96 protein-coding genes, 1 rRNA gene and 1 pseudogene (1 of these 98 running past the window's edge) are annotated in these 115,343 nt (G+C 41.2%); 57 read left to right on the top strand and 41 right to left on the bottom strand.

The features are described from left to right. The 3 genes from LPTSP_RS00495 to LPTSP_RS00485 all read left to right on the top strand — a co-directional run. A protein-coding gene (locus tag LPTSP_RS00495; RefSeq protein WP_108926936.1) for an AraC family transcriptional regulator crosses the window boundary here: on the top strand, window positions 1–996 show its 3' portion. Its footprint begins 105 nt before the window's first position; 996 of the gene's 1,101 nt are visible here — the last part of the coding sequence; its start codon lies beyond the left edge, outside the window; the stop codon is at window positions 994–996. A gap of 150 nt (window positions 997–1,146) precedes the next feature. Then, the gene (locus tag LPTSP_RS00490) at window positions 1,147–2,148 is read left to right on the top strand and encodes an SDR family NAD(P)-dependent oxidoreductase (protein ID WP_108926892.1); all 1,002 of its coding nucleotides are present in this window, start codon (window positions 1,147–1,149) and stop codon (window positions 2,146–2,148) included. A gap of 10 nt (window positions 2,149–2,158) precedes the next feature. Continuing rightward, window positions 2,159–2,797 (top strand): TetR/AcrR family transcriptional regulator, encoded by a 639-nt coding sequence (locus LPTSP_RS00485; RefSeq protein ID WP_108926891.1) that lies wholly within the window; start codon window positions 2,159–2,161, stop codon window positions 2,795–2,797. Between the two features lie 69 nt (window positions 2,798–2,866). On the opposite strand, the gene LPTSP_RS00480 is transcribed toward LPTSP_RS00485, so the two are convergent. From LPTSP_RS00480 to LPTSP_RS00410, 15 genes and pseudogenes are all read right to left on the bottom strand, one after another. Next, window positions 2,867–3,190: a hypothetical protein gene (locus LPTSP_RS00480; protein WP_245915422.1), complete on the bottom strand. Its 324-nt coding sequence runs from the start codon at window positions 3,188–3,190 to the stop codon at window positions 2,867–2,869. A gap of 190 nt (window positions 3,191–3,380) precedes the next feature. Then, window positions 3,381–5,283 (bottom strand): annotated as a pseudogene (locus LPTSP_RS00475) (esterase/lipase family protein). Window positions 5,284–5,376: 93 nt separating this feature from the next. After that, window positions 5,377–5,694: a hypothetical protein gene (locus tag LPTSP_RS00470; protein ID WP_135354741.1), complete on the bottom strand. Its 318-nt coding sequence runs from the start codon at window positions 5,692–5,694 to the stop codon at window positions 5,377–5,379. Window positions 5,695–5,839: 145 nt separating this feature from the next. Next, window positions 5,840–6,031 (bottom strand): hypothetical protein, encoded by a 192-nt coding sequence (locus tag LPTSP_RS00465; protein WP_008592353.1) that lies wholly within the window; start codon window positions 6,029–6,031, stop codon window positions 5,840–5,842. Beyond that, window positions 6,018–6,812 carry a pentapeptide repeat-containing protein gene (locus tag LPTSP_RS00460; RefSeq protein WP_108926889.1) on the bottom strand — a complete coding sequence of 265 codons (795 nt, stop codon included), beginning with the start codon at window positions 6,810–6,812 and terminating at the stop codon, window positions 6,018–6,020. Before LPTSP_RS00460 ends, LPTSP_RS00465 begins: the two co-directional genes overlap by 14 nt. Before the next feature lie 195 nt (window positions 6,813–7,007). Next, window positions 7,008–7,208, bottom strand: a complete 201-nt coding sequence (rpmE, locus tag LPTSP_RS00455; protein ID WP_008592280.1) for a 50S ribosomal protein L31 — start codon at window positions 7,206–7,208, stop codon at window positions 7,008–7,010. A gap of 20 nt (window positions 7,209–7,228) precedes the next feature. Next, window positions 7,229–8,656: a transcription termination factor Rho gene (gene rho / locus LPTSP_RS00450; protein WP_108926888.1), complete on the bottom strand. Its 1,428-nt coding sequence runs from the start codon at window positions 8,654–8,656 to the stop codon at window positions 7,229–7,231. Window positions 8,657–8,865: 209 nt separating this feature from the next. Then, complete coding sequence (locus LPTSP_RS00445; protein WP_108926887.1) at window positions 8,866–9,987, bottom strand: PAS domain-containing protein; 1,122 nt, start codon at window positions 9,985–9,987, stop codon at window positions 8,866–8,868. A 181-nt stretch (window positions 9,988–10,168) separates the two neighbouring features. Then, entirely contained in the window at window positions 10,169–10,825 is a 657-nt protein-coding gene (locus LPTSP_RS00440) for a PROCN domain protein (protein WP_108926886.1), read from the bottom strand. Continuing rightward, window positions 10,825–11,844, bottom strand: a complete 1,020-nt coding sequence (locus LPTSP_RS00435) for an adhesin OmpL37 family surface protein (protein WP_108926885.1) — start codon at window positions 11,842–11,844, stop codon at window positions 10,825–10,827. The genes LPTSP_RS00440 and LPTSP_RS00435 overlap by 1 nt, the downstream gene beginning before the upstream one ends. A gap of 228 nt (window positions 11,845–12,072) precedes the next feature. Beyond that, window positions 12,073–13,299 (bottom strand): LL-diaminopimelate aminotransferase, encoded by a 1,227-nt coding sequence (locus LPTSP_RS00430; protein ID WP_108926884.1) that lies wholly within the window; start codon window positions 13,297–13,299, stop codon window positions 12,073–12,075. Window positions 13,300–13,303: 4 nt separating this feature from the next. Continuing rightward, on the bottom strand, window positions 13,304–13,663 hold the full coding sequence (locus tag LPTSP_RS00425) for a DUF2203 domain-containing protein (RefSeq protein ID WP_108926883.1): 360 nt from the start codon (window positions 13,661–13,663) through the stop codon (window positions 13,304–13,306). Window positions 13,664–13,673: 10 nt separating this feature from the next. After that, complete coding sequence (gene pyrB, locus LPTSP_RS00420) at window positions 13,674–14,600, bottom strand: aspartate carbamoyltransferase (RefSeq protein WP_108926882.1); 927 nt, start codon at window positions 14,598–14,600, stop codon at window positions 13,674–13,676. 96 nt (window positions 14,601–14,696) lie between these two features. Continuing rightward, entirely contained in the window at window positions 14,697–17,822 is a 3,126-nt protein-coding gene (locus LPTSP_RS00415) for an efflux RND transporter permease subunit (protein WP_108926881.1), read from the bottom strand. Window positions 17,823–17,834: 12 nt separating this feature from the next. Next, the gene (locus LPTSP_RS00410; RefSeq protein ID WP_108926880.1) at window positions 17,835–18,776 is read right to left on the bottom strand and encodes a fatty acid desaturase family protein; all 942 of its coding nucleotides are present in this window, start codon (window positions 18,774–18,776) and stop codon (window positions 17,835–17,837) included. Between the two features lie 194 nt (window positions 18,777–18,970). Between LPTSP_RS00410 and LPTSP_RS00405 the strand changes: the two genes are divergently transcribed. The 3 genes from LPTSP_RS00405 to ruvA all read left to right on the top strand — a co-directional run bounded on the left by LPTSP_RS00405 (window position 18,971) and on the right by ruvA (window position 21,797). After that, the gene (locus LPTSP_RS00405) at window positions 18,971–20,077 is read left to right on the top strand and encodes an MBL fold metallo-hydrolase (protein ID WP_245915421.1); all 1,107 of its coding nucleotides are present in this window, start codon (window positions 18,971–18,973) and stop codon (window positions 20,075–20,077) included. 92 nt (window positions 20,078–20,169) lie between these two features. Beyond that, complete coding sequence (locus LPTSP_RS00400; protein ID WP_108926933.1) at window positions 20,170–21,150, top strand: hypothetical protein; 981 nt, start codon at window positions 20,170–20,172, stop codon at window positions 21,148–21,150. 11 nt (window positions 21,151–21,161) lie between these two features. After that, window positions 21,162–21,797 carry a Holliday junction branch migration protein RuvA gene (gene ruvA, locus LPTSP_RS00395; protein ID WP_108926879.1) on the top strand — a complete coding sequence of 212 codons (636 nt, stop codon included), beginning with the start codon at window positions 21,162–21,164 and terminating at the stop codon, window positions 21,795–21,797. 247 nt (window positions 21,798–22,044) lie between these two features. Here the strand turns inward: ruvA and LPTSP_RS00390 are convergent, their stop codons facing one another. Continuing rightward, entirely contained in the window at window positions 22,045–23,184 is a 1,140-nt protein-coding gene (locus tag LPTSP_RS00390; protein ID WP_108926878.1) for a DUF819 family protein, read from the bottom strand. A 357-nt stretch (window positions 23,185–23,541) separates the two neighbouring features. Between LPTSP_RS00390 and LPTSP_RS00380 the strand changes: the two genes are divergently transcribed. Further along, window positions 23,542–23,988: a DoxX family protein gene (locus tag LPTSP_RS00380; protein ID WP_108926877.1), complete on the top strand. Its 447-nt coding sequence runs from the start codon at window positions 23,542–23,544 to the stop codon at window positions 23,986–23,988. Window positions 23,989–24,157: 169 nt separating this feature from the next. Here LPTSP_RS00380 and LPTSP_RS00375 read toward each other — a convergent pair whose 3' ends face one another. After that, window positions 24,158–25,645, bottom strand: a complete 1,488-nt coding sequence (locus LPTSP_RS00375; RefSeq protein WP_108926876.1) for a sulfurtransferase — start codon at window positions 25,643–25,645, stop codon at window positions 24,158–24,160. Between the two features lie 293 nt (window positions 25,646–25,938). Between LPTSP_RS00375 and LPTSP_RS19310 the strand changes: the two genes are divergently transcribed. The 8 genes from LPTSP_RS19310 (at window position 25,939) to lpxB (ending at window position 33,589) form a co-directional block, all read left to right on the top strand. Next, a complete protein-coding gene (locus tag LPTSP_RS19310) occupies window positions 25,939–26,073 on the top strand; it encodes a hypothetical protein (protein WP_282432930.1) in 135 nt (44 codons plus the stop codon). A 3-nt stretch (window positions 26,074–26,076) separates the two neighbouring features. After that, window positions 26,077–27,249 (top strand): ADP-forming succinate--CoA ligase subunit beta, encoded by a 1,173-nt coding sequence (sucC, locus tag LPTSP_RS00365; protein WP_108926875.1) that lies wholly within the window; start codon window positions 26,077–26,079, stop codon window positions 27,247–27,249. Between the two features lie 26 nt (window positions 27,250–27,275). Beyond that, window positions 27,276–28,160: a succinate--CoA ligase subunit alpha gene (gene sucD, locus LPTSP_RS00360; protein WP_108926874.1), complete on the top strand. Its 885-nt coding sequence runs from the start codon at window positions 27,276–27,278 to the stop codon at window positions 28,158–28,160. A gap of 29 nt (window positions 28,161–28,189) precedes the next feature. Beyond that, window positions 28,190–29,788: a TolC family protein gene (locus LPTSP_RS00355; protein WP_108926873.1), complete on the top strand. Its 1,599-nt coding sequence runs from the start codon at window positions 28,190–28,192 to the stop codon at window positions 29,786–29,788. An 18-nt stretch (window positions 29,789–29,806) separates the two neighbouring features. After that, window positions 29,807–31,240: an SH3 domain-containing protein gene (locus LPTSP_RS00350; protein ID WP_108926872.1), complete on the top strand. Its 1,434-nt coding sequence runs from the start codon at window positions 29,807–29,809 to the stop codon at window positions 31,238–31,240. Between the two features lie 24 nt (window positions 31,241–31,264). Next, a complete protein-coding gene (locus LPTSP_RS00345) occupies window positions 31,265–31,504 on the top strand; it encodes an FmdB family zinc ribbon protein (RefSeq protein ID WP_108926871.1) in 240 nt (79 codons plus the stop codon). 2 nt (window positions 31,505–31,506) lie between these two features. Next, the gene (locus LPTSP_RS00340) at window positions 31,507–32,361 is read left to right on the top strand and encodes an LpxI family protein (RefSeq protein WP_108926870.1); all 855 of its coding nucleotides are present in this window, start codon (window positions 31,507–31,509) and stop codon (window positions 32,359–32,361) included. A gap of 61 nt (window positions 32,362–32,422) precedes the next feature. Next, window positions 32,423–33,589, top strand: coding sequence for a lipid-A-disaccharide synthase (gene lpxB / locus LPTSP_RS00335; protein ID WP_245915429.1), 1,167 nt, complete (start codon window positions 32,423–32,425; stop codon window positions 33,587–33,589). On the opposite strand, the gene LPTSP_RS00330 is transcribed toward lpxB, so the two are convergent. Genes LPTSP_RS00330 through LPTSP_RS00320 form a run of 3 tightly spaced genes read right to left on the bottom strand, consistent with a single transcriptional unit; the run spans window position 33,579 to window position 38,876 of the window. Beyond that, a complete protein-coding gene (locus LPTSP_RS00330) occupies window positions 33,579–35,939 on the bottom strand; it encodes an LIC_12586 family protein (protein WP_245915420.1) in 2,361 nt (786 codons plus the stop codon). The two genes, lpxB and LPTSP_RS00330, sit on opposite strands and share 11 nt — an antisense overlap. Further along, window positions 35,843–36,487 carry a tetratricopeptide repeat protein gene (locus tag LPTSP_RS00325; protein ID WP_100768917.1) on the bottom strand — a complete coding sequence of 215 codons (645 nt, stop codon included), beginning with the start codon at window positions 36,485–36,487 and terminating at the stop codon, window positions 35,843–35,845. The genes LPTSP_RS00330 and LPTSP_RS00325 overlap by 97 nt, the downstream gene beginning before the upstream one ends. 4 nt (window positions 36,488–36,491) lie before the next feature. After that, window positions 36,492–38,876, bottom strand: coding sequence for an ATP-dependent helicase (locus tag LPTSP_RS00320; RefSeq protein WP_108926868.1), 2,385 nt, complete (start codon window positions 38,874–38,876; stop codon window positions 36,492–36,494). 163 nt (window positions 38,877–39,039) lie between these two features. Between LPTSP_RS00320 and LPTSP_RS00315 the strand changes: the two genes are divergently transcribed. Genes LPTSP_RS00315 through pepN form a run of 3 tightly spaced genes read left to right on the top strand, consistent with a single transcriptional unit; the run spans window position 39,040 to window position 43,418 of the window. After that, window positions 39,040–39,624, top strand: coding sequence for an NUDIX hydrolase (locus tag LPTSP_RS00315; protein ID WP_108926867.1), 585 nt, complete (start codon window positions 39,040–39,042; stop codon window positions 39,622–39,624). A gap of 9 nt (window positions 39,625–39,633) precedes the next feature. Beyond that, on the top strand, window positions 39,634–40,893 hold the full coding sequence (locus LPTSP_RS00310; protein WP_108926866.1) for an MFS transporter: 1,260 nt from the start codon (window positions 39,634–39,636) through the stop codon (window positions 40,891–40,893). Window positions 40,894–40,895: 2 nt separating this feature from the next. Beyond that, complete coding sequence (gene pepN, locus LPTSP_RS00305) at window positions 40,896–43,418, top strand: aminopeptidase N (RefSeq protein ID WP_108926865.1); 2,523 nt, start codon at window positions 40,896–40,898, stop codon at window positions 43,416–43,418. 89 nt (window positions 43,419–43,507) lie between these two features. Here the strand turns inward: pepN and LPTSP_RS00300 are convergent, their stop codons facing one another. Beyond that, window positions 43,508–44,629: an alkane 1-monooxygenase gene (locus LPTSP_RS00300; protein WP_108926864.1), complete on the bottom strand. Its 1,122-nt coding sequence runs from the start codon at window positions 44,627–44,629 to the stop codon at window positions 43,508–43,510. A gap of 469 nt (window positions 44,630–45,098) precedes the next feature. Here LPTSP_RS00300 and LPTSP_RS00295 point away from each other — a divergent pair, with 469 nt between their 5' ends. The 25 genes from LPTSP_RS00295 to LPTSP_RS00175 all read left to right on the top strand — a co-directional run bounded on the left by LPTSP_RS00295 (window position 45,099) and on the right by LPTSP_RS00175 (window position 73,647). Continuing rightward, the gene (locus LPTSP_RS00295; RefSeq protein WP_108926863.1) at window positions 45,099–46,787 is read left to right on the top strand and encodes a putative bifunctional diguanylate cyclase/phosphodiesterase; all 1,689 of its coding nucleotides are present in this window, start codon (window positions 45,099–45,101) and stop codon (window positions 46,785–46,787) included. A 171-nt stretch (window positions 46,788–46,958) separates the two neighbouring features. Further along, entirely contained in the window at window positions 46,959–47,267 is a 309-nt protein-coding gene (locus LPTSP_RS00290; RefSeq protein WP_108926862.1) for an LIMLP_04285 family protein, read from the top strand. Between the two features lie 112 nt (window positions 47,268–47,379). Further along, window positions 47,380–49,380, top strand: coding sequence for a hypothetical protein (locus LPTSP_RS00285; RefSeq protein ID WP_108926861.1), 2,001 nt, complete (start codon window positions 47,380–47,382; stop codon window positions 49,378–49,380). Between the two features lie 88 nt (window positions 49,381–49,468). Continuing rightward, window positions 49,469–50,056: a hypothetical protein gene (locus LPTSP_RS00280; RefSeq protein WP_108926860.1), complete on the top strand. Its 588-nt coding sequence runs from the start codon at window positions 49,469–49,471 to the stop codon at window positions 50,054–50,056. A gap of 31 nt (window positions 50,057–50,087) precedes the next feature. Continuing rightward, window positions 50,088–53,033, top strand: coding sequence for a TonB-dependent receptor domain-containing protein (locus tag LPTSP_RS00275; protein WP_108926859.1), 2,946 nt, complete (start codon window positions 50,088–50,090; stop codon window positions 53,031–53,033). A 292-nt stretch (window positions 53,034–53,325) separates the two neighbouring features. Continuing rightward, entirely contained in the window at window positions 53,326–55,383 is a 2,058-nt protein-coding gene (locus tag LPTSP_RS00270) for a glycoside hydrolase family 5 protein (protein WP_108926931.1), read from the top strand. A 174-nt stretch (window positions 55,384–55,557) separates the two neighbouring features. After that, window positions 55,558–56,370 carry a MotA/TolQ/ExbB proton channel family protein gene (locus LPTSP_RS00265; RefSeq protein ID WP_108926858.1) on the top strand — a complete coding sequence of 271 codons (813 nt, stop codon included), beginning with the start codon at window positions 55,558–55,560 and terminating at the stop codon, window positions 56,368–56,370. A gap of 31 nt (window positions 56,371–56,401) precedes the next feature. After that, complete coding sequence (locus LPTSP_RS00260) at window positions 56,402–56,821, top strand: ExbD/TolR family protein (protein WP_100768929.1); 420 nt, start codon at window positions 56,402–56,404, stop codon at window positions 56,819–56,821. A 3-nt stretch (window positions 56,822–56,824) separates the two neighbouring features. After that, window positions 56,825–57,244 (top strand): ExbD/TolR family protein, encoded by a 420-nt coding sequence (locus LPTSP_RS00255; RefSeq protein ID WP_008589306.1) that lies wholly within the window; start codon window positions 56,825–56,827, stop codon window positions 57,242–57,244. After that, window positions 57,241–57,834, top strand: coding sequence for an energy transducer TonB (locus LPTSP_RS00250; RefSeq protein ID WP_108926857.1), 594 nt, complete (start codon window positions 57,241–57,243; stop codon window positions 57,832–57,834). Before LPTSP_RS00255 ends, LPTSP_RS00250 begins: the two co-directional genes overlap by 4 nt. A gap of 173 nt (window positions 57,835–58,007) precedes the next feature. After that, window positions 58,008–59,333, top strand: coding sequence for a spinster family MFS transporter (locus tag LPTSP_RS00245; protein ID WP_108926856.1), 1,326 nt, complete (start codon window positions 58,008–58,010; stop codon window positions 59,331–59,333). A 211-nt stretch (window positions 59,334–59,544) separates the two neighbouring features. After that, window positions 59,545–61,221 (top strand): hypothetical protein, encoded by a 1,677-nt coding sequence (locus LPTSP_RS00240; protein ID WP_108926855.1) that lies wholly within the window; start codon window positions 59,545–59,547, stop codon window positions 61,219–61,221. Window positions 61,222–61,242: 21 nt separating this feature from the next. Continuing rightward, a complete protein-coding gene (locus LPTSP_RS00235; protein WP_108926854.1) occupies window positions 61,243–61,698 on the top strand; it encodes an LA_3150 family lipoprotein in 456 nt (151 codons plus the stop codon). 173 nt (window positions 61,699–61,871) lie between these two features. After that, window positions 61,872–62,711, top strand: coding sequence for a phosphate ABC transporter substrate-binding protein (locus LPTSP_RS00230; protein WP_100768999.1), 840 nt, complete (start codon window positions 61,872–61,874; stop codon window positions 62,709–62,711). Window positions 62,712–62,772: 61 nt separating this feature from the next. Continuing rightward, window positions 62,773–63,855 carry a phosphate ABC transporter permease subunit PstC gene (pstC, locus tag LPTSP_RS00225; protein WP_108926853.1) on the top strand — a complete coding sequence of 361 codons (1,083 nt, stop codon included), beginning with the start codon at window positions 62,773–62,775 and terminating at the stop codon, window positions 63,853–63,855. Window positions 63,856–63,878: 23 nt separating this feature from the next. After that, window positions 63,879–64,823 carry a phosphate ABC transporter permease PstA gene (gene pstA, locus LPTSP_RS00220; protein ID WP_108926852.1) on the top strand — a complete coding sequence of 315 codons (945 nt, stop codon included), beginning with the start codon at window positions 63,879–63,881 and terminating at the stop codon, window positions 64,821–64,823. A 34-nt stretch (window positions 64,824–64,857) separates the two neighbouring features. Then, entirely contained in the window at window positions 64,858–65,622 is a 765-nt protein-coding gene (pstB, locus tag LPTSP_RS00215) for a phosphate ABC transporter ATP-binding protein PstB (protein ID WP_086446858.1), read from the top strand. A gap of 98 nt (window positions 65,623–65,720) precedes the next feature. Beyond that, entirely contained in the window at window positions 65,721–66,266 is a 546-nt protein-coding gene (locus tag LPTSP_RS00210) for a hypothetical protein (RefSeq protein WP_108926851.1), read from the top strand. A 1-nt stretch (window position 66,267) separates the two neighbouring features. Then, window positions 66,268–67,344 (top strand): ATP-grasp domain-containing protein, encoded by a 1,077-nt coding sequence (locus LPTSP_RS00205; protein ID WP_108926850.1) that lies wholly within the window; start codon window positions 66,268–66,270, stop codon window positions 67,342–67,344. A gap of 78 nt (window positions 67,345–67,422) precedes the next feature. Further along, entirely contained in the window at window positions 67,423–68,637 is a 1,215-nt protein-coding gene (locus LPTSP_RS00200) for an adenylate/guanylate cyclase domain-containing protein (RefSeq protein WP_108926849.1), read from the top strand. A gap of 58 nt (window positions 68,638–68,695) precedes the next feature. Then, the gene (locus LPTSP_RS00195; protein WP_108926848.1) at window positions 68,696–70,105 is read left to right on the top strand and encodes an MBOAT family O-acyltransferase; all 1,410 of its coding nucleotides are present in this window, start codon (window positions 68,696–68,698) and stop codon (window positions 70,103–70,105) included. A 2-nt stretch (window positions 70,106–70,107) separates the two neighbouring features. Beyond that, window positions 70,108–70,983: a hypothetical protein gene (locus LPTSP_RS00190; protein ID WP_108926847.1), complete on the top strand. Its 876-nt coding sequence runs from the start codon at window positions 70,108–70,110 to the stop codon at window positions 70,981–70,983. A 146-nt stretch (window positions 70,984–71,129) separates the two neighbouring features. Continuing rightward, entirely contained in the window at window positions 71,130–71,957 is an 828-nt protein-coding gene (locus LPTSP_RS00185) for a MetQ/NlpA family ABC transporter substrate-binding protein (protein WP_108926846.1), read from the top strand. Continuing rightward, window positions 71,936–72,976 (top strand): methionine ABC transporter ATP-binding protein, encoded by a 1,041-nt coding sequence (locus LPTSP_RS00180; protein WP_108926845.1) that lies wholly within the window; start codon window positions 71,936–71,938, stop codon window positions 72,974–72,976. Before LPTSP_RS00185 ends, LPTSP_RS00180 begins: the two co-directional genes overlap by 22 nt. Next, complete coding sequence (locus LPTSP_RS00175) at window positions 72,973–73,647, top strand: methionine ABC transporter permease (RefSeq protein ID WP_108926844.1); 675 nt, start codon at window positions 72,973–72,975, stop codon at window positions 73,645–73,647. The genes LPTSP_RS00180 and LPTSP_RS00175 overlap by 4 nt, the downstream gene beginning before the upstream one ends. A 147-nt stretch (window positions 73,648–73,794) precedes the next feature. Here the strand turns inward: LPTSP_RS00175 and LPTSP_RS00170 are convergent, their stop codons facing one another. The 4 genes from LPTSP_RS00170 to LPTSP_RS00155 all read right to left on the bottom strand — a co-directional run bounded on the left by LPTSP_RS00170 (window position 73,795) and on the right by LPTSP_RS00155 (window position 77,010). Then, window positions 73,795–74,277, bottom strand: coding sequence for a hypothetical protein (locus tag LPTSP_RS00170; protein ID WP_108926843.1), 483 nt, complete (start codon window positions 74,275–74,277; stop codon window positions 73,795–73,797). An 11-nt stretch (window positions 74,278–74,288) separates the two neighbouring features. Then, a complete protein-coding gene (locus tag LPTSP_RS00165; protein ID WP_245915419.1) occupies window positions 74,289–74,732 on the bottom strand; it encodes a c-type cytochrome in 444 nt (147 codons plus the stop codon). Window positions 74,733–74,741: 9 nt separating this feature from the next. Beyond that, entirely contained in the window at window positions 74,742–75,794 is a 1,053-nt protein-coding gene (locus tag LPTSP_RS00160) for a metallophosphoesterase family protein (RefSeq protein WP_245915418.1), read from the bottom strand. Window positions 75,795–75,861: 67 nt separating this feature from the next. Then, window positions 75,862–77,010, bottom strand: a complete 1,149-nt coding sequence (locus tag LPTSP_RS00155) for a cytochrome-c peroxidase (RefSeq protein ID WP_108926842.1) — start codon at window positions 77,008–77,010, stop codon at window positions 75,862–75,864. 523 nt (window positions 77,011–77,533) lie between these two features. Between LPTSP_RS00155 and LPTSP_RS00150 the strand changes: the two genes are divergently transcribed. Further along, window positions 77,534–78,145 carry a beta-class carbonic anhydrase gene (locus LPTSP_RS00150; RefSeq protein ID WP_108926928.1) on the top strand — a complete coding sequence of 204 codons (612 nt, stop codon included), beginning with the start codon at window positions 77,534–77,536 and terminating at the stop codon, window positions 78,143–78,145. Window positions 78,146–78,212: 67 nt separating this feature from the next. Here the strand turns inward: LPTSP_RS00150 and LPTSP_RS00145 are convergent, their stop codons facing one another. Continuing rightward, on the bottom strand, window positions 78,213–79,562 hold the full coding sequence (locus LPTSP_RS00145; RefSeq protein WP_108926841.1) for a hypothetical protein: 1,350 nt from the start codon (window positions 79,560–79,562) through the stop codon (window positions 78,213–78,215). A gap of 165 nt (window positions 79,563–79,727) precedes the next feature. Between LPTSP_RS00145 and LPTSP_RS00140 the strand changes: the two genes are divergently transcribed. Next, window positions 79,728–80,072, top strand: a complete 345-nt coding sequence (locus tag LPTSP_RS00140) for an ArsR/SmtB family transcription factor (RefSeq protein ID WP_108926840.1) — start codon at window positions 79,728–79,730, stop codon at window positions 80,070–80,072. Window positions 80,073–80,082: 10 nt separating this feature from the next. On the opposite strand, the gene LPTSP_RS00135 is transcribed toward LPTSP_RS00140, so the two are convergent. After that, a complete protein-coding gene (locus tag LPTSP_RS00135; protein ID WP_108926839.1) occupies window positions 80,083–81,039 on the bottom strand; it encodes an NAD-dependent epimerase/dehydratase family protein in 957 nt (318 codons plus the stop codon). 123 nt (window positions 81,040–81,162) lie between these two features. Here LPTSP_RS00135 and LPTSP_RS00130 point away from each other — a divergent pair, with 123 nt between their 5' ends. After that, window positions 81,163–82,104: an LA_2444/LA_4059 family outer membrane protein gene (locus LPTSP_RS00130; RefSeq protein ID WP_108926838.1), complete on the top strand. Its 942-nt coding sequence runs from the start codon at window positions 81,163–81,165 to the stop codon at window positions 82,102–82,104. Between the two features lie 66 nt (window positions 82,105–82,170). Next, the gene (locus LPTSP_RS00125) at window positions 82,171–84,147 is read left to right on the top strand and encodes a sensor histidine kinase (protein WP_108926837.1); all 1,977 of its coding nucleotides are present in this window, start codon (window positions 82,171–82,173) and stop codon (window positions 84,145–84,147) included. Here the strand turns inward: LPTSP_RS00125 and LPTSP_RS00120 are convergent. Then, a complete protein-coding gene (locus LPTSP_RS00120; protein ID WP_108926836.1) occupies window positions 84,144–85,583 on the bottom strand; it encodes a RecQ family ATP-dependent DNA helicase in 1,440 nt (479 codons plus the stop codon). The genes LPTSP_RS00125 and LPTSP_RS00120 overlap by 4 nt on opposite strands. A gap of 134 nt (window positions 85,584–85,717) precedes the next feature. After that, window positions 85,718–88,888 (bottom strand): fibronectin type III domain-containing protein, encoded by a 3,171-nt coding sequence (locus LPTSP_RS00115; RefSeq protein ID WP_108926835.1) that lies wholly within the window; start codon window positions 88,886–88,888, stop codon window positions 85,718–85,720. A gap of 250 nt (window positions 88,889–89,138) precedes the next feature. Here LPTSP_RS00115 and LPTSP_RS00110 point away from each other — a divergent pair, with 250 nt between their 5' ends. The 3 genes from LPTSP_RS00110 to LPTSP_RS00100 all read left to right on the top strand — a co-directional run bounded on the left by LPTSP_RS00110 (window position 89,139) and on the right by LPTSP_RS00100 (window position 91,329). Further along, complete coding sequence (locus LPTSP_RS00110; RefSeq protein ID WP_108926834.1) at window positions 89,139–89,462, top strand: DUF2834 domain-containing protein; 324 nt, start codon at window positions 89,139–89,141, stop codon at window positions 89,460–89,462. A 173-nt stretch (window positions 89,463–89,635) separates the two neighbouring features. Further along, entirely contained in the window at window positions 89,636–90,571 is a 936-nt protein-coding gene (locus LPTSP_RS00105; protein WP_108926833.1) for an ABC transporter ATP-binding protein, read from the top strand. Continuing rightward, complete coding sequence (locus LPTSP_RS00100; protein ID WP_108926832.1) at window positions 90,568–91,329, top strand: ABC transporter permease; 762 nt, start codon at window positions 90,568–90,570, stop codon at window positions 91,327–91,329. Before LPTSP_RS00105 ends, LPTSP_RS00100 begins: the two co-directional genes overlap by 4 nt. Before the next feature lie 31 nt (window positions 91,330–91,360). Here the strand turns inward: LPTSP_RS00100 and LPTSP_RS00095 are convergent, their stop codons facing one another. Both LPTSP_RS00095 and LPTSP_RS00090 read right to left on the bottom strand, forming a co-directional pair. Beyond that, window positions 91,361–94,540, bottom strand: a complete 3,180-nt coding sequence (locus LPTSP_RS00095) for a SpoIIE family protein phosphatase (RefSeq protein ID WP_108926831.1) — start codon at window positions 94,538–94,540, stop codon at window positions 91,361–91,363. Between the two features lie 110 nt (window positions 94,541–94,650). Then, window positions 94,651–95,556, bottom strand: a complete 906-nt coding sequence (locus tag LPTSP_RS00090; RefSeq protein ID WP_108926830.1) for an AraC family transcriptional regulator — start codon at window positions 95,554–95,556, stop codon at window positions 94,651–94,653. Window positions 95,557–95,685: 129 nt separating this feature from the next. Between LPTSP_RS00090 and LPTSP_RS00085 the strand changes: the two genes are divergently transcribed. Together LPTSP_RS00085 and LPTSP_RS00080 are read left to right on the top strand one after the other, a co-directional pair. Next, window positions 95,686–96,537 (top strand): NmrA family NAD(P)-binding protein, encoded by an 852-nt coding sequence (locus tag LPTSP_RS00085; protein WP_108926829.1) that lies wholly within the window; start codon window positions 95,686–95,688, stop codon window positions 96,535–96,537. Window positions 96,538–96,862: 325 nt separating this feature from the next. After that, on the top strand, window positions 96,863–99,838 hold the full coding sequence (locus tag LPTSP_RS00080; RefSeq protein WP_108926828.1) for a SpoIIE family protein phosphatase: 2,976 nt from the start codon (window positions 96,863–96,865) through the stop codon (window positions 99,836–99,838). Between the two features lie 71 nt (window positions 99,839–99,909). Here the strand turns inward: LPTSP_RS00080 and LPTSP_RS00075 are convergent, their stop codons facing one another. Genes LPTSP_RS00075 through LPTSP_RS00060 form a run of 4 tightly spaced genes read right to left on the bottom strand, consistent with a single transcriptional unit; the run spans window position 99,910 to window position 102,157 of the window. Then, on the bottom strand, window positions 99,910–100,380 hold the full coding sequence (locus tag LPTSP_RS00075; RefSeq protein WP_108926827.1) for an ankyrin repeat domain-containing protein: 471 nt from the start codon (window positions 100,378–100,380) through the stop codon (window positions 99,910–99,912). A gap of 60 nt (window positions 100,381–100,440) precedes the next feature. Continuing rightward, window positions 100,441–101,331, bottom strand: a complete 891-nt coding sequence (locus LPTSP_RS00070) for an alpha/beta fold hydrolase (RefSeq protein ID WP_108926826.1) — start codon at window positions 101,329–101,331, stop codon at window positions 100,441–100,443. An 11-nt stretch (window positions 101,332–101,342) separates the two neighbouring features. Then, a complete protein-coding gene (locus tag LPTSP_RS00065; RefSeq protein WP_108926825.1) occupies window positions 101,343–101,819 on the bottom strand; it encodes an SRPBCC domain-containing protein in 477 nt (158 codons plus the stop codon). A 2-nt stretch (window positions 101,820–101,821) separates the two neighbouring features. Beyond that, entirely contained in the window at window positions 101,822–102,157 is a 336-nt protein-coding gene (locus LPTSP_RS00060; RefSeq protein ID WP_108926927.1) for an ArsR/SmtB family transcription factor, read from the bottom strand. Window positions 102,158–102,446: 289 nt separating this feature from the next. Here LPTSP_RS00060 and LPTSP_RS00055 point away from each other — a divergent pair, with 289 nt between their 5' ends. The 3 genes from LPTSP_RS00055 (at window position 102,447) to LPTSP_RS00045 (ending at window position 105,638) form a co-directional block, all read left to right on the top strand. Next, window positions 102,447–103,088, top strand: a complete 642-nt coding sequence (locus tag LPTSP_RS00055; RefSeq protein ID WP_108926824.1) for a class I SAM-dependent methyltransferase — start codon at window positions 102,447–102,449, stop codon at window positions 103,086–103,088. A gap of 127 nt (window positions 103,089–103,215) precedes the next feature. Further along, complete coding sequence (locus LPTSP_RS00050) at window positions 103,216–104,103, top strand: pirin family protein (protein ID WP_108926823.1); 888 nt, start codon at window positions 103,216–103,218, stop codon at window positions 104,101–104,103. Window positions 104,104–104,222: 119 nt separating this feature from the next. Further along, window positions 104,223–105,638 (top strand): Kelch repeat-containing protein, encoded by a 1,416-nt coding sequence (locus tag LPTSP_RS00045; protein WP_245915417.1) that lies wholly within the window; start codon window positions 104,223–104,225, stop codon window positions 105,636–105,638. 49 nt (window positions 105,639–105,687) lie between these two features. Here LPTSP_RS00045 and LPTSP_RS00040 read toward each other — a convergent pair whose 3' ends face one another. The 5 genes from LPTSP_RS00040 to LPTSP_RS00020 are packed head-to-tail and all read right to left on the bottom strand — an operon-like array spanning window position 105,688 to window position 110,912. Further along, complete coding sequence (locus LPTSP_RS00040) at window positions 105,688–107,073, bottom strand: PP2C family protein-serine/threonine phosphatase (protein ID WP_108926821.1); 1,386 nt, start codon at window positions 107,071–107,073, stop codon at window positions 105,688–105,690. A 14-nt stretch (window positions 107,074–107,087) separates the two neighbouring features. After that, a complete protein-coding gene (locus tag LPTSP_RS00035) occupies window positions 107,088–108,476 on the bottom strand; it encodes a class I SAM-dependent methyltransferase (RefSeq protein ID WP_108926820.1) in 1,389 nt (462 codons plus the stop codon). 3 nt (window positions 108,477–108,479) lie between these two features. Continuing rightward, window positions 108,480–108,851, bottom strand: a complete 372-nt coding sequence (locus LPTSP_RS00030; RefSeq protein WP_108926819.1) for a hypothetical protein — start codon at window positions 108,849–108,851, stop codon at window positions 108,480–108,482. Beyond that, window positions 108,848–109,378 carry an ATP-binding protein gene (locus tag LPTSP_RS00025; protein ID WP_108926818.1) on the bottom strand — a complete coding sequence of 177 codons (531 nt, stop codon included), beginning with the start codon at window positions 109,376–109,378 and terminating at the stop codon, window positions 108,848–108,850. The genes LPTSP_RS00030 and LPTSP_RS00025 overlap by 4 nt, the downstream gene beginning before the upstream one ends. A gap of 58 nt (window positions 109,379–109,436) precedes the next feature. Next, entirely contained in the window at window positions 109,437–110,912 is a 1,476-nt protein-coding gene (locus LPTSP_RS00020) for an adenylate/guanylate cyclase domain-containing protein (protein ID WP_108926817.1), read from the bottom strand. Between the two features lie 767 nt (window positions 110,913–111,679). Between LPTSP_RS00020 and LPTSP_RS00015 the strand changes: the two genes are divergently transcribed. Further along, a complete protein-coding gene (locus LPTSP_RS00015) occupies window positions 111,680–113,539 on the top strand; it encodes a PP2C family protein-serine/threonine phosphatase (RefSeq protein ID WP_108926816.1) in 1,860 nt (619 codons plus the stop codon). After that, window positions 113,511–114,974, top strand: a complete 1,464-nt coding sequence (locus tag LPTSP_RS00010) for a PilZ domain-containing protein (protein ID WP_108926815.1) — start codon at window positions 113,511–113,513, stop codon at window positions 114,972–114,974. The genes LPTSP_RS00015 and LPTSP_RS00010 overlap by 29 nt, the downstream gene beginning before the upstream one ends. A gap of 242 nt (window positions 114,975–115,216) precedes the next feature. Here the strand turns inward: LPTSP_RS00010 and LPTSP_RS00005 are convergent. Next, window positions 115,217–115,343, bottom strand: a 23S ribosomal RNA gene (locus LPTSP_RS00005); the annotation flags it as partial.

Raw genomic sequence — 115,343 nt, 5'->3', positions numbered from 1 at the left:
ATCCTGGTAATCATCATGATCCTGACAGGGACTATTCTACTTAGGTATTCTTGGTATCTACAGGATGATCTATTAGAATTTCCTTATCTATTCATATTCCTACATACCAGCGTAATTTCCGTAGGCCCGCTGATCTACACCTACATTCGTTCATTCTTAGAAACCGAAGAAGAAAGTCCGAAAGAAAAGGCCCTCCGCTACGCGCTACATTTTTCTCCCGTTCTACTGTTTACCGTTTTCGAATGTATTTTCTTTTCGCAAGATAGTTCGGAACTAAAAGCCCAGGTAATACAAGGAGCCAAAGAATTCAGACTCGACTGGGCTCATTTAGGAAGTTTTATCGCAAGCATCCAGGTTTCTGTATATTCCCTATTCTGCCTCTATCTCTACCATAAGGTCAGCAGAAGATACGAAATATACGAATTAAAATTAGTATGGCTGGTACTACTTTTACCTGTATTCGCAAACAGTCTGATAGGAACAGCCTACTTCCTAAAGAACAAATATTTATTCGACATGGGAGCTTCTCTTATTTGCATCATGGTGCTCCTATTATTCTTGGTCAGAGAAAGACATCCCGGATTTTTTAGTGAGATCAGCGAAGTCATCCAAAGTGCAAAATATCAAAACACTCCACTTCTCTCCAAAGAAATAGAAACAGCGAACTCCAAACTTAAAGAACTCTTAGAGATCAAAAATTTATACAGGGATAGTGAACTAAGACTTGTAGACTTGGCAGCCGAACTGGGGCTGAATTTACACCAAACTTCCAGATACTTAAACGAAGTTCATAAAATGAATTTTTACGAACTCATCAATCGATATAGAGTGCAAGAAGCTTGTAAACGCCTGACCGAAGAAGCAGATAGTTCAGTATTGGATATTGCATTTGCTGTCGGTTTTAATTCCAAATCCACCTTTCATTCTCAGTTCGTAAAGTTTATGGGGATGTCACCGGCGTTGTATAGAAAACAGAAAGGGACTTCTAAGCCGTAAACCTCTTCTTCCAACCCGCACAAAAACAAGCCAATATGACAGGATCAAATTTCATCAAACCTTTACACACGAATCTATTTCTAAAAAATAATTGACTATTAGTATATTATTTATAGTCCAATAGTATATTAATTAGCGAGGTAGGAACTCATGCAAAAAGTATTAGTAACCGGTGCGAGTGGGCACTTGGGTTTTTCTTTAGTAAAACTTCTTCAGGAAAGAGGTTATGAGGTAACGGCTGCGGTTCGAGATGCGAACGATGCAAAGAAGACGGCCAACTTGAAAAAGTTAGGAGTAAAATTGGTATCTGCGGATTTGGGAGACAGAGAATCTCTTCGCAAGGCTCTTCAAGGACAAGATGGACTCTTCCAAGTGGCAGCGGCATTCAATCTGACTGCTAAAGATCCTCAGAAAGAAGTGGTGGAGCCGAATATCAACGGAACTAGGAATATTCTGGAAGAGGCCCATAAGGCAGGGATCAAAAAGATCGTATATACTTCTAGTATCGCCGCAGTGGGAACAATCGCCGAAGGCGAAACTCCTCTGAACGAATCCACTTGGAACGATTCTGCGAAAGAACCTTATGCGATCTCCAAAACCCAATCAGAAAAATTGGCCTGGGAACTTTCTAAAAAATTAGGTTTGAATCTGGTGACCGTTCTGCCTGGAACTATTCTGGGTCCTCAGTTCACTCAACCTACTTCCTCTTTGAAACTTATTCAGGACATTCTAAAAGGACAACTTCCATTCGCACCTAAGATGACTTTTTCTTACGTGGATGTGAGAGATGTCGCGATGGCGCATATCTTGGCGTATGAAAATCCTTCTGCGCAAGGACGATATATTGCAACTGGTGAGACTCTTTCCGTTTCTCAAGTTTGCAGACTAGTAAAGGAGATCCATCCAAAAGCAAAAACAACTGGCAAAGAACTTCCTTCCTTCATTGTTCGAGTTATGCCTTATTTGGATGCATTAAAACATGCAGTCACAGGTTTGGATAGACAGATCAACTCGGAGATAGTGCAAGACTATCTGCAAAGAAAACAAGAATATAATTCGGATCGATTGGCGAAGGAATTCCAATGGAAACCTATACCTGTCCGAAAATCCCTGCAAGAGACAGTTGACTGGATGTTGTCCACTGCGGTATAGTTTCCTGAGAGTGGATAAAAAAAGAGCCAGAAGACCGGAAGAAAAGGAAATCCGCAAGCAGTCTATAGTGGCTGCTTTACGGGGACTTCTGGCGAAACAAAAACATCCCCTTCCCAGCACCCAGGAGATCGCGGAAGCCGCGGGAGTCACAAAGGGTGTAATCTATTTTTATTTCAAAACAAGGGAAGAAATTTTTCTCACACTTCATTTACAAGAAACAGAATCCTTTTTTAAGGAACTTGCGGAACTTTTGCAAGGCCCTGAATATTCTTTATCCAAGCTAAAGGAGAAGATCATTCTTCAGTTTTCCCAAAATGAAATTTTCATGTTCGTAGGTCTGATCATTCCTGGAATTTTAGAAAGTAATGTGGACCAAAAATTTTTATACGAATTCAAAAAGAACACTTCCGACGGAATGGATGAACTGGCAAGAGTCTGGCTTTCCAGAGAGACTGGGCTTACGATCTCGAATGCCAGAAAATTTATATTACGTTTTTATTTCTTAGGTTTGATGCTTTGGCAGCACCATAATCCTCCCAAAGAAGTAAAAGAAGCCTTCTTAAACAAAAATTTTTGGCTCCTAGAGGGAGAATTAGATCAGGTCCTTTCCGAATCATTCGACTGGCTTTGGAAAGGAATGAATTCTTAAAAAGAAAAGATCGACAGCGTGCTGACCAAGGAATTTCCATCACGCTGCCGATCCGAGTTAATTCGCTTTCTATTTCGCGCAAAGCTCCGCAGGAGGTTTCTCTCCGCTGGCAAATGCAATCGCACAAGCTTCTGCTTTTTTAACAGGATCCAACTTATCCCATTCTGCCTTTGCTTGTCCTAAATCTACCGAAGAAGCTGACGTCGGATTCCACCACGGAGGAGGAGTGCTTGCTGCCGCATAGGTAAGAGCCCAAAGGATCAGGAATTGCTCAAACGCTTTATCCTGCTCATCTTCGGTACTAAACGGATTCAGATCCTCGACATCAGAACAAGAAGTATTAATAAAGCTAATACTTAGCACCAACAATACAGACACAAAAATCTTAAACATAGAAAAATCTCTCATATTTTTTTTCGAATGAAAAACAGGCATACATTCGAAGTAAATCTATTTGCGAATTTTTTCTAAAAATATTTTTATCCCAAATTTAATATAAACTTTTCATTATATACCATTTTGAATACTCGAATTGAATAGAAAGGGAGGGATGAATTTTTATGTATATTATATTACTATAATATTATTTGGAAATAAAATATTTTATTCCGGAATGTTCCCAGAGGATCCTTTTGATCTCCAGAATAGTAGGCATATGATCTTGGACAGAATGATCCGAATCGATTAGAAGTTCGGACTCCGCTCCGTCTAAGTGAGAACTATCATAGGATACCACTGAATCGTTGATCCATTCTAAGTCTCTGAACTTAGAATTCCCTATAATAGAATGGAACGGAATTTCGGGCTTCAACTCTCCCGTGACCTTCATGAACAGACTATTGGGAGAAAGCCCGTCCACTCCGTAGGTTTCCGGAAGAATGGATTCTTCCTCCGAGTCGGAAGTTAAAAACTTATAAACCTTTCCTACATTGTGAAGTGCACCTTTAGGAAGCACAAATAAGATCCTTGCGATAGAAGCTAAAAATCCTTCGGCCAGATTAGAACCCCTATGCGGCGTAGCAATAAAAACGACTCTTTTCACAAAAGGTAATGGTTTGAAATCGAAAACTCGTTTTACTTCTTCTTTAGATTCTGAGTTGAGGGAATCGAATTTTTCAGGAGAAACATTTGCAGCCTTCATCCAATCTTCTTTTTTACTTATGGTCACCATCAGCTTGGAAAGAAGTCCTCCCATACTGTGACCCACGATCATCATCTTGTCGAAAGAAGAATCCGCTTCCTTAGGATCATAAGTTTTTCGTAAGTCTCGGAGTGTGTCTCTAAAGTCAGCTGCTGAGATAGTGATCGGATTTCCTGTTGGATACCAATATACCCAGAACTGGTAGTTGTCCTTAATCTTAGGATCCGCTAAAAGTTCGTTGATCATTGGGAACCAAATAAAAGGAGAAGAAGCAAGTCCGTGTACAAATACCACAGGGATCTTTCCCTTTCTGTAAGGATACACTAGATAGAGCCCCTTTCTTTCCAAGGCTACCTCTCCGTCAAATTTTGCGAAAAATCCGTCCCTCTTTTCTGCTCCTGATAACATATACGCCAACGGAGTTGTAGTGTCGCTTTCCATTGGCAAATCCAATCCAGAAAATTGGACCCTGTCTCTATGGACCGGATCATACAGATGCATAACTGCTTTTAGAGTTAAATTACGATTTTCTAAATAAGATTCTTCCAGCGTCAGGAGAGCAGTCCCTGGATTTGCTTGGCCCACTCCGGCCACGAATTCGTATTTTCTTCTTTCTTCAGGTTCTTTTTCCGGATGTTTGCGGATCAGGATAAGAGGTGTTTATCCCGAATTTACTGATCTGGTTGAAAAATCCTTCGTTTTTATAATCGTAGGCTACTTCTATTTCCAGGAAATTTTTGGGAGTCCAGGCGGTTTCCACTTCCGCCCTGGTCATGGAGAGCGCACCTCTAATAAGCGGAAGATTTAGATCTGTTAGATTAGCAAGTTTTCGATTCCTTTTGGCAAACCGAACTAATTGGGCAAGGGACCTATTATATGTTTCTAATGCGAATCTAAACTCCATGGAAAATGGATCTGCGGCAGGGATCGCCTTTTTATCGAATAAATACGTAAAAGAATATACCAAAGAAGAAGCGAACATTCTCGCAAACATTGGATCGTCTAGATCCAGTTCGGATCCGACTTGATAACATAACTCGGAGAGATAATACGCAAGTTCTCTTGTTTTCAATGCTACCAATCTATTATCCAAATCGTAGATGACTACTCTGGGAGCCTCCTGGTATTTTTCGTATAGATCGTTACTTTTTAAGAATCGAGTGGTGATCAGGCTTAAATTTTCGGAAGATATTGCGTTTTCACGAACTGCACGGATCTGTTCGTATTTGGAATATGTGATAGTGGAATAAGTGGTCCCGCATTGTAATAAAAATACGACAGATAGAATCGTATAAATTGTCTTACGGTTGCAGATTAGAAAATTTACGGAAGATCTTTGGATCATAAGAGTGATCTTCTCAACTTAGCGGCTTTGAGCAAAAATTGCATCTACAATTTTCCTTACACAAAGTCCGCCAAGTTAACTAGATTAATAAATTTAAGGGTTTAAACAATACTCTTTAAATTGAGAAGGATCTTTAGTCTGCAACAAAGTACAAAATAATGCGCGACTGGTATCCGACAAAGAATGGATTTTTGTTTTTACTTCTAAGCTTTGGGCTGTTAGCGGTCCGTTATGTCCGTTGTTTGAAGCGATCGCGATCAAAACCAATAGATCGTGAAATTCTTTTCTTTCTTCCTCGTCGTCTTCTACAAACCAGGTAAGGATCGGAACATCGTCCATCCAAGAACAAGCTATCCCAGGCATAATAGTAACCGCAGCCAATAGCAAAATAATGAGCGTTCTATATATCATCTCTCTAATTTCTCCGCGAAGAAGTTAAAACTTTTCCTTCGGATTTGTAAAGTAGAATTAGAACTCGCTCGGTTGGGGTACTGAGTTTACTGGGGTAGCGTGAGCAACGAAAAGTTTTATCTGAGAGACTTTACTTGATACTATCTTATTCAATCGGCGCAAGGTCTGCGAGTGTAAGATCTTCGATTGTGTGAGGGTAACCTTCTCTATCGTTGTAGAGAACGGAAACTTTGTCTCCGTTAATTTCCTGGATCTCTACCTGAGCGCCGGTTAGTACGATCACTCCTTTTAAAAGAAAACTTCTTTTGGTTAGTTTAGCTTTATCACCCGGCTTCATGTTTCTCCATATAGATATCTTTTCCTTCCTTCTTCATGGAAGAGAAAATATGTATTTGTTTTTGGTCCACTCTGGTGCCTATATCATAGACTGCGTCCGTAAAGTCCGCGCCTTCTATCTTGGCTCCTGCGAGTTTTGCCCAACGTAAATCTGCGCCTTTTAAGTTGGCACCTGTTAGGTCTGCTCCATTCAAGAAGGCTCCACGAAGTCGAGCTCCTTCGAAATTGGCTCCCGCAAAATTACAGTTGGTTAAGAATGCGTTGTTTAGATTTGCTCCGGAGAAATCCACTCCGTGTAGATCTTCTTTTTCTAATATGATAGAAGATAGATCCTCTCCCTTTAGGCTTCCGTTTTGGGAGAGAATTTCTTTTGCTTTTGCGGCAGTGATCCTTCTTTCTTTTGGAACTCCTGCTCCGGTTTCGTAATCATGGATTGCTTGCTGGAGTGCTGCTACCGCAGACTCAGGATAATTTTTTCTGCGTTCAGGGAACTCGAATTGTTTTTCAACATCTTCGGTGGTGACGTTCTTTAGTTCGTCTATTGTTTTTCCCTTGGCGATCTCTGTGGCCATTGCAAGCGCCACGATCCCGAATCCACAACCAGTGGTAGTATAACTTGCGTCAGTGACCTTTTTGTTCTCGTCTATCTTGAGATATATACGATACCCGTCTCCACAACCTACATTCCTGTAGTTGGAAACCACAGTGGCGTCTTCCATTTCTCTATAGTTCAGCCTTTGATCGTTGATCTCTTTGTATCGGTTGAAATCCATTACTGCCATGTTGTTTGCCTTTCTTAGATTAGACTTTGTTGATAGAGCAGGAAAGCACTTTTAAGTGGGAAGATTTCTTTTTTGGTCCGCGTCAGCGATGTGGAGGGTGCGCAGCAGTCGCGAAGCGACCGAAGCCCGGAGCAGCGCGACCTTCGCGAAGCCAAAGGCTTTGCGAAGGGGACGCCCCCGAACCTAAAATCTCGATTAGGAGATTTTGTATTTTTTCTTGAACTTGTCTACTCGACCAGTTGTATCCAGAATTTTGGATTTTCCGGTGAAGTAAGGGTGGCAGTTGGAGCAAATTTCCACGTGGATGTCTCCGACAGTGGTACGAGTCTCGTATACCGCCCCACAAGCGCAGCGAATTTTGGCGTCAGCGTATTTAGGATGGATGTCTGTTTTCATGTTGTCCCCTTTTCCAAAGCCTATTGGGCGTTCATGCTACCCAAGAAAGCCTCGTTAGTCTTAGACTGTCTCATCTTCTCGAGTAATAATTCCATGCTTTCTGTGATGCTCATGGGAGAAAGCACTTTTCGGAGTACAAAGACCTTCTGGAGGGTTTCCTTAGGTAGTAGTAGCTCTTCCTTCCTTGTTCCGGACTTGTTGATATCGATGGCCGGGAAAATCCTCTTGTCGGAGAGTTTTCGATCCAGGTGGATTTCCATATTACCTGTTCCCTTGAACTCTTCGAAGATCACCTCGTCCATTTTGGAACCTGTGTCCACGAGCGCGGTTGCGATGATGGTTAGAGATCCGCCTTCTTCGATATTTCGAGCTGCCCCAAAGAATCTTTTCGGTTTGTGAAGTGCATTAGAATCCACACCACCAGAGAGTATTTTTCCGGAAGTCGGGATAACCTGGTTATAAGCGCGAGCCAGACGGGTGATGGAGTCGAGCAGGATGACCACATCTCTTCCGTGTTCTACCAGCCTTTTTGCCTTTTCGATCACCATCTCCGCAACTTGTACGTGGCGGGTAGCCGGTTCGTCGAATGTGGAACTTACAACCTCACCTCTTACGTTACGGGCCATATCGGTTACTTCTTCTGGACGCTCGTCTATGAGCAGTACGATTAGAGTAACTTCAGGATGATTGCTGGTGATCGCGTTTGCCACGTTCTGCATCAGGATTGTTTTTCCTGTTCTAGGCGGTGCTACGATCAATGCTCTTTGTCCTTTTCCGATCGGACACATTAGATCTACGATCCTTGTATCTAGTTGAGAAGGATCATGCTCCATGACCAATCTTTCGTTCGGATAAAGTGGAGTTAAATTGTCGAATAACGCACGTTTGCTGGCTACGTCAGGTGTGTATCCGTTTACGGTTTCCACACGGAGCATAGCGAAGAACCTTTCGGATTCTTTCGGAGGACGGATCTGTCCTTCGACTGTGTCTCCAGTTCTTAGTCCGAATAATTTGATCTGAGAAGGAGATACATAAATATCATCCGGACCCGGAACGTAATTATAATCAGGAGATCTTAAGAAACCGTATCCATCAGGCAATCGTTCCATTACCCCTGCGGCATGGACCTGTCCTTCTCTTTCTGCTTGTGCTTGTAGAATGGCGAATATTAAGTTTTGCTTTTTTAGTCCGCCTGTATTCTCCACGCCAAGGTTCTTAGCGACTTCGATCAGTTCTGCAATGGATGTCTTCTTAAGCGCTACTAGATCTATAGGAGCGGGCGTAGGTCCCTCGTAGGAACCACGACGTCTTTTTCGTGAACGAATCTCAGCCGTTTCCGGATCATCTTCCGGTAAATTCGGTTCTTCTTCGTTTGTATCATTGGAAGAGTCGTTATTGTTGTTTTGATAGTTGTTTCGGGGCTTGGAGTCTCGTCTTGGGTTAGCCATGGAATACCGTTATTGGATTTGGAAGGAAGAACCTTCCTGTATTCATTTTTATTCGATTAAGAGCGGGTTTTGAAGGGTCCGGGTAGTCGGTTCTTTATTTAAGCGACCGGGGAATCCCTTATTTTTTCAAACGAGCGTTTGCTCGGAAGAGAGGAAAGGGTCGGCTCTTAATGTGGACTATTTCCAGATTACAGGCTCTGTCAAGGATTTTATTTTTGCTTTGTCCTTTTTTTAGACGGGGATTTTTTCTTAGAACTTACGGGCTTTTTTTTAGAAGCAGGTTTTGGTTTGGTTTCCGCTATGGAAGGTTTGTTTGTTTGGGGAAGAGCCTTTTTAGTAGACCCCTGTTTTCCTGTTTTCTTTCTGGGAATTGGCTGGTCCTTATTCAATTTAAACTTACTTGTTAGATCCAAAAACTTAATTCTATTTTGTAATGTGGTTCTTGGCACTCCCAAATCCAAGGCGGCATGGGAAACATTCTCTTGGTTTCTTTTGAGAGTATGATAGATATAACTTCCTTCCACTTCTTTTAATACTGTTTCGAGCGGAAGTTTTTGGTTAAAGGCTTCTGTAACAGATGGGAATTCCATCCCCTCTCCGTCTTGGCTATTTAGTTTTGCAGAAGCTGGCGAGAAGTGATACAGATAGCCTAAAGGTTTTCCTTTTTGTTTTAGGATGGAAACTCTTACAATTGCATCCAGGTCGGGAAGATATGTCTGAACGGAAAGTCTTCCTTCTTCTAATCTGAGTTCATGGGTTTTGAGATAATTTCCGAGTAGGTCCTTGGACATTTCCTTCAGTAGTTTTTCAGCCTGAAGAATACTGTCCCTAAACCATTTTTTGACCAGTATCTCTTTTTCGAACGTCTCGTTATAAAATACGGTATGCCCATCCAGGTCTGTGGCGATCAATCCATCCGGAAAGTTTTGGAGAAGTACTTCCATAAACCATTGGCTTTGTTTTGCTTTTTCTTCTTCCGTTTTTTGTGGAGTGACTTTTGGTTTTTCAGTCTCCTTGGCCATCCAGGAAGATCTGCTAAGTTCTGCGAGAAACCTAGGTTTGTCCCAGTCTTCTAATTTTTCTCCCAAAGGACCTAAAACGGGTATTGTTCTTTGTTTTTGGAAAAATGCTAGAACGGATTCCGGAATTTCTCTGACCAAAAAATCCTCCGGGATCCTTTCGAATTCCCTGTCGGAAGCACTAAGGTCTGCGAGTTCCATTAGAACTCTTTCTTTGGGTAGTAATCCTAGTAAGCCTGTTCCTTCTTCCCAAACAGGTAAATGACTGGCAGGACTATAGAGAAAAAATTTATATAAAACTTCGATTCTCATTGGGAGAAGGAGGACATTTTCCTCCAGAATGACTTCTTTTGAAGCCTAAGCGAGAAAATTCCTCTACTTTTTTTCGCGCTTTGGATAGTTTTTCGTGCGAAGCAACTAAGACTACAAAGATATTTTAATTGATCCAAATCGCAAAACCTTCTTTTCTTTGCGACTTTGCGTGAGCTTAAACTTATTTAACTAAACGATCTGCGGCTTTTCTGTATTCTTCCGGATAAGGAAGTTTAGATACTTTCAAGCTGGATAGAGAGTATTTTAAGGATCTTTTATATAGTACTAAAGCGTAAAGATGATTTCCATCCCGACGGAATTTGTTTCCGGAAAGCCATTCTTCTCTTGCCATTCTGAAATAATCGTTGGCTCTTTCTTCTTCTTTGGCTGTAAGTGGATGGCGATCTTCGGATTCCATTTTTAAAAAACGGGATTCTTTGGCCACATGTTGCAGTAATTTATCCGAAGAAGTTTCCGCGAATTCGGACCAACGTTTCATGGATTCGGGAAGCGTTCTTTCAAGTAACGTTAGACTGTCCGATTTTTCCTGGATGCTTCCCACTTTAGAAGCGGAGTTTAGATCCGCGGAATAATTTTCTATTTTTTGAAGATCTTTTTTCAGTTCCGAGGATTCGAATGAATTTCCAATCTCTCTTAGTATCCTAACTTTGGAATCTACCGCTTTTTTTCTTTCTCTGAATCCTTGTGTAGACTGAGAAGAGTAGATCCTTCCGGCCAGTATTGTCACCGCGATCATGGAAAACACTATCAGCCATTTCCAAAATCCCCTTCCCTTTACTCTAAGGGAAATGATCTCGGCAGGAGTAGGAAGATCCATTAGTTGCCCCCTCCTTGCGCAGGAACAGGAGGCAGTGCTTCTTTTTTATTGATATCGTCTATACGGATCTCTTCATTACTTTTTTCTAAAAAAGAAACCCTTGCGTTCGTGATGAAGCTGTAGTTATCGTCGTGGACCTCTAATAGATCTACCGGATTGTCTTTTCCTTCTCCAGGAGGGGCGACCTTTTGGCTGAGCAGCTCGTTGTCTATATAATCGATTAGAGTGTTTCGGATCCTATCGTAATCGGAAATATTTTCCTTCTCAGCGATATTTCTAACCTCGTCCAGGTTCACAAATTGGAACTCACGTTTATCGTCATTAGGAGTTTTAGCGGCGATCATTGCGAGAAGTGCGAATCTTCTTGCCCTTCTTGCAACCTTGATCCCTTCTCCGAAAAGTACAAGCTTCACTCTATATTGGTAAGGAGAAGAATTATAAGCAGTAGTAAAATTGTCCTCAGAGGATTTGAGATCCCTAAATCCGAGCTTCAATAAATGTTGTGCGATCTTATCGTTGGAACGAATGATCATTGGAGAGGCGGCTTCCAGAAGAATTCGAGCGGTTTTGATATAATTTTCGTGAACTACCTGGAAGATATCCTTCATCTCGCCTTGAGCTGATTTCAGGTTTTTATAGGACAAACTGTAATTACTTTGGAAATACCACATATTTCCGTTGAAGTCCGCTTGGTTTGCCTTCTTGAACGATTTGTAATTGTCCAGAGTATTCAATTTTTTGAAAAGTTCGCTCTGTCCGCTGGCAGTAGTTTGTTGCCCTGACTGAGCATTCTCCGCAGCAGTTGCCACCCCTGCCTGGGATTTAGGTCCTGCACCTTCTTCCAAAGGTGGTGCGAGATTACTCACACAGATATTGATAAACTTTATATTTATCTTATTCTCATCTATCAGGATAGCGAGATTCGTTTGGTCGGGAGAAACGGCATAAGTGCTATCCGTGAAAAAAATCGGCGCCGCAGCGAACAATAAAAGAAGAATGCGTGTATATTTCGAACCCATAGCTTTCCCTACTAGTAGTCTATCGGCAGGGTTTCAAAATGTATATTCTCTTTTTTTGGGGAAAAAGACACGGAGCTTAAGGAGTCACAGAGTTTTTTGCACACGGAGCCGCAGAGGCACGGAGAGGGTGTTGTTGTCGTGTAGGAACTCCTACGTCATTAGCTAATCCTCTGCGACTTCGTGTCTCTGTGTGAAAATCCCCTTTGTGCCTCTATTAAACTCAAAGTCTCACAGAGCACTGATCCGACGAATTGCCTCGATTACATCGTCTTTTTTGCCGAAGGCGGAAAGTCGGAAATAACCTTCTCCAGCAGGTCCGAAACCTGAGCCTGGAGTTCCTACCACCTGAGCCTTGTCCAATAACTGGTCGAAGAAATCCCAAGAGCTGAGATTATTCGGAGTTTTGAGCCAGATATAAGGCGCGTTCACTCCACCAAATACTTCGAATCCTGCTTTGATCAACCCTTCTCGGATCAATTTGGCGTTGCTCATATAAGTGTCTATACTTGCGCGTATCTCCTTTTTTCCCTGAGGAGAATAGATTGCCTCTGCTGCTTTTTGGGTCACATAAGAAACACCGTTGAATTTGGTGGTGTGTCTTCTACTCCAAAGTTGTCCTATGGAAACTTCTTGGCCGTCTTTTGTTTTTCCCTTTAATTCTTTAGGGATCACTATATAAGCACAACGAAGTCCCGTAAATCCAGCAGTTTTGGAGAAGGAACGGAATTCTATCGCAACTTCTTTGGCTCCTTCTACCTCGTAAATGGATCTTGGAATTCCCGGTTCGGAGATGAAAGCCTCATATGCAGAATCGTAGAGTATGATGCTATTATTCTTTTTAGCGTATTCCACCCAAGCCTTGAGGGACTCTTTAGAAGCCACAGTTCCTGTTGGATTATTAGGAAAACATAAATAGATTAAATCAGGTCTTTCCTTAGGGAAATCAGGTTGGAATCCATTCTCTTTTGTGGAAGGCATATAGATCAAATTGGCGTATCTTCCATCAGGTCCAGCTTCTCCTGTTCTTCCTGCCATCACATTAGTGTCCACATAGACCGGATATACAGGATCTCCGATTGCGATCTTTGCGTCTTGAGAGAATATTTCTTGGATATTTCCGCAGTCGCATTTGGATCCGTCGGATACGAAAATTTCGCTTTCGTCCAGTTTTACTCCAAGAGGAGCATAATCATTATCTGCGATCGCTTTGAGCAAGAAAGAATAACCTTGTTCCGGTCCGTATCCGTGAAATCCTTCGGGGGTTCCCATTTCTTTGGAAGAAGAAACAAGCGCATCTACAACTGCAGGAGCCAAAGGAAGAGTAACGTCTCCTATCCCGAGTCGGATGATTTTTGCGTTAGGATGTTTTTCAGAATAAACTTTTACTCTTCTTGCGATCTCCGGGAACAAATATCCCGCTTTCAATTTTAGATAATTTTCGTTAATATTCGCCATTGAATTATTCGTAATCCTCGTCTATGTTTTGGATCGGTTTGCGTCCTGCAAAACCCTCGTCGTATCCGTGTTCGAAAAGAAGATCCTCTTCTCCCAGATGCCAACAATAATAACCTTTTCCGTTGTCGAAGTCTACGAGCCAAAGCCCTTTGACTTCTATCCCAAGTTCCCGGATCTTTCCGGACCATTCCACCAATAGTTCTTCGACCTTGGTTTCTCTGGCTTCTTGTTCATTCTCTTGGTATAAACCGTTTTTCAGTTCTTGGTGAACCTTTCCCACGATTTCGTAAAACTCTTCCGTGATGGATCGGACATAGGGTAGAATTTTACGAGCTTCTTCGTATGTCCAGATCTTACGTTCCATTTTACTCCGTTTAAAAACGAACGCCCAGTGAAAGGCAGAGTAACGTCATTCTGCTCACCACTCCGTATTTTGCCTGGCGGAAGTATGCTGCGTTCGGAAGATCGTCTACATCTGTAGAGAGTTCATTCACTCTTGGAAGAGGATGAAGCACTGTTGTTTCTTTTTTAGATGCAAGTATCAATTCCTTATTCACCTTAAAAGATTCTTTCAGCCTTTCGTATTCTTTGTGATCCGGAAATCTTTCTTCTTGGATGCGGGTCACATAGGCGACATCACATTCCCATACTTTTTTGATATCATCCGATTCTTCAAAAGTAATCGGAAATCCCGCAAGTCCTTTCTTATATGACTCTGGTAATGTAAGCTCAGGCGGAGAAATCAGATATAGATGAACATTATAATGGCGAAGAAGATTGATCAAACTATGAATTGTTCTTCCATATTTCAGATCTCCGATAAAGGCAAGAGTGAGTCCGTCTAATTTTCCTTTTTCGGAAATGATCGTGTACAGGTCCAGGAGCGCTTGTGTGGGATGTTGTCCCGCTCCGTCCCCTGCATTGATGACCGGGATCTTGACTGCGCCTGCCGCAATTCTGGATGAACCTTCCACAGGATGTCGGATCACTGCGATGTCTGCGTAAGCCTCTATCATTTTCATGGTATCGTATAAGGTCTCACCCTTAGAGATGGAAGAAAATTGGAAACCTACTGTAGAGATTACCCTTCCCCCCAGCCTTTCCATGGCAGCTTCGAATGAAAGTCTGGTCCTTGTAGAAGCTTCGAAAAAAAGAGAAGCCAGAAGTTTACCTTCTAAGATCCCAAAGGCCTTATTTTGTTCGACCAGCCTTTCCATCTCTCTGGTCCTTTCGACTAAAAAGTCCAGATCCTCTTTGGAGAACTGATCCGTATCCAGGATATTCTTATGCTCGTACGCCATTTTCTGGACAGATTGATCCGACCGGACTCGGAGGCAAGAGAATTAAAAGGGGAAGTTGCGGTGTAGAAGTTCCTACACCACATCTAAACTTTTGCCTTAGTGATGCTTTGGTTCAGGCTTTGTCTTAAATCCCAACTTAGCTCTCAAATGTGAAAACACAGAAAGTGTTACAGGAACATAGAGCAAACTTCCCAGAGTTCCAAACCCAAGTCCCCAACCTAATGCCAAGGTCATAGGGATCAATACAGGATCTGATCCTCCCACGCTGTACGCTGTAGGAAGAAGTCCCGCAACGGTAGTCAAGGTAGTCAGTAAGATAGGTCGGAACCTTCTGCGGCTTGCCTCAAGTAAGATCTCATCCAAAGGTGCATTGGAAGATTTACGGATAGAATCTATACAATCCACAAGCACGATGGACGCGTTTACTAGAACTCCTGCAAGTCCTATGATACCGATCATAGCTAAGAAGCTGAATGCCTTTCCGGACAATACGAATCCCGCTACAATCCCCACGAACCCGAGTGGGATCGTGCTCAAGATCAGTATAGGCCTTACCACATTCTGCAAAGTTAATGCAAGAATGATAAAGATCCCTAGTAACGCAATCAGTCCCGCTTTTCCGAGAGAGGCCATGGACCTTTGTGTGTCCTTCTCTTCTCCTCCGAACACGATGGAAACTCCAGGATATTGTCTTTCGATCAGAGGTTTGAACTCGTCGATTACCTTTTGGTTGGCTTCTCTGGAAGTCATCCCTGTCTCGATCTTGATATCCGCGTTTACTGTGACCGCTCTTTCAAAATCCCTATGAGAAAGTAATTCAGGAGAATCTTTCAGGTCCATTCTGGAAATTTTTGCCAGGTTGGTAATATTTCCCGCCTTGTTTCTAAGAGAAATACTTTTTACTTCTTCCGGATTCTTACGGAAGCTCTTATCGTACATTACTCTTAGATAAATTTTTGTTTTTCCTTGGCGAACGTTACCCGCTCTTTCTCCATCGTATGCAGTTCTAAGCATATTCGCGGCGGAGAAGGTTGACACTCCGGTAAAACTTTCCAAGCCCTCATCCAGTTGGATGTACATCTGTTTTCTTCCGTTCCTATAATCGTCGCGAACGGAATGTACACCCTTGATCCCTTTTAAGAAGGACTGTAGATCTGCGGAAACTTTTTTAAGCACCTCATAATCTTTTCCGAGTACTCCAATTGTAATCGGCGCTCCGATCGGAGGTGCCATCGCCTGTTCTTCCAAATACACGTCTGAAAGTCCTGGCGTTTTTCGAATGTCATCCTCAATGGAAGCTAATATTTCGGAGGCCTTTCTTATCCGTTTGGATTCAGGGGTAAGATACACTAAGATCACTCCCAGATTCTCTCCAAATCTGGAGAGTGGATCGTTCGGCTCCGACTGTTGCACACCGATCTTAGTCGAATAACTCACCAATTCCTCTTTCGGGATTTTCTTCAGAATCTCTTCCATATACTTCATTTTTTCCTTAGTCTGGAATATCCTGGAAGAAGGAGGGAACTCCGCCTTGATCAAGAAGATCTCAATATCTTCCTTCGGGAAAAGAATAAAGTCCATCTGGGACATTACACCGCAAGAGCCCATTACCACGAATATAATTGCGAAAAAGGATTTGTTTCGATTTCGGATCAGCAAAGCCACGAAATCGGAAAACCTTTCCTCCATTCTTGCAAAGAAAGAATCCAAGGATTTTCTGAACTTAGAGGACTTCTTCAATTCATCCGGAGTTTTTGCAAATGCAGCAATCCTTGCAGGAAGAAATAAGAATGACTCGATCAAACTCGCAGTTAGCGCAATGATCACAACAAGTGGGATCTGCCAAATGAATTTTCCCATGATCCCAGCCATGAACAGCATCGGGAGGAATGCCGCCACGGTAGTGAGATATGATCCGAAGATCGGCACCAACATCTCAGTGGATCCTTTCAAGGCCGCAGAAGTTTTGTCCATCTTCTCGCCTAGATAAGTATAGATATTTTCCGAAATTACGATGGAGTTATCCACTAACATCCCGAGAGAAATGATAAGCCCCATCATTGAGATCATATTAAAGGAAACATCGAAGAACGGAAGCGCCGCAAATGTCATGAGCATCGAAAGAGGCAATGACATTGAGGTCAGAGTCGCGGTCCTGAAATCTAAGAACAAAAATAAAATCCCAAAAACGATCAAAAATCCGATGAGCGCATTAGAAGAGACCACATTTAATCTGTTCTTGGTCCTTTTTGCTTCATCATTTAATTTGAATGTTTTGATGCCTTCCGGATAAACTTTTTCAAGTTCTTTCAATCTGGTTTGTACATTGTCTGCGACTTCTATCGCATCCGCCCTTTCCTTTTTGATCACGGAAAGGATTAAGCCTTGTTGCCCGTTCGCGATCGCAAGAAATCTTGGATATTCGAATGTATCCTCTACCCTTGCCAGATTTCCGATACGAACAGTGGAGAATATATCATTGGTCCTGACAGGGATTTTCCCGATCTCCGACGGATTCTTGAATTCTCCGTCAATTCTTAGATCGAATGCATTCTCTGAATCTACGGAACCCGCAGGTAAATTTACGTTCCGAGTACGGATCGTCCGAGTTATATCGGAAAGATCCAATTGGTATTGTTTCAGTCTGTCCGCATTTACAAGAATATGCCATTCTCTATCACGTTTTCCGAATACATCTACTCTTGCTACTCCTGGTATCTTTTCAAGTTCCAGTTCTATAAATTCAGCGATTGTATGAAGCTCAATCTCGTCCTTACCGCCATAAACGGAGAAGTCCATGATCGGGAAGGACCCTGATTTTCTTTCCGTAATTTTAGGTTTTTCCGTCACTTGCGGAGGAAAATCGGAGATCGCATTGTCTACTGCTCTTCGGATCTCATCCAAAACTTTTTCCGGATCCGTCTCTTCTAAGCTGACACGAACATCTATATCGGAAACAGAGTTACGGGAGAAGGAACGGATCTCGTCTATCCCGTCTATCTCCTTAATCTTTTCTTCAATAGGATACGTTACCCGTAATTCCACATCCGCAGGAGAAGCTCCCGGGAATTTTGTGGTGATCACGAGCTGCTTCATATCCACATTAGGAAAAGCGTCTCTGCGTAAACCGCAAAGGGACATTCCCCCCGCAGCAACAATGAATATGACTCCAAGATACATGAAGAGTCTATTGTGAATGAAAGATTGTATTATCGTTCTCATATATTTTTCTTTTTATTTAGAAATTTTCCCATCCAAAGGTTCTAAGAGCCCGCCCCATTGGCTCCATGCTTGTTCCATAAAACTTTTATCCCAGGTTTCTCCGCAAACCTCCATCTGTTTCGGTAATCGGTCCCAGGAACATCCTGGGAATCTATGATGAATTCTATGATAATTAAAATGTAAAAAAAACGCGCTTACCGTTTTGGGTAGAGTTAAATTAAAGGCCGAATTTTTATCATTAATTTCTCTCCCATAATGATAAGCATTATCAAAAAATGATATAAAAAAGGACCTGCTCAAAAGCAGGAATACCAACAAAGGCCAGTCGCTTCCGAACAACCAAAAAGAAGGAATATAAAAGACCAAAATCCAAAAAACATCCTTTCGTAATTCTTCCAAAATTTCAGGACGATAGATCCACTTAAAGAAACCTTCTTCAATCGGATACTCAACGAAACGATCCACCATCGGTTTTGTCCAACGAGAAGGGAGAGAAAGTAAAAGCCCTGTCCCTACTTCAAAAATGTAAGTCGCCACAGTAATTCTGAAATAATAATTCAAACTTTGGAACCATCTTGGCTTCCAAGAATTCGGATCATAAAATTCTATCCGATCACCAGGCTCTCTATTGAACTTATGGTGCATCAGATGACTACATTTCAGAACGGAATAAGGAGCCCCGAACACAATACAAAGTAACCTTCCCCAAAAATGATTCTGTTTTCTTTCGTTCGAAAAATTCCCGTGAATACTTTCATGGATCAAATTCCAAAAAGTATAAGACACCGGCCCCAATGTTGCGGCAAACACCCAAGCGATCCAATACGAAAAGCCACCCAATAAGAGTCCCAAAGGTAACAAATAATGGAAGCTGATAAATAGAAATAAGACCGTAAGCGAAAGTGTTCTGTTTTTCGCAAACGGGAGGTCTCTGATCTGGATAGAAGCTTCCATTTAGGATAGATCGGGTGAGAGCGGAATTTTCTGCAAGCAACCTGCTAAACTATGCAGTGGCGACATCGGTCGGTTTGAAAAAAAATGTATCGATCCTATACAAACGAAGAAGAATAAGAAATAAATTGAATAGATCCCATTCTTTTAGAAAAAATTCGGCTCCAAAAATGTTACAAGAGGTCCAAAACAACAATATGAGTTTAATTTTCCATTCTGCGGCACTCGTACTCGCATTTTCATTTTTCTATTGTTTTCCCCTGGATCCGGATAGGATAAAATCCCCCAGTTATAGAGAAGGCAGATATCATAATTTAGATCCGGATGAAGAGTTACAAGGAAAGTCTCCCTTGGCTATCCTACGTTGGAAGGTCTTGGGTCCCAAAGATCCTCCCGCAGTCGAAGGACTTACGGAGGAACTTCCTACTGTATTAGAAAGAAACTCAAAAGACTTACTCGCTCCCGAAGGAAAAGTCAGAGTGGTATGGTTCGGACACGCTACGGTTTGGATCTCTTCTACTAAAAATGGAAAAACTGTAAACGTTCTGACAGATCCAATATTTGAATCTCCTATCTTAGTAAGCAGGTTGGTTAAACTTCCTATCCCAAAAGAGGATCTTCCGACTGTGGATTTCGTAGTAGTAAGTCATGCTCATAGGGACCATCTGGACAGAGATACATTACGTTATCTAAGAAGTAAAAATCCGGACTTACAGATCCTTCTTCCCTCTGGAATGAAATCCTTTTCAGAAGAAGAAAATTTGGGACCAACGATTTCTCAGGAGTTGGGCCAAATTAGTAGCAAAGAATCTGTGAAGATCACATTCCTTCCCGCGCATCATTGGAGTAGAATGGGGTTCACTGATACGAACCAATACTTCTGGGGAAGTTATTCTTTAGAGGCCCAAGGAAAGATCGTCTACTTTGCAGGAGATACAGGATATTCTTCTCATTTTAAGAATATCGCAGAACGTTTGGGAAAACCTGTCGACCTTGCCCTTCTTCCTATCGGGGCTTATAAGCCTAGATGGTTTATGAAATACGCGCATATCGGACCGGAAGAAGCGCTGATCGCATCCAAGGATCTAAATGCTAAGTCATTTGCACCTATCCATTGGGGGACATTTCCCTTAGGGGATGATCTTCCTAAGGAGCCTATGTTGGACCTCAAACAAAGACTATCTTTTCCTTCTTCTCCGGATACGAAAGGGATCTATCCTCCTTCCGACGGAGTTTCCTGGGGAACTAAGGACGGCGTAAAAATTGTACCTTGGACTATAGGCACCGGTATAGATTTGGAATGATTAGGAAATTTCTATCCTAAGAAAAAAAGGTGCCTCCCGGAACTATTCCTGAATTCTGGCATAGAACTGTATCCCGGAGGCTTCCGTCCAAAATGAGATCTGAAACTAAATCGTCATTTTTCATACATTATATTATTATAATACTACTCACGTTCTCTACTTCTTTGTTTGCCGTAGGTGGAGAAGAAAAACTCACTCCATTACAACTTGCCCAAGCGAAAGAGACTTCAAAACCGGAAGAAGTAAAAAAATTAGAAAGAAGAGTGGACCAAAGAAAAGGCAGATGGTCCTTCCAATGGGGATACAACAGGGATTCTTATACCCAAAGTGATATTAACTTCAAAGGACCTGGATATTCTTTCACGGTAAAAGACGTGGTTGCCAGAGATAAACCGGAAACATTTTCTACAGACGTCTATTTAAACCCTTCTCTCTGGGAAATCCCTCAATACAATTTTAAACTTACTTATTATTTAACTGACAATCTGTTCATCGCATTCGGACAAGATCATATGAAATATGTAATGTCCAGAGGACAGGCCGCAAGTATCAGCGGGTATATAGATCCTCTGGCGATAGAAAACGGAAGATTACATACTTCTTTCGAATCAGCACCTTACGCATTATTATTTCCGAATAATATAAACCAATTCGCAGGATACCATGGAGGAGAAACAGTCAATATCACTCCTGATTTCCTGAAATTCGAACATACTGACGGACTCAATTATCTATTCGTAGATCTAGGATATATAGCTCCACTCTGGGTTTCTCCCAACGGAGAGAACGCATTCAGTTTAGTGGGCTCAGTCGGAGCAGGACCGGTAGTTTGCAGAAGTGATGTTCGACTATTTGGAGAAGGTCATAATAATAGATTCCACCTTTCCGGATACGGAGTTTCCGGATATTCAGCGCTAAGGATCGACTTATTCAAATCATTCTTCTTTGAATTCGGAGCAAAAGGCGGATATATAGATCTGACCAGCATTTATACCAACGGAAAATCCAAGGACCGTGCCACACAGAATTTCGGATTTGTGGAAATGATTGCCTCCGCAGGCATCACTTTTTAAACTCTCCCGACATGATCTCCGGTCTCCAAGGCTCCATCCGAAAACTGGAAGTAGGCTCCGTGTACCTAGATGTTCACGGAGTTACTTATGAAATCGTAATTTCCTTCAAGACCTATTGGGAACTGAAAGAATTTCAAACTTCTGCAAAAGAAGTCAGACTGCATATCCATCATTCCATCAACGAAAGAGGACAAAAACTTTTCGGATTCCTGCAAGAAAGAGATAAAGAATTTTTTAAAGTGATGAAGGGCCTGCATGGAATAGGAGAAATGACTGCACTGAAAGTCCTCTCCTTCTTCAGTCCTTGGGAATTACATAAGATCGCTTCCTCGGGACAAGCAAAGGACTTGGAAAAAATCCCCAAGGTCAGAGCCAAAACCTCTGAAAAGATCTTTTTCGAAGTAAAACAAAACCTAAAAAAACTAGAATTGTTTTTAGAAGCTGGCTCAGAAGATCCGTCTATCCCGGAAACTTCCAAAGAGAAACTTCCTTCTCCAGAAGATCGATTTAAAGAAACAGCAGTCCAAGCACTCGTTCAATTAGGCTTCGAAGACAAGTCCGCTCTTAAGGAAGTGGAGAAGATCCTAAAAAAACAAAGTTTCACAGATACGGGAGAACTGATCCGAGAGATATTAAAAAATCTTTAAGTTCTTTCTGCGCCGGACGCGTGGTCTTCCCCGTTGTTGGAACTCCAACGTGGGGATGGAGATCGCCCCCACCCGAGTTCGGGTGGAGGAGGTGGGCTTGTGGGAGAAGCCATTCCCCCATATACGAAAATTCCCTAAATTACAATCCAAATTTCCACTTACAACGCTTGTTGGAATTCCAACATCCGATTCTCATCTATTCGCCCGGAATGAAAATTCCACACCTCACCCTTTAGAATCCCCTTCTCTACCTCGCCAAGAACCAATACACCGCCAGACCTAGATAATTTCCTACTGCATACCCGACCAAACCGGTCAAAATCCCCAAGATCAACACACCTCTATTACCTATCGCCGTGGCAACAGAAGGCACAAACGCAGGACCGTAAATACTGGAAACGGAAGTGATAATCCAAGTATCCACTGGAATTCTAAACAAAATCCCAAAAACCAAATGAAGAAGGATCGCAATCGACATGGTTGCGAGAACGATTAAAAGCACACCGGAGGCCCCCTTAACCAAACTTCCAAAATCCGCCAAAAATCCGATGGCAACGGAGAATATTAAAATAAAATAATATCCAACCGGATAAGTATTCAAACTTCTCACCTTTTTAGAAAAAGAGATCCCAATTCCCCAGGTAGTGATCCCCAAGAGGATCAAAGGTGCGGAAGAAGTTCCTAAAATCGCTTGAGAAATCCCAAGAGAAGCCGCAAGTCCTAAAACGGAGAGAACAATTCCGATCAATAAACGTAATACCGGATTTTTAGGAGAAACCTGTATTTCAGATACTATATCAACTTCTTCCCCGCTCACAACTTCAGGCTTTAGAAAAATAGAATATACTTTCTTGGAAAAACTGAGAAGGAACAAAAGATAAGTTCCGCCAATCAAAAGATCGACTGTGTTCACGAGTGCAATCGTTGCCTTGCCGGTATCCAATGCCAAACCGATCGCATTCGAATTCGGAGTGCCTCCTGTATACAAACCTGCAAGCATTCCGCCTATTTTAGAAGATTCAGGATGTAAGGAGCTTAAGAAAAGTCCTACGGAAACGGATGAAATCGCAACAGCAATGCAGGAAAGAAAGAAGGAGAACAATGCAAGTCTTGCTTCTTTGATCCCTTGCCCAAAATCGGAAGATGCGAGTAAGAGCGGGATCGCGATCGGGATAGAAATTTCAGAAATTGTTTCTGCGATCTTCTTAGGCAAAAAATCGGTTGGGATCAAGTTACCTAATATAATTCCGGAAGCATAACATAGAACTACAGGGCCTAAAAACCCGAGCCATTTATACTTCTTGGAAAGACTTCCTGCAAGCCGTGGGAATCCGAGAACGAATCCTAAAAATAAAACAGAGATTATCCAATGGAATATTTCAGACATCTTCGCTCCCGATCCTTTCCGAATTCAATGACAGATCTCAAAGACCATCGCAAATCCGATCCTCATAAATAACAGATTAAATTCTGCTATATTGAATTTTACTAAATATTCAGACCAATAAACTGGGCCATGGAATCATATTTTGATCATCTCTAAAAGTCGAAAAAATCCAGTCGAATTGGCAATTCAAGACAGTTTATCTCACCCTCGCTTAGAGTCGGGAGTTCCTACCTGAAAAAATTTCCGATTTCTGGCCGACCTTAGTGAAAAAAACTTGTAAGAAATACTTCATATTCAAAGTAATATACTTTAACAATAAACTATTAATTCCTAAATTAATAGAAGGAAGTATTCAAAATGTTAGAAACACTTTTAGCAACCAGCAACGATATCGTTCCATTAGTCTTAAGACTAACCCTAGGGATCGTAATCTTCCCACACGGCGCTCAAAAACTATTGGGTTGGTTCGGCGGTTATGGATTCAAAGGAACCTACGGTTATTTCACCCAAACTGCAGGACTTCCAGGGATCATCGCATTCTTAGTCATAATAGGTGAATCCTTTGGTTCCGTGGCATTGATCCTAGGACTAGTCACACGATTCTCCGCAATTTCTATCGGTATCATCATGTTAGGCGCAGCCCTACTCGTTCATAGAGAACATGGATTTTTTATCAACTGGTTCGGAGCTCAAAAAGGAGAAGGTTACGAATTCCAAATATTGGCTATCGGACTTGCGATTGCATTAGCGATCACCGGTGGAGGAGCTTACTCCTTGGATCTAGCGATCCTTTCTTCACTCTAAAATATAATTGAGGGGGATGACTTCCCCAGTCGCAGCATAGAGGAGCAACGGTGTTGCTCCGAATGCGAGACTAGGACCCAGATGAGCTGCGAATCTGGAGTCCTTGCGCTACCCCCTCTCCGGGGAATCTTTTTGTTATGAAACCCCGGAGCCCAGATAACTTTTCAAACTAATACTTATAAGCCTTATCTTCTAATTGGGCCTTACGAGTTGTGGTTGCTGTCGGATCGATATCCGCTTGAGCAACAGTCACATAAGGGCTTGCAGTTCCGCCGGAAGCATAGGAATTATAATTGATAGTCCCACTCGGAGCATAACTCAAATCGGAAGTATCCGTTCTAAAAGGAGAAGTTAAGGAAAGTTTATTAAAGCTAGTTCCTTCCGTAGAGTCAGGATAGTTCGCAACAAGAGATGTCCATTCCACTAAAGAGCCGTCGTAGAATACAGTAGGATATCCTAATATATTTTGAGAAACAAATCCGTTCACTTGTGCTTCAAAATTTGTCCTACATTGGGAAACGATTGTAGCTCCCGCAGTATAACTCGCTCCACCTGTTCCAGTGTTCGCAAAAATACCTGCAAGTGTTACCTTATCCTTAAATCTATAACCTGTAGCCGAAGTATCCAATAAAGAAGCCCAAGGAAATGTTTTTGCTCCTTTGATCCTGGTTTCAAACAAAACATACTTCTTAGGAGTTCCACTCACACCTGCAGCTGGCGCACCCGAATCATTCCAAGCTGTCGTAATATGATTTGCTCCTGTATTTGTAATCCCAACAGTTTGATCGTATTGAGCGGTGGGTCTTGCATCCACAATGATCTGAGTTCCAGTAAGCCCACTAATAGAAGCGTTACCGTTATTTTTCACAATCTTAATGATATCCTCTAAGGTAAGAGTGATGATCGTATTATCTACCTTCAGTTGTTTAACGCTAAAATTCCCGTTCGCATTCGGAGGAGTATCCTTGGTCGCAGAAAGATACGTTGCATTCGTAAAATTGGTCCTGATATCTCCATTCAGGATTGCAAGATGTTTGATATCCGCTCCCCAATATCTAAGCCAATAAATTCCTCTGGTAATATCCTGAGTTTGACTTCCGTTCGTATAAGCGGTTCCGTTATTGTTCGCAGATCCTACAGCGAAAACTACCAGGTCCGTACTTAAATTGATCCCGTATACTTTCAGCCACTGATCCACAGTGGATCCGTCTGCTTGGTAACGAACCGAGTTACGGATAAGACCTGTATTTCTCTGTTGGTTAAAACGAAATCCAGCTTGGAAATCGTCCAGATGATACACATAGACACCATTTGAATTGTCCGACTTGATGAAGGATCTCCCACTTGTATCCCCCGAAAAATTATTGGCGAGACTACTTTGTAAGATCACAAGCTTACCGCTGATATGAGAAGGCTTTTGGTTTTGCCAATCGCTTACCCAAGATTCCAAACGGGAAGCAGTGACTAACCCCCATTCATTATCATCATAAGAAGCTGCAGATTCATTTGTTAAATCCGAAGCAGAACTAACCGGAATGGAATTTCCAAAACCGGCCAGAACCGCCAAAGCGGAATTCGAATCTCCACCTCCTGAATCACAGGAGACAAATGCCCCCGAAATAAAGCTGAGTACCAGCCCAATATAGATCACCTTCATGTATATTTCTCCTAACGTGGCAAACCACGAGTTAGCCTTTTCTAGTTAGAATGATCCTAAAAATCAGCCGAAATATACAATATAGCAGAAAATAAGACGTAATAGCGGAAAATATATTGCCCCTATTTCCAAAGTATTAGCACAAAAATGTTTCGGTCCCTTTCATTTCACGGGGAAGGAACTCCTCAAGTAAAACCAAGACCTTTCACTCTTAGTGACTTCGCGCGAAATAAAAACTAGATAGATTTCGGCTCAAATGCAAAGGCGCAAAATCGTCGAGGATTTCACAGAACTTGGACAACGGTTCGTTCCTTCATTTCAAGGCGCTTGTGGGAACTCCTACTGAAAGGGGATGGACAGGATTCTTCCAGGTAAAATCCTTAGAAAAAGCATTCCAAACTGAACTCACATCCAAAAAACAAGGTTGATTCATGAAAATTCACGAGTACCAGGCCAAGGAAATCCTGAGACGCCATAACGCCAAAGTTCCTTTCGGCGTAGTAATTGATAAAAAAGAAGACGGTGCAAAAGCCCACGAAGAAGTTTCTTCCAAAACGGGAGCATCTGTTGTAGTCGTAAAAGCCCAAATCCATGCAGGTGGAAGAGGAAAAGGCGGCGGAGTTAAAGTTACTAAAACCAAAGAAGACGCATTAGCCGCTGTCGATAAGATCCTAGGCATGCAACTTATCACTCCTCAAACTGGACCTGAAGGTAAAAAAGTCCTGAAAGTTTACTTGGAGCAAGGGATCAATATCGCAAAGGAATTTTATTTAAGTATCTTATTAGATCGCGCGATCCGCAAGACAATCGTCATGGCTTCTACCGAAGGCGGTATGGAGATCGAAGAAGTAGCGGAAACTCATCCTGAAAAGATCCTAAAGATCGCTGTCGATCCGGGGATCGGATTACAGCCTAACCAAGCTTCTCAACTTGCTTTTGACTTGGGACTTCCTACTGAATCTCATAAATCTTTCAAGGCTCTTCTTACTTCCGTTTACAATGCGTATATTAAAGAAGATGCATCCTTATTAGAGATCAACCCTTTGATCCTTACTAAAGAGAACGAGATCATCGCAGGTGACTGTAAGATGGATCTGGATGAGAACGCTCTTTATCGCCATCCTGAAAACGCTGCATTCAGAGATATTTCCGAAGAAGATCCTTTAGAAGTACAAGCTAGCGAATACAATATCAACTACGTTAAGTTAGACGGAAACATCGGCTGTATGGTTAACGGTGCCGGTCTTGCAATGGCAACTATGGATATCGTGAAACTTGCCGGAGCCGAACCTGCTAACTTCCTAGACGTAGGCGGTGGAGCAAACGTTACTACTGTTACCAACGGATTCAAACTGATCCTAGGTGATCCGAACGTTAAAGGGATTTTTGTGAATATTTTCGGGGGGATCGTTCGTTGTGACCGAGTCGCTCTGGGGATCATCGAAGCTGCGAAAGCGGTAAACATCCACGTTCCGTTAGTGGTCCGTTTGAAAGGAACCAACGCAGAAGAAGGAAAAAGGATCCTAAACGAATCCGGTCTGAACATCATCGCGGAAGAGGATCTTCGCACCGCGGCCAAAAAAGTGGCGGAAGCCATTAAATAAAAAACATAAGGTTAACTTAATATAACATGGCAGTATTAGTAGATAACAATACGAGAGTCGTAGTACAGGGTATTACCGGAAAAGAAGGTTCTTTCCATGCCCAGCAGATGATCGAATATGGAACCAATGTGGTAGGCGGAGTCACTCCCGGAAAAGGAGGGCAAAAAGCGGACTTAGTCGGAAAAGCGGTTCCGGTATTCAATAGTCTAAAAGACGCAATCGTAAAAGAAGGTGCAAACGCATCTATCATTTTCGTTCCCCCTCCATTCGCAGCGGATGCGATCTTAGAAGGAATTTTCAACGAGATCCCTCTTGTGGTTTGTATCACCGAAGGAATTCCAACTCACGATATGCTTAAAGTATATAGCGCTTTAAGAAATTCAAAAACCAGGCTGATCGGACCGAACTGCCCTGGGATCATTTCTCCTAAGTATAACGTAAAGATGGGAATCATGCCTGGTTTCATCCACCAAGCAGGAAGTATCGGTATCGTTTCCCGTTCTGGAACCTTAACCTACGAGTCGGTTGCACAGTTGAGCCAACACGGATTAGGTCAATCCACTGTGATCGGTATCGGTGGAGACCCGGTCCCGGGAATGAACCATACTGAAGCAGTTAAACTTCTGAACGAAGACCCTGAAACTAAAGGTATCGTAATGATCGGAGAGATCGGTGGAACTTCCGAAGAAGAAGCTGCCGCTTATATCAAAGCGAATGTCAAAAAACCTGTAGTAGGCTTTATCGCAGGCCAAACTGCTCCTCCTGGAAAAAGGATGGGGCATGCGGGCGCGATCATCAGCGGGGGAATGGGAACAGCTTCTTCCAAAATGAAAGCTATGCAAGAGGCAGGCATTTCTGTTTGCCAATCTATCGCCGAAGTCGGCGAAAAAATGAAAAAAGCATTAGGTTAAACTAATACTTTAGATCGGGAGGAAAGGTTATGAAATTAGAAAATGGGAATTTTTGGACCAAAACAATAAGTGGTAAGACGATCTCCGTCTTTTTGGTTTCGAGCCTCATCCTCCTTTCAGGTTTTTCCGGAGTATTCTCCCAAGAGAATAAATCCGGAAAAGTCCTGAAGTTAACTACCGAAGAGACTGTCAAAAGGGCTCTCGATAGTAACTTCAAATTACAGAACCTAAGATACGAATTAGCAAAAACAGATTCGAGCTACTTAAAAGCAGAGTCCCAATATTCTTGGAGATTAGTAGCTGACGGAAGTTTCAGACAAACAGTTCTTCCTTTGAACCAGAACAACGTCTTTACCGGAACAAAAACTTCCGATGATACGATCAAAGGTGGGATTGAAAAAACGATCCGAACTACCGGAACCTATTTCAAGTTAGAAGCAGGAAATAGAAGATTCGACTCGAACGCCTTTGAAGATAAGAGTAACCCGCTTACTGCAAGTTTCGCGGGATTAGCACTTCCTCCTCTTTATACAGGATTTATCACTGCTACAGTTTCCCAAGATTTATTAAAGAACTCATTCGGTTACAAAGGAAGAAACCAGGAGAAGATCCTGGATAACCAAAAAGAAATGGCTAAAAGTCAGGTCTCTTTGCAGATCTCGGAAGCGATCGTAGGATCTCTTGTGGATTTCTGGGATTATTCCGTTAAATTACAGTCCTTAAAAACGTTCCGCAGATTAAAAGAGAACGTAAGCAATATTAGAAATCTTACAGTGCGTAAACAAGGTTTAGGACTTTCCGAAGGATTCGAAGTCAACCAATGGAACGCATTACTCGCACAGGCAGATAGCCAATTAGAAACTGCAGTCGTCCAAAAAGACGAGGCAAAAAGAAAATTAGCTCGTACGTTAAAATTAGAGAGCGACTCGGATCTTTCCGAAGAAACAGACCTTATGGAAGAAATTCCTGAGAAGCCTGACTACAACAAAGACTTAGACATCGCTTACAAAAAGAGAGCGGATTATCTAAACGCAGTCAGAGAAAAAGAGATCGCTGAACTTATGCTAAAGAACGCAAAAAGTGATCAGTTACCTACTCTTACACTTTCCGGGTCCGCTTCTTCACAGGCTCAGACGATCACAAGCCCTGATAAAAATTATACAGACGCAACAGACGGTGTGCAGTCTGCGCGTTACAAAGACTTCAACGGAAAAGTAAGCTTCTCTTATCCATTATTCGATAAGGGAGTGGCTGCAGGAAGAAGAGACACCGAGATAGGAGTTCGCCAAGCGACTCTGAAAGAGACCGAAGTTAAGAATGAAGTAAGGGACGATCTGAGAGGAAGGATCGACTCATTAGAAGCTAGTTATAAAATTTATAAAAACTCTATAGTCACCGAAAAAGAGACCCAAAACTATTATAACGGTGTGGTCCGAAGCTTCCAACAAGGAAGAGCGGATGCTGTCGCAGTTAAGAACGCTTTGGATACTTTGGTGAGAGATCAGCTCAGCCTTACTCAGGCAAAAGTGAATTTCAATATAGATCTTATGAGATACTATATTGCTAAGAATATGCTTTTGGAAAGATTCGATCTGGATGCGGAAAAACTTCTTCCAAATTTGGAATAAAAGGTCCGATAGTTCTCATTGAAACGCGGATTCTTCCTATCTATATTCGGGATCGTATTATTCGGGCTGATCGTTTGGCTTACCATTCGCTTTTGGCCCAAACCATCCGACACTATTTACGAATATTATAAAAAGGAAAAATGGGAGAAAGTGATCTCCCTGGTAAAAAGATCGACCGCCCCTACTCCGGAAGATCTTTTTTACGGTTCCCAATCTATCCTAAGATTGAACGCGGAACTGATCTCCAAAGACTCAGAAGACAGAGCCAAAATTTCCGCAAGACTCCAGAAAGAAAATGGGATCGGATCCGATAAGTCTCTTGAATCTACAGGAGAATTTCCTGTATTCGAGGATCCTTTCGTACTACAACTCAGACCCGGAGGATATTGGAGACAAAAAGCAATTCTCTCCAGAGTAGAGATCGCAGGAGAATGGGAAGACGATATTCAATTCTTGCGAGACTTAAAGGAACTGATACGAAGTAATCCTGTCACATTAGGAATTTCTTACTATTCTTCCGTATTGAAAAAAGTTTTAAGAAGAGAGACCAAACTTTCAGATGGAGATCAAAACAAACTTTCCGAACTATTAGGTTTTCTTTCAGTAAGAGAGGATTCTACATTACTTGGCTCTAGATTTAAGAACACCGGAGAGAATACAAATCTTAGGACCGGTCCAGGAACGGAGAACCCAGGCAAGGCACGCTTGAAAAAAGGGATCTTACTTTACGCATTAGACAAAGACCCTCGTTCCGAAACTGTACAAGGAAGAAAAGGAAATTGGGTCCAAGTATATATTCCTGAATTGCAAATCTCTGGCTGGATCTTCTCCCATTTTTTAGAAGAAGATCCTTATCCAATTTCGAAGGCCGAAGAAACATTTACAGAATTCTCCCAATCCGAAAAAAGTCAGGCCTGGGACTTTGCGTTTTGGACAGAAGATAAAGTCCCTCCAGGATTTCATGGAGAATATATCCCCACAGAAAAGTTAGCCTTGGATGGAGATTACGGGATCGTTTTACATAGATCTAAAACAGGAAAATATAAAGAGATCTGCAGGATCGTAGAAGAACCCTTTAGGTCTTTAGAATTTTTAACCGCAAATTTAAGCGGAGAAGAGCCTGTTCCGATTTTTAAACTATATTCAGGAAGACCTGGCGAGTGGAAGTCTGCTTACCAAATCGACCTTGACAGAGAGAGTATTTCTATCAATAGGAACAAGTATATACTTGGAAATTCAGGTGGAAAGAAACGTTTCCAACTTGGAATTTTTTCTGCAAATGGAACTACTTCGGCGTCTCTATTAGTAGGAGAAAAAACCGTATTACAAGGAATCTCTCCTGAAGAAGAACTAACCTCTACGGATGGAGTTCTATTCAAACTCTGCCTGCAACAAGCGGACAAAAGATCCGATTCGAATGCGGCAGCGTTTCAATTTAAGTTTTTATTTTGATCATTGATCTAGCGAGGAAAATCAGTGCCTACTTACGATTATAGATGCAAGGCTTGCGGACAAACTTTCGAACATTTTCAATCTATGAAGGACGACCCGATCACCACCTGCCTTCTTTGCGGTAAAAGTGGAGAAGTAGATAGATTGATCTCCAATGTAGGAGGGATTATCTTTAAAGGATCCGGATTCTACGTAACGGATAATAAATCTTCTTCCAAAAGTTCCGAACCTTCTACCGGATCTTCCGGTTCTTCATCCAACTAAGTTTGGGACGTTTAGGAATATTAGCTGGAGGAGGAAATCTTCCCCAGATAGGAATGAGAGAGGCTTTGGCTGCCGGGGAAGACCCGTTCTTTCTTTCCATAGCCGAGTCCGATTTTACTCCTGGAAATTATCCAGACAGAGTCGTCCCGATCCGGATCGCTAAGATCGGCGGACTATTAAAAGCATGCAAAGCCAATCAGATAGACAGACTTCTTCTATTAGGAAAAGTTAAAAAAGAGATCATCTTTAAAAGTCTGAACTTTGATCTAAAGGCTCTTGCACTACTCGCCAGAATGGTGAATAGGCACGACTATTCTATTTTCAAAACAGTAGCGGAAGATTTCGAAAGACAAGGAATTCATATCATTTCTCAAATGACCTATCTCAAATCCTTACTGCTTCCGGAAGGACGTTATACCAAAAGGTCCTTAGACAAAAAGCAGGTAGAGGACGTGATATTCGGGATGGAATATGCGGAGAAGATCGCTCACCTGGACATCGGCCAAGCAGTGGTAGTTGTGGATAAATCCGTATTAGCGGTAGAAGCTGTAGAAGGAACCGACCAGGCAATTCGAAGAGGCGGAAGTTTCGCCAAAAAAAGAAAGGCAGTCGTTTGTAAAAGTTCCAAACCCAGCCAAGACCCTAGATTTGATCTACCTACAGTCGGAATTGAAACCTTAAAAGTAATGAGCGAGAATAACTGTGATACTCTCGCTTTTCGAGAAGGAGAGACCATAATTGTAAATCCTTCCGAATTTATTAACCTTGCAGAAAAATTGAAAATCCATATCTTGAGCATCGGCCGTGGCAACGTCTCGAAAATTAACTCTACCCAAAAAAAGCTCCCTAAAGTCTAAAAAGGCTGGAGACAAGATAAGGACGGAAAACCTTTCCGTATCCTCTTCTCCCGTATTTATGATGTTAGCCGGAGAACATTCCGGCGATCTACTCGGTGCAGAAGTATTAAAAGAACTTAAAAAGCACGATCCTGATCTTACGTTTTTCGGGATAGGCGGCCCCAGAATGTTGGAAGAAGGTTTCGATTCTATCGAGAATATGGAAGAACTTTCTGTAATCGGTTTCTCTGCGGTATTATTCAAATACAAATTCTTAAAAGCACTCATGGATCGATTGGTAGAAGAAGCAGTGGCGCGTTCTTGCACGCATGCAATCCTGATCGATTATCCTGGCTTCAATCTAAGACTTGCAGCCAGACTAAAAGAATTAGGGATCAAAGTGATTTTCTATGTTTCCCCTCAACTTTGGGCCTGGAATTTTGGAAGGATCTACAAGATCAGAGAATCAGTAGATCTGATGCTGGTATTATTCCCATTCGAGAAAAAGATCTACGATGATTATGGAGTTCGTTCCGTATTTGTAGGACATCCGATCGCTCAAAGGATTAAGGAGAAGATCCGAAAAGAAGCTCCGATCCCTATTGATGAAAAACAGCAAGCTCATTTACAAACAATCACTCTCATGCCCGGCTCCAGATCCGGAGAGATCCACAGAATGTTGGATACATTGCTCCAATCAGCAACACTCATCCACCAAGAGGCGGAAGCGGACAAAAAGCATGTACGCTTTCTAATTCCGAATATTAACGTAAAAGAAGAAGAATTCATCCAAACTAAAATTAAGGAAACTGAAGAAGCTCATCCAGGTATCAAAATAGAATACTTATTCGATCGTTCTTTGAGATGTATTGAAATTTCGGATATAGTCCTGGTCACTTCCGGAACTGCTACTTTAGAAGTCGTATATTTCGAAAAACCGATGGTGATTTTGTACAAAGTCAGCTTACTCAGTTATTTTATCTCGGCACTTCTCATCCGAACACCTTTTATAGGACTTGTTAACATTCTGAGCGGAAGAGAAACAGTGAAGGAACTCATCCAGGCGGAATGTACTCCGGAAGAAACGGTAAGAGAAACAATGGCGATCCTGAAAAATAAAAAATACAGGAACCAAATGATCGAAGAGATCCGCTCTGTAAAAGATTCCCTAGGCGAAGAACATAGTTCTAAAAACGCGAGCAGAGCAATTCTTCAGTTCTTAAAGGAAAAACCGGCTTCTACTCTTTAATACAGCCTTGGCTGTTCTCTTTGATCTTAAACGCAAATGCAGAAATCGGAACTGCCGAATTAGATTCGCTGGAAAGTGAGTATGTATTTCCGGTCACAAAGTATTTTACGGAATCGGAATCTATATAAGAGTTCGCAGTTGCATTCACGTTACCGCCTTTCCAATAAACATTTCGTTTTGGAGGACTTCCTGGATTCCAATAATCGAACCCCATCTCGAACTTAGGCGGGACAGGTACTGGAAATTCTCCCTTTCCTTTCCAGATCGTATTCGAAAGTTTCACCTTGTCTATGGTGATGTAAATCCTATCGTGAATGTCTAAGAAATTATTTCCATTAAACCTAATATTTCCGTCTGAGTCTAAACTTTCCGGGATCAAATCCCCACCACAGAAAGAAAAGCTAGGAACTCCCCAGGGTAAATTGATTGTTTCGAAATCAATCCCAAAGTAAGGATTATCAGTACCGTAAGTAAAATAAGAATTCAATTTTGCGGTTCCGGAACCGGTAATACTTGCATCTAACCTAGATTGAGAAGGTGCAAATTTCAAACCAACATCCAATTTTCCCATACTAGAAAGTCCGAAATCCCATTTCACTTCCTTAGATATAAGCTTAAGACTACCTGTAGGATTTTCTAAGAAATACTTATAGATTGGAGTTCTGGTAAAATTAATTTCAGGGATCAACTTTTCCATTCTGGTATGGATATCTTCTCGAACCCATTGGCGAACGGAACTATACAAAGGAAAAAAGTTAGAAAGAACGATCGAATCAGTTTCTAACTCCAAATTATATTCTCCCATCAAAGGAAAGTAGGAAGTCCCGTCCCCTTTCACTCCCTTTTTGTAACCGGTTTTGCCTTTGAGATTTGCAGACCAAGGAAGACCAAATTGTTTTCCTTTCAACTTTGCTTCTAAAATTCCTGAAAGATTCCAGCCCAACTCCGCATCTTTAATTTCCAGATCAAGATATGGATCCTTCCATTTAAAGTCTTGGAGAGAAAATTTTGCCTCCGACTTCATCCAGTCCCCGTAACTTCCGGTCTCGGCCCCTTTCCAATGCAGATCTAAACTTCCACCCAAAGTTTCCAGATCGGATGAAACAGGCAGAAAATTTCGAATATCATCCAGGTCCTGGACAGTAAGGCTCAAATCCCAAGACTTAAGTCCTTTTTCATTTTTGGACTTTAGAAGAGTGAGTTTGTCTTCTCCGGTGAATACCTTATGTTCTTCGGTAAATACATCACCTTTTTGTGATCGGGTCCATTCATGTTCCAGATCAATATCTTTCCATTCCCAAACTTCACTCTGTAAAGGAAGTTCCTGTAAAACGATACCTTTTACATTAGAAAATTCTGTTTTACCCTGAACCTTCAAATTGGTCCCGTCCGATTCTAAAATAGCATGTCCCGAAATTTTTCCTTTTTTAGGATAAAATTGGGAGAATTCAGAATACAAACCTCCGGAATTTTCCGCCTTTGCATTTTTGAACAAGATCTCCAGATTCATGTTCTTGCTTCCTATATCCGTGCTGAACTTTCCGTTCACATATCTAAAACCGGGAATAGGAAATAGAGAATCCGAAATTTGGACATTGATCTTAGTATCCTCCTTTCGGATATTAAAATCGATTCCTTTCACATTCTCCAAAAGGACCTTGCCTCCCTTATAGACTGTGACTGTTGTATCTTCTAATCGTATCTCGGGAATATTGATCTTATGAATATAGGATAGAATTTCTCCGGAGATCTTATCTTCCAAGTCGATGCTCAGTTGTGCATTACGCACTCGGATCGCTTTTACGGAAGGTTGTCCCTTCCAGAGACCCCTTAATAATAATTCAATTTTGTTTGCCTTGAAGATCATTCGCTGGGAAGCAAAGTCCTCGTCACTGGAAATTTTTAGATCTTCTATGAATACATGATTTGGGAATTCGTATTCTACGACTCCAAGAGTCACTGCTCTATCCAATTCTTCGTTGATGAACCCTCGTGTGAGTTCCTTGACCCCTCTTAGATCCAGAACTCTTCTGACGAAGTACCATTCTGCCGTTTCTTTTGCAGCAGCTAAAAGTAGGAAGGCCACAATCAGTGCAACGGATATCTTTCTAAAGGAAGGTTTTTCAGTGATAGATTGTATCTTAAAAAAAGAAGAAGATACGAATCGATACAGTTTAGATGGGACAGCGATCCTGAATGTAACGCTGTCCTTTTTAAAAAATGGATTTTTAGGGAGAGGAAAAGAGAAGTGAATTACCGTTGGAGAACCTGGTTGATCTTCTCCGAGGTTTCCTTCAGTACTAGGCTTTCCGGAAATTTCTGTAATCCCTCTTCCAGAACCAACTGACATCTTTTGTATTCCTTAATTCTATAGAAGCTGACTACTACAGTTTCATAGTAGAATAGATCCTTTTCGAAGTTTTTCTCTCTGGAAGCTCTTCCTAAGATCCCGAGAGCCTGGCCGTATTTCTCGTCTTCAAAATACGCTTTCGCCCACATTTTCTTGCGGGTAACTGACTCAAAATCGCGATCTACATTGTCCGACTTACGGAAATGAACGATAGCATTATCATAGTCGTTGATCCCAAGGTAAGCAGAACCTAAATAATGGTCCAAATGTTGTAGATTGCGACCTTCTTTGGAGTTTTGCAATTCTCTCAAAACGAGAGAAGCTTCTTTGAAAGATTCGATTTTTAGGTAGAGTTTGGATTTTTGGAGGAGTAGCTCGGAACGTCTTTTGTCTTCAGGGTGTAGATCGCTTAGTTGCTGGTCTATTCCCTTGATTTCCGCTCGGACCTGAGTCTCTAAATTGGCGGAAACCGCCCCTTCTTTTTGTGTACTTGCACAGTAGAGGAGGAATTGAGCTCCGATAAACAATATTGTCAGATATTTACTCATTTTCTCATCCGATTTTCAATTTTTCGAGTTCTTGCAGGAAATCACTTGTTTCCTGTTGCCTGGTTTCCTCGTTAGAAAGCCAGTCCAAGGTCTCCGGATCTATCTCCTTAAGGAAGCGAGAAGGCTCGGAGGCCAGTTGCTCCCCAAATTTGCGGCGATTAGCGGCCCCTGTCAAGCATAAATGCCTCTTCGCCCGAGTCATCGCTACATACATCAAACGGCGCTCTTCGTCCACCGATTGGTCCTCTACGGTCGCCCTTCCGGAAGGCAGAATCCCCTCTTCCAGTCCTACGACATAAACAGACTCGAATTCCAAACCTTTGGATTGGTGAATGGTGAGTAACTGTACTCGGTTGTCTTCCTTCTCATCCGAAGGCTCATCTTCCATAAGCATCGCCAAACGGTTGATAAAGTCGAATAGAGAGGGCTTTTCCCCTGAATCATTATTCTCTTCGAAGAATGCCAACATATTCACAAGCTCGGACATATTGTAAATACGTGCCTTTGCGACCTTCTCCTCTTTCTCTTCAAGGATGATCTCTTTTTCCAGACCCAAATCCGCAATTAACTCTCGTAAGGCGAAGAAGAGCCTAGGCGAAGAAGAGAACTTCTTCTTAGCCTTTTCGATCAGATTTACGAAATTATAGATCTCTGAAGAAATTTTACGGTTTAAGTCCGGGATAAAATCCGGAGATTCACATACTCTGAATAATGTCTCATAAAGAGATTCCTTATTCTGAGCCGCTTTTTCGTGCACAAGAGAAATGGATCCGGAGCCGATCCCACGTTTCGGATAATTAATAATTCTTAATAAAGATGCATCGTCCTTTTGGTTTGCAATGAGACGGATATAAGAGATCAGATCTCGAACTTCTTTACGATCGAAGAAGTTATAACCACCCACAACTTTATAAGGCATTTCCCTGGCTCTGAATGCTTCTTCAAAAGGTCTGGATTGGAAGTTTGTGCGGAATAATATCGCAATCTGGCTTCCTTTTCTAGCTTGTTTGATGATCTCTTCTCGGATACTTTCGGCCACCCATTCCGCTTCGTCCTTTTCGTCTGCTCTTTCTACATACTTCACTTTGAGAGCACCAGGAACTTTGGAAAATAGTTCTTTGGATCTCCTAGAAAGATTGTGGCGAATAAGAGAGTTCGCAGCAGAGACAATGATGTCAGTGGATCTATAATTCTCCAAAAGACGGATAACGCTCGCACCCTTAAAATCGTTTTCGAATCCAAGGATCAAACTCACATCCGAACCTCTGAATGCGTAGATGGACTGATCGTCGTCCCCAACCACGCATAGATTATCAGATTCTCCCATGAGCGCTTTTAAGAATACGTATTGGATCGGATTGGTATCTTGGAACTCGTCCACCATAAAGTATTGGTATTTCTTATGATATTCATCTCTCACTTCTTCGAACTCGTTTAAAAGTTTAGAAGGAAGAAGGATGAGATCGTCGAAGTCGATTGAGTTCTGGTCTTTTAAAGTATCTTGGTATTGATGAAAAAGAGAGGCAGTCAGAAGATCCCCTTCGTTCATAGAGGTTCTCATATCCGCTAAATAATCCGGTCCTGAGTTTTTGATCCTGGAAATTTTGGAAAGAACTTCCATGATCTGAGGACGTTTAGGCTCCAGTTTTTGAGCCACAAGCATTCCTGTGACAAGCCCCTCTTGGTCCGCTTGGTTCAGAAGAAGGAAAGGTTGTTTGTATCCTAACTTTTCGATATGTTTTTTTAATATTCCAAGCCCTAGAGAATGGAATGTAGAAAGAGCGATCCCTTTTAATAAATTTCTGGGAATCAATTTGCGGACCCGCTCTCCCATTTCCTTTGCACTTTTGTTAGTAAAGGACAATGCAACGATCTTTCCCGCAGGAATATGATGGTCCTGGATCATATGAGCGATCCGATTCGAGATCACTCTCGTTTTTCCGGAACCTGCACCCGCAAAAATAAGAAGTGGTCCATGAACTGTTTGGACTGCACGGGCCTGCTCAGGAGAAAGACTTTGGAAAATGGAAGCGGAGTCCCTAGGCTCTTTTGGTCTTTCTTCTCTCTTTCTTTTTGGAGCGGAAGGTTTTTCTTCAGGAGTAGAAGGTTCGGAATCCAAGGAAACTTCCACAGGAGTGGAAACGAATTCTGTGGGCTCTTGTTCCGAGAAATCGTCTTCTTCATAAAAAGAAGAACCGTAGGATTCCTCTTGTACTTCTTCTTGTGGAGAAGGAGCGGGAGTTCCTTCCACCTGAGGACCTTCTTCTTTTGCCGAAATACTTTCTGAAAAGCTAAGCAATGGCAGATCTTGTACAGGTTCCTCCGGTTTTTGTTCCGGAATTTCCAGATGCGAAAACAGGTCCAGACTTTGATTCGTTTCTTCTTTCATCCGATTTAATGAGGGCAAAAAACAAGCCGGGATCCGAAAAATCTGGATTTTTCGGCCCTAGCTGTAAGCGACATAATCCTGATTTTTCTCTTCTTGTCAACCGAGTACAGGCAAAGGTTTGCGAATCTGAAAGGATTTCAAAAAACTGGAAGAAACGGCAGATATGCAAGAATTCCGCCCAGAAAATTACCTCCCGAATTCCAATCTCTGGAAAGAAGGAGAAAAAACTCACCTCATCAAAACTCCGATTTTCGAATTAATCTCCATTCCTAAAGTTTCCCCAGACAAAACGATCTCGGGTAATTTTTTCAAAATAGAATCTAAGGATTGGGTGAATGTGATCGCACTCACCTCCGACAACAATGTGATCCTGATCGATCAATACAGACACGGCATGCACTCTTATTGCCTGGAAATCCCAGGCGGGGTTGCCGAAAAAAATTCTATCTTAGAATCCGCTCAGGCAGAACTGAGAGAAGAGACAGGTTTTGTCTCGGACGATTGGGAATATTTAGGTAAAGTTTCCGCAAATCCCGCCTTTATGAACAATTGGTGTCATACTTATATCGCCAGAAATGTCTATCCACATCCAGGTGGACAGGATCTGGATGAAAGCGAACAAATAGAAGTGTATCAATATCCTCTAAATAAAATCCCCGAAATTTTAGAGAAAAATATCCTACACCACGGAATGGTCGTGGCAGCATTCGGATTATTCTTTTTAAAATACGGGGAAAAGAAGAAGTAGAACTATCTCATGACAAAATCCGCAAGCGCGAGCCCATTCATCTCTTTACAGGTTCCTGAATTCAGGAATTTTTTGGCCGGAAAATTTTTGGTCACACTTTCATTTATTATGCAATCTACCGTGGTCTTCTGGCAAATAGACCATATCACTCATGACGCATTTTTTGTGGGTCTGATCGGATTTGCCGAGCTTGTGCCTAACGTAGCAGTTTCACTTTTCTCCGGATTGGTTGTGGATACTATCCCAAGAAAGAAGATCATTTCTCTTTCCTTGACCGGTTTGACTTTTAGTTCCTTCTTACTTTTATTATTCACTCTTCCTGGTTTCGAATGGATCATCCAAGACTATTGGGTCTATCCAATCTATTCAGTGATTTTCTTCTCAGGGATTTGCAGAGGATTTCTCTCCCCAAGCATCGCAGCCTTTCAAACACAGTTAGTCTCTAAGGAAATTTTTCCGAATGCTGCTACTTGGAGCGGCGTTGCTTGGCAGGGTTCTGCGGTTTTAGGTCCTATGCTTGGTGGACTTCTCATAGGATTTAACGGTGTGCAATCTGCATATCTTGCGGACTTCTGCATCATGGTATTCTCATTGTTCCTTCTATTACTTGTACCTTCTAAACCTGTTCCTGAAAAACAAGGGGAGAAGGAATCCATCTGGAAAAGTTTGGGAACCGGCTGGAAGTTCGTGTTCGGTCACCAATTGATCCTAGGAGCGATCAGTTTGGATCTATTTGCCGTATTATTCGGAGGAGCGGTCGCTTTAGTTCCTACATTCTCCAGAGAAGTTTTAGGAATGGGTCCCGAATATTATGGAATTCTAAGGTCGGCGCCTGCAATCGGTGCGGTGCTTTGCGCGTTATTTATCGCTGTAAAACCTCCCAAAACAAATTCAGGAGTAATATTACTCAGTAGTGTATTCGGTTTCGGGCTTTGTATGATCGTATTCGCACTTTCTAAGAATTTTTATCTTTCTTGCGCGGCCTTGATCGTAAGCGGTTCCTTTGATATGGTAAGTGTCGTCATCCGTCATACAATCGTTCAGATGTATACTCCGGAGCATATGAGAGGAAGAGTTTCCGCAGTGAATAATATATTCATAGGTTCTTCCAACGAGTTGGGAGCCTTCGAATCTGGAGCGGCCGCAAAAGCATTCGGCCTGGTTCCTTCCGTGGTTGTAGGAGGAACGCTCACTCTTCTAACGGTAGGGATCGTTACTGCGATCGCACCTCGTCTTAGAAAAATGGATCTAAAGGATATAACGGTTTAAACATGGATAATATTCTTACCCAACAAGAGGCAATGCTTCGCTCCGGACAGATCTCCGAAGTGGATTACACTCTAAAATTAAAGCTGGAAAAAGGATCCCAAGAATATGAGGGAGAAACCACCGTCCGATTCGTATACACTGGCGGCAAAAAAGGAAAACTCAAAGTGGATTTCGTATCCAAAAAAATTGAGATCCTTTGGCTAAACGGAAAAGAAGAAACAAATTACGAAAAAAAAGATTCCGCACTGTTCTTATCCGGAGAATTATTAGCGGAAGGTAAAAACGAACTTAAAGTAAAATACAAAAATGCGTTCGATCATAGCGGTTCCGGTTTTCACAAATTTACTGATCCTTCCGACAAAGCGGAGTATATGCATACCGACTTCGAACCGTTCGAAGCGCATCGACTATTCCCTTCTTTCGACCAACCGGATCTAAAAGCGACTTACGAGTTAGAGATCACAGGACCTTCGGAATGGACTTATATCCATAACACAGTCCCAAAATCGGAGGAGAGCCAAGGAAATTACAAAAATATAAAATTCCATAAGACCAAAAAATTCTCCACATATCTATTCTCTTTGATCGTAGGACCTTACGCGGTTTGGGAAGACAAGGCGGGAGAAATCCCTCTTAGGATATTCTGCAGAAAGTCTCTTTCCAAATATATGGATGCGGAGAATTTATTTGCGATCACCAAGGAAGCATTCGGCTTCCTCCAGGAATATTTTGGAGTTCCTTATCCGTATGGAAAATACGACCAGATATTCGTGCCTGAATTTAATATGGGAGCCATGGAGAATGTGGGAGCTGTAACATTCTCAGAAAGTTATATTTTCCGTGGACCTAGGATCTATTCTGAATACCTAAACAGAGCGAATACAGTGTATCATGAAATGGTACATATGTGGTTCGGAAACCTGGTCACAATGAAATGGTGGAACGATCTTTGGCTAAACGAAAGTTTCGCGGACTATCTTTCTTATTATTCCATGTCCAAAGGGAAAATTTTCCCGGATGCATTAGAACATTTTTATGTAAGAGAAGAATGGGCCTACAGAGAAGACCAACTCTCTACCACCCACCCGATCGCAGGAAAAGCGGAAAATACATTAGAAGCGATCAGCAATTTCGACGGGATCTCTTATTCCAAAGGAGCATCCGTTCTTCGCCAATTGATGTATTACGTGGGAGAAGAAAAATTCAGAGACGCGATGAGGCTTTACTTCAAAAGGCATGCGGAGAAGAACACTGTACTGAACGACTTTCTTTCCTGTATGTCTGAAACAAGCGGGATCGATATCAGAGGTTGGAGTAAAGAATGGCTAGAAACAACTGGAGTAAACACTCTAAGTCCTGTTCGACAAAATGGTAGATTGTTTTTACACCAAGGACCTTCTGCGACCAACGGACTTCTGCGTACACATGCGCTCCAATCCACATTACTCCGTGAAAAGAACGGGATCCTAGAAGAAGTTTGGAAAAAAAGAGTACTCGTAAAAGGAAAAGAAACCTTATTAGAGGAAAATTATACTGGAGAAGCGGACCTTCTTCTTTTAAACACCGAAGACTTTGCCTATGCTAAAACTTATCTCAGCAAAGAATCACTTCCTATCCTAAAAAGAAGTCTACATACTCTAAAGGATCGTTTTTCAAGAAGAGTGGTATGGGGAAGTTTATGGCAGATGGTAAGAGATGCAGAACTTTCTCCCAAAGAGTTTTTGGAATTAGCGTTGGACCAAGGACTGAAGGAACCGGATCTTTCCGTTCGAAACAGTCATATACTCACCAAAGCTCTAACGGTAATCGACAATTATATTCCGGAAGCGGAGAAGAGAACCTGGTCCGATAAACTCAACAGCATCGCCAAGGAAAAATCTCTTTTAGCCCAAAACCCTGAACAAGAACAGATCCTCTGGTTTAGAATATTAGAAAATACTTCTAAATCCACAGAACAACTTTCTTACCTGAAAGAATTATTGGATCAGAAAAAAAGTATTCCCGGGATCTCAATGGACCAGGAAAGACGTTGGGTCATTCTATCCAGGCTTAGCGCATACGGAGATCCGGAATCTTCTAAACGAATCGAAGAAGAGATCACCAAGGACAATACCGACCTGGGAGCTAAAAAGGCATTTTTAGCCGGGGTTTCTTTCCCAAATCCTAAAACAAAAAAAGAATCCTGGGAAAGATTTTTGAAACCGAAGGAAGGAGACTCTACCGACTTCTTGAGATATGGAATGAGAGGATTCCAATGGAATCACCAAAAGGATCTATTAGTTTCTTATACGGATTCTTATTTTAATTCTGTGATCTCAGTGTATGATACTAGAGATCCTCATTTTGCTTCCGCATTCGGGCATTTGATGTTCCCTTCTTTCGAACCGGATCCGAATCTTTTGAAAAGAACCCAGGAGTTTTTGGACCAAAATAAAAAACTGCCTGAACTATTAAAAAAGGATCTACAACAGCAAAGGGACGATATGCAGAGGACCCTTAAGGTTTTGGAAAAATACAAAAACTAGAACGGAACCTTTTTAGTTTTCCAAGAAAAAAGAAGAGTTAGAGGGCAGTCTCTAACTCTTTACCAAAAAGATCTATTATTTAGACAGGATTATGCAGTAGCAGGTTCCCTTTTTCCCGAGGAGCTTACGGAAGTTTCTCCATGTTGCCTCTTCCATTCTTCTAATTTTTTATCCATTACTTTGAACCAAAGAGGCGGAAATAAAGCCAGAAGGATCATCAATTCATATCCGTAAGGAAGTTGAGGACTTTCTTCAAAATGTCTTAAGGATTGGTATCTTCTACCTGCGTTCGCATGATGATCTGAATGCCTTTGCAGTTGGAACAAGAACGCATTGGACAGGCTGAAGTTTTGGTTCCAAGAATGGATCGGTTGAACCTTCTCAAATTTTCCAGGAGATAATTCCTTACGAGCCAAGCCGTAATGTTCTATATAGTTCACTAACTCTAATAGAGAAAATGCGATCCAACTTTGAACAAAGAAGAATAACGGCACCTGCCAATTCAAATTTCCTGTGATCGCGTAAAAAATCCCGGTCACAGCGGAGATGAATAACACAGGAATGATCATAGATGTGATCATCTCGTTGTCTAAAGTCCAAGAGGACTTACCTAGTTTAGCTAATCTTTTTTTCTCTAAATTCCAAGCGCTTGTCAAACTCCCGAAAACGGTTCTTGGATAAAAAGAGAAGAAAGACTCGCCCTTTCTACTGGAAGCTGGATCCTCATGAGTGGAAACGTTCACATGATGACCTCGGTTATGTTCTATGAAGAAATGCATATAACATACCGTCATGAGAATGAACTTAGAATACCATTGTTCTATCTTTGTATTCTTGTGTCCCAATTCATGTGCCACTGTGATCCCGATCCCGCCGGTATTCACACCGATCGCTAAAACAAATGCTCCCCATTCCAACGCGGAAAGAGTTTGAGTTTGGACTTCCCACAGAGCCCAAATCACTAATGCAAATTGGATCCAAGCCCAAACATAGGTCAGGAATCTAAAATAGAATTCCTTTTGTAGCTCGGGCACTTCTTCTTCCTTAGGATTGCTTGTATCCGGACCGATCCAAAGATCCATGATCGGAAGAATTCCGAAAACCACCGCCAAAGTTAGAAAATTGAAACTTCCTCCCAAATAGTAACCTGCCACGGCAAGCCCTGGAATGAAGTATGCAATCAAGAAGGATAATCTTTTCCCAACACTCATTTCTCTCTCTCCTATCCCGGATTTCTCGGGAAAATCAATCGAATTAATTTATTTCGAACGTTTGGTATTATAACACAAACGGAATCCGGGGCAAGAAAAAAATCTCAAAATAGGCATTTTTTCTAACAATTGTTTTAAAATGACTTAGGTCGGCGAATCCTTTGCATCGCTGTCGCGAGAGAATCACTCAAAGCCGAGAAGATAAGAAGATATTGGAAATCCAACGGGAAAATCTTTTCTACTTAGAGCTTTACGTGAGGACTTCTTTAGTCGTGATGTTGGAACTCCTACATTCAGAAAATAAATTATCAACTAAATACTTCGGACTATCCCTTTCGATTTTTGTCCTTGTTTAGAGAGCCCTCTTCAAAAGCATGGTTTATAAGAAGAAATATTACCCCCTTCCTTAAGACGAAAAGCCCTCTACCACGCGAAAACGTATAACGTTCCTAATCCAAGGAAAACTTTAATGAGTCTTAACGGATTAAATTTCTATTCCTATCTCAGTCGTATCCGAATTCTTAAAACCTATTCCGGTAAGATTATGCTGGTGGCGTTTATAGGGACCCATGTCCCTTTGATCACACTTTTATTATTCTTCGTATTATCAACGGTCCAAGACGGTCCAACCGCTTTTAAAATTTTAGGGATCGCTCTTGTGGCAACTCTCGCAGGGACGGCCGCCACTCTTCTTGCATTACATAAACTTTTAGCCCCGGTATTTCTTACTTCTAAGTCTTTGAATCGATATCTGAGCGAACGTGAACTCCCGGATCTGCCCACTACATTCCAAGACGAAGCCGGTTCTTTAATGAAGGATACGGTAACCGCCGTACGTAAGTTAGATGAGCTCATACATTATATGGCAAACTATGACGGGCTTTCAGGATTACCGAACCGGGATCTATTCTTAGAAAGATTGAGTAACTCTCTTCATGAACTTTCGATGAGAGAAGAAATATTAAGTTTTCCTATTCTTTCTTTAGAAGCGACTCATTTAAAACAGATCCGATCCAATTTTGGTGCACATATGGGAGATCTTTATTTAAGAGCGTTGGTCCAAAAATTAGAGACTATGCTCGGACCAGAAACAGTTCTTGCAAGAACTGGAGATGGAGAATTCTCATTCTTTCCTTTACCCTCTTCTTCTCAAATTTTAGAAACAGATTCAGAGATCTGGGCGGGGAAGATACAGAACGGCGTATCCTCTCCTCTAAACGTAGTAGACCAACAGATCTCTTCCGAGATACAAATTGGAATTTCTGTATTTCCCTACGATGGAAAATCGTCCGATCAACTTTTATGGAAATCGGAGACTGCATTAAACCAGGCAAAAATTTCGAGAACTTCTAAGATCCAAACCTATTCTTCCGAATGGAAGGAAAGAATGAAGGAAAAGTATCTACTCGGAAAGGACCTAAAACTTGCAATTTCTAAAAACCAGCTCTTTATCCAATACCAACCAAGGATAGAAGTACAAACCGGCAAAAAGATCTCTGCAGAAGCCTTACTTAGATGGAATCATCCCGAATACGGCATCATTTCCCCTACTATCTTTATACCGATCGCAGAAGAAAGTGGGATCATTGGTGAGATGGGGGAATGGGTTCTTTCCAAATCTATGGAAGACCTAGGAAATTGGAAAAAGAGAGGACTTCCTCCTATCCGTATCTCAGTGAATTTATCTGCAAAACAGTTGGAAGATAAGAATATCACCAAAAAGGTCTTGGACATACTAGAAAAGAATTCTTTGAGTGTAGAAGATCTGGAGCTTGAGATCACCGAATCCAGTCTGATTACAAATATTCAATCCGCTTTGGAAATTTTGGGAGACCTACATTCTTGGGGAATTTCACTCGCTTTGGACGATTTCGGAACCGGATATTCCAGCCTTTCTTATTTGAGTAAGATCCCGCTCAAAACCTTAAAAGTGGACCAATCCTTTGTACGCAAAATCCTAACAGACCCGAATTCATTAGCGATTTCCAAAACGATCGTCGCATTGGGAAAAAGTTTAGGCTTAAGGATCACTGCAGAAGGTGTGGAAACCGAAGTTCAAATGCGAAAGATCAAAGATCTAGGCTGCGACGAAGCACAAGGATATTTCTTAAGTAAACCTATTCCTTTGGAAGAGTTAGAGAAATTCGTCCAAACCTAAAAGTCTTCTTCAACGCAAATATTCGACTAATACAAATCGATTAGTCCCAACTCTTTCCAACCTTTCCCTTTATTACATTTAATCTGTTTGTAACAGTTCTTCGCTTAATCGAATTGCGCGAGCATCCATACTTTTCATAAGGAGGATAGAGCGAATCGGAAGTATTACATTATGATTACGAGAACTATTATTACAATTTCAATTTTTCTAATATGTTTGGGGAACCTTTCTGCAGACACAGTGACCAATACTAAAACCAAAGAAGTGATTGAGAACGTAAAAACCTCTCAGACAGAACAAGGTGTGATCGTTGAGTTCGAAGACGGCTCTCGTAGAGGTTTTGACAGAACGTCCGTTACTGTAGAAGCCAAACCTGTCGAGTGGAAACAAAAGGAACAGGAAAACTATCCTGATAAAGAAAGATACACTGATTATGCAATTTTCGGCGGGATCTTCTTGGTAATACTACTTTTACCCTAAAGAACCAAAACCTTAACAGGTACGTAATCAAGTCGTAAAGTATTTTATCTAACATAATCCTCGAGGTCGATTGGATTTCGACCTCTTTCAGAATGAATAGGAGATTCGATCCATGAAATCGTTAAATAAAAAAGTCTCGAAAGTTGTCAGCGCTCTTGTTGTTGCTGCAGCTCTTGTAGGCTGTGATTCCGGCGGGGGAAGTAACGGCGCAGGCCTAGCTTTAGCCGCCTTAGGCGGAGCTGGTTACGAAGCCACCGTCATTATAAATGGGAAGTTAACCCAAACAGGAACTTTTGCGAAGGCTAACTGTGTAGGACAATTTCCTGCAAACTTTAACAGCTCCCCTTCCTATGCGAAACCTTTGTATGTGAAACTCACTTCTTCTAAGATCGTATCCGGAGGGACCGACTTCACTGTTGCGTGCGCAAGTGCGGGCGGAAACAACGACGCTGCTGATTTCAACATAACCACTAGAATCAATGATTCCAGCGCTACTATCAAAGGAGAAGTTTTCTCAGTCCCTGATACTACAGCATGTACAGGAAACCCAAACCCTTGCGATAGCGCTTCTAACTATACTGAATTGGTCGGAACCTTCGACCTCGCAGTAAACGTTGATGTTGCAGATCCTACAAGTGTAAGCCAAATTACTTTCTCTAACGAGACTGGAGTAGTTGATCCAGATGTTGCGGCTTCCAGTGCAGGTTTAGTAATTACTGGAACCTTTGATGGAGCCACGTTAGCGTCCGATGTAACTGTAATCACTTCCGTAAAAGGTGTTTATAGCAACCCGAACGCGACGGTTGGAGAAAACAAATGTGACTCTATCGGAAATCCTGAGATCGTCACAGGAAGTATTACTTCTAACAAAACGTTAGGTGCATATACCTTACTGAGAGGAACTGTTACCGTTTCTAACGGAGCAACAATTACAGTACCTGCCGGTGCGGTAATCTACGGCGAAAGAGGTTCTGCATTATTCTTCATTGGAGCAAACCTTGTTACGAACGGAACTGCTGCAAATCCTGTGTGTTTCACTTCTGCACAAGCGAGAGGATCCAGATTCCCTGGAGACTGGGGCGGTTTGACCTTTATCGGAAGCGGTAACAATACCAGAACTGCATCAGCTTTAACTGAAGGAACTTCTCCTCAATCTTATCCACTTTCTTCTGGAACTTCCAGCGTTACCTTGAATTACACAATTGTAGAATTCGCAGGAACTGAGGTTGCACCTGGAGACGAGTTGAACTCTTACTCCATGTATGCGCTCAATAACGGAAACTTCAATTACGTTCAATCTCACAGAGGTCTCGACGACTCCTACGAGTGGTGGGGAGGCGGAAGAGGTGCCAATGCTACTGATGTAGGAACCGCAGCTTCTCCTAACCTAACTGGAACTGGTGGAGCAACTGAGCGTACTTTCAAAGGAAAGTTCTTATTAGGGACTGGCGGTATGGATGATGACTTCGATATGGATGAAGGATTCTCCGGAGCATTGAAATACATCGTCGCAGTAAAATATCCAAAAATTTGCGGTGGAACTCCTTCTACAGACCCAGGTGGAATGGAAATGGACGGTGTGGATGGAACCACTAAAACTCCTAGCGCTACTGCTGGAGACGAACCTTCTAACCCATTCGTAGACCAATATACTCTTCTCGGAGTGAACGAAACTGCAAGTTATGCAGAACGTCACAGAGAAGGTATGAAGGGACTCTTCTTGCACGGTGTTGCTTACGCATTCAAACAAATTATTAAATGCGAGAGTGCAGCTACAAGTGGAACAGGATACGGAGATTCTACTTCCATCATTGATGGTTTAGTAAGTGATTCCAATCCGGATCAAGTCCAAACTTGCACGCTAACAACCGCCACAGGAACTCGTGATACTTCCTTAGCAAGTGCTCCGGTTGCATCGATCTCAACAACACAAAGTAACTGTGGATTCTTGGGATTTAAACCGGACCTGAAAACGAACGTAGCAGGAAAAACTACTTGGGGTGGAGCTCCAGACACTGGAACCACCTTATACGACTTCGACGGAACTACAGTAGTAACTCCTACTGGAGGAAACAGCTGGTATTCCGGCTGGGCCGTTTGGAGAGCGCGTTAATCGAATCTAAAAAAACAACAAAGGCCTCCTCTTTATAAGGGAGGCCTTTTTATAATTACATAAAAAAATAAAGTTCCGGGAACCAAACATGAATGCCAGATTGATTGCAATAACGCAAATCATCTTTGCAATATTAACTACAAGCTTCGTCACAGATTGCAAAAAAGAATATAAAGGTGACGATCCAGAGTATTTTAAGAAGATCGAAGAGTCACAGGCTTATCTTAAAGCCCGTATAAAAGACAGTTACGAAATTTCCGATCTTAGTAATACTAAAGAAGAAGCGGTATATCGATTTCTAGAAGCAGTTCAAAACGAACAGACTGATCGTTACATCTTCACTAAGGAAGAATACATCAATATCTTTCTTCCGAACACCCTGGATGAGAACACATTGTCCACCACCATGCCATTAGAACAAGCATGGAAGTTCACAGACATGCGCAGATACATTGCCTTGGAAAGTCTTCAAAACTTATTCAAAAAACATAAAAAACAAAAATTCAAAATAGAGACCTTAACTTGGCGAGAAGAAGTCCGCCAGCTAAAAGCTTTAAAAGGACATAGGGTCGGAAATTTAACAATTAGCTTCGGGAACGAGAAAGCCACACTAGAAGAAGTGCGCTTGGTCGTAGAACACCGAGGAAAATTTAAAGTCTGCGTTATTGGAACTTAATTCTTAAAAATAATAAAAACGAATACTAACAATGAAAATAAAACTTTTTGCAATCGCTTTACTGGTCTTCACTTTTTCGGAAGATGTGTTCGCACAGGCAGCTGGAAAAGTACGGGGAAAAATCGTAGATGGAGACAATGGAGAACCGGTTTTCGGTGCCACCATCGTAGTTCGCGCAGTCAAAAAATTCGCTAAAACCGATTTTGACGGTGCTTATGACCTGGAACTTCCCTTAGGAACTCACGATATAGAATTCCAAATGATAGGCTTTTCTCCCCAAAAGAGAACCGTTACTGTCACTCCTGGAAAAGCACAAGTGGTTAATATCACCTTCGGTCTCCAAACTCTGGAAACTGTGGATGTTAAAGGTCGGGCTCTCAACGATGCGGAGGCTGCCCTTCTCGCATTACAAAAGAAATCATCTTCGGTCTCTGACGGTATTTCTAAGGAAGCGATCAAGAAAAGCCCCGACTCGTCCGCAGGAGAGGTGGTCCGAAGAGTTACAGGGATCACACTAGTAGGCGGTAAGTTCGTATTCGTTCGCGGTTTGGGTGAACGTTACTCTAACACAGAATTGAACGATACGTTAGTTCCTTCTACCGAGCCGGACAAACGTGTTGTTGCTTTGGATATCTTCCCCTCAGGTGTATTAAAGAACGTTCGGATCATTAAAACATTTATCCCTGAACTACCCGCAGAATTTTCCGGAGGTCTCGTAAAGATCGAGACCCAAGAATATCCTGAAGAGAAATTATTTAGTGTTTCGGTTGGAGCAGGGGGAAACTACAATACTACCGGTCATAAGTTCCTTAATATGAACCAAGGAAATATGTTAGGTGGGGTGAATGATAACCAAAAGAATCCTCTTGCGAATGTTCCGAATGCTTTACCGGTAGTTCCTGGTTCCATATTCGGAGGTATCAACCCTCAAGTGGTCCAAGCAAGTAGTGCGGAATTCAATCAAAAATGGACTCCGGATTCCGGACCTGCTCCTTTCGATAGAAACTTTTCGATCAACTACGGAGATACTTTTAAAGTAGGAGCAACTTCCCGTATCGGTGTCTTAGTAGGTTCAACTTACAATAGAAACTTTAGATTCAGACAGGAAGAATCGAATCGTTATTTAGGAGTTGCTGCAGTTCCGCTGTCTACAGCGGGTTCTACTCTAAATAAACTCCAGGACCAAAAAGCTGACCTCTATACGGAGGAGAGGAACTGGGGAAATAACATGAACCTTGCGTATGAGATCACTAAAGGCCAACAGGTCTTTATAAAGTCTCTATATACCCAGCAAGGGGAAGGAGTTGTTCGTGACGCAAACGGTAATGATTATATCAACTTGGCACACTTCAAAGCTTTGACAACCCAATATACAAGTAGCTTAATCCAACACCATACCTTAGGTGGAGACCATGCTCTAAATTGGTTTGGTGATCGCGCTCACAAGTTCGACTGGAGAGTAAATTACGCTCAAGCAGATAGAGACCAACCAAACCTACAGCAGCAGGTTTGGAGACAAGGAATTGGGAACCCAAATCCATATGATCTTACAAGATTAGGGGACTCTAACGATGGATCTAGATTCTTCTCCAACACAAGAGATACCTCGAGAACATTAAAATTAAATTATGAGATCCCTTTCGATCAGTGGTCAGGACTAAAGGCTTTACTCAAATTGGGAACCTATTCCATGTCCAGAGAGAAAGACTTTACGTTTTTCTGGTACGGACAAAAGCCCAACACGGCAATTGGACTGGAAAGATATCCGATCCCAGGAGAAATATATTCCAATCCACTCACCTTCTTGGATAATACTAACCAATTTTCGCAACAATTACCTGGGCAGTCGAATGCATATGCAGCTTCACAGAAATTGCAAGCATACTATAGCCAAGTGGATCTGCCAATCCTACCAAAGTTAAAAGTTTTATTCGGTATGCGCTACGAAGATAGCTACCAGAAAGTAAAAACCTATTATACTGGAAACACAACTAGTTTCTTAAATTTAGATTATGGATGCGATGTAAGTAACGATACCGTTAGAGTTGCATTGATCAGAAACAATATCTGCGATCAATTCAATAATGGGGTCGGAGAACTTAGGACTAAGGACCGCCTTCCATCCTTTAACTTGAACTGGGAAGTGGCAAAAGACCAAATCGTACGAGCAGCAGTTACTCAAACCTTGACAAGACCTGATCTAAGAGAATTATCTCCTTTCGGATTCACTCCTTATTATGGCGCGAACACAGTATTCGGTAACTCTTCATTACAAAGATCTTATATTCATAATTACGATCTGCGTTATGAATATTACTTAAACCCGACCGACTATGTTGGGGTAGGAGCATTCTTTAAGCAGATCTCAGATCCGATCGAGATGATCGGTCAGCCGGTTGCGGGAGGAATTAGCCAAAAATTCACCTTTGCTAATGCGCAACAGGCGACAATCCGAGGAGTCGAGTTCGACTTTAGAAAAGAATTAACTAGCTGGCTCCGTTTTGAAACGAATATGTTCTTCATCAAGTCCAGAGTGGATGTTCTTTCTTGGGAGCAATACATTGCAGTGCAATCGGGTTTAGTAGACACTTTTTCAAGAGTCGCTGCCTATAACCCTACGAACCTATCCAGACCTCTGCAAGGCCAGTCCCCATTCGTATTCAACCTCAGATTTGATTTTTTCTTAAACGAGAAAAAGACACAAGCGATAGGGGTTTACTATAACTACTTTGCAGACAGGCTCTATGCAGTAGGTGCAAACTATTTACCAGATGCTTACGAAAGAGCCGTTGGTTTGACGGACGTGGTTTATACTGCGAAAAGAGGAGATCACCTTGAGTTCAAGGTTTCTGCTCAGAATATTTTCGATACAAGATATCGTGTATATCAGAAGAATGAGCTAACTGGAGAGAAGGATCTTTTCCTTTCATATAGAACAGGGGTGAGCTACTCTTTCCAAGCTACTTATAAGTTGTAAGTGATTTCGAAATTTCTCTCAGGAAGAAAAACCTGAGAGAAATTTTTATATTTTAAAAAACTAATATAACTTAAACAATCCCTTCCACAGTCCTAATTTTAAAATCACTACTCCACTTTAACTCGCTCTCAAAACTTTCTTCTTACAACTCACTTATCTCCTTCAATTAATAAAAAATAACGAAAGAAATAAATAACGTCGCCTCTCATAAAATAATTTTCGCTCTGTCAAAATTTTCTTTCAACCGAAAAGATATCGTCTCTCATCGCTACGCATGACTCGTAAGCTCTATATGAAAATCTTATTCATGTTGGTACTTGTATGTTTCACTTCTTGTGATAATGCAGGTTCAAAAAATACCAACAGCTCCTTTCTCTCTTTGTTAAACATATCCGACTCAACAAGCCAGGCAGACGGATACTCGGCAAACGCAGCAACAGTAGACTCTACAATTGTCTCTCACTCTCTGGACTATATAGGCTCAGAGTCTGATCGAAAAATTCTATTAGGAACGAAGACTTATTCAGGAAACACGGATAGGATCTTTGTGGATGGTTTAGGAAGAGAGGCTTATTTCAGAGGATTCAATCTGGCCGGAAATACAAAACTTCTCTCCGACGGTTTCAAACCATTTAGAAACGCAACAGATGCGGAAAACGCTCTCTCTCTTTTAGGCAAATCCGCTGGTTCCAATATGGTTCGTTATTTAATAGCTTGGGAAGGAGTTCATACTTCTGTTGATACGATCAATTACGCTTATTTAGATACTGTCATTCTCCAGCTTAAAGCAGCTGCTGCGCGTAGAATGTATATATTATTGGATTATCATCAGGACCTATTCTCTAGACATTTATTTAATAAAGATTCTTGGTATACCGGGAATGGAGCTCCTTCTTGGGTACTTCCTAGCGGTTCTTACCCTCAGGAATCTTGCGGTATTTGTTTTACTTGGGGGCAAAACCTTTTCTCTAACGAAGCGGTCCGCAGAGGATTCCGAAATTTTTGGAATAACGCTCCCTTCTCCGTTTCTAACGGAACGAGAAATCTACAAACCGAATATCTTTGGCAGATGGGAAAGACTTTAACCTATATTAAAAATAACTTATCTAGTCAGGAATTCGATTATGTTTTGGGACTGGATCCGTTCAACGAGCCCATGGATGGAGGAATGGAAGGTCTTACTCCTGCCCAATGGGATAACCAGAAGCTTTGGCCTTTTTATGCGAAAGTAAGACAAACTCTCAATCAAAACGGCTGGGAAAACAAATGGGTTTATGCGGAACCTATGGTATTTTGGAATACCAACTTCGGAGGTATCGCTACAGGCGGAGGTTATTTAACTTCTAAACCTGGTTCTGGATTCGTTTTCAATTCTCATTTTTATGACGCAGGCAGAATGAGCCTAGATTTAACAGGAATTGATAATGGAACTTATTTCAAAGCATTAGATGAGATCAGAAAAGAAGCTAGATTCTTGGATATTCCAGTATTCTTAAGTGAATTCGGAATGAAACTGAAAGGAGTCGGAGCCCAAGACACTGCTCGTATGATCAGCGGGATCTACCAAGCGATGGAAATCTCGGACTCTCAACAATCAACTAAGACAAGGTTTGCGGACTTCTATAATCCTGCAGTATCCGGAACAGAATGGCATTGGGATTATTATTATGATAATCATAAAGAATACATGAATGGAAATACTTCCAAACTTCTGACCGCTAAGGATGCTTGGAACGACGAGGACTTCTCCGTAATCGGAAATTATGGAACCAAACCCAATATGGATTATCATGTCCTCCAAAGAGGATATCCTAGGAAAATCCAAGGCTCTCTTATGAGTTTCTATTATAACACGATTGGATATGATACTTGGAATAACGTGTTTCAATGGGGCGCAATTAGAACGACAGATACCGGGACAAGTTACTTCGGAGATAGAAGGTTTATCGTAGTGATCTGGGCAGGCAAACGTTCTAACGCACCTACGGAAATATATCTTCCTCCTCATTTTTCCGGTTCCGATATAGTTTTGATTACAGATAAAACTATTTATAATAAAGAAATTCCTACAAGTCCCCAAAATACATCCAACGAAGCCGTTTTAATTCCTGATCCGAGTAGAGTCAGCGGTTCAGGAAATATTTTAACGGTTTGGGATGATTTGGATGCTGACGAAGATTCCGAAAATTCGGTCCACTTCTTAGTAGCTGTAGATGCGGCTGGAGCAAGTTACTCTGATAGCCTACTTTCTTCCATCCAAGCAGATTTGAAAACAAGAGTTATAATCCAAAAGAAAAGCCCGATCTATCTCATTGGAAAAATGACATACGGCGGCTATCCTTCTAAATAATAAAACAGGTCGCATTCTTAGCTTCGTTACAAAACGAAATCAAAGGAATTCTGTTAAGCAAGAATGCGGCCCTCCCCTTCCCCAAACTAACCAACCCGTAACTACTTCGTAATAAATATGTAACTCAAATCACGTAAAAATGTCTCATTACTTCTTATGGAGCTTTCGAAAGCTATGCATAATCGATATACTAATCTCTCTCTACGCCAATGGATCGCCATTGCACTTGTAGGAGGATTCGTTCTAACTGCAACTTTACCTACTTTTTCTCAAGACGCTGCGCCAACCGACGCAAATAAAACCGAACAAACCACTGCACCCGCAGAACAACCTGCTCCAGCTCCGGCTGAAAAAAGTGGGACCTGGGGATTTGTAGACTTGTTCAATAAGGGTGGATGGACTATGTATCCATTGGCTCTTTCTTCCATCATCGCACTTGCGATCATTTTCGAAAGGATCTACTTCCTCACTACTTCCAAACTTCTTCCTAAAGGATTTAATATCGATTTAGGAGAGAAGGTAGATGAAAAAGGTTTTGATGGAGCGAAAGAATTCATTGATGCAAATCCTTCTTATAAGATTTCAGATATCTTGAAAAACGGTATCGATGTTTCCGCGGGTAACGCTGAAATTTTCGCGAAAGGGATCGAGAGAGAAGCTGCAGAAGTGATCGTGGTTCTCGAAAGAGGTCTTGTGATCTTAGCGGCTGTTTCGACTATCGCTCCTTTGATCGGGTTCTTGGGAACTGTTTCCGGGATGATCAACGCATTCGATGCGATCGCTAACGCAGACCAAGTAAACGCAAAAGTGGTAGCGGGCGGTATTAAAGAAGCTCTTATCACAACCGCGGCTGGTTTGATTATTGCAATTCCTGCAATGACTTTCCACCAATACCTGACTTCTAGGATCGACGGATTTACTTCCGAAGTGGAAGAAGCTGCAAACAGAATTTATAAAGAATTCCTGAAACGTAACGCAAGAGCTTAATCTTAGTTCTTCCATTAATTAGGACAGAAATATGATTCAGCTTAAGAAAAAAAGAGGTTTGGAAGAAATTTCGGCCTCTTCTATGTCGGATATCGCGTTTCTTCTTCTCGTATTCTTTATGGTAACTGCGGTGTTTTTTGTGAAAGAGGGTTTAAATATCCAACTTCCCCGCAAAAACTCCAACCCTACCTTAGTTTTACGCGAGAATATCTACGAGATATTGGTGGCTGGCGAAACGATCAAGATGAGGAATAAAGTCCTCGGAACTCGTGATTACAAGGATCTGGCAGAATTCAGAAAAGATCTGAACGATCTGGAGATCCCCAACCTCGAGGAAAAAGTCGCTCTGATCAAAACGACCGGCGAAACGAAGTACGGAAATATGTTAGATGCTCTTTCTGCTGTGCAGCTAAGAGGTTTTAAACAAGTCTCCGTAAAAAGATTAAAATAAGATATGGCACTTAAAAAGAAAAAAGCTCCACCTTCTATTCCGGTCAGCTCCATGGCCGATATCGCCTTTCTTCTTTTGGTATTCTTTATGGTGACTTCGGTCCTGGATACGGATCCCGATCTTCCCATCGCTCTTCCGGATGTTCCGGGCGGAGAGCAGCTTAATAAGAAAATCGCGAATTTATATTTAAGCGCAGATAAGGAGAAGTCGATTTACTTTAACCAAGTAAGGATGCCTTTGAACGAAGCGATCAATAACGTTCGTGCAAAACTTGCGACCACTCCGGATCTTAAAGTCCTCATTCATGCGGACAAAGAACTGGATTATGCGGACCTCGACAACGTGTTCGAACTTTTGAAAGAAGCCGGGGCATTAAAAGTTTCTCTGGTTACTAAAACTACCCAAGGAGGAGGTTTGAAATGAAGCAAGTTGTTTCTCCTCCTACTTCTTCCAAAAAACGTTCCGGTCTTCGCAGGTTTGTTGATCGTTACAGAATGGAAACCTTCTTAGGTGCTTCCGCTATTCTTCAGATCGCGGCACTTCTTTTCTGGTACACTCCTCCTAATACTTACGATCATTTGGACAAGCTGATCGACGAAGTCGCTTTCGTGGAGAATCTTGTGATCCAGGATCCGAATGTAGGGGAAGCTCCTGACGACGGAGAATTCGAGGTTACGGATACTCTCAAGAAAAAAGAGGATTCCAGGATCGCAGGCGCTCAAGACGCAATCGTTTCCGGTGCTACCGCTCCGGTGGATCTTTCTCCTAACGTTCAACCGGAATATACCAAAGATGCTCAGTCTGCAGGCGTTGGCGGAACTCTTACCTTAGAAGTGATCATCGCCGACTCCGGAGAAGTTTTAAGAGTACGTAATATTGGTAAAACTTTAGGATACGGATTAGAAGAATCTGCAATCCAAGCATTTTACAAAAAACGTTACTCTCCTTCTATGTTAGAAGGAAAAGCGATCACCGTGAAGGTTTACGTTCCGGTTCGTTTCTCTCTCTATTGATACAATCTTCTTCTTCCTCTTGGAAGAAGAAGAGGTTCTAATTTCTCACCTAACATCCGTTCATTAACTATCTTTTATATATTTATCTCAGAACAATCGTTCGAATTATAATTTTATGATTTGCTTTTTATTCCTGGCCTAAGGTAATTACGGGCCTTGGGAGATACAAAGCGATGGAATCGAACTCAAATCAAGCCAAACATGCATGGAGAATACTAATCCTTCTATTCTTGGCTAACCTTCTAAACTTCTTTGATAGAACTATTCCCGCAATCATCATTGAACCTATACGACATGAATGGGATCTGAGCGATCTACAATTAGGTATAGTCGGTTCCGCGTTCACTGTTATATATGCAATCGCAGGTTTACCTTTGGGAAGACTTGCAGATTCTTGGAGCCGCAAAAAGATCATAGGTTGGGGACTCGCAATTTGGAGTGCATTCACAGCCCTAAACGGATATGCATGGAATTATTTATCTTTCGTTTCTGTTCGTATGGGTGTGGGAATTGGAGAAGCAAGTTACGCTCCTGCAGCAAACTCTCTCATAGGAGATCTATTTCCTTCTCATAAAAGAGCAAGAGCAGTCGGTATTTTTATGTTGGGCCTTCCCTTAGGACTAGTCCTCGCATTCTTCACAGTAGGAGCCATGGTAAAAGCATTCGGTTCTTGGAGGGCTCCGTTCTTTATAGCAGCGTTGCCTGGCATCCTTCTTTCCATTTTCTTCTTTTTTATCAGAGAGCCGGAAAGAGGAGCCGCAGAATCCATCCAAGTATCTCAATCTACACCGACACAGCCTATTAAAAAAGTATTAAGGATCCGTACTATGTGGTGGATCATTCTTTCCGGGCTTACATTCAATTTCGCTGTTTATGCTGTGAATAGTTTCCTCGTTTCTTTATTACAAAGATATTATCATTTCACTTTGGTAAAAGCGGCAATCACTACCGGATTTATAGTAGGCGTTACCGGTTTAGTGGGTTTAACTCTGGGGGGTTGGATCGCAGATAAGATCCACCAAAGATCGGAAAGAGGACGACTACTTTTCGGAGCATTCAATTTATTTGTGTCGGGAATTCTGATCCTGCTCGCATTATTTCAATCTGAGGAACTAGTCCTGTTCTTCTCCCTTTTGCTCGGTTTAGGATGGCTGCTTTCTTATAACTATTATACCTGCGTTTATCCTGCGATCCAGGACGTGATCGAACCAAGACTCAGAGCCACCGCGATGGCAATCTACTTCGCCGCCATGTATTTGTTAGGTGGAGCGGCCGGTCCTGCAGTTGTGGGTTGGTTCTCCGATTATTTGACCCGTTCTGCAATGATCCGTTCAGGCGCTTCCGAAATGACTGAACAATTTAAGGCAATTGGTCTTCATGATTCTCTTTTCCTGATCCCGATAACCGTATTACTGACTTCCCTATTCGTATTTCTGGCCTCCAAAAGTTTCGCCAAGGATGCGTCCGAAATGAAGAGAAGTCTAGAAGGGAAAGCATGAAAGCTAATCATATGATTAGCCTATTTAGTTTTATTTCTGTAACTTAAATGATACCTATTCTGCATAAAACTCGTCCAAAGGAGGCTTGTAACGAAATCCTTGTCATTCTGTAATCATTTTGTAACGTAAACAGATCATTCTGTTACCTAAACGTAAAACAGAATTCGCTCGAGCGGAAAACCGGGAAGCGAATCTAAAAAGGTAACTCTGAATGAAGCAGAAATCTAAAAAGAGAAAGAACTTAGAGGGGCTAAAATCTCAATTTCTTATCCTAGGACTTGTCATCTATTCCCAGGCAATTTTCTCCCAAGGCACTTCACCGGGACCGGAACTTGCGCAGGCTAGCGAGCCTCCTAAGGTAGAAAAGCCTAAACCGGAAGAATTCACTATTTATGAAGATCAGGACGGGCAATTGTATACCAAACCTGGTCCGGGTCGTTTTAAAAGTAAGATGGACAAGGCGATCAACAAGAGCGATCCTAAGTTCAATCCTTATCCAAACCATTTCACAAGCAGACCTGATGAACCTCAAAAGGAAAAACTTACCATCACCGGTAGGATCCAATTTAGAGGTATTTCCGCTCAGACCGGATCCAATTATAATAACGGAACTGAAGATTTTAATTCTGTAGATTGGAACTTCAGACGTCTTCGATTGGGATTGCAATACCAAGGAAATTCCTGGTGGGGAATGATGGTGAATCTAAGGGGAGAGAACATGTTGAACGCTCCTTATCTCACCCAAACCAAGAACAGTACCGGAGAAGTAACTAGTGTTTCCCTAAAAGAAAACAGGGGTTATATCCAAGAAGCATTCCTTTTTGTGAATATTCCGATCCTGGGAGCAAGATTGAGCTTCGGTCAATTACCTACTCAATTCCACAGAGAATATCTGATGTCTTCCGCAAACTTCATCGCATTAGAACGTTCTTATATGACAAACGCGTATCCTCAGTTCGATATGGGTGTAAACCTAAGACTTTCTCCTTTGAAAGATTTTTTCGAAGGGAAATACGAAAAATATCTGACTATCGATCTAATGGCAGGTAACGGACATGGAGCCGGCGGTGACTATGGAACCGGTAGACGCCAAGATCTGACCGTTGCAGGTAGACCTAACCAGCCTATCCTAAATTCTCCTTTATATTTTGCGAGAGTTCAATGGAACGTTCTCGGCGGTATCGTAAAAGAAAACGGTAGTAATGTAGGTTGGCAAGAAGGAGAAGAGATCTTCCAAAAAGATCTGAAAATTTCCTTGGGTGCTGCGACTATGCAAACAAAGAACGTAAGCTTTAGTTCAGGTCCTGCTTCCACTCTTGCAGTGGATGGTGCTATCCCAAGAGGAGCTCCTACTCAGTATCTTCTTACTACACAAACCACTGCGGACAACAGTACTGCAGATTGTACTGTTCCGAGCTACCAAACCAGCTATTGCCAAAAAAATCTGGACCTAAGAGGTTATACTTACGACGGGACCATGACTTGGAACGGTATCTATTTGAGCGGTGCTTATACTACATATACTGGCGCGGCTTCCAATAATCTTTCCGGATGGCAGGCAACGGTTGGATATAATATCCAAATATTCGATAAATATTATATCATGCCTGTTTTCAGATATGACTTCCTGAAAGGTGATTTCAATCGTAACGGTAAGATAGAAGATAACGATCTGAAAAAATACTACTGGGTTGGTTTAAATCTTTTCGGGGACAAACACCTGTTCAAGGCTCAATTATTCTACCAAATCCCTGTTCTTAAATTGGGAATTGATCCTGTGACAAGAGAACCAGAAACTATTAACAATCAAACCGTCTATTTCCAACTTCAGGCCACTTTCTGGACCGGAACAGTCACACCGGACCATTTGAACACCAGGTTAGATTAAGAAGAGGAGAAGGATTATTTTATGAAATCTAAACTTAAATTCATACTTCCACTTTTGGGATTATTGGCTATTTCTTGCTCTTCCGACACAAAGGATGATTCGGCTCTATTAGGAGCCTTGGTCGGTACTCCAGACGATGGGAACAAATCCATAGTAGTTGCTGAAGTTGCAGGAAATTTTACAGATTATACCGGAGAATGTTACGATCATTTCACTATTCTAGGAGTTTCTAATACAACGATATCTCCTACGAATTATTATCTTTATGTAATGTTTGGACATTCTCTGGACACAGAACTTAGAAAGTCCGCTCTTTCTACTTCTACTTGCAGTAGTTTGGGTTTCTTAGGTTCAGGAATTCCTACAAACGCAAGTCCTGTGAATTTCAAATATTATACCTGTGATCCAAACCTGGGACAAGCCGGGGGAGACTGCGGGAATAAGATCAAAGCAGCAGTAGGATTTCCTACCAACTAACAATAAAAGACCCCTGTACTTTCTTGCAGTCAGGGGTTTATTTTCATAGAATGCGTTAAAATGCCAAATCTATGCAATAGAACGGAGTGTATCAGGATTGTAATATTTGAGAAATCCGTTCGTAACGGTTCTTGTTTATAATTCAAAAATATTTCAGGAGAAATATCAAACAGATGAAAAAGATAGGTTTAAGACTTATTGTCTTATTAGTATTCGCTCTTTCTTCATTTTCCGTATCCGGGGAAGAGAAAAAGACAATCACCATTAAAGGATCCGATACGATGGTTATCCTGGTTCAAAAATGGACCGAAACCTTCCCGGATAAATCCGTTCAATTCCAAGTTACTGGAGGAGGATCTGGTACTGGGATCGCAGCGCTGATCAACGGAACCACGGATATTTGTTCCGCTTCTCGCCCTCTCAAACCTCAAGAAATCCAACAATTAAAGGAAAAATATAATTCCAACGGTGTGGAAATCAAGGTTGCAATCGACGGCATTTCTCTTTATGTAAACAAAAAGAATCCAGTCGCTAAACTTTCTCTGGAAGAAATCCGCAAAATTTTCACCGGAAAGATCACCAATTGGAAAGAAGTTGGCGGAGAAGATCATAAAATCGTATTGTATAGCCGAGAAAATAATTCCGGAACTTACGAGTATTTCAAAGAGCACGCTTTAGAAAAACAAGACTTTGATCCTTCTGCACAACATATGGTAGGAACTGCAGCACTAGTAAACGCAATCTCCAAAGATAAGTGGGGAATCGGTTACGGTGGAGCAGCTTACGCTTCAGGAGTAAAAGATCTAGCTGTTTCTGCTGACGCAAACTCCAAAGCGGAACTTCCAACCGAAGCGAATATTTTGACCAACAAGTATCCGATCTCCAGATATCTGTATTTTTATCTGAGAGAAGCGCCTAAAGACCAAACTAAAAAGTTTATCGATTGGGTGATCGGAAAAGACGGACAAAAAGTAGTGAAGGACGTAGGTTACTTCCCTCTTAAGAAAAAGTAATATTGTGTGAAAGGCTCCCGGAAACGAGGGCCTTTCATAAATCCAGAATTCGGAACATTTAATGAGCAAACTCGATCCTCTGCTGAGATATCTTTTACATCCGAGCAGAAGAAAAATAGACGTTTTCGCGGAAACCTTCGTTAAAGGGACTGCCGCCACTTCCATCCTTATCATTCTTCTTATTTTTTTCTTCGTCTTTAGAGAAGCTTCTTCCTTATTCTTCTCAGATCCTCCGCAAGCCACTTCCGCTAGTCAAAGCTCCGGAGCGCCTACGGAATATAATCCTGACTCCAGTTCGGATGCTCCTGCGGAATACAATCCGGACGGAGATACTTTAGAATTGAATAAGGCACTAACTGTTTCCACGCCTGAACCTGAAAAACTTTCTCTTTTAGAAAATCTTTTCAGTAAGGTTTGGCAGCCGGTCTCATCCGTTCCTAAGTTCGGTATCCTACCTTTGATCGTGGGCACCGCAAAAACTACAATCATAGCGATCCTACTCGGAGCTCCCTTAGCTATTTTAGCCGCTTTGAATATTACGTTTTTTGTATCTAGCAGGGTGAGAGAGATCGTAAAACCAGCCATCGAAATGCTTGCAAACTTCCCTTCCGTAGTGATCGGATTTTTCTGTTTGATGGATGTCGCCACCGTTGTAAAGGCAACCTTCGATATAGATTTCAGATTGAACGCGCTCACTGGAGGGATCGGTTTAGCGATCGCGGTCACTCCTATCATTTTTACAGTGGCAGAAGATGCGTTAAGCACTGTGCCTCAATCCTATAGACAGGCATCCTTGGCATTAGGTGCTACAGAATGGCAAACCGCTTATAGAGTTATGCTTCCTGCAGCATTGCCTGGAGTATTCGCTGCCGTACTTTTAGGGATCGGAAGGGCTTTCGGAGAGACAATGATCGCTCTTATGGCTACAGGTAACGCTCCTATGATGAGTTTCGGTATTTTTGATCCGAGTAGGACATTCGCCGCCACGATCGGCGCAGAAATGGGAGAGGTCATCTGGGGATCAGAACATTATAATATTCTGTTCTTCTTAGGTGTGCTTCTATTCCTATTCACTTTTTCCTTGAACGCAATCACTGAGTTGTACGTCAAAAAACGGCTCATGAAAAAGTTCCAAGGCTCTTGACGAACAAGATTTGGTAAACCTCTTTGAAATGGAAAAAAGTCAGACTTAAAAGAAAAAGAGTCATCCAAGATAAAATTTACTCCATATTAGCGTTGGGCGCTCCCATGCTTGCTACAGGACTTATTTTATCAGCGGTCCTCCTTATGCTCGGGAACATATTCTATAAAGGATTTTCCGGAATTAGCTGGGAATTCCTTACCGAGGCGCCAAGGAACAATAACTTAGAAGGCGGGATCTTTCCTGCGATCTACGGGACCGTATATCTAGTTTTTATAATGGTCTTATGCAGCATTCCAATAGGGACAGCAACCGGGATCTTTCTTTCCGAATACACTGTAAGAGATTCTAAGTTCGCGATGACCGTAAGATTTGCGATCAATACTTTGGCAGGAGTTCCTTCCATCGTATTCGGTCTATTCGGTGTCGGGTTCTTCATCCAGTTCATTGGAAAAGGAATGGACCATGTTGCGAGTAATACTACTCCAGTTTGGGGAAAACCGGCCCTAATCTGGGCGGCGGCAACTCTTGCTATTCTCACCCTACCCGTAGTCATCATCTCTGTAGAAGAAACCATGAGAAGTATTCCTAGAGAAATGAGAGAATCCAGTCTCGCGTTAGGCGCAACCAAATGGCAGACTATCTGGAAACTGATTTTACCGAATTCTTTGACTGGGATCTTGACAGGGGCGATCCTTGCAATCGGAAGAGGAGCGGGAGAAGTAGCTCCAATATTATTCGTAGGAGTAGTATATTCCTTACCAGAATTACCTACTCATCTTTCCGATCAATTTATGCAATTAGGTTACCATTTGTTCGTATTGGCTACCCAGTCCCCGGACGTAGATGCCGCCATGCCGAAACAATATGCAACCACAGTCGTATTATTGACTCTTACCTTCGGGATGAGTTTTTTCGCAACATTCTTAAGATACAGAATCAGGAAATCCAGGGGCAAGGCCCATGTATAACGTTTTTATTGGAGATGCGAGGAGTTAATCGCAGATGAAAGATACAAAAGTAAAAATAAAATCCCGCCATTTCAATTTTTTCTACGGTGAGAACCAGGCATTACATGATATCTCTTTAGAAATTCATGCGAAGAAGGTCACAGCGTTCATCGGACCTTCCGGTTGTGGTAAGTCCACTTTTTTGAGATCCATAAATCGTATGAACGACGTGATCGATAGCTCTAAAGTAAACGGTAAACTGGAAATAGACGGTATCAATATTTACGATCCTCTAATGAACGTTGTAGAACTCAGAAAAAGAGTCGGAATGGTTTTCCAAAAATCCTTCCCTTTTCCTAAATCCATTTATGAGAATATTGCCTACGGTCTGAAACTGAACGGCAAAGTCTCTAAGGATGAGATGGATCATATTGTTGAGGAAAGTTTGAGAAAATCCGCTCTCTGGAAAGAGGTCAAGGACAGATTGAACGATAGCGCACTTGGACTTTCCGGAGGACAACAGCAAAGGTTATGTATCGCAAGAGCGATCGCAATGAATCCTGAAGTGATCTTAATGGATGAGCCTTGTTCCGCTTTGGATCCTATCTCCACTAAAAAGGTAGAAGAGTTCATTTCTGAATTCAAGGATTCATATACAATCGTGATCGTGACACATAATATGCAGCAAGCTGCTCGCGTAAGCGATTACACAGGCTTCTTCTATATGGGGCGTTTGGTGGAATTCGATACTACTAAAAAGATGTTCCACGATCCTTCCAAAAAGGAAACAGAAGATTATATTTCAGGAAAATTCGGCTGATAACCTACCGAATCGCCCGCTGAGAAACGCCCGTATACTGCGGGCGTTTTTTTATTCCTCAATGTAACCTAAACCGCCAATATCCGAAGTCTACGTCAATGAGACAGACGAAATCAGACTTAATCGATTCTCTCGAGATCATCTTTTTAAGATTCGCGGAATTACTACTTAGAATCTCGGAAAGAAATTACACTCGTCCTTTGCATCTATTGTCCGGGGCGAGTATAGGAAAACAAGTCCGTCATTGTTTGGAATTTGCGGAAGCATTATTGAACGGTTATGATACAGGGCTCGTTTCCTATGACCGAAGAGAAAGAAATCCACTTTATGAAAATTCTCCCAACTCGGCCGCGGATCGACTCTTAGAATTAAGAAAAGAATTCGAACTTAGAGATTGGGAAGGAGAAGTCCAAGTTTCGTATTTGGTACATTCTTCCTTAGGATCCGAGAATGTGGTAATGTCTTCTTGGGAAAGAGAACTACTATACGTGCAGGAGCATACAATCCACCACGAAGCGATCATAAGAGTAGCTCTCGAACATGATCTTGGGTTCGAAGATATTCCGGAAAGTTTCGGGTTTGCGATCTCTACCCTTCAATATAATACGAATCGACTTATTTTGGCCTGGGATCCGGTCATCTAAAATGTTAGAAACACAGACAGAACAAGATTTGCTTAGGCAATCTGATCCGATGGAATTTTGGCCCACTTGGAAATTGTATCTGCCTTTGATCCCTTATATCGCTTTTGAATCCATTCGTTCTATCCGATCAGGATCAATTTCTTCCTTAGGATTTGGAACAATTGCGGCGGCAAACCCAAGCATTCCGTTAGGCGGCCTCGTAGGCGAATCTAAATATCAAATCTTACGAAAATTAGATCCCGAACATGTATTAAAATTCTTTTTAGTTCCAAAAGGTTCCAAAGACATAAATTCTATTTTAGAAAAAATGAATTCTTTTGGATTAACATTCCCTGTCATACTAAAACCTGATTCTGGACAAAGAGGGCAAGGAGTCAGAAAGATCCAAAGCCCAAAACATTTGGAAGAATGTTTACTAGAATCAAATGTAGACCTGCTCGTCCAAGAATTTCATCCAGGTCCATTCGAGGCTGGGATCTTTTATTATAGATATCCGAATAGTTCCCTGGGTAAAATATTCTCTATCACCAGAAAAGTATTTCCAAGATTAATCGGAAATGGGATTTCTACTCTTTCGAAATTAGTAGAAAACCATTCTAGATTTAAAATACAGAAAGATAGATTTCAAAAAAGATTTTCGGAAACTTGGGACAAAGTCCCTAAATTAGGAGAGAATATTCTTCTTTCAGAAGCTGGAAACCATTGTCAGGGAACTTTATTTTTGGACGGTTCGGAATGGATTACTCCCGAATTGGAAAATAAGATCCATGAGATTTCCTCATCCTTTTCAGGTTTTTATTTTGGAAGATACGATATTAGATTTTCTTCCCTCAAAGATTTTTTAGAGGGGAAAGATCTTCATATAGTGGAATTAAATGGAGTCACTTCCGAATCTACGAACTTATACGATCCCAGATTTTCGCTAAGAGAAAGATATTCCATACTATTCTCTCAATGGAAGATATTATTTAAAATTTCCAGACAGTCAAAAGCTAAAGCCGCCGGCTTATTTTCCATAGTAAAAGAATTGTACAATTTTTATTTCGGGGACAGGAATGTGTCCGACCTTTCCAGTTGATGCTTGCAATTTTTTGCCAAGTATGAAAGTTTTATCCCTGCTCTAAATATTTAAACTTCTCAAATTCCGGAGAATTTTATGAAACAAAAGCTAGTCCAGCTCATTTATTTGATCTTCGGAGATCCGAAAAAGAACTCCTTGGAACACAGACTTTTCAACGCAATCTCGCTAGTAAACGGAAGTTTGAATATATTAGGCTCGATCTTCGAAGAGACAACCGAATATTCTCACCGGGTCATTCTTTTAAATTTGATCTCCGGCACCATTCTACTCATCATGTATTACTTTTCCAGATTTAAGAATATTTATTACGTTCTTTTCTGGCCGTTAAATCTAACTATACTTGCATATTTATCTTCTCTTTGGTTCTTGCATGGGGGTTCTAATGGAGGGAATCATTATTATTTTATCCCAGCATTGGTGATTGCCACTATTCTTTTAAAAAATCATAATATCTTTTTCATCTATGCGTTTTATGCATTTGTCACCGGCTTCCTATACATATTCGAATATCTTTACCCTAATTTCATAGTTCCTCAAAAAGATCGGGACGCGGAATATATGGATCTGGGAGGAAACTATATTTTTGTCCAGATCCTGACAGGAATACTGATCTTCATACTTAGCAGGAACCTGAATATAGAAAGAAAAAAATCGGATAATCTACTTAGGAACATCCTTCCGGAATCGATCGCAGACGAATTAAAAATGAACGATACGGTCCAGCCAAAACGTTATGATAGCGTTACAGTAATATTTACCGACATGGCAGGTTTCACCCAGATCGCCGAAAAAATGACCCCAGAGGAACTAGTGAAGGAACTTCACTTCTTCTTTGCAGAGTTTGATAAGATCGCCAAAAAATACGGTTTGGAGAAGATCAAGACAATCGGAGATGCATACATGGCCGTTGCCGGACTTCCTACGCCAAATCATACCCACGCAAGAGATGCGGTCTTCTGCGGGTTGGAATTCCAACAATTCATGAAAAAACAGAAAGAAGAAAGACAGAACTTAGGCCTTCCTACGTGGGAATTACGTTTAGGGATCCATACAGGGAGTGTGGTGGCAGGAGTAATTGGTACAGAAAAATTTGCTTATGATATCTGGGGAGACACAGTCAACACCGCAAGCCGTATGGAAAGCTCCGGAGTCCCGGGAGAAGTGAATATCTCCCTGGATACGTTCCATTTTATAAGAGAAGATTTTGTCTGCGAGTCCAGGGGACTCATCAAGGCCAAGAACAAGGGAGAGATCGAAATGTTTTTGGTGAAGGAGCCCCGAGAAGTATAATAGGTTCTTGACCTAAGGGTTCCAGGAAAGAATTTGAACCAGTCAGATTTTCTTTCCTATGAATTTTAATAGTTTTGGATTTTTCATATTCCTACTGATTACCTTTGTTCTTTACTACATTCCTTTCTTAAAAAGATTCCAACTTCTGACAGTAGTCGCCGCAAGTTTTTATTTTTATGCATATACAGATCCTTGGCTGCTTATTTTACTTTTGTTCTCTATCTTTTGGAACGCGAGTATCGTATATCTGATCCAGACCCCGGATTTTGGATCTAAAAAAGCGGTCTTGGGATTGGGCGTGATCCTAAATCTAAGTGTATTATTTTTCTTTAAATATAGCGGGTTATTTGCCAAAACTTTCCTGGGAAGTGGAGGACCCTCGGAGCTACATTGGATCTTTTTAATCCCACTTCCGATCGGTATTTCTTTTTATACCTTTCATGGGATCAGCATGGTCGTGGACTTTTATAGAATAGGTTCGGAAATTTTCAAGGAGAAGGTCCCATACCCTAAACTGATCCTACAATCTTCTCTCTATATCAATTTTTTTCCTCAGCTAGTAGCCGGGCCAATCGTTAAAGCAAAGGAGTTTTTTCCTCAGATAAAAACGAAAGATTTCAAGGATATTCCTTGGATCCAAGCCGCAAAGATATTGATCCTGGGATATTTTTTAAAAACGGTGATCGCAGATAACCTAAATGATCTAACGTTTGTTATCGATTTTCCTTATAACGCTCACCATTCTACGCTTACTTTAATACTTTTGATCTTTGGTTATTCTGCACAGATCTTTGCGGACTTTGCAGGATATTCTTTGATCGCGATCGGAACCGCTTTCTTATTCGGTTATAAGTTACCGACAAATTTCAATTTTCCTTATATCTCTTCGAACTTTTCCGAATTTTGGAGAAGATGGCATATCTCTCTTTCTACTTGGCTCAGGGATTATTTGTACATTCCTCTTGGAGGAAACAGAAAAGGAAATTTCAGGACTTATATAAATCTATTTTTGGTAATGGCCTTGGGCGGACTTTGGCACGGGGCAGAATGGAGATATATGGTCTGGGGGATTGGCCACGGACTCTTATTATTAATAGAAAGATTTTTAGACCAGAATCTTCCGTTCAAATTACCTGAGAATCGTTTCTTCTCCTTTTTAAAAGCCGGATTTGTATTCTTAAGCGTTTCCCTTTTATGGTTACTTTTCCGTTTGCCTGATTTCGGAACTGCGATTAAATATTTAAAACTATTGGGAACTAATTTAAGTCTGGGAACGGATTGGGAACTTTGTACATTCATAATATTCTTTTCCATTCCCGTATTCTTCTATCATTTTTACGGATGGTATAAGGAAAAATATCCGGAAGAAACGATCGAAAATGTTTCCGTTATCGGCTATGCGTTCCTTCTATTTCTGATCGTTCTAAACAAGGGGCCTTCTGCGGCCTTCATCTATTTTCAGTTTTAATTATGAAATTTTTTCTCCGGCTTATTATCTTCTTTCTGATTTTCTTAGGACTGTATTCTAGTTTTGTATATTCTCTTTCTCCCCGGAAGATACCAAAACAGAGTTGGTGGCAGCACAACAGAGTTCGTGTAGAAAGTTTTTTAACGGAAGGAAAAGATTCCAAATATGTGATCGTTGGATCTTCCATGTCGGACAGAATGTTACCTAAACAAAACTCCGGCTGGTTCAATCTTTCCTTAGTGGGCGAAGGCGCACTTACAGGATTATCTATATTAAAAAATTCGGATACTTCTCCCAAATTCGTTTTAATAGAAGTAAATCAGCTTTCCGTAAAGGAGAATGAAAAATTCTCCCAAGAGAATACTGAGCCGTTTTTTGTTTTTACTAGAAGGAATTTTCCCGTTCTAAGGTCCGAAAAGCAACCCTTGAACTATGCTGTAGGATTTGTGATCCAATTTACCGATCGTTTTTTTGCCGCCGATGCCAAGCCTGAACCAAAGGAAGAAAAAGAAGCTCTCGAAATTTCCAAAAAGCTAAAACAGGAGCATCTGGAAGAAGTAAAACGTTGGTATGGGGCCGCTGTAGAGCAAAAAAAGTTGAATGATAGAATAACGTATCTAACTTCCGTTCTAAAAGAGTTAGAAGCCAAAGGTATCCGACCTATTTTCTTTGAAATGCCTATGCATCCCGAAATTCTGGTCTCCGCAAAAGAAACCAGGACCAGGGAGACCGTTCTGAAAAATTTTCCTACTTCTCAATACCTTTGGTTTACGGATAATAAAGATATCTACGAAGACAGCGACGCCTTGCACCTGACCTATCCGGAAGCCGATCGATTCTTAGCCAAATTGAAAGAATACGCCGAATCCTTGCCTTAAGGAGTTCCTACCCTTCCCACATAGGGATTACCTCCTAAACAAGTTATATTAAACATTTTATTCACTATAACAGAATTTTATAGTATCCAAGAAGACCTAATTCGTAAATCTTTGGACTAGTCAAAATTCCGACTATAGGTGATCCTATGAATAGAAAGTTATTTATTATATTACTGGCCCTTCTTCCTTTTTTAGCTGCTTGCGGAAAGAAAGAAGCTCCCAATCTCCCCGGAGATAGAAAGAATCTGAAGATAGGGATTTGCCCCGGGCCTTACGGGGACCTTCTGAAAAAAGGTGTCTTTCCGGATCTTGAGAAGAAGGGATACAAGATAGAGATCGTTCAGTTCAGCGATTATATTCAACCAAATCTTGCATTAGCTTCCGGTGATATAGATGCGAATTTATTCCAACATCTTCCTTATCTAAAAAAATTTACCGCGGATAAGAATCTAAAGCTAAGCCCGATCATCAATATTCCTACTGCTCCTATGTCTGTGTTTGCAGGAAAGACTAAAAATCCTAAGGACATAAAAGAGAAGGCTTCCATTGCTTTACCTAACGATCCTACTAACTTGCTAAGAGCTTTAAAACTTTTCCAAGAATTAGGTTTTATTAAAGTAAATCCGGACGCGCTTCCTACTAAGGCTTCCTTAAGCGATATTACCGAAAATAAAAAGCAAATCCAATTCTTACCTTTAGAGGCGGCTCAACTTCCTAGATCTTTGGAAAGTACTGACTTTTCAGCGATCAACGGGAATTTCGCGATCGCATCAGGATTGGATCTGACAAAAGCGGTGATCTTGGAAAAACTGGCAGAAGAGCATAAAAATATCATCGTTGTCCGTGACGAAGAGAAAGATAGCATATTCGCTAAAGACATAGTCGAGGCGGTGCAGTCTGAAAACTTCGAAACAGTCGTAGACAAAGACTTTAAAGGATTCCAAAAACCTGAATGGTTCGGAAAACGGAAGTAAAAGAGAACTCGCTAACTATATTAGAATTTCGGAACGTTTTTAAAACGTTTCCGAAATCTACACACCCTTCTATAGAGGACATCTCTTTAAAGATAGATAAGGGAGAAATTTTCGGCATTATTGGGACTACCGGCGCCGGAAAAAGCACCTTACTTAGATTCGCAAATTTACTAGAAACACCTGATTCTGGTCAGGTATTCTTCCAATCCGAAGACATCTCCCATTTAAAAGGAGAAGAACTCAGACATCATAGATCAAAGGTTGGGATGGTATTCCAACAATCTCATCTGGTATTAAACAGTAAGGTTTTCGATAATATAGCTCTTCCCTTAAAAGCCTCAGGTTGGAAAAGAGAAGAGATCCGTTCCAGAGTGATCGAACTCCTTTCCTTGATCGGACTCGAAGATAAAATAGATTCTTACCCGAATCAGCTTAGCGGAGGGCAAAAACAACGGGTGGGAATTGCAAGAGCGATCGCAAATCACCCTACCCTGCTTTTATGCGACGAGCCTACTTCAGCTTTGGATCCGGAAACCACTCGTTCCATTTTAGGACTTTTAAGAGATATTCATAAAAAATTTTCGATCACAATACTCATCGTAACTCACGAAATGAATGTGGTCCGAGAAATTTGTAATTCTGTTGCAGTATTAGAAAAAGGTAAATTGATCGAAACGGGTTCTGTATATTCCCTATTTGCAGATCCTTCTCAGGAAATCACTAAAAAGCTTACGGGCCACGCTTTTACCAATTCTATTCCGGAAGAAACCTTGGCGAGAACGGAAGGAAGAATCTTAAGAGTGGTCCTGAAAAATGAGATCGCTACTGAGCCGGTATTTGGAAAAGTCATCCGCGCTACAAACCAGATTCCGAATATCATTCACAGTAAAATTGAATATATTTCGGGTAAACCGATCGGAGTTTTTTATCTAGAAACGGATCCTTCTGACGAAAGTACTGACACAATCAGATCAGCATTCGTTCGATACGGAGCCACTGTGGAGGAAATTTTCAGATGAATTTTTCCAAATGGATAGAATTATTTCCGGAACTAATCAATGCATTCGGACAAACATTCTTGATGCTCGGGATCTCCTTATCGTGTGCCTTAGTATTCGGAATTCCTCTAGGATTTTTGATCTATCTCACCGACAAAAAAATATTTATTCCAAATAGATTCTTTCATACAGTACTGGGGGTATTGGCAAACCTCATCCGCTCCATTCCATTCGTGATCTTACTTGTGGCTCTCATACCACTCACTCAATCCTTGGTAGGAACTACAATCGGTCCACTCGCAGCCTCAGTCCCTCTTTCCGTGGCTGCCATTCCATTCTTAGCCAGGTTAGTCGAAACATCTTTGAGAGAGATCCCGGAGGGAGTTTTAGAAGCGGCAGTTTCCACAGGAGCAAAACTCCATCTGATCATTAGAGAAGTTCTGATACCGGAAGCATTGCCTGGGATTTTGTCCGCAATTACCGTTACCACCATCAGTTTATTAGGATATTCTGCAATGGCCGGCATCGTAGGAGGAGGAGGAATCGGAGATCTTGCCATCCGATTCGGATATTATAGATACGAGGACGATATCATGTTTGCGACGGTTTTTGTTCTAATCGCATTAGTCCAAACGTTCCAATGGATTGGAGATAAGACCCGTAAGAAAAGCGATAAACGGATCTCACATTAGTTTTTTATAAAGAAGAATGACCAAACCTACTCAACTAAAAAGAATCCGCAAGTAGACCTGCGGATCAAATGCTGTGGTAATGAAAACGAGACCTTCTCATTTCCCAAAGAAAACGATCCAGTCCCGACCATTGCATATTCGAAAAAATTAATTATCAAATGCTCCTAAGGAGACCCACTCGCTTCCTTCTTTTCTATATCTAAGAACTCCCTTCAAAGGAATTATCTGCCCACTTTTTGCATCATACCAGCGAGCAGAAGAAAGGTTTGCGAGCAATGAAAAATGTAATAACTTCTCCGTTCCGGATTTGTTTATGGAATTTTGCATTACCCAGCCAACATACTCCCTATGATATCTGCCTTCTTGAGCATGATGAACATAGTTGCGAACATCTTCCTTTAGTTTTACTTTTGCGGAGAAGGGCACGTATAGCAAATCCTTACTTCCTGAGGAGAAAGATTCCCTCACAGAGATCGGTTTTTCTGAATGGATGTCCTCTACAGTTCCGAATAGAAAAAGTCCTTTTTCCAGATCAGATTTACACCTGGAATCACTGATCTCAGAGCCACAAAAAACTAAAGAGAAGAATAAGCTTAAAAGAATCCCTAAAAACAAAACAGGTTTGATCATATTCATTTCCTCTAATGTTTTCCAGGAACCAAGACGGAGTTCCTTCTCTCATACATGATATACGCTTCCAATGCGATCATTTTAGGATCGTCATAAGCCAGAGGTTTTCCTTGTAAAGGATTTTGGATACACCAGTTGATCATCTCCCTCAATGTGGAAACCTTACCGATCTGTTTCTGAAATTTAGGATAAGTTTCCGGATGTGTATTGGTGGCATTAGGATGACACATGGCACATTGGACAGTATTACCGCCTAATTGAGGCCCATGAAACAGCTTTTCCCCTTGTGCAACTGTCTCCATAAATGCTGCATTCCATTTGTCTTCGTTTGATTTCTCCCAATCGTCCCCGAAGACAAGGGAAACGGTCCCGAAAATCAGAAAGGAAACGGATGCGAAGATCCCGAATATAATTTTGTATTTAGATCTATCTCTAAAAATATGCGGATAGTCCATAAGATTCTCCTAATAATGAGTTTGAGGAAGAATTCTAGATTCCGGTTTTTGGTAAGTAGAATCCACCGGATGTCCTGCTGAATCGTCGTATTTTACGATCCGATCCTTATTCTCCCAAAGTTTATAATGCATTTCCTCTCTTGCATTGTCCATGTTCACGAATGCCCAACCCGTTCCGTCTCTCTCATGGAATGGATCCTGACGATTCATAAAAACAGTCATCTTAGGAATATAATTCGGCGACTGGGTATAGCTCTCCGGATATGGCCAAGGCCAAGCAGTAGACATCAATGCATAGAAGCTAATATTCTTGATCTGATTGTATAAGACTTGATGAACATGTCCGTGAAAAACGGTCACATTATCAAACCTACTCAGAACGGATTGGATCTTTTCAGCATCGTCCGTCCAGAAATTCCAGGGTTTATAAATTTTATATAATGGAGAATGAGAAAGGACCACTAATGGAGTTCCGCTCATTACATTCTCCAGATCCTTTTTCAACCAAGCGATCTGATCATCACCCACCATAAAAGGAGAACCGTTTGGATTATCCAAACGAGCCATCTCATTCATTCGTTCTTCAGGAGTTTTCCAACGTTTGATCCAAGTATCATAAGTTAAGATACTGTTCAGGACAACGAAATGAACCCCCTTATGATCGAAGGAATAATTCAGCTTGCTTATCTTATCCTGCCAATAATTTCCCATATCCAAATAATAATCATGTTCTCCGATCACGAACTTGACCGGAACTTTTAGTTTGGAGAGAAGCTCCATACCATGCTCCAATTCTTCTCTTTTTCCTAACTGTGCAAGATCTCCTCCGAATACCACAAAGTCAGGCCTTGGGAACATTAGGTTCACCGTTTCGATTGCTTTATTCAAACCGCTATCAAAATTCCGAACGAAATTTGCTCCTTTAATATGCGTTAGGTGAGGATCGGATATGAACGCAAAGGTAAATTTTTCATGAGAACCTTTCCCTCTTCCTCTGCAGGCAATCTCAACCAAACTCATCGGAACAATACTCGCAGCGAGTAACCCCCCAGTTCTGCGCAAAAAATCTTTCCTGCTCAGTTTCCCTTCTTCCATAACTCCCCTCCTCGTCGGAATATTTCCGGTCCGCCTATTTTGGCATGCTAGGCAAAACCGGACTTGTTAAGGATTTCAAAAAAGACACAAGATCTGCTTTCTCTTGCCCGCTCAGTCCCAAGGGACGGATACCGCTGCTTAAAAAAGGATTTGCCTCTCCGCCTCTATCATACAGGTCGATTACCTGCTCTAGGCTTGTCAAACTTCCATCATGCATATAAGGAGAAGTTAATGCGATATTCCTAAGACCGGGAGTCTTAAACGTTCCCAGATCCTCACTAACTCCTGTCACAGCAAATCTACCCAACTCGGAAGATTCAAGATTCGTTAGTATTTCCTGGTCGGAAGTCGGACTGTTTTTGGCCTCCGCTTTTTTCTGAAGGATCTCCTCTAGCTTAGGCTGTATCCTTTTGAAACCCACTCCCAAATTATGGAATTTATCGTCCGTAAAAATTGCGTATGTTTCGCCTATCGTATGGCAATCTTGGCATCTAGCCTTGCCCATATACAAATTCAAACCACGGATCGCGGACTCAGATAATGCCTTCTCTTCCTTTCCGAATCTATAACGATCGAAAGGAGAATTTCCTGAAATAATGGTTCTTTCAAAAGATGCAATCGCTAAGGCAACATGATCTATCTGGATAGCATTTGGATCGATCCCGAACACTGTCTTGAACTTAGAAGTGTAATCCGGATCCGATTTTACAATTTTTATCAAATCATCATGACTAGATAAGCCATGCTCTACCGGATTTAAGAGAGGATCTTTAGACTGTCCCTCTAGATCGCTCCTTCTTCCATCCCAAAACTGTGTTTTATAATAAGCTGCATTTAATACTGTAGGAGCGTTCCTCGTTCCTGTAAGATTTTTGATCCCCTTAGAGACTTTAAGCCTGTCTACAAATGCTTGTTCAGGTTTATGACAGGTGGCGCAAGAAACAGTTCCATCGGCACTAAATCTTTTATCAGAATATAATTTAGCGCCTAACGACACCTTGTCACTGGATTGAGGATTGTTTTTGGGGACAGGTAAGTCCGGTAATCCTAAAATTCCGCTCGGAATATAGGTAAATTCTGCTAAATTTGCCTCCTTCTTCTTTTGCGAGTCGCAACCTATACAATAAAAAACGAATATAAGAAATATATATCGTAAAAACTTAAAATCGATTTTTGAAAACATAATAACTTTCACTCGATATTGCCGACAAAATTTTCGCTTAGAATAGTTCTATAATTAAAATTGGTCAAGGGATGAAGGCAAAAAAAGTTACGATTATGAGAATTTTTTATCTTCCAACTTGATAGTAGGTTTCAAAAATCATCAGTAAGTTAAAACATTCGTTTTATTTAAAGTAGTTATATAATAGAAAACTATACATTCTTAAAGTATAATATAATTGAAAGAAATTAGAGAATCGGCACTTATCTTCTTCTTTTAAAGATTTTTACGTTATTTCACGCTTGGTGTGTGTTGGGCTGGGTGAAGAAGTTAAAGTAAATATGGAAATAATTTATTTCTAAATTAAACCAAGCATATACAAATGGAATGTTGGAATTCCAACAAGGCACTCGAGCACCTTCTCCGACTTGCCTGCTTAAAATACTGGCCTTCTTACCAAACAATTACTCACTCCTTCCTCCTTTTTCTTAGCCGTTTGCTAAAACTGGAAGCCATTTCTGTTATTACGGATACAATATCCGCCATGTCAAACTCAACTGTATTGCAAAAAGAAACCAGCAAAGTGCACCAAGAAGTCATTGAGGCGAACCAGAAATACGTTTCCGAGTTCGGTAAAAAGGGAGAATTGGCGCTTCCCCCTGCCAGAAGTTTTACGATCCTAACCTGCATGGATGCTCGTTTGGATCCTGCTAAGTATGCAGGCCTTTCGGAAGGAGACGCTCATGTTATTCGAAACGCGGGAGGAAGAGCGAGTGACGATGCGATCCGATCTCTTATCATCTCCCATAAACTTTTGGGCACAAAGGAATTTTTCGTGATCCATCATTCCGATTGCGGGATGGCATTATTCACAGACCAGATCATCCGTAACCTTTTGGAAAAAAGCCTTAAGACCGCAACTGTGGATTCCAGCGGATGGAAGAACAAAGAAGAATCAGGTGGATCCGATGAAGCAAAGTTTATCTCTTTTCTAACATTCGAAAGTCTGGAAAAAAGTGTGGTAGATGATGTGAGAAGGATCAGAAACCATCCTTTGATCCCTAAGGACATTCCTGTTTACGGATATTTTTACGATGTAAAAACGGGAAAACTTGTAGAAGTGGAAGAAGCAACCAGAATCGGAAGAGCTTCTTGATCTTTAGAAAAATAGCCGGAAGAAAAATTAGATTCTTAATTTCTAATATTTCCTTCCGGTTTTAATTTTAGATCCTAATAGAATATCCAAAAGACCAGATGATACTATGAAGTGGGATCTTCTGCTCCAAGTGTTTATTCACTAAGGCCTGTTTTACGTTAGGGTCCAATCCGGAATTTTGGATAGAACTTAAGATAAAATCGTTCACGAGTCCATAACCTTTGGAAGGATCTATAGTCAAACCGTCGTTCGTATTACTTGTCAGCGGGCCTACCCAAGTTGCTCCTGGAACTGTTCCGACCGTTTGACCTCCTACCGAGTTTGGATAATAATAATTATTATCTATCATGTAAGTATTCGGTCTGTAAACGTCTGTGAGTGAAAAAGAGAATCCCAAATACTTTACGGTTACCTTATAATCTATATTCTTAAATCCGGACCTTCTATCTATATTGTCATTATAATATTGGTATCCGAAATCGATTCCAGGTTGGATCTTGAAATTTTCAGTGATCTCGTATTCATGGAATACTGAGAATCTATGAAAAGTTGTACCATTAAACGCGTTCGTAGGATATCCGGACTCCAGATCCTTCTCCCCTGCGATACTTGAACCGCCAATTCTTTCCGAAGTCACTCTCACATTATAAGTATAAGTAGGATGAATATACTTGAATACAGGCAATGCCCAACCGAAGGTAAAAAGTCCCAGAGCAAAACTAGGCTGGTTATTCGCATAATAGATCCAACCTGCATTCCAATCTCCTAAACGATTGGTGGACCATTTATAATTAAGGATTGTAGCGAGACCTTCTCTCAGTCCGTTAGGCTCCTTTCTCAATCTGTTTGTATTCGGATCTTCCGCAACCTTCTCCAGATCAACACCTGGCCCGTATGGATGTGATTGAAAAACTCCATCTACGTCTCGATTCGTTCTTCCTGTCAAAGGAGAATAATCCCTGATGATCAGATTCAAACCTTCTACAGGAGTTGGGATATTCACCATCGTATCTAGGATCAAAGACTTTGGAACTTCCGAATAAGGTAGATCTCCTCTTCTAGCAAAGGCATTTCCGAATAAACTGTTCCCGTTGATGAACACGTCATTGGTCAAGGATTGGGTCCAAACAAGATCATAATTTCTTTTTTGAGGGACTTGTTTCTGGTCCTTCACCTCTTGGACATTGTTTTCTGTTTGAACACTTGCGATCTCAGACTTAGAAATCCGGACCGGGATAGAGTCCTCCAAGCTAAAAATATAATATTCTTCCGCTTCCTTCTCCAACTTCAGATTTTTCAGGATTTTGCCGGATTTCAGCCTCACCTCATCTCCGAAAAGAGGAGTGATCAAAAAGAAGGAAAAGAGCAAAATCGGAACAAATTGGTAGGTTTTCTGAATCGACCTAAGCACTATCATAGGAGTCTCCTCTGTCCCGTTTGCTCAATCTTTGGGTTTTATGGCAAAACAGGGCATTTCCCTATTAGTTCAATAATATTTGAACTTTAAAACTTAGAAAGTACTTGTCAATCTTTTGTTCAAATATTATTGAACTTTATAAGGAGTACTTGGAAAAAAATTCAGATGTCTAAACAACCAACTCATCCCAATTTAGATCAGATTGAATTGAACTCCATATTCGAGGCAGTAAGCGATCCGATCCGAAGGAAGATCTTATTGGACCTTTCAGAAAAAGGAGAATCCAATTGTTCCACCTTTCTCGTGTATGCTCCTAAAACAAATCTCTCATACCATATGGGGAAATTAAGGGACGCGGGGATGATTTTCACTAGATACGAAGGAACTCAGAGATTTTCCATCATCCGCAAAGAAGACCTGGAAAAAAAATTCCCAGGCCTACTCGACACAATTTTAAAGAGCGCAAAATTAGAAAGCGCGCAGGAAGAAGTTTCCGGAAGCAAAGTTTAACGCTAGGAAGTTAGCCTTTCATTAATTGTAAACCTTGTGCGACGCTGACCACAGGTTTGTATCCCAATTCTTTCTTGGCCTTGTCTATCCTGATAGTACATTCTTTTCCCATAATATCCACGGGGAATCTCATCATTGGAGGTTCTTTACGAATTCCGAATATTCTCCAGATCCCTTCCACTATCATCGCTAAAAATCCGGCAAGTGCAGAAGGTATCGAAGCCTTAGGAAGCGTGATTCCTTGGGTTTGCATCATCTCCGTCAGGAATGTTTTTACAGTTTTGTCCTCGTCGTCTGTGATGAAATAGATTTGTCCCGGTGTTCCTTTAGTCAAAGCTAGTTCTGTTGCATGAACCAAATTCGGAATGCAGGTTACGGATGTCTTGGCTCTTCCCCCATCCAACCACATGAATTTCCCTTCTGTTACCATCTTTTTTAGAACAGGAAGAACTGACGTATCTCCCGGGCCCCAAACGAGTCTAGGCCTTAAAACAATTGTCTCAAAGCCCGAATGATTTGCGGAAACTACCCTTCTCTCTGCTTCTGCCTTAGTACGACTATAATAGTAAGGAGTTTTTTTAGGATAAGGATAAGTCTCATCAATTTGAATCATATCCTGTCCATGAAACAAAGCCGCCTCCGTTCCCATATGAATGAATCTTTTGACTCCTGCCTTTTGCGAAACCTCTAACAAGCGAGTAGTTCCTTCTACATTTCCTTTCCAAAAATCTTGGAAACTCCCCCAAGGACCGACGAATGCGGCACAATGGATTATGATATCTGTTCCGGCCAGATCTTTAGCAGTGATAGATTCTAAACTTCCACTCACTATCTCAAAACCTTGTTGGGTTAAACCGGCGTCCGTCTTTGGAGACCTGGACAATACTTTTACCTTATGTTTTTCTTTCAGATGACGAGCAATTGCACCGCCTACGAAACCGGAAGCTCCGGTGATGAATAGATTCATATCTTCTCCAAAATTCAATTTTCCCCTGGAAAGTTTCGGAGGTATACTAGAAAATCCGAAAGTCGTTGACCTTTTGAGGTTTAAAAAAGATAATTCTACTCATTCTTTTAGGTGCAGAAGAATATGGGTCTTTATCAGAAATATTATGTTTTTATTTTATTAAATTTATTCTTAATTCCGAATTTGCAAGCATCGGAAGAAATTTCCTCGAACGGAACTTCTGAAAAAAGAAAACAAAAATTCGAATTATTATTAAAGAGACAAACTTACAGCTTTATCCCTTATAACTTCACTTCTTATTCCGAAAAAACGGATCCGAACGAGTCCGTAGAAACAAATCATTTGCAACAAAACCAAAAGGTATTAGTTCCTGCAGTTTTCAGTTATGAAAACTATGAAAAGAACTACAGAGCAGAGATCTCTTATTACGAAATAGAATTGGTCAATCCGAATTCGAATGTGATCAGATCCAATTCTATGGGTTCATCTGCGGAAAGGTTCTATTATTCTCCTCTGGCAAGATCCGAATTCGAAGCAAATTTTTATAAGATCATTTCTCCAATTCGAAACTGGAATTTATATTTAGGCGGAGGTCTTCGTAATATCAATAAATATACCTACGGCAAATACATGTTAGACGGAGCTTTTCAAGAATATTTTTATACGTACGGTCCTCAGATTTCCATCCAATCCTCTTACCAATTTGCTGAAAATTTTTCAGCGAATATAAGTTTAGATTTGTTTTATACAGAAGGCACCAGATTTTTCAGAACTCCCGTCATTTCTCCTGATACATTGGTTTTTACGAATGGAAGCGCTGGGACCAAAGGAATTTATAGAGGGTATGAGTCGGAAATTTCCCTCCAATATAAATTCCATGAGAATATGAGATTTCATTTGGGGTATAACCAGATCTTTTCTTATTTCAGTTACTTACATTTCGATCAATTGGATCTGAATTATAATATTTCTTCATCTTCTTCTATCTCCATCAGCAACGGATCCAGATCGGGGAACTACGAGATTTTGAGAGGATTCTTCTTAGGGTTTTCAGTCTTTTTTTAAAAACATTCTTATGCAATTTTCTATGCAGGTTTCAAGCGAAGAATAAACTGGAGACTAGTTATTAGAATGAGATCATCCGTCTTTCATTTACTTCTTCTCTTGGTATTTATGGGATGTTCTCAAAAAGCCGAAGTCTATTCCCCACAAGCAAAAGACGGAATTTTAGATCTGAGAGATTGGGATATAGATCGTTTCCCTACTGTTGCCTTAGACGGAGATTGGGAATTTGCAGACGCCATCCTGGCTCCCGAAACTTTTTCCAAAGATGGAATCATTTCGGTCCCTGGAGCTTGGAACTCATTTACAAAAAATGGCAACCGACATGAGGGAGAAGGTCTTGGAACTTACAAACTCACAGTTCTATTGGACAAACCGGTAAAAGACCTAGCCTTTCAGATCGGAGACGTTTCCACAGCGTTCAAACTTTTTCTGAATGGAAAATTACTGATCGAGAATGGAAAGATCGGAAATTCAAGAGCCCAGATGCTTCCTTCTTATAAACATCCGATCGTACTCATAGACGAAGAATCCAAAGAATTAAAACTCACATTACAAATATCAAATTTTTATCATATAACAGGTGGACTCCGCAAATCCATTAAGATCGGAAATACATTAGCAGTATTCGAAGAAAAAAAAAGGCAGGTCGCACTTGGCTGGGTAGTTTTCGGCGCCACTTTCTTTATGGGTCTTTATCATTTGATCCTATTTCTGATGAGAAGAGTCGACAAATCGGCGCTTTGGTTCGGACTATTTTGCATTGATCTAAGTATCAGAGGATTTTTTACAGGCTCTGTATTTATTTACGAGGTCACACCGGATTCCCTTTGGGTGTACATCCATAAGCTGGACATTTTGACCTTTGTTTTGGCTCTTCCCTTATTTTCGGTCTTTCTGAAAGCGGTATTCCCAGGCGAAAAATTCCATTATTATTTTAATTATATATTCATATGTGTTAGTTTCGTATTTTTCATCTTAGTCCTTGCACTTCCTTCCACGGAATATATGAACTATATCAGGATATTCCAAGGTTTTGTAGGAGTAAGTATACTTTACTTTTTTATAATGATAGCTCTCTGTATATTCAGAAGGCGAGAAGGGGCCATTTTATTTGCACTAGGCTCCTTGATCTTATTTTTAACCACACTAAACGATATTTTGAATCAAAGTTTGATCATCAAAGCTGAATATTTGGCAAGCTGGGGCCTTCTCGCATTCTTATTTTCTCAGACAGTAATGCTTTCCGTCAGATTCTCCAATGCTTTTGTCAGATTGGAAGAACTCCAAAAATCCTTGGAACAAAAAGTATCGGAAAGAACCAAAGAATTAGCGGAAGCAAAACATATTGCAGAAGAAGCAAACTCGCTCAAGGACACATTCTTATCCTTGGTCACTCACGACTTAAGATCTCCAATCACAACCGTGATCGGCATCTTACAATTGATCCGAAACGATTACCAACAATTGGACGACGAATCACTATTAGAATGGATTTCCAGAGCAGAATATACTTCTTCTCAATCTTTGGAGATGATCGCAACACTCTTAGATTTGAATAGGCTCAAATCCGGTTCTTTTCCTCTGGACAATAGCCTTATCTATGTGTATCCGGAGGTGGAAGGTGTACTCGCCAAACTTCTTCCCCAAGCGGAAGCAAAAAAGATCCGGGTCATAAATGAGATCCCTGACGATGTGAAATTGAACGTAGATCGGACCTTATTCTCCGAGATATTCATCAATTTAATCTCCAATTCCATAAAGTTCTGTAGAGAGAATGATACCATCCGAATTGGTCTTTCTAATGAGAAAAATGATCCTGAATTTTTCGTAGAAGATACCGGCATCGGGATACCAAAGGATATGATCCCGAATCTATTTTTAACCGAGATCAAATCCACTCGATTGGGAACTAAGAATGAATCTGGGACCGGTTTAGGTCTGCCTTTGGTTTACAGTATTATAAAAGCGTATAATGGAAAAATTTCAGTGGAATCAGTGGAGAAAAATGGAAGCAAGGTCACATTCTGCATTCCCAGAGTCTAAGCAGTTTTAGAACAAATATCACAATTTTCGCAAGAATGAAAAGTGGCGCCGAAATATTCGTATAAAAATTCCCTTCTACATTTCTCAGACTTTAAATACATAAGCATCTGATACAAACGATTCAAACTCGCTTTTTTTCGTTCTTCCAGGACCTTCGGATCGGTTAAAACTTCAGGCAATTTTCCGCGCAAAACAAGGGACCTTCTTTCTAAATCCCCCGAAGTAACTCCATGTCTTTCGAAAAGATTAAGTACTGTTTGTAAACGATGATCTCCTCTGTTTTTATGTACCACCATGGACTGCAGTTCTTCATAATCAAGAGAAGATAGTTTTTCCCCGACGGACTTTAAGACACGATGCACTCGGATCATAAAATTTTCATCCGGATTCTGCCATTCAATAAAATCCATAAGAACAGCTAGATCATCCTGGTTATAGAACAATAAACAATCAGAAGGATTACCATCCCTTCCCGCTCTTCCTATTTCCTGGTAATAAGATTCCAAAGAAGAAGGTAATTCCGCATGAATGATTGTCCGAATATTCGCCTTATCCACTCCCATTCCGAATGCGTTCGTAGCTAAAAGCAAAGTGTCTTTTGAATTTAGAAAATCGTTTTGTATTTTTCTTCTTTTGTCGGAAGGCAACATCCCATGATATACTCGATAACGTATCTTTTCCAGATCCAAGACTTCCGAAAAACTTTCTATGTTTTTTATCAGGTTAAAGTATACGATCGTATTTCCCTTTAGATGTTTCAGATAAGAGATCAGTTCCTTTGTCTTTGAGGGAGAATCTACAAACGTCCGAACTTCTAAATAGAGATTCGGTCTAGAAATCCCTTCATTATAAACATGAACCTCAGATTCGGACAATCCGATCTGTCTTATTATATCCTTTTGGATTTCCTGAGTCGCTGTGGCGGTCAAAGCGATGACCCTAGGATTTTTTAAGATCTTCCTGAATTCTGAAATTTTAGTATAGTCCGGTCTAAAATCATGGCCCCATTGGCTGATACAATGCGCCTCGTCCACCACCAATAAAGAAACTTTTCGAGTTTTGAAAATTTCCAAAAAGGCTGATTTGCGAAATCTCTCAGGAGAAACATAAAGAATTTTGTATTTTCCATTCTTTAAGTTTTCGTAACGAAGATTTCGTTCTTCCTTTGAAATAGAAGAATTCACAAATTCAGCATCTATTCCTAAAGACTTTAATTTATCCACTTGGTCCTGCATAAGAGCGATCAATGGTGAAATAACGACAGTCAATTCTTCCAAGACTAGAGCGGGCAATTGGTAACATAAGGATTTACCCATTCCGGTCGGCATGATCACTAAGCAGTTCTTGCCTTCTAAAACATCTTTGATAATTTTTTCTTGAGAGGATCTGAATTCGGAGACTCCGAACTTCTTTTTTAATTCTTGTAAATCGGACATTCGGACTCACTCCGTTCTGGAACCGATCCACTTTTTGCCAATCCGGTTTTTAAATTCTTTTAGAGAATAAAAAAGCCCTCGTCTCACGACGAGGGCTTAAGATACGTCCTGGGATCAGGAAGATAATTCTCAATCTAATACTGGTTTTCCTGACAATAGATCCACGTCTGGCGATTACTAATTAAAGAATGAGAAATACAATAATTCTCTACCGGAGGCGGATTATTCGTGGAGTAATAGTAAGTTGCCGAACTTGGACTCAAAGAACTACTATAGTAGCTGCTTGGATTCAGTGTTCTATCTTCCCTTACAAAAATTCCACAGGCCCAACCTTCCCCCCAATAATCGTAGACAACTCTTCTATAAGATCCTTGGAATGTGCTAGAAGAAATCCTGGAATATCCAGAAGGGCAGCTTACCGTCGGAGCCGTCCCGTTATCATTCGATGTAAAACTCGCATACGCACAAGCGTGGAGATTACAACCTTGAGTCTCTATTGCAGAACCTGCACATCCTTGGGTTGGATCCAAACATACTCTAGATCTAGATTGTGTTCCAGGACCACATTTGGTACTACAAGTTCCCCAACTGGTGAATGTTCCCCAGCCGGAAGTCCCTTCCAAAGTTTTTGCACTTAGAGTTCCACTCCAGGAGCTCTTATTTCCGACATCATCGTAAGCAATGATACAGAAATTATAAACCGTATTCTGTAACAGTCCTCCAATGATAAAAGAAACTGCCTGGCCCGGAACGTAATTGTCCAAGTTCGGATAACGTGTATCTATCGCAGCGTCACATTCTATACTGTTTGTGATTGCAGAAAGAGAGACCCCGATCTTATAACTGGACACAGGTCCGACCATTCCGTCATCACCCACATTGTACCAATTCAATTGGATCTGATCCAAAGAAACAGCCGCAGCGGATCTGCTAGAAACAGGATCCGGATTTACACTATCCAAGTCCTTAGCAGAAATTTGAACGGAGTCTATTCCTGTTCTTGCTCCACCGAAACAAGTTCCTGGATCATCCTTGAAGGAGAGTTCCAGTAAATAATTTCCGGGAATATCCGGGACGAAGGAAGCAGATAACTGGTTTCCGTTGGATATATTAGAATCCAATAATGCAGATCCTACTGGCCTACTGACAAACCTCCATTGGTAGGAATAGTTGGAAGTATTGGCTCCACAAATTCCTTTGTCTGGATCAGAAGAGTTCGTTCCATTCAAGTTCACTACTTGAGAGATCATTCTATCCAATTGATCCGGTCCTGCATCTACAACAGGAGCTTTATTGCTCATACGTGTCCTTGTAGAAACAGTTCCATTCCAACTACTACGATTACTCACTTCGTCGTATGCTCTTACGCAGAAATAGTATCTGGTATCTTCCGAAAGATCGTTCACCCTAAATGTAATTGCAGATCCGGAAGTAATTCCGAATAACGCATTCGGGATTGAAACAGCTCCGTCACAATCGTTATCCGTATTGATCACATTCGTAGATTTACGAATGTCATAGGCCGCTGCAATACCCGTATTATTATCATCTCCAACAGCAGTCCAAGTTAGATCTACTGAAGTTTCATTTACTGTAACTGCATTTAGGTTGGTGATATTTCCCGGACGGGTTAGGTCAGGAGTCGCAGGCGTTGTTGCTTGAACGGTCCCCGTCCAAGAACTTCTGTTCCCATTCCAATCGAATGCACGAATACAATAATAGTAAGTGCTATTTGGAGAATGTCCATTAATGTCTAACACCTCCGGCAATCCGGAGTTTTTAGGTATCAACGAATGTGCGATTGCAGGAGCGGAATCACACTGAAGATTATTCGTGATCGCAGAAGAAGATCTTCTAATCTCATAAGCTGCAGCACGACCTGAACCACTATCATTACCAGGTGCGGTCCAACGAAGTCTCACTTGTGTAAATGTCATCGCAGTTGCCGTTAAGTCAGTGATTGAACTAGGGGCAACCGAATCCACTACAGTTACTTTTGTAGTAGAAGTTATATTTCCTATAGTTGCAGTAACTCCTGCAAGACCGGGAGCATTCGCATGCAATGTTGAATTAGTCAATGTTCCAACCGGAACTCCACTAACTGCATTTCCAGTAACTACTAAAGCCGGACGAACAAAACGAGGTTGTCCTGCAAAAGATGCAGATACAGCAAATGTAACATTCTCACCCACATCCATTTTCAGAACGGAAGGGATCAAAGTTAAACTGTCGATAGGAGGATTCGCTTCCGCGTTAGGAGTCTTATCTGCGATATTCGGAATCCCGTCCCCATCCGAATCAGGAAATAAAGCTGCAGTGGGAGACGTGGCACTGTGCGGATTAAAACCGTTATCCACTTCCCAAGCATCTAAATATCCGTCGTTATCTTGGTCCGTTTTAAATCCGAACGTATAAGTAGAATTCGCAGCATCTGCTGGATATCTGAAAGGATCAGAAGTAGGATGGGTAGAATTATTACCGTAAGAATCGACTGCCAAGACTTGCATCTGGATCCCGCCTTCAAACATTGCTTCGTACGGAATATTCGCACTGTACCAGTTCCCCGACTCTGGAGTCATCGGAATAGCAACAAGGCTATTGCCTACTGTTCCGGTAAGAAGATATACCTGCATAGGATCTCCATCAGGTTCGATAACCCTAGTGCGGACCATATAAGGTAAATAAGAACAACTCGGTTTAAAGTAATAGAACGCTCCCATTATGTTCGGAGCATTATTCCCGGTAGGAGGAGTTCCTCCTCCGAAAACGGAGAATGTACGAGTGGTGATCGTAATTTTATCACCGCTGATCGATGTTCTTCCCGCGTTCCAACCTCCGGTAATTCTCCCTGAATTATTATCTTCAGAAGTTTGGCTGATCACAAATCCCTGTGACTTCTTCTTATTTAAATTCAAAGAACTTAATTTATCTGAATCTAATGTAATCGTAATTATAACGTCTTTCTTAAATCGATAAGAAGGAGTTATTTCGTATAAAGGAGTGGTAGGAAAGTACCCCTCAGGAAGAGCATTTGATGGAGGATCGTATTTAACGATCTCGAAAGATTCTTCGCCATCCATAGCGCCCTCAGGAATAAAAACACTGAAGAGACCGTCTGTGGATTGTATGGTGGTTCCGCTAGGTCCTGATTTTCCACTACCTACAAATACCCCCGCCTTTTCCAAAGACAGAAAGGCCAGATTGGATTTTTCATCCCATCCGGCGATTTTATTCAAAAACTGACAACTCACGACGAAGCTATAGATAGCCATCGCAAGTCCGACCGAACGAGCCAGATTACGCATAAACATTATTCTCCTTATCTCTAATTTCACATAACGTGTTTTTTTAGATTTGAAGAATATAACCCAAACGGACTAATACCAGTCAACTGGAGAAAACTTTTTTACCAATTTTAGATAAAATTCGAAAGAATTTTAAAAATTCGGGAACCTTCTCTCGAATTTTTTACCCCGTTTTGGATAAAATTTTTTGTAGCGCTCCCTACAAAAATCCTGATCCTTTGTTAATAAACTTTCAACCAAGAGAACAAAAATGAATCTTTCCACATTTAGAATTTTTCTGATCATACTAGGTTCAGTCTTTACAGCAGGCTTTCTGTATTTAGTACTTCCACCTTTATCACAAAACTTCGATATTATCGGCGCGTTTTTAGGAGGATTCGTGAATCCTTTCTCCAGTGCTTACGCTTTGGATATCATTTTCACATGGCTTGTTCTCGCCGCTTGGATCATTTATGATGCAAAAACAAAAGGTATCAAAAATGGATGGATCGCTCTTTTACTAGGTGTACTTCCTGGTGTGGCAGTTGGAGCGGCATATTATATTTATCTTAGGGCAAAACACGATCGCAACTGATCCTGTTTCTCCATTTGTAGGAATTCCAACATTCGGTTTCAGACTTCCGGAAACCGACCTATTTCCATGGACCTACAAAACCATACAGCCTTCTAAAATTGGTGTGTGCCAATCGACCAGCGTTTTGTATTTTGGATAATCTAATAATTTATTGAACGGTTTGAAGGAATCGTATGAACTCCAACTCTCCCATTGTTTCCATCCAAAACCTCTCCAAATCTTATTCCAACGGATTCCAAGCTTTAAAGAACATAAACTTGGATATTGAAAAAGGAGAGATCATCGCTCTTTTAGGCCCGAATGGCGCCGGAAAAACCACTCTGATCTCAATCATCTGCGGGATAGTCAATCCGACTTCCGGTTCTGTCTCCGTAGGCGGTTACGATATTATCAAGAACTACAGGCAGACCAGATCCATGATCGGCCTTGTTCCCCAGGAACTCACGGTTCATGCATTTGAATCCGTTCTGACTACTACGAATTTCACCAGAGGCTTATTCGGCAAATCACCTAACAAAGAGTATATTGAAGAAATTCTAAAGTCTCTTTCTCTTTTGGAGAAGAAAGACCAAACGATCATGACCCTTTCCGGAGGAATGAAAAGGAGAGTAATGATCGCAAAAGCATTGTCACATGAACCAATGGTTTTGTTTTTAGATGAACCCACCGCAGGTGTGGATGTTGAACTTAGAAAAGATATGTGGAATGTGGTGAGAGCCCTGAGAGACAAAGGAGTTACCATTATTCTCACAACACATTATATAGAAGAAGCGGAAGAGATCGCTGACAGAGTCGGCATCATGAACAAGGGAGAACTTGTCCTTGTAGAGAAAAAAACCGAACTCATGCATAAGCTTGGAAAAAAACAGATCTTGTTGGATCTTGTTTCTCCTCTCCAAAGTCTGCCGAACAATTTTAACGGTTACGAACTGGAATTAAAGAACGAAGGAAAACAATTATTGTACACTTACGACGGTAAGGAAAAACAAACTGGAATTGCAAACTTCTTAGAACAATTGAAAAAATCTGGAATTGAATTCAGGGATTTGAATACGACCCAAAGCAGTTTGGAAGAAATTTTTGTACAATTAGTGAAGGATGCCAAATGAATCTGAACGCAATCAAGGCCATCTATTTTTTCGAAATGGCAAGGACAAGAAGAACGTTGATGCAAAGTATTGCGTCACCAGTTCTTTCTACTTCTTTATATTTTATAGTTTTCGGTTCTGCAATCGGATCCAGGATCCAAGAAGTAAACGGAGTCTCTTACGGTTCCTTTATCGTCCCAGGACTCGTTATGCTTTCCCTACTGACTGAAAGTATTTCCAACGCGTCTTTCGGGATCTATTTCCCCAAATTTACGGGCACAATTTACGAAATTTTATCCGCTCCAGTTTCGAGCATGGAAGCTGTGATCGGTTTTGTCGGAGCTGCTGCAACCAAGTCATTGATCTTAGGTTCCATCATGCTTGCGACTGCATCTTTATTCGTCGAAATTAAGATCGCTCATCCATTCTTAATGGTGTTCTTCTTGATACTGACCTGCATTTCTTTCAGTCTATTCGGATTTATTATAGGGATTTGGGCGGATAATTTCGAAAAACTGCAAGTGATTCCGATGCTTGTCATCACTCCTTTGGTTTTCTTGGGGGGAAGTTTTTATTCGGCAAATATGCTCCCTCCTTTCTGGCAAACTGTAACTCTGTTTAATCCGATCTTATATCTAGTCAGCGGATTTAGATGGAGCTTTTATGAGATCGGAGATGTAAGTCTTGAGATCAGTCTAGCAATGATCTCATTCTTCCTTGTTTCTTGCTTAGGGGTTGTGGCCTGGATGTTTAAGACAGGATATCATATTAAGAAATAATAAAACATTTAGCCAAAGGAACCGCATCGAATTACGATTCCTTTGGCTGTCCATTTCCACTCGAAAGACGGTCTACATATTTTTTCAAAAGCTCCCCGACTTTCAAAACGGATTCGTTGGATGGGTCTAAACGGATTGCATCTTTTAAAATAGAATCAGCTCGATCGAAATTTTTAACCGCTATATAAATTTCAGCCAGATTGGTTAGATTTTTAATATGAGAAGGTTCCCTCAATCGAAGACGTTCACTAAAATCTAGCGCCTTTCTGATCTGCCCCGCCTTCCTAGCCGCAAAAGAAGCAACATACAGGATTTCGCTATCTATCGGATTCATCTTAAAATAATCCTCAGCATATCTGGCGGCTTTTTGATAATCTTTCAATTTCAGGAAAAGTTTTATAAAATTCTTTTTTACCTCAGGAACTCTACTATCCAAAGATTCTGCTTCTTCTAGATAACTGAGAGCCTCTTGAGTATCTTTATTTAAAAAGGTTTCCTTTGCATTTCTAAGTAGTTCTTTAATCCTCTGCCTTTTTTCATCCTGAGGGATTTGTTGTTTTCCATTTCCCGTAAAAGACAATCGGATGAGAGAAAGGTCGTCGCTCAATTTACCGTTATTTAGGATAACCTCATATATTTCCTGAAGATCCCCTCTTCCCTTTTCAACAGAGTTTAAGAATAACTTTTCGTCATCGTTAATAATCCTGTCTCCGTCCGAATCCATACCGACGATAATATCATCCCTACCGTCGGATCCGACAAAGATACAATCTCCTGGTTCCAACTGGAAGGTTTTGATAAAAATAGTCCCTTCTACCCCAGTAGTTCCCAATTTGCGGAACATGAACTCATTTTCTATAAAACTTGCAATCCCATCCCGGTATAACACTGTCCAAGGATGCTCTGCATTAATATAATATAATATTCCCAGTTCGTCGTCCACAAGTCCCATCACAGAAGAAACCAGCATGGAACCGTCAAAACTTTCAAATACCTTATGTAATTCTATAAACGCGTTCTTTAACCATCTTTCAGGAGACTGTTTTTTGATGATGTCCACAACTCTTGTTCTTTCTATAATGGATTCAAAAACGGACCCTAAAACCAATGCACCTCCTGCACCTTGCATGGATTTTCCCATTGCATCTCCGTTCAAAAAGACGGTGTAGGATCTTCCCTGCAGATCTATATGGTTGGAAATATTCAGGTCTCCACCGATCTCATCCTCGTGTTTCCTAAAAGTGAATTTTTTCTTTTGTTTCAGAAGGAATTCCACTTTTACATTTTCTTGATTTGCCTTATTCGAACCTAAGGGTTTGATCAAAAGAGAAGTTAAAAAATAGTCCGCGTCCTGTTGTTGTTTTAATTCCTGGACTTCGTTCAAAGTCTGTTCCAATTCTTTGGTCCGATCTTTTACTTTTTCTTCCAGTTCATTGGCATATTGTTCTAACCTTTTTCTGGCAGCTTGGATAGATCTTGCCATTCTATTAAAAGAACGAGCGATAAATCCGATCTCATCTTCTACTCTTGGAACCAATCTATATTCCAAATTTCCGGAGTTTACCTCCGTCAAACCGACTACCACCTCTTCCATCGGTTTTACGATCGCATTATGAAAGAAGAATCTGAAACCAAAACTGATCGTAACGACCATGACCAAAAGACAGATCACTAATATTAAGGAAGGAGAATGCAGATATTCTCTGAAAGACTTATAAGTGAACCCTACTTCGTAAATTTTTCCGTTCTGAGGATGGATCACTAAGTAGGCCAAATAGAACTCGGGGGTCTTTTCGTTCGCCTTATTGAATTTAGCCCCTCTATACATCCTTTCTCCCACTTCCCTTAAAGAAGTTAACGGAAGAATAAAGGAAGATCGAACCTCTAAATCCGATTTCCCGGATGAAATATCCTTCTCCACTTTTTTACGAACTTGTTCCAACACCGACTTTAAGCCGATCTCTTCCGAATTCAAAAGTTTAGCCACCGCTGCTGGATCGGTTTTCGAGGGAAGATTAGAAAATTTGTTTTTTATAATATTTAGTTTTCGATTTAGAAAATGAAAGAAATCGATAAGCTCCGCATCCGAAACTTTCGCTTCTCCCTTTGATTCGTAAAAGTTCTTTATCCCTTCGGCATAGGCGTAAAACTCCTTAGGAGAATCCGAAAGGATTGCTTTGGATCTTTCCCATCTTTCCTTTGCATTCAATGTTCCCAAATTCGTGAGCTTTCGAGTCACATTGTAAAATTTAATCTCCAAACGATCTTCCGAATCGAACCTGGAATCCTTCTCCCCTTTTTCCAGAACGAATTCTTTAGATTCTGGATCAAAGGATAGAAGGTACGCAAATCCTTCCGGCTTCTTTCCTTGGAATGCAGCAAGTTCAGAAGCCTGTCCTTTCAATACATCAAAAGAAGCATCATAACCATTTAATATTGCATACCCTACCAATTGAAATGCCAAAAGAAAAGTGGCCATGGTCACAGCCACGATCTTACTCAAAATAGTGGTCCTTTCCTTGGTGGCGTTTGCATAAATGATCAATACTAAGAACAGACCGGCTACAAGCGCTATATCCGTAGTATGTTGGAACACCTTCCTAGAAATGGAACCATCCCTACTCATCACATTTAAAATACCGGGGATGATAGTGATCGTAGAATATGCGATCGCTATATAAATGATCCATCTTCTCTCTTTTCCTTTTTCTACGATCGCTCTCCATGTGGCGGAAGCTAAAAAGGAAAAGTTATATATCAAAATTATAATAGAGAATATTTTATAGAACTTATGAGATTCGAAATCCCAATAATTACTTCCGATATTGAAGCGATGGTCCGACTGCAATGTCACCGCAATGAAAGTAGCCGTAACGATCGCAAGCCCGGCGTATAAAATGGAATAAACAGTTAAACCGAACTTAACATTCCTTGGATTCGGAAAATAAAAGAAAAATATAAAACATTGCACGAATCCCATCATAGGAGAAGGGATCGCCAGCCAGCGATGGACAATCGTCCATTGACCGAATGAGATGAACGCGATTATATATGCAAAATGAAAAATGGTCATCGCCAAGGTGGAAAGACCGAGGTGAAATGCAGCCTTACTTCTATCCTTGATGCTTAAAAAGAAGAAGGTAACGTAGATGGAAAAAAGACAGGCTAATAGAGAACCGAAAAAGTAAAAATTAAAATAGAGCTGATCCATATCGGCAGCCTTAAAAGATTCTCAAAACCGCTTTCCGTCAAGAAGATTGTTTCTAGATTAGAACCGATTATAGAAAGACCTGCGATTAGAACGATTCCATCCGGAACTAGCTAGGCGCCCAACCTCTCTTGTTCCGAATTTCTAGGAGAAAGACCATGGATCCTTTTGTATGCTTTGGAAAAAGCAAACGCAGAAGAATAGCCCACAGTCCTTGCAATCTCCTCTAAAGTGAAATTCTCCTCTGCCATCAAAGTTTTCCCTTTATCCATTCTCAATTTTGCCAAATAATCCATGGGAGTACATCCTAAAACTTCTCTGAATCGATTTGCGATAGAGGCCCGAGAAACTCCTACCGCTCTGGATAATTTTTCCAAAGTCCAAGGATAAGAAACTTTTCTGTGCAATGCTTCTAATGCTCTTAAGATCTTTTCGTCTTTAAAAGCGTTTCTCCATCCGGGAGAAGAAGAAGGATGAGTCTCCAACCAATGTCGGATTACGTAGTATAGAAGAATGTCTGTTAATCTTTGCAGTATCAGATCGGAGCCGATGCCTGAATCCAATTCCTGAGAAATTAATACTTGAGTAGTGTTTAAGGGATGATGTGCCAGAACATCGGATGACTTTACTAAAATAAAATCAGGAAGTTCCAAGAAGAATGGATGCTGAGTAGTTTCCGGAACCTCGTATCGAACGGAAACGAATGTGGTTAAGCGAGGTTTTTCCGGTTTTTTTTGTTTTTCGGACATATCTCTGAACTTGGAAATGTCCACAATCTTATCATTGGGAGAATATACCAAATCGTGATCCAAACCTTTTGCGACGAAAAGAATATCCCCTTTTTCTAAATGGATGAGTTTTCCCCCAATCCTTGCATAACAGGAACCTTGGGAAATAATATGGAAGCCTCCACTCTTTTCACATGGAAAACGAAATCCCCACGGCTTATAAAGAGAAGTCCTCGCAAGTAGATCCGCCTTCCAACCTGCATTGGTCAATATTTCAGAAAGAATATCCATATTCTAAGAATAAGCCAAAATATCCAAAAGTCGATTCCTTTATACTCTTGGATATGTTTTTTAGATCCTGAGACATAGCCTAATTTTGGGATATCTTGTATCATCCAAAGTTACAGGAGAATGAATCAAATGAAAATTTTCGTTTATGGCGGGGCAGGACAGATCTCCAGTTCCGTAATTTCCAAACTATTGGATTTAGGACATGAAGTATACGCAGGCACAAGAAAACCCGAGGAAGGCAAAAAACTTCCAGGGCTATTTTGGGTATTTGCAGATGCGACTCAACCTACAAAGGGAACAGAAATTTTGGAAAAAGTGGAGAGAGCCTTCTTCGTTTCTCCGCCAGGATTTACAGACCAATATTCAGTATTAAGCCCTTGGTTTGAAAAAGCTAAAGAGGTTTCTTTAAAGAAGATAGTTCTGATGAGCGCTATGGGGGTCGATTTTGCTCCTCCTGAGGCACCATTCAGAAAATTAGAGATCAGTTTGGAAAACTCGGGAGTTCCATATACAATCTTAAGACCAAATTGGTTTATGCAAAACTTCCAAACGTATTGGCTTTCAGGAATATTAAAAGATAAGAAGATATTCTTCCCTGCCGGCAACGCTAAGACCAGCTTTATCCATACGGATGATATATCCTCTTCCGCGGTTTCTGCTCTTTTGAATGAGCAATTCAATGGAAAAGGGATCACATTGACCGGAAAAGAGGCCCTCACTCACGAAGAAGTAGCCGAAAAAATTTCCAAACATACAGGCTTGCAAGTGGGTTACGTTGATATCAGTCCCGAGACATTCAAAACAGGTCTTTTACAAGCGGGTGTTCCGGAAGATTATGCAAGTTTTATGGTATTCATCGCCGGTGCGCTGAAAGAAGGTCATTCTTCTCCTATCCTGAATACTGTTCGGGAGATCACAGGAAAAGATCCGATCTCTTTTGATGAGTATGCAGAGCAAAACAAAAAGGTTTGGTTGAATTAAAACCGATTCCCTTGTTCGACCTTAATCGTATCTTTCGGATCGATCAAGGTCGAGCTATTGTTTTAAAACCGAAAATCACCTAATTCCAAAAAGTCGAAAAAAGAAAGTAGTACGAAAGCTTTAGTGCACTTTGCAATTTAGCGCACATTCTGAAACAGATTTGAAATGATTTTCTAATATCTTTATGTTTCACTTCTTTCAAATTTTTTTGTCGATCAAATGCTCGATAAAAAACTGAAATAATTCTCTCTTACGTAGCTATTTATCATCGATTCAAGAATCCTCTTGACATTTAGTCATTTATGCAAAATCTAACAAGTCCGATATGGAAGCCTCCATTCTTTTCTCCCATCATGCAAACGGTGTATTCTCCTTATTCCTTTTAACCTTCGTTCTGAGCGGATTCTTGATATTCAAGAAGAACAGAACCCTGCCCACATATTATTTAATTATAATGTATATGGGATACGGAATCATGTTTTTAGGATACTTCCTCTCCTATTCCATATTCAACCCGATAGCAGCGTATCATAGATACCTTACCGTTTTCGTGATCTTCGGGACCGTAGGATTTATTGGCTTCTGTTACAATTTTCCGAGAAATATTTATCCTAAAGAATCCAAGGTAGTTATCCCATTATCCCTAGTAATCGCTTTAGCGGCATGGATCCATTTCATTCTGAAAACCGTGGGAAAAGAGAAGATATATCTGTTCTCCGCCCACCATTATAGTTTCGATTTCGGAAAAGAAGCTAGTTTTGCGATCCTTCTATGTTTTCTCATCAGCACAGTTATTCTGGTCAGAAAGACGATCCATTTCTCCAGTTATTCAGGAGTATTCCAAAAATGGAATACTTCAGCTAATTCCTTAGCTCTCCCTGTCCGTATTCTTGTAAAAACCCTCGTTTTTCTTCCTCTGTATATCATGAAAATCGTACTCCCATCCAGAAAGGAAGGGATTGCACTCCGAGCGTTTTTAGTCACTGTAATCTTAAACTTATTAAACGCTTACAATAACGTATTAAATAAATCGGGAGTTCTATCCTACGATACTTATGCGATCACATATTTTATTCTATCGGTAGTCACGATATTTTTCATACAAAGTGCCTATCTGAACCATTCTCCGGAACCCACAAGCTTTATGGGAAAGATACTTTCCAGCGCTGTGGTTACCGTTGTGTTGGCCTTGGGAGCGATCAGCTATATTACGTTATTCTCCACAGATAAATCTATAGAAAAAGAAGATCTAGTGGAAATGAACTCGGTTAAAACAGAGATCCGAAACGGAGATACTAATTTTCCTCCGAATGTAAGATATATTCTATCTCGCCCCGTCGGGCCAGGCATATTCGATCATAAATATGAGATCCTTTTTTCAAAAGACGGTTTAAACCAAAACCTTCTAAAAGAGGGAGAAAAATATTACAAAAACCAACAGCTCAAAGAGGCAGTCGAAAAGAATAAAAAACTCCACAAAGGAAAATCTGAATCCGAATTAGAGGCAATCACCCTCAAGGAAATGAAAGATACTAATCTTCCGTTAGGCTCCAGACTTTATAGAGTCGCAGGAGATTTTTATATCCATTACGATTTCGTGATAGGTCAGACCAGATACGAGGTTGGATTCGCCTATGTTGAATTCAGACAAGTGATCCACAATGTAGCCCGCTGGTTGATCCTGATCATTTTTGGAACTACAATCTTCATATTGATCGCCTTCCCAATTTTACTCAGGGTCAGTTTGATCCATCCTCTCAATAATCTATTGTCCGGAGTGGAGAAGGTCAACCACGGAGATCTGAACGTAAACGTTCCGATCAAAGCTATGGATGAGATCGGTTTCTTATCTCTATCATTCAACTCAATGGTGGATTCTATCCGAAGCGCCAGAGAACAGCTCCAGGAACATGCAGACCATCTGGAAGAAAAGGTAGAAGAACGTACAAAAGAAGTTCAGGAAAAAATGGAAGAAGTCCAAAGACTGAAGATCCAACAGGATGGGGACTACTTCTTAACCTCTCTACTCGCTAAGCCGCTCTTTTATAATGCGAACAAGTCTCCTAAAGTAAATACCAGCTTTCTCATCAGACAAAAGAAATATTTCGAATTCCGAAATAAGCAGGGCGAACTTGGAGGAGATATCTGTTTAACCGGAAATCTAAGATTAGGAACACCGGATAATTATCGAAAATTCACGATGGCAATGAATGGGGACGCCATGGGAAAATCCATGCAAGGAGCGGGAGGCTCCTTAGTAATGGGAGTTGTCATGAACTCCATTATGGCAAGATCCGCAGCAAACAAAAGAATTTTAGAAAAAACACCGGAAGAATGGTTAACTGAAACTTACACGGAAATACATTCCGTATTCAAAAGTTTCGACGGAACAATGGTGATCTCAGCAACGGTTACATTGATCGACGACGAATCTGGAGAAATGTTCTATTGGAACGCAGAACACCCTTTCTCGGTATTGTACAGGGATGGGAAGGCCTCCTTTATAGAAAACACATTAGAACTTCGTAAATTAGGATTGGATTCTGAATTCGAGTTTAAAGTGAAAAAATTCCAATTGCATCCTGGAGATCTGATCATACTAGCTTCGGACGGAAGAGATGACCTTCTACTTTCAGTCCATAATAACAAAAGAATTATCAACGAAGATGAAAATGTATTCTTAGATGTGGTGGAAAGGTCTTACGGAGACATCAAATCCATCGAGAAAAATATCAGAAGTATCGGAGAGGTCATAGACGATCTTTCTATCCTAAGGATCGGCTTTCAGGAAGTAAACGCTCCTGCTATCGAACAGAGAGAAGATAACAACGAATTTGCGGACAAAGTAGTTCTACAAAGTCTTTATAAAGAAGGAAAAGAATTATACCGTAATGGAGAAGCTCAGAAGGCAATCTCCATTCTTCTGGATGCATACGCGACAGATAATAATAATCAAAAATTGAACAAACTACTCGGGTTGATCAGTTTTAAAGAAAAGGATTATCCTTTAGCGGTAAAAGTACTAAGCAAATATCTGAGCCAAGATCCGGATACTGCAGAACTTTGGTATTATCTCTCTATTGCAGAAAAACGTATAGGAAACTTGGCCCAATCCTTGGAAGCGGCGATGATGGTAAATCAAATGCAACCGATGAATGTACAAAACCTGGTCCATCTTTCCGATCTAAATCGACTTTTAGGAAATAGGGAAGAAGCCATCGGATTCACAAAATCAGCGGAAGAAATAGATCCAGAGAATAAGAATATTCGAAAGTTGAAAAAACTTTTGGAAATGGATTAGAAGAGGAGAATTTATTCTCCTCTCATGACAACACATCCTTTCCTATCGATAGCGAGGGTGCCGTCCAGAAATTACATTAAATATCTCTTACCCAAATTATCTCTCTTTTCCGTATCTGCGCCGTTAGAGATCAGAAGTTCCGAAATCTCTGCGAGCCCATCGTAACTATAAGAAATATGTAATGGAGTTACACCCCTTGGATCGGAAACATTAGGATCCGCTCCGTGTTCCAATAGGATCTGAACGGGTTTGATCTTTCCGTTTTCAACCGCTTTATGAATTGGAAAAATTCCATTCCCATCCGGAAGGTTCGGATCCAGGCCAGCATTCAACAAAGTTTCCAAATAAAATGGATCTTGGATCTCTGATGCACAAAAACCGAGAAGTCCCTTTGTGCATTCTTTCAGTTCACCTTTGTTGGGGATAAGATCCAAAATTTTTCGAAAACCTTGTTTGTCCCCGTTTTGGATTTTAGAAAATAGTTCTCTTCCCCTCTGTATCGTCTTGCGATTCTCAAACCAATTTTTTATCCAATCTAACATGCTATTTTCCGAGCTATATTTAGAAAATAGACTGTTCTGCATCGGATTTTGATCTTACCTTTACGGAGAATCTAGAAAATCTTGGACCAACGCGGAGGTTAATTCAGGATATCGATCCTTTCCCTGGGACATGATCGCCTCTCCTAAATAATCACCGTGTCCGCCAGGCAAGATCAAAAGTCTTGCTTTAGGGATCATCCGGACCATCTCAACCGCATGCTCCAGTTTCGGAACATCTCTATCCCCAAGCAGGATCAATGTAGGAATTCCAACAGTTCTAATCTCTTTATCGCTAAGATCTTTGAAGTTACGCATTCTAGCAGCATCTTTCTCATACATGGTATGCAATTTTTGCGGATCAGGATTTACTTTTAAAAAAGCATCCTTGAGAGGCTGAGGCATGTTTTCAAAAGTAGCATTCTTCATAAAACTCCAAAACATAGGATAAGCTCCTTCTCTCTTTGTGATGGAGGAAGCAAAAACGAGTCTGCGTACAAGTTTAGGCTGGCGGATCGCCACATGTAAAGCTACGCTTGCACCATTACTAAACCCGAAAATATCCGCCTGCTCAATTTTCAGAAATTTCAGAAGAGCGACCACATCTTCCGCAGAAGTTTCGAAACTAACAGGTGTATTTCTATCAGTAGTCCTTCCATGTCCTTGTTCATCCAGAGCGATTACTCTGCGGCTTTGAGCGAGAATGGGAAGAATTCTACTATAAGTTACTTCTATGGTTGAGCCGCCGCCGTTCAATAGAACGAGTGGAATTCCGTCTTTCTTACCGTGGATTTCGTAATACATTTGGATGTCTTTGATAGGAGCGAGTCCTTTTTCGACAGGTTCAGATCCGATCTTGGGCGGTGTTTCGCGAAGCTGGAAAGGTCGATTTGCCGAACAAGCAGCTACCAGAAACAGTATAAAAATATAATATACTAATTTATATGCTTTCACCTTAGTTCTCCTTATTTTACTTTTTCAAGATAGTCGGTTAATTTTACTAAAAGCGCCAAAGTGCCTTCTTTTCTGGAAGCCACACCTTCTCTGCCTACGGTTTGGTCTAAAAATGCGACCTGTTCCGTAAACGTAAGTTTCGTGTTAGAAGAGTCTACTTTTTCAATTTCTACGGAAGCGATGGACACTGAATGAATCTTTCCGCTTAAGATCATATCATAAACGAAAACGATCCTTTGGTTTTCGATGAGGTCTGAAAACCTAGCTTTGTATAAGGTCTCTTTTCCATTAGGAAAACGACCATGTAGTATTTCTTCTCCACCGATGCGGAAGTCTAATTTTCTTTGCACTACCGACCAATCTCCGGGACCAATAAACCAATTTCCTTTTGCTTCCACGTTACTCCATGCGGAATACACAGACTCCGGATCGGATTGATACACTCTTTCTATACTAAAAATTTCGTGAGCGACTTTCAGATTTTCCATAGTTACTTCTTTCCTTTCTCCGTTTTTTCTAAAAATTCTCCCAATCGATCCAAATTCCTTTCCCAGAATTTTCTGCGCTGGTGGACCCAATTTTCTATCAGTTCCAAAGAATTCGGCTCTACCCTACAAGAACGCACGCGACCTATCTTTTGAGTTTTAATCAGACCGCTTTCTTCCAAAATTTGTACGTGCTGGACAACTGCAGCCATGCTCATATCCAAGGGACTGGCAAGCTCGCTTACAGAAGCCGGTTTTTTACTCAGTCTTTCCACGATGTCGCGACGAGTCGGATCCGATAAGGCATAGAATATTCTATCCAGGGACGAATTGTTAAGCATTTGCTTAAGTATAGAAGAGAGCGATAAATAGTCAAGCATTTACTTAAGTATTCTTCGCAACTTCCCGGCAAAGGCGAAAAGCCTAAATATATTCCTTATTAAGCAGAGTGATCGAAATCGATCTAAGAGAACTTTTAAATTAAGATATTCCGTCACCGATAGCTCCGATGAAAATATCTTAATGTAAAATTTTACGATCACCTCTTTTTGAAGTGACTGGAGAACAGTAAGCAGGCTTGATGTTTGAAAAGATAGATCTTATTCAACTATCCATAGGCAAATTTTGTAAATGAAAACCGCTCCATGTTATTCTAATAAAGATTATTACGGTTATTTCTACATCGATCTAAGTGGAAAAAAAGTTTTAGACATAGGTAGCTCAATCGGGTCATTTATGAAATCTAAAAAATTCCGACTTTCTAACGAAGAATTAGCAAAAGCAAAAAAATATACTTCGATGGATATCAATCCTGCCTCGGGAGCGGATATAATCGGGGATGCACATACATTACCCTTCAAAAACCAAGAAATCGATATCGTTCTTGCAAATAATGTCATCGAACATTTTTACGATCCAAAAAGAGCAGTATCCGAAATGTATAGGGTATTAAAGAAGGGTGGTGAACTTTATTTCACAATTCCGTTCATGTATCCGATCCACGAAGCTCCTCACGATTACGTTCGTTTCACCAAATACGGTTTACAAAATCTATTTTCAGAATTTAAAAATGTAGAAATTCACGAACGTGGAGGATGGTTTTCCACTACCGCGAATTTTATATATAAACTTTCCCATGCTCTAGATAAGGTTCGGTTAGGCTCTTTTCTGAGGCTGATACTGTATCCTATCCTAACTGTTTGGGTCCAATTAGACAGATTCGATCGCTCTGGAGCCTTTGTTCGTGCCTATTTCGGCAAAATGAACAAATAGTAAGTAATTCGTTTCATAAATACGAGCAATATCCGTTAAGAGGTTTTGCCTTCTGTTTCCGCTTTAAAACTTTTACTCCGGGCAAACTATGTAGTTCCGACCTCGGCAAAATAACAGTCTATTATTTATGAAAAAGATATTATTTACTCAGCGAGCGAATACGCCGCATTGGGTAGGAGACGGTTTTCCAGCAAGGTCCATTTTTAGCTACAACGACATCGGCAAGGATATCTCTCCATTTTTACTCATGGATTATTTAGGCCCTACCGAATTTCCTCCATCTAGATCAAGTCATCGTAGAGGTGTTGGAGAACACCCTCACCGGGGCTTTGAGACAGTTTCAATCATCTACTCGGGAGAAGTAAAACACAGAGATTCCTCTGGTGGCGGAGGCGTAATTCAAGCTGGTGATGTTCAATGGATGACAGCAGGTTCCGGATTGGTCCATGAAGAGTTTCATGGAAAGGAAATCTCCGAAAAAGGGGGCGAATTTCACGGCGTTCAGCTTTGGGTTAACTTGCCTAAAGAACATAAAATGACCAAACCCAAATACCAATCGATCAAGAAGGAAAGTATTCCTACGATTCAACTCCCAAATGGAGCTGGAAATGTTAGAGTAATCGCCGGAGATTTTAACGGAATAAAGGGCCCTGCATCGACTTTTACTCCGATCAATTTGTGGGACATTCATCTTAAGGCCGATCAACTAGTTGAGTTTAAGGTTCCTGCCGATCAAACAGCTGTAGTTTTCGTGGCTAATGGATCGGTGGCAATCAACGAGGATGAGTTAATTGAAGATGTAGAAATTGCAGTTTTAGAAAAAAAGAATGATACTTTTACTCTTAAAGCTACCCAAGATGCGAAACTTTTGTTTTTGGGAGGTGCAACTATCAACGAACCGATTTTTGGATACGGACCGTTTGTAATGAACACTTCAGCTGAAATTGCAGAAGCTTTAAAAGATTATGAAAATGGAAAAATGGGCGTCCTAGACAAACTTGAGGGTTCGGAATAAGGACTCCGTATAACTACGACCTCACACTCCAGATTTAGGTATTAGTACCAATAGAAAATCCCAAGAAATCTATATACTATTACTTATTACCTAATGATTGGGATGTCTTCATGATCTTTATGAAACTAAGTCGAAAAATAGTATATTCTATTTTCTTTATATTATTCTTAACCGGTTGTTCTAATGGAGGCGGCGGTAGTAGCTCTCTTGCTTTATTAGCCCTACTAAGCGGATCTTCCGAGTTGCCTGCAGAATGGACTTGGGTCAGTGGTCGGGCCTTTGATACGTTAGGAGGCGGATACGGCATAGGCGTATATGGAACAAAAGGAGTTACAGATCCTGCAAATTTTCCCGGTGGACGCCAAGACGCAATGCAATGGGTAGATTCCTCGAACAATCTCTGGTTATTCGGAGGAACCGGCAGAGATCCAGGTACAGGTTTTGGAAGATTAAACGATCTCTGGAAATTCGACGGCACCAATTGGACTTGGGTGAAAGGATCCAATACTGTTAATTCTGCTGGGGCTTATGGAACAAAAGGTGTAGCCGCTCCCGGGAATGATCCAGGAGCAAGGGTTAGCGGAACTACTTGGGTAGATTCGTCTGGAAACCTATGGCTATTCGGAGGTTGCGGGAATATTAACAGCGGGGATTGTTATAGCGATCTTTGGAAATTTGATGGAACTAATTGGACCTGGGTAGCGGGACCAAATACCAAAAATACAAACGGAGTTTATGGCACTAAATGTGTAGCGAACTCAGCCAATTTTCCAGGAGGGCGACAAGGAGCGGCGGGATGGATAGATTCATCCGGTACTGTATGGATATTCGGGGCAAATGCTGGCTTAGAGGAATCCTTTGGCACTCCATCAACCCTGAACGATCTTTGGAAATTTGACGGAAGCAATTGGACTTGGGTAGCTGGGCTAAAAACAATAGGAGGACCAGGAGATGGGAACCGTGGAACAATCAATGTTCCTTCTGCTAGTAATCTTCCCTCCTCTCGGGGCAAGTCCATATCTTGGGTAGACTCTTCCGATAATCTATGGTTATTCGGCGGTTCTAGTTACGATGGGGAGTGGAACGATCTTTGGAAATTTGACGGAACCAATTGGACCTGGAAAGGGGGTTCCAGCACTGCCAACGAGACTGGTGTTTATGGTAAGCAAAATATCGCTAGTTCGAATAATATCATAGGATCCAGAAGTAACGGTGCAGGAGGAAAACTTCCGAATGGTAAGATCTGGATTTTCGGAGGATTCGGAGTTGATTCTGCCGGCAACTCAGGACAGTTAAACGATCTTTGGATTTTTGATGGGAAAAAGTGGACTTGGAAAGGAGGAACGAATCTCGTTACCCAAGCAGGCAATTTCGGACCCAAAGGAAAGGCAGGGACAGATTATTATCCTGGAGGTCGCAATGGATCAAGCGGATGGGCCGACTCTAAGGGGAATATCTGGATCTTCGGTGGACAAGGCATTGATGCAAACGGAAATAATGAATTCCAAAACGACCTATGGAAGGTCCGTCCTTAAACTTAAGAATAATCTAAAATGTTAAAGTATAAAAGCTGCAGGTCATTCCTCAGCTTTTTTTCAACAGCAATAAGGTCATGTCGTCACTCTGATCTTTTTCAAATTCCGCCACTGCAGAAAAAATCTCAGTGCCCAGTTGTCTAAGAGGTAAACGTGCATTCGATTCTAACAGTCTAATCAATCTTTCTTCTCCGAATAGATCCTCTGTCTGACTCCGGGCTTCCGTAATCCCATCAGTATATAATAGAACGATATCTCCCGTCGACATCGGTATACGATTGTCCTTCAAAACGGAACCCAGATCATCCACTATTCCCAGCCAAGATCCGTTAGTCGGAATTACTTCCACCTTTTTCTCTTTAGCACGATAAACCATAACATCCATATGTTTTCCGGCGGCTAAAAGATAATCCTCTTCCAATTGAAATAGAACCATCGTCATATAACGATCCGTTCCTAAACGTGCGATATTCTCCTTTATGACTCGATTCGCCTCATGCAATATTTTAGAAGGACAAAGTATCGCATCCTGTTGGACGATCGCCTGAATGGCGGTCTGGGCCATCATCATGATCAGTCCTGATTCTATCCCGTGACCGGATACGTCGCCAATTCCTACCCATTTTTTCCCATTAGGGGCATCTATAATATCGTAGTAATCGCCTCCGACCGAATCGGTGGGGACCATGAGTGCCGCCACTTCGTATTGTCCGATATGATTCGCTTGAGGAAGAAGTGCAGTTTGGATCATCTTTGCTAGTTGCATTTCTCCCCAAAGAGCGTCTCGAGCACGAAGTACATCCCCTCGAGATTCGTCCAAATTGATATTCGCACAGACCAATTCATCTCTCAAAAGATATTCGGATCTGACCAACTTGAATCTTACCCAGGATATGGCAGCAGTGATGATGATGGTGGATCCAAGGAAAAAAAGATTATTCACTAGGATCCTAGGATCGAAAGGAAGATTCTCAAAAGCATTAAATCCAAGATAGAGAGCAAGCACAACTAACCCGTTAACTACGGAATGTATAGGTCTCCAAGAAAGTAGAATGTTCACTGCCATCAACACAAGCATCAAGCCCGCATAATAACTCGAATTGAATCCGCCTAAGTCAACGGTCATCAGCACGATCATTAAACTGATCATCGCAGAAATGATGTAACCATGTAGAGGATAGTAGCTATTAGGACGAGTAAATCGTATCAACAGATATTCTATTATGACTAGGAATGTGGTAGCACCTCTGTAGATCGCAAAACGCAAATGTAACTCAGGAGGCTGGGTATAATAATCCAAAAGTAAAAAGAACGGTATCAGAACGATGCACAACAAAGTAAGAACCTGCATCCATTCTCTTACGATTCCTTGAAGGTATTTTTCGAAACCCTGTCCGACTTTCGAATTGATTATTACATTATCCTTAAGTTGCATACTATTGACCAACTTTACCTATCGGGTGCTCGGAGCTCCATAAACATCTGGCATCCTGTTCCTTCGAAGAAGATACGATTATAGTGTGCCGGAAGGTTTTCCGTCAGTGCCAGCATCTCTTCTTCTGTTCGATGATAAAGAACCCAATCCAGCCAATATTCCATAAATGCTTTATCCGGATTTCGAACATGGAAATTTCCTACAATCAATCTTCCCCCTGGCCTTAATAACTCGAATAATCTGGCAAGCACCGCCTTAGCTACGGGTGGAGTCAGATAGTCGAATAATCCCATCGAATAAATGAAATCGAAATGTCCCCATTCTTTTGCGAGATTCCGGATGCGAAGCATAGAACGAACTGAGTCGTTTATGTAATTAACGTTAATTGAGAATCCCTTCTCCTTCTCCAATCTTTCCACATTGTCCATCGCCATGCGAAGGGCTTCCATATCCTGATCCAATAAAGTAAAATGGACATTTTCCATCTCAGTCACTTCTTCAAACGCATCTCCAATTTCTTCCGCTGGCCCGCATGCGACGGACATTATACGAAACTCGGAATCATAATGACGGTACATCTCGTCTCGGATCTCATCCGAGATCATCTTCCTTCGATTTCGCACCGCATCGGCTGCTGGAATTCGCAAAGGATAACTATGCAATAATCTGGAAAAAATGGTCTTTCCAAAAGGTTGGTTCTCGTAAACCATTCGCATCATCTCATAATCGCCAGCGTATCCTCTAGGTTTTAAATTGGTCCGGAGCATAAAAGCTGATTGAAGAATGAAATCCCAAACCTGTCTTCGAAAGAAGAAACCGTGAGCCTCGTTCTCGTCCTTGGAGAAATTTTTAGTTTGTTCATCCAATTCCCTGACCTTGTCCTCGAAAAATTCAGTGAACGCGATTCCTTCACGATCTAAGATCATCTGATGTAAATGATCCTGAACGGGTCCGGGTTCTTTTCTGAATTTCCGATCTAGATCGTCAAAGAATTGTTTATACACATTCAATTCGAAAGTGAGATTAGCACTGTATTCCTTAAAACGATGGCTTACTTTTTCTTTTTGATTGAGTATAAGCTGGAGATTAAATAACCCAGTATCATAAACAGTTAGTCTACCTTTCCCAATCAGATCTCCTACGTCGATAGTCTCATCCAAGAGCAGAACTCTATATTCCGGTGCAGAAGCGCCGCTCTCTATAGGAAGCATCCTACATCTGCCCAGTTCTATTTTTTTCCCGTCTAGCTCTATAACGAATCCGTCCGCAACGAACGGGACCGCAAACGAGGGGACCTTGGCAAGTCGGATCTGTAGCGAATAACGTGTATGACCGTATACTTGAACGGTCGTAACGCTTCCGTTCGATCGAAGTACGCCGATTATGCTTCCTTCCGCAATCATATACTATTGCCCTACTACCTGGATCCTTCCGTCTTTAGTCTCGAAGATCCTTAAGGCGGAAAAACTCAAGTCCTGCCATTTCTTATCCTTGTTATAGATCAGCCTGATCTTTCCCGATCCTTTCTTTACGGTTTCCAATATTTTGATCACCGGAGTTATTGTAGAAGAGTTCATGTAGTCTAGATGAGTAAAGTCCCATACGACCATCTTGTTCTCGTTCGACCCTCTCTTCATTACATCGGATAACGTAGGTATGATAAACTGACTCGGGTTCCGTTGAACACTTTTGCCGAGCCAACGAACTTCTATAGGATCACCATTTATAATCTCCAGTTGTAGCTGGTCTTCCGAAAAGATCTGACTGTCTGCGTTCATTCTGCAACCACCTGTTCCCTGTATAATTTCGGTTGTAGAGCCGATACATAGAGAATATTGTCTTCATTCACATAGAAATCCAAGATCGCTTCTCCTTCGTAAGCGATACGAATGAGTCCCAAACCGCTTTCATTATTTTCTAAAGGCTGACCTGCTACTAGTTTTAATCTCTCTAGATATGCTTGGAAAGGAGATTGAAAACTTCTGATCCATTGAACGATGGAATCTAATCGTCGTAGATTCTCGACGATCCCGGCAGAAGGGAGAGGGCTCCATGCTTGGACAAGCACCCCATCCTTACCTGCTTCTATCTTAAATGTAAATTCCTGATTTTCGTTGGTGAAATAACCGTATTTAATTGCGTTCTCAAGAATTTCGGACGTGATCATACAAAGTGCATCGGAGGTTTCATCAGTCGACCCTAACCTCTCCAAAAAACTGCGACATTCTTCTCGAGCCCGTTCTATCTCGTCCCAAATCGGACGAAGTTTCATCTCAAGTAATTTAGGCTCATTGATATCGTTCATCTAAATCCTCCGCACCAGGGCTCTTTTCTTTTTTATTTCAAAATGCACGACATTATCCTCATAACATACCGATTGGAAAAAAGACTTCCTGCGGTTCCTTTTTTCCCCTGATCTGAAACTCGCCAATCCTTTCGATATTGATCTCCCCCTTAACGCAGCTAGTTGTAAAAGAATCCAAAAGAATATCATGTCCTGTTGTTTTAGTTAGTGCTTCAAGCCTACTCGCAGTATTGACCGCATCTCCAAGGACGGTGTATTCCATGTGGCGAGAGGAACCGATGTTTCCCGCAAATACATGCCCAGTGGAGATTCCGATCCCCATTGCCACGGAAGAAGTTAGCTTTGGATTCCGATTCGAATTAAACGCTCTGAGATACTCGCGAATTTGTAAGGCTAAGCGAACACAATTAAGAGTATCGTCCTCTTCCGGGAAAGGACAACCGAAAGTGATCAAAAGTCCGTCACCCAAGAGTTTGTTCACTGAACCTCCGTTTGCATATGCGAGATCCATTAAGCCTGTGAATAATTCGCTTAGAAATTCCGCGAACTCGTTCGGTCCCAAAAGTTCAGCTATTCCAGTGGAATTTCTGATATCGCAAAACAACATTGTGGCGCGTACATTCTTACCTTCCAATTCCGCCTGACGTCTATGGTCCACAAGGTAATCCACAAGATTCTCCGGGAAATAACGTTCCAGAAGACGTTTTGCGTGCTCTACGTCCTCGACCCTTTTACTTAGCTCCATGGATTTGGCGTACAACTCGCTGATATCCCTCAGTGTAAAAACACATCCTTGAGAATTTCCGGAGTTATTATGAATGGGAGCAACTGTGCAGATAACCGGAGTATTTTTACCATTCAATCCAGAGAGCATAACGTCCTCGAAAACGGAAGGAATCCTATTTTTGGCAGCTTCCTGAACTATATTTTTAGTGACGGAACCTTTTGCATCACTTAGGTTCATCACCTCATCTACTATCCTACCTCGCGCGTTTTCCTCCTCTACTCCGAGTAATTTCTCCGCAACAGAGTTCAAAAATTTCACCCTATAAATAGAGTCCGTCGCGATAACTCCGTCACCTATGGAACTTAAGGTGGTATTTAACCAAGCCGCATTCTCGCGAAACCGTTTCTCCATTTTATGTTTATAAAGACACATTTCTATCGTGATCTGGAGTTCTCGGACATCGATAGGTTTTAGAATGTATGCGTAAGGTTCAGTTACACGAGCCCTCCTTAGGGAAGCCTCGTCGCTATGTGAAGTTATATAGATTACTGGAACATCCAGAAGTTCCTTAAGTTTGACTACTGCCTCGACCCCGTCTATGAATCCAGTGCCGAGTACGATATCCATTAGCACCAGATCCGGCCTGGTCGCTCTGGCCATTTGTATGGCCTTCTCTCCATTAGCTGCTATTCCAACGGAAGTATAACCAAACTTCTGAAGAATGATCTGGATATCTCGCGCGACAATTCTCTCATCTTCCACGATAAGGATCCGCGAAGTGTAAGATACAGCTCCATTCGCCGCCATTTTGATTACGACCTCCGTAACTCAGGCATCCAATCCGGCTCCACGCTTCGAATATTCTTCCGGCGGGATATTTTTCTTATCACATAGTTTCCACATACCGTGCAACATCCCTCAAGGGACTGTATCACTTATCGATTTACGTATCAATTACACGTTAGACGTCGCAATTAGCGAAGAAGGAAGTTAACAGAGTACGAAGCGATCGTCAATAAGTTATTAAATTAATTTGCGCAATTGAGATTCGAACGGAAAAAGCGATGTGTAAAAATATCTAAAATCTTGTAGCAAAAATTAATACATAATCGGTCACTAAAATTAATGAAGACTAACTACAACCGAGAAGAAAAGTAGAAACAAATCCTATCCACCAAAACACGCAGAGGCATCCATAAAGACAAACTCACAGATCATAAAACAAATATTAAAAATTAATAATATTACGATCAAAAAAAACGACATCCCTCAAATCGACTGCGAACCCACCTATTCTGAAGCAAAATCTGTCCCTAAAAATTAAACCTTGCCCGTCTTTTTCGCTGCGCACAAAAACCGTGCATTCGAAATTTTTAAACTTTTTGCACCGTACAAGACGCAAACAGAATGTTATGCGAACAAGGCCTAAAATAAATTCATTTCAAATCGACTAACACAAACGTTCCAAATAAAACAGATTCCGCACGTTCTTATAAAATATTTATTGACTAACATTGAGGCGCAACTAACGTCTCCCGAATCCTCAAAAATATCATTCATAAAGGTTTCGATTGATGATTCATCAAGAGCAAAGTTTCAGGCGATTCGTCTGGGCACTCGAAAAAAAATGGATCCAAACCGTCTGCATCTTAGGTTTCACCTTGGTTCCTATATTCGGAGGTTTGGATTATTTTATCATTCCGAAAGAATATTTGGACGAGAACCTCGGCTATTTTTTATCGTTGAGAGCCTTCGCTTCCGTTTTCGTATTGATTCAATATGTAATATTACGTTTTTCCAAACCAAACGCTTGGAACACTGTGCACGCGTTTGTCTTTACCTTCGTTGTCGGAGGAATTATTACCTTAATGACCGCACGTTTAGGAGGATTCGAGTCCTCTTACTACGCAGGATTAAACCTGGTTTTGATCGCAGTGAACCTATTCCTACCATGGAACGCCGTTAAAGGAGCATTAAACAGCGGAATCATCCTGGTTCAATATATTGTAGTGAATCTAATCTTCGACAATGACTACAAATTGATTTCGATTATCAATAACTTGTATTTTTTGGCCGGAACCATGATCATTTCTGTCACTATCGCTCATTTCAAATTTAATCTTACTAAATCCGAATTTGAGAAGATGGATGTAATCAGCACCTTAAAGTCTCAGCAAGACGGAGATTATTTTCTCACTTCTCTCGTATTGCAGCCCTTAAGCTTGAATCTTTCCAAAAGTGATATCGTTCCTGTGGAATTCTTCACTAGCCAAAAGAAAAAATTTACGTTTAAAAATTGGACCCAAGAGATCGGCGGAGATATCAGCGTTTCGAACGTTATAACGCTTAAGGGAAGAAGATACGTTGTTTTCGTAAACGCGGATGCTATGGGGAAATCCCTGCAAGGCGCGGGCGGAGCAATTGTTTTCGGCGCGGTATTCCATGCGATGATCCAAAGGACAAAAATGTTGGAAGCGAATCAAAACCAATATCCGGAACGTTGGTTAAGGAACGCGGTCATCGAATTACAAAAGACCTTCGAAAGTTTCGACGGAGCAATGATGATCTCCCTCGTGATCGGGCTCGTAGACGAAGAATCTGGTCTGGTATATTATATAAACGCAGAACATCCTTTTCCGGTATTATATCGGGACGGAAGAGCATCCTTTATAGATTCACAGATGTATTTCAGAAAAATCGGAATGCTGGAGATCAAAAGTAGGTTCTTCGTTAGCTTATTCCAACTGCAACCAGGGGATAAACTGATCCTTGGCTCCGATGGAAGAGAAGACTTGATGGTGTTCGACCCATCCATCGGTGGTAAAAGTATGGTAGAAGACGAAAACTTTTTCCTTCATATCGTTGAACAAGGAAAAGGCGAATTAAAAGGAATAGTCTTAGCCTTAAAGGATTCGGGGGATATAATCGACGATCTTTCTTTGGTGAAAATTTCCTTTGATCCGGCAAACCGAAACGTCGAGTCGGAAAATTCTTTAAGAAATTCGTTTCAAAATTCCGAAAACGGAACATATACCAACGGTCGTAAGCCTACCGAAGATTTAGAAACTCTAAAGGATTTGATATCTTCTTCTTCCAAAAACGGAGATATAGAAGAGTCCATTCGAGTCGCAATGAGGTTGGTAGACGTTTACCCAGGCGAAAGTAATTATTTTTACTTCCTCGCCAAAACTTTCAACAGACATAGAGACTACAAAGAATCTGTGGAACAAGGGGAACGTTTTCGTTACCGTCAACCGGATCATGTGAATAATCTTCTTGTACTTTCCGATTCTTATCGCCGCCTCGGAAACAGAAGAAGGGCAGAACTTCTTCTTAATGAAGTTTTTTCTTTCGAACCCCAAAACCAAACAGCAATAAATCTTTTAGGTAAATTAAAAAATCATAATGGAAAAAACCTCATCAAATCAAATTGACAAAAGTTACGAAAAACTTCTTCCTAAGGAGGAGGTTTTTATTCCAACATATAGCTGTTTCTACAAAATTCATTCCGTTAATAAGGCGGAAAGTTCAGCAAAAGCTTCGTTGGGAGATATCTCCAAATATGGGACCAGAATAATCTGCGAAGAACGTATCTCCGGAGAAACCATACTCGGTTCTGTTTTAGATATGAGTATCTTTACCGATGTCCTACAATACAATCGTAAACTAAGCGGAGTGATCCGTTGGGAAAAAAGATCGGAAAAAGGTTGGGAATACGGGATCCAGTTCGATGAACCGATCCATTTAGATCTGTTTAGGGCGATCCATGATTCGCTAACCGGGATTAAGGTACGTGTAGAATCTGGAGAACCAAAAACTCCCCATCAGAAAGCGTTATCCATAGTATTTCAGACAAAGGAAAAAATCCAAAGTATCCAACCTTTATTATCCCAACTCGAATCCAGCTTAAACGATCATGAATACGCGGTAGGATATAATCTGAAAGAGGAAATATATAAATCTGTATTTCTACTTTTGAGCCCAATTTATAATTTTCTAAAGGAAAAAACGAACGAACTCTATCACGAGCTGGATCCGACCGAGATCAATTACAACTTCTCTTATCTTAGGGAAGAACTACAATGTTATCTTTTTCTGGATCCTTTCGTAAAAAGAGCTACGACAAAACCTTTAGGCTATGCGGGTGATTTCGAGATGATGGACGCAATTTATCGAGATACAAATGAAGGGACCAATCTTTTGGGAAAAAGTCTTCATAAATGTACCTTAAATCTCAAATCCGCACAAGCGGTGTTTCATAGGCAGAACTTCTTTTATAGAACGATCCTGGACAGATTAAAGAAAAAAGAAGATAGACTCTGTGTTCTATCTGTTGCCTGCGGTCCCGCGAGAGAAATGGTTACTCTTATAAACGATGCGGATCAAAGCACATTGGATAAGCTAACGATCTATTTATTGGACCAGGATCCGAGAGCGATCACCGAAGCCAAACACGGCATCCGAATTGCTTTATTAAAAAATCGTAAACAAGTCGATTTCCATTGTCTAAACGTCGAAATCGCAAGATTCGCCGCGAATCCGGGGAAATTTGTCCAGCACACTGGGATCGATATGATCTATTCGGCAGGACTATTCGATTATATTAAAATGAAAACGGCACAGAAGATTTGTACTCATCTGTATTCTATCCTAAACCCCACGGGAGAGATCTTTTTAGGAAATTTCTCTAATGCATCCGACGAGATTGGCATAATGGAAGTTATGGATTGGAGTTTAATCTATAGAAGCGACTCGGAACTTCTGAAGTTTGCTGATACAATCCAAGGTCCCAAAACGACTGGAATTATCGACGATGTACTTCCTCAGAAGTTTTTCTATCTGCTGAAATCCGCCGATTCTAAAAATTAACCGGACTAACATTTATACCGAAATTAACGGTAATTCCCCTCATCAAATAAAAAAGCCGAAGGCTTTCACCATCGGCTTTAAGTGTAGAATTACTTCTACAAACGTTATAACTGCGAATATTTCACACTGTTGCTGATCATCTTGTATGGATGTTCATGTTAGCATCCACTTGGGGTGGATGCTAACGGTTGGCGTTGTTACCATTGAGTAAGAAAGTAAATCTTACTCAATACTTTCGTAATATGGTCAAGCCTCACGAGCTATTAGTATCACTCGACTCAATGTGTTACCACACTTACATCTGTGACCTATCAACCGGGTCATCTTCCCGGGCTCTTCAGGGGGTTGCCCCCAGGGAGATCTTATCTT

The sequence above is a fragment of the Leptospira johnsonii genome, from assembly GCF_003112675.1.
In the GTDB taxonomy this organism is placed as follows: domain Bacteria; phylum Spirochaetota; class Leptospiria; order Leptospirales; family Leptospiraceae; genus Leptospira_B; species Leptospira_B johnsonii.
This window is presented reverse-complemented; position numbering and strand designations above follow the sequence as displayed.

Excerpts from the sequence above, each read along its gene's own strand:
- LPTSP_RS00490 (WP_108926892.1), top strand. The coding sequence starts at position 1,147 with ATGCAAAAAGTATTAGTAACCGGTGCGAGTGGGCACTTGGGTTTTTCT.
- LPTSP_RS00480 (WP_245915422.1), bottom strand. The coding sequence starts at position 3,190 with ATGTTTAAGATTTTTGTGTCTGTATTGTTGGTGCTAAGTATTAGCTTT.
- LPTSP_RS00470 (WP_135354741.1), bottom strand. The coding sequence starts at position 5,694 with ATGATATATAGAACGCTCATTATTTTGCTATTGGCTGCGGTTACTATT.
- LPTSP_RS00465 (WP_008592353.1), bottom strand. The coding sequence starts at position 6,031 with ATGAAGCCGGGTGATAAAGCTAAACTAACCAAAAGAAGTTTTCTTTTA.
- LPTSP_RS00460 (WP_108926889.1), bottom strand. The coding sequence starts at position 6,812 with ATGGCAGTAATGGATTTCAACCGATACAAAGAGATCAACGATCAAAGG.
- rpmE (WP_008592280.1), bottom strand. The coding sequence starts at position 7,208 with ATGAAAACAGACATCCATCCTAAATACGCTGACGCCAAAATTCGCTGC.
- rho (WP_108926888.1), bottom strand. The coding sequence starts at position 8,656 with ATGGCTAACCCAAGACGAGACTCCAAGCCCCGAAACAACTATCAAAAC.
- LPTSP_RS00445 (WP_108926887.1), bottom strand. The coding sequence starts at position 9,987 with ATGAGAATCGAAGTTTTATATAAATTTTTTCTCTATAGTCCTGCCAGT.
- LPTSP_RS00440 (WP_108926886.1), bottom strand. The coding sequence starts at position 10,825 with ATGGATCTTCCTACTCCTGCCGAGATCATTTCCCTTAGAGTAAAGGGA.
- LPTSP_RS00435 (WP_108926885.1), bottom strand. The coding sequence starts at position 11,844 with ATGGGTTCGAAATATACACGCATTCTTCTTTTATTGTTCGCTGCGGCG.
- LPTSP_RS00430 (WP_108926884.1), bottom strand. The coding sequence starts at position 13,299 with ATGGCGAATATTAACGAAAATTATCTAAAATTGAAAGCGGGATATTTG.
- LPTSP_RS00425 (WP_108926883.1), bottom strand. The coding sequence starts at position 13,663 with ATGGAACGTAAGATCTGGACATACGAAGAAGCTCGTAAAATTCTACCC.
- pyrB (WP_108926882.1), bottom strand. The coding sequence starts at position 14,600 with ATGGCGTACGAGCATAAGAATATCCTGGATACGGATCAGTTCTCCAAA.
- LPTSP_RS00415 (WP_108926881.1), bottom strand. The coding sequence starts at position 17,822 with ATGAGAACGATAATACAATCTTTCATTCACAATAGACTCTTCATGTAT.
- LPTSP_RS00410 (WP_108926880.1), bottom strand. The coding sequence starts at position 18,776 with ATGGAAGCTTCTATCCAGATCAGAGACCTCCCGTTTGCGAAAAACAGA.
- LPTSP_RS00405 (WP_245915421.1), top strand. The coding sequence starts at position 18,971 with ATGAGTTTAATTTTCCATTCTGCGGCACTCGTACTCGCATTTTCATTT.
- LPTSP_RS00400 (WP_108926933.1), top strand. The coding sequence starts at position 20,170 with ATGAGATCTGAAACTAAATCGTCATTTTTCATACATTATATTATTATA.
- ruvA (WP_108926879.1), top strand. The coding sequence starts at position 21,162 with ATGATCTCCGGTCTCCAAGGCTCCATCCGAAAACTGGAAGTAGGCTCC.
- LPTSP_RS00390 (WP_108926878.1), bottom strand. The coding sequence starts at position 23,184 with ATGTCTGAAATATTCCATTGGATAATCTCTGTTTTATTTTTAGGATTC.
- LPTSP_RS00380 (WP_108926877.1), top strand. The coding sequence starts at position 23,542 with ATGTTAGAAACACTTTTAGCAACCAGCAACGATATCGTTCCATTAGTC.
- LPTSP_RS00375 (WP_108926876.1), bottom strand. The coding sequence starts at position 25,645 with ATGAAGGTGATCTATATTGGGCTGGTACTCAGCTTTATTTCGGGGGCA.
- sucC (WP_108926875.1), top strand. The coding sequence starts at position 26,077 with ATGAAAATTCACGAGTACCAGGCCAAGGAAATCCTGAGACGCCATAAC.
- sucD (WP_108926874.1), top strand. The coding sequence starts at position 27,276 with ATGGCAGTATTAGTAGATAACAATACGAGAGTCGTAGTACAGGGTATT.
- LPTSP_RS00355 (WP_108926873.1), top strand. The coding sequence starts at position 28,190 with ATGAAATTAGAAAATGGGAATTTTTGGACCAAAACAATAAGTGGTAAG.
- lpxB (WP_245915429.1), top strand. The coding sequence starts at position 32,423 with ATGTTAGCCGGAGAACATTCCGGCGATCTACTCGGTGCAGAAGTATTA.
- LPTSP_RS00330 (WP_245915420.1), bottom strand. The coding sequence starts at position 35,939 with ATGTCAGTTGGTTCTGGAAGAGGGATTACAGAAATTTCCGGAAAGCCT.
- LPTSP_RS00325 (WP_100768917.1), bottom strand. The coding sequence starts at position 36,487 with ATGAGTAAATATCTGACAATATTGTTTATCGGAGCTCAATTCCTCCTC.
- LPTSP_RS00320 (WP_108926868.1), bottom strand. The coding sequence starts at position 38,876 with ATGAAAGAAGAAACGAATCAAAGTCTGGACCTGTTTTCGCATCTGGAA.
- LPTSP_RS00315 (WP_108926867.1), top strand. The coding sequence starts at position 39,040 with ATGCAAGAATTCCGCCCAGAAAATTACCTCCCGAATTCCAATCTCTGG.
- LPTSP_RS00310 (WP_108926866.1), top strand. The coding sequence starts at position 39,634 with ATGACAAAATCCGCAAGCGCGAGCCCATTCATCTCTTTACAGGTTCCT.
- pepN (WP_108926865.1), top strand. The coding sequence starts at position 40,896 with ATGGATAATATTCTTACCCAACAAGAGGCAATGCTTCGCTCCGGACAG.
- LPTSP_RS00300 (WP_108926864.1), bottom strand. The coding sequence starts at position 44,629 with ATGAGTGTTGGGAAAAGATTATCCTTCTTGATTGCATACTTCATTCCA.
- LPTSP_RS00295 (WP_108926863.1), top strand. The coding sequence starts at position 45,099 with ATGAGTCTTAACGGATTAAATTTCTATTCCTATCTCAGTCGTATCCGA.
- LPTSP_RS00290 (WP_108926862.1), top strand. The coding sequence starts at position 46,959 with ATGATTACGAGAACTATTATTACAATTTCAATTTTTCTAATATGTTTG.
- LPTSP_RS00285 (WP_108926861.1), top strand. The coding sequence starts at position 47,380 with ATGAAATCGTTAAATAAAAAAGTCTCGAAAGTTGTCAGCGCTCTTGTT.
- LPTSP_RS00280 (WP_108926860.1), top strand. The coding sequence starts at position 49,469 with ATGAATGCCAGATTGATTGCAATAACGCAAATCATCTTTGCAATATTA.
- LPTSP_RS00275 (WP_108926859.1), top strand. The coding sequence starts at position 50,088 with ATGAAAATAAAACTTTTTGCAATCGCTTTACTGGTCTTCACTTTTTCG.
- LPTSP_RS00270 (WP_108926931.1), top strand. The coding sequence starts at position 53,326 with ATGAAAATCTTATTCATGTTGGTACTTGTATGTTTCACTTCTTGTGAT.
- LPTSP_RS00265 (WP_108926858.1), top strand. The coding sequence starts at position 55,558 with ATGCATAATCGATATACTAATCTCTCTCTACGCCAATGGATCGCCATT.
- LPTSP_RS00260 (WP_100768929.1), top strand. The coding sequence starts at position 56,402 with ATGATTCAGCTTAAGAAAAAAAGAGGTTTGGAAGAAATTTCGGCCTCT.
- LPTSP_RS00255 (WP_008589306.1), top strand. The coding sequence starts at position 56,825 with ATGGCACTTAAAAAGAAAAAAGCTCCACCTTCTATTCCGGTCAGCTCC.
- LPTSP_RS00250 (WP_108926857.1), top strand. The coding sequence starts at position 57,241 with ATGAAGCAAGTTGTTTCTCCTCCTACTTCTTCCAAAAAACGTTCCGGT.
- LPTSP_RS00245 (WP_108926856.1), top strand. The coding sequence starts at position 58,008 with ATGGAATCGAACTCAAATCAAGCCAAACATGCATGGAGAATACTAATC.
- LPTSP_RS00240 (WP_108926855.1), top strand. The coding sequence starts at position 59,545 with ATGAAGCAGAAATCTAAAAAGAGAAAGAACTTAGAGGGGCTAAAATCT.
- LPTSP_RS00235 (WP_108926854.1), top strand. The coding sequence starts at position 61,243 with ATGAAATCTAAACTTAAATTCATACTTCCACTTTTGGGATTATTGGCT.
- LPTSP_RS00230 (WP_100768999.1), top strand. The coding sequence starts at position 61,872 with ATGAAAAAGATAGGTTTAAGACTTATTGTCTTATTAGTATTCGCTCTT.
- pstC (WP_108926853.1), top strand. The coding sequence starts at position 62,773 with ATGAGCAAACTCGATCCTCTGCTGAGATATCTTTTACATCCGAGCAGA.
- pstB (WP_086446858.1), top strand. The coding sequence starts at position 64,858 with ATGAAAGATACAAAAGTAAAAATAAAATCCCGCCATTTCAATTTTTTC.
- LPTSP_RS00210 (WP_108926851.1), top strand. The coding sequence starts at position 65,721 with ATGAGACAGACGAAATCAGACTTAATCGATTCTCTCGAGATCATCTTT.
- LPTSP_RS00205 (WP_108926850.1), top strand. The coding sequence starts at position 66,268 with ATGTTAGAAACACAGACAGAACAAGATTTGCTTAGGCAATCTGATCCG.
- LPTSP_RS00200 (WP_108926849.1), top strand. The coding sequence starts at position 67,423 with ATGAAACAAAAGCTAGTCCAGCTCATTTATTTGATCTTCGGAGATCCG.
- LPTSP_RS00195 (WP_108926848.1), top strand. The coding sequence starts at position 68,696 with ATGAATTTTAATAGTTTTGGATTTTTCATATTCCTACTGATTACCTTT.
- LPTSP_RS00190 (WP_108926847.1), top strand. The coding sequence starts at position 70,108 with ATGAAATTTTTTCTCCGGCTTATTATCTTCTTTCTGATTTTCTTAGGA.
- LPTSP_RS00185 (WP_108926846.1), top strand. The coding sequence starts at position 71,130 with ATGAATAGAAAGTTATTTATTATATTACTGGCCCTTCTTCCTTTTTTA.
- LPTSP_RS00180 (WP_108926845.1), top strand. The coding sequence starts at position 71,936 with ATGGTTCGGAAAACGGAAGTAAAAGAGAACTCGCTAACTATATTAGAA.
- LPTSP_RS00175 (WP_108926844.1), top strand. The coding sequence starts at position 72,973 with ATGAATTTTTCCAAATGGATAGAATTATTTCCGGAACTAATCAATGCA.
- LPTSP_RS00170 (WP_108926843.1), bottom strand. The coding sequence starts at position 74,277 with ATGATCAAACCTGTTTTGTTTTTAGGGATTCTTTTAAGCTTATTCTTC.
- LPTSP_RS00165 (WP_245915419.1), bottom strand. The coding sequence starts at position 74,732 with ATGGACTATCCGCATATTTTTAGAGATAGATCTAAATACAAAATTATA.
- LPTSP_RS00155 (WP_108926842.1), bottom strand. The coding sequence starts at position 77,010 with ATGTTTTCAAAAATCGATTTTAAGTTTTTACGATATATATTTCTTATA.
- LPTSP_RS00150 (WP_108926928.1), top strand. The coding sequence starts at position 77,534 with ATGTCAAACTCAACTGTATTGCAAAAAGAAACCAGCAAAGTGCACCAA.
- LPTSP_RS00145 (WP_108926841.1), bottom strand. The coding sequence starts at position 79,562 with ATGATAGTGCTTAGGTCGATTCAGAAAACCTACCAATTTGTTCCGATT.
- LPTSP_RS00140 (WP_108926840.1), top strand. The coding sequence starts at position 79,728 with ATGTCTAAACAACCAACTCATCCCAATTTAGATCAGATTGAATTGAAC.
- LPTSP_RS00135 (WP_108926839.1), bottom strand. The coding sequence starts at position 81,039 with ATGAATCTATTCATCACCGGAGCTTCCGGTTTCGTAGGCGGTGCAATT.
- LPTSP_RS00130 (WP_108926838.1), top strand. The coding sequence starts at position 81,163 with ATGGGTCTTTATCAGAAATATTATGTTTTTATTTTATTAAATTTATTC.
- LPTSP_RS00125 (WP_108926837.1), top strand. The coding sequence starts at position 82,171 with ATGAGATCATCCGTCTTTCATTTACTTCTTCTCTTGGTATTTATGGGA.
- LPTSP_RS00120 (WP_108926836.1), bottom strand. The coding sequence starts at position 85,583 with ATGTCCGATTTACAAGAATTAAAAAAGAAGTTCGGAGTCTCCGAATTC.
- LPTSP_RS00115 (WP_108926835.1), bottom strand. The coding sequence starts at position 88,888 with ATGCGTAATCTGGCTCGTTCGGTCGGACTTGCGATGGCTATCTATAGC.
- LPTSP_RS00110 (WP_108926834.1), top strand. The coding sequence starts at position 89,139 with ATGAATCTTTCCACATTTAGAATTTTTCTGATCATACTAGGTTCAGTC.
- LPTSP_RS00105 (WP_108926833.1), top strand. The coding sequence starts at position 89,636 with ATGAACTCCAACTCTCCCATTGTTTCCATCCAAAACCTCTCCAAATCT.
- LPTSP_RS00100 (WP_108926832.1), top strand. The coding sequence starts at position 90,568 with ATGAATCTGAACGCAATCAAGGCCATCTATTTTTTCGAAATGGCAAGG.
- LPTSP_RS00095 (WP_108926831.1), bottom strand. The coding sequence starts at position 94,540 with ATGGATCAGCTCTATTTTAATTTTTACTTTTTCGGTTCTCTATTAGCC.
- LPTSP_RS00090 (WP_108926830.1), bottom strand. The coding sequence starts at position 95,556 with ATGGATATTCTTTCTGAAATATTGACCAATGCAGGTTGGAAGGCGGAT.
- LPTSP_RS00085 (WP_108926829.1), top strand. The coding sequence starts at position 95,686 with ATGAAAATTTTCGTTTATGGCGGGGCAGGACAGATCTCCAGTTCCGTA.
- LPTSP_RS00080 (WP_108926828.1), top strand. The coding sequence starts at position 96,863 with ATGGAAGCCTCCATTCTTTTCTCCCATCATGCAAACGGTGTATTCTCC.
- LPTSP_RS00075 (WP_108926827.1), bottom strand. The coding sequence starts at position 100,380 with ATGTTAGATTGGATAAAAAATTGGTTTGAGAATCGCAAGACGATACAG.
- LPTSP_RS00065 (WP_108926825.1), bottom strand. The coding sequence starts at position 101,819 with ATGGAAAATCTGAAAGTCGCTCACGAAATTTTTAGTATAGAAAGAGTG.
- LPTSP_RS00060 (WP_108926927.1), bottom strand. The coding sequence starts at position 102,157 with ATGCTTAACAATTCGTCCCTGGATAGAATATTCTATGCCTTATCGGAT.
- LPTSP_RS00055 (WP_108926824.1), top strand. The coding sequence starts at position 102,447 with ATGAAAACCGCTCCATGTTATTCTAATAAAGATTATTACGGTTATTTC.
- LPTSP_RS00050 (WP_108926823.1), top strand. The coding sequence starts at position 103,216 with ATGAAAAAGATATTATTTACTCAGCGAGCGAATACGCCGCATTGGGTA.
- LPTSP_RS00045 (WP_245915417.1), top strand. The coding sequence starts at position 104,223 with ATGAAACTAAGTCGAAAAATAGTATATTCTATTTTCTTTATATTATTC.
- LPTSP_RS00040 (WP_108926821.1), bottom strand. The coding sequence starts at position 107,073 with ATGCAACTTAAGGATAATGTAATAATCAATTCGAAAGTCGGACAGGGT.
- LPTSP_RS00035 (WP_108926820.1), bottom strand. The coding sequence starts at position 108,476 with ATGATTGCGGAAGGAAGCATAATCGGCGTACTTCGATCGAACGGAAGC.
- LPTSP_RS00030 (WP_108926819.1), bottom strand. The coding sequence starts at position 108,851 with ATGAACGCAGACAGTCAGATCTTTTCGGAAGACCAGCTACAACTGGAG.
- LPTSP_RS00025 (WP_108926818.1), bottom strand. The coding sequence starts at position 109,378 with ATGAACGATATCAATGAGCCTAAATTACTTGAGATGAAACTTCGTCCG.
- LPTSP_RS00020 (WP_108926817.1), bottom strand. The coding sequence starts at position 110,912 with ATGGCGGCGAATGGAGCTGTATCTTACACTTCGCGGATCCTTATCGTG.
- LPTSP_RS00015 (WP_108926816.1), top strand. The coding sequence starts at position 111,680 with ATGATTCATCAAGAGCAAAGTTTCAGGCGATTCGTCTGGGCACTCGAA.
- LPTSP_RS00010 (WP_108926815.1), top strand. The coding sequence starts at position 113,511 with ATGGAAAAAACCTCATCAAATCAAATTGACAAAAGTTACGAAAAACTT.